This is a genomic window from Pseudomonas sp. DC3200b2 (assembly GCF_049895785.1).
In the GTDB taxonomy this organism is placed as follows: Bacteria; Pseudomonadota; Gammaproteobacteria; order Pseudomonadales; family Pseudomonadaceae; genus Aquipseudomonas; species Aquipseudomonas massiliensis.
Map to the genome: position 1 here is coordinate 1 of NZ_JAFCTA010000003.1, position 114,332 is coordinate 114,332.

The following is a 114,332-nucleotide window of genomic DNA, read 5'->3' on the forward strand; positions in this document are numbered from 1 at the left end:
GTGAACTACTCGGTGGAGGAACAACCCTCCGGCTCGATCACCGCCAGCGTGGGCTTCGCCCAGAGCGCGGGCCTGATTCTGGGCGGCTCCATCAGCCAGAGCAACTTCCTGGGTACGGGTAACAAGGTCAGCATTGGCCTCACCCGCTCCGAGTATCAGACCCGCTACAACTTCAGCTTCGTCGACCCGTACTACACCCCGGATGGCGTCAGCCTTGGCTACAACGCCTTCTACCGCAAGACCGACTACGACGACCTCGACGTCGACGTGGCCAGCTACGCGGTAGACAGCCTGGGCGCGGGCATGAACTTCGGCTACCCGATCAGCGAAACGTCGCGCCTGACCTTCGGCCTGACCGTACAGAAGGACGAGATCAGCACCGGTACCTACACCGTTGGCGAAATCTACGACTTCATCGATCGCGAAGGCGACAGCTTCACCAATTTCAAGGCGTCCATCGGCTGGTCGGATTCGACCCTCAACCGGGGCACCCTGCCGACCCGTGGTCATTCCCAGAGTCTGACCCTGGAAACGACCACGCCGGGCAGCGACCTGTCGTTCTACAAGCTGGATTACCGCGGCCAGTTGTTCACGCCGTTGACCGAGAACTACACCCTGCGCTTCCATACCGAACTGGGCTATGGCGACGGTTATGGCTCGAGCGATGGGTTGCCGTTCTATGAGAACTACTACGCCGGTGGCTTCAACTCCGTTCGAGGCTTCAAGGACAGCACCCTCGGGCCGCGCAGTACCCCGGCGATCAACGACCCCGACCAGGATGACCTCGCCTTCGGTGGTAACGTGATGATCACCGGTGGCGCCGAGATCCTGTTCCCCATGCCTTTCGTGAAGGACCAGAAATCCCTGCGTACCTCCCTGTTCTGGGATGTGGGTAACGTCTTCGACTCGAAATGCCAGTATGGCTCCGGCACTGATAAGTATCCTGTGACCACGAAAGACTGCGGCTCCATCGATTTCTCCAACATGGCGGCCTCGGTCGGCCTGGGAGTGACCTGGATCACCGCGCTCGGCCCGCTGAGCTTCAGCCTGGCGATGCCGGTGAAAAAGCCGGAAGAAGCCGAAACCCAGATCTTCCAATTCTCGCTGGGGCAGACGTTCTAAGCGTCGCGCCCTGGCCCAATCACACCGAATTCGCAGGAGTATCATCGTGCGCAAGCTGACCCAATTGGTAATCGTGGCCGCGGCCATGTTCGCGACCCCGGCGTTCGCCGAAATGAAAATTGCCGTTCTGAACTACCAGATGGCCTTGCTCGAATCCGACGCGGCCAAGAAGTACGCGGTGGATGCCGAGAAGAAGTTCGGCCCTCAGCTGAGCAAGCTCAAGGCCCTGGAAAGCAGTGCCAAGGACATCCAGGACCGTCTCGTCAAGGGCGGCGACAAGATGCCCCAGGGCGACCGCGAGAAACTGGAACTGGACTTCAAGCAGAAAGCCCGCGACTTCCAGTTCCAGTCCAAGGAACTGAACGAAGCCAAGGCCAACGCTGACCGCGACATGCTCAAGCAGCTCAAGCCCAAGCTCGACGGCGCGGTGGAAAGCGTGATCAAGGCCGGTGGCTTCGACCTGGTGCTCGAGCGTGGCGCGGTCATCGATGTCAAGCCTCAGTACGACATCACCCGCCAGGTCATCGAGCGCATGAACCAGAGCAAGTAATGACCACCACAAGCCTCACCCTCGGCGATCTCGCCGATGCCTTGGGTGCCGACCTGGTCGGCGCTCGCGGGCATGTGATCGACGGGCTGGCCACCTTGCAGGAGGCCGGCCCTTCTCAGCTGAGCTTCCTGGCAAACCCTCAGTATCGCAAGCACCTGGCGATCACCCGCGCAGGGGCTGTCCTGCTCAAGCGTGAAGACCTGCAAGGGTTCGAAGGCAATGCCCTGATCGTGCCGGACCCTTATCTGGCCTACGCCCGCATTTCACATCGATTCGACCCCAAGCCCAAGGCGCCTGCGGGGGTTCACCCCTCCGCCGTGATAGCCGCGGATGCCCAGGTCGATGCCAGCGCCAGCGTTGGGCCCTTCGTGGTGGTGGAAAGCGGCGCGATCATCGGCCCGGGCGTAACCCTGGGCGCGCACTGCTTCATCGGCGCGCGCAGCGTGATCGGCGAAGGCGGTTGGCTTGCCCCGCGGGTTACCCTGTACCATGACGTGCGCGTGGGCAAGCGGGTAGTGATCCAGTCCGGCGCGGTGCTGGGCGGCGAGGGCTTCGGCTTTGCCAATGAGAAGGGCGTGTGGCGGAAGATCGCCCAGGTCGGCGGCGTCACGGTGGGCGATGACGTCGAGATCGGTGTGAATACCGCCATTGACCGTGGCGCGCTGGCCGACACCCTGATCGGCAACGGCGTGAAGCTGGACAACCAGATCCAGATCGCCCATAACGTGCAGGTCGGCGACCATACGGCCATGGCCGCATGCGTGGGGATATCCGGAAGCAGCAAGATCGGCAAGCATTGCATGCTTGCCGGCGGGGTCGGCCTGGTAGGCCATATCGAGCTGTGCGACAACGTTTTCGTAACGGGCATGACCATGGTCACGCGCTCCATTACCGAACCCGGCGCATATTCGTCCGGCACGGCGATGCAGCCGGCGGCGGAGTGGCGCAAGAGCGCGGCGCGCATTCGCCAGCTCGATGACATGTACCGCCGCCTCGCCCAGGCAGAAAAACGGATCGAAGCGGTGACCCAGGGCCCGGACGGGTCATCAGATGGCTGACCCCTACTCATCATCGGCCGCGCGCCGCTGCTAAGCCGCGCTGCCGAAAAAAGGCGTGCCGCACGTGGGCGCCCCGTTACCCGTGCGCGCCCCCTCTCTTCCATACAGGCTTTTTCCCCGACATGATGGACATCAACGAGATTCGCGAATACCTGCCCCACCGCTACCCCTTCCTGTTGGTGGACCGTGTGGTGGAACTGGACGTCGAGAGCCAGCGCATTCGCGCCTACAAGAATGTCAGCATCAATGAACCTTTCTTCAATGGTCATTTTCCGGCGCACCCCATCATGCCCGGTGTCCTGATCATCGAAGCCATGGCCCAGGCGGCCGGTATCCTCGGTTTCAAGATGCTGGACGTCAAACCGGCTGACGGCACCCTGTATTACTTCGTAGGTTCGGACAAGCTGCGTTTCCGGCAGCCGGTCACCCCCGGCGACCAGCTGATCCTCGAGGCCCGTTTCATCAGTTGCAAGCGACAGATCTGGAAATTCGATTGCCAGGCGTCGGTCGATGGCAAGCCTGTCTGTTCGGCTGAAATCATCTGCGCGGAACGCAAGCTATGAGTTTGATCGACCCTCGTGCAATCATCGACCCGTCGGCGGTAATCGCCGATGGCGTCGAGGTGGGCCCGTGGTCGATCGTCGGCGCAGGGGTAGAGATTGGCGAAGGCACGGTGATCGGGCCGCATGTTGTGTTGCGCGGGCCCACTCGCATCGGCAAGCACAACCGTATCTACCAGTTCTCGTCAATCGGCGAGGACACGCCAGACCTCAAGTACAAGGGTGAAGCCACTCGCCTGGTGATCGGCGACCACAACACCATCCGCGAAGGGGTGACCATCCACCGTGGCACTATCCAGGACAGGTCCGAGACGACCATCGGCGATCATAACCTGATCATGGCCTATGCCCATGTGGGGCACGACAGTGTCATCGGCAACCATTGCATCCTGGTGAACAACACTGCCCTGGCCGGGCATGTGCACGTGGGCGACTGGGCGATCCTGTCCGGTTATACCCTGGTCCACCAGTACTGCCATATCGGCAGCCACAGCTTCTCGGGCATGGGCACTGCCATTGGCAAGGACGTGCCGGCGTTCGTCACGGTATTCGGCAACCCGGCCGAAGCCCGCGGCATGAATTTCGAAGGCATGCGCCGCCGAGGATTCAGCGACGCTACCATCCATGCCCTGCGCAACGCCTACAAGGTTGTCTATCGCCAAGGGCTGACCATTGACCAGGCGCTCTCCCGGCTGGAGGACGCGGTCAAGGAGTGCGTCGAAGTGGGCCTGTTCGTCGACTCCATTCGCGACGCCACTCGGGGCATCACGCGCTGATGGCAACACCGGCACGCTGCATTGCCCTGGTCGCCGGCGAAGCCAGTGGTGACATTCTCGGCGCGGGTCTGATGCGTGCGCTCAAGGCCCGCGAACCCGATGTACGTTTCATCGGTGTGGGCGGCCCACTGATGGAAGCCGAAGGCCTGCGCTCCTATTTTCCCATGGAGCGCCTCGCGGTCATGGGCCTGGTGGAAGTGTTGGGGCGCCTGCGCGAACTGCTGGGCCGGCGCAAACTGTTGATCGAAACCCTGCTCGAAGCGCGGCCGGATGTGTTCATCGGTATCGACGCGCCTGACTTCACTTTGGCAATCGAAGCCCGCTTGCACAATGCCGGTATCAAGGCAGTGCATTACGTCAGCCCGTCGGTATGGGCATGGCGCCAGAAACGGGTCTTGAAGATCCGGGAAGGGTGTGACCTGATGCTTACGCTCTTTCCCTTCGAGGCGCGCTTCTATGAAGAGCAGGGCGTGCCGGTACGTTTCGTCGGGCATTCGCTGGCCGACCAGATTCCATTGCAGGCCGATCGCGAGCACGCCCGGCGGACGTTGGGGCTGGCCGTCGAAGGTCCGCTGGTGGCCTTGATGCCTGGCAGCCGCGGCGGTGAAGTACGGCGCCTGGGCGGATTGTTCTTCGAAACGGCCAAGCGCCTGTTGCAGGCCAGGCCCGGCTTGCGCTTCGTTCTGCCCTGCGCCAGCCCGGAGCGCCGGAGCCAGCTCGAAGCCTTGCTGGCCGAGCACCCGCTACCCGTGACCTTGCTGGACGGCCAATCGCACCAGGCGCTCGCCGCTTGCGACGCGGTACTCATCGCTTCCGGCACCGCTACCCTGGAGGCCTTGCTCTACAAGCGACCGATGGTTGTTGCCTATCGCCTTGCGCCGTTGACCTGGTGGATGCTCAAACGTATGGTCAAGAGCCCGTATGTTTCCTTGCCCAACCTCCTGGCCCAGCGCAAGCTGGTACCGGAACTGTTGCAGGATGCGGCGACGCCCGAGACCCTGGCCGCGAATTTGCTGCCCCTGCTGGACAATCCGGCCGAGCAGACCGCGGGCTTCGATGCGATTCACCGGACGCTGCGTCAGGATGCCTCCAACCAGGCGGCCGACGCGGTGTTGCAATTGTTGGCACGTTGACCGGAACAGCCTGATGCAACCTACTCAATTACAGATGGGCCTTGATTACACCCTGGTCGAAGAGCTGGTCGCCGGTGTCGATGAGGTCGGTCGCGGCCCACTGTGTGGCGCCGTGGTCACCGCGGCGGTCATTCTCGACCCGGCGCGTCCCATCCTGGGCCTGAACGATTCGAAAAAGTTGACCGAGGCGCGCCGGGAAGCCCTTTACGACGAGATCTGTGAAAAGGCCCTGAGCTGGTGCGTCGCCCGGGCTGAAGTGGATGAGATCGATTCCCTGAATATTCTTCACGCTACCATGCTGGCGATGCAGCGGGCCGTGGCGGGGCTGCATGTCACCCCACGTCTGGCGCTGATCGATGGCAATCGCTGCCCAACCCTGGCCGTGCCCAGCGCCGCCGTGGTTCAGGGGGACGCCAAGGTGCCGGCCATCGCCGCGGCCTCGATCCTGGCCAAGGTCAGCCGTGATCGGGAGATGACCGCCTTCGAGCTCATCTATCCCGGTTATGGGCTGGGCAGCCACAAGGGGTATGCCACCCCTGTCCACCTCGAAGCCCTTGCCCGGCTGGGCCCGACCCCCATCCACCGGCGCTCCTTCGCCCCGGTGCGCGCGGCCTTCGAGGCCCGTGATCCAGGCCTGGCGGAATTCGTCGAAGCCTGAGGCAGCCCAGCGGCCAGCCCTGGATCATGCAATCAGGGCCGGCCATGGGTACAATCCCTCCCTTCGTTTCAGCAACAGTCACGAGCACGCCCATGTCGGTTTCATTCGTTCACCTGCGCCTGCACACCGAGTACTCCCTGGTCGACGGGCTCGTTCGGATAAAACCTTTGGTCAAGGCCCTTGGCGGCATGAACATGCCGGCCGTGGCGGTCACCGACCAGAGCAACATGTGCGCTCTGGTGAAGTTCTACAAGGCGGCCATGGGCGCGGGGATCAAGCCCATCTGTGGCGCGGACCTGTGGCTGGCTGGCGAGGCCGGGGATGACAGCCTGAGCCGGATCACCTTGCTGGCCATGGACGCCCAAGGCTATCGCAATATCACCGAGCTGATTTCCCGTGGCTACATCGAAGGCCAGCGCAACGGGCTGATCATCATCGAGCGCGAGTGGATCGCCGAGGCCAGCGACGGAGTGATCGCCTTGTCTGGCGCCAAGGAAGGAGAAATCGGCCAGGCGTTGCTGGGCAGCGATCCGGCCCAGGCGGAAAAGGCACTGCGCTACTGGATGGAGGTGTTCCCGGATCGCTTCTATGTGGAAGTGCAGCGGACCAACCGCCCGGGCGACGAAGACTACCTGCACGCCGCGGTGGCGCTGGCCGACCGGCTGGGCGCGCCCCTGGTGGCCACCAACGATGTTCGCTTCCTCAAGGCCGAAGACTTCGAGGCCCATGAAACCCGGGTCTGCATCGGTGAAGGCCGCGCCCTGGACGACCCCCGCCGGTCTCGCAACTACAGCGATCAGCAATACCTGAAAAGCCCGGAAGAAATGGCCGAGCTGTTCAGCGATCTTCCCGATGCGCTACGCAACACCGTGGAAATCGCCCGGCGGTGCAACATCGAGGTGAAACTGGGCAAGCACTTCCTGCCTGACTACCCGATTCCCGATGGCATGACCATCGACGAATACTTCCGCAAGGTGTCGTTCGACGGCCTGGAGGAGCGTCTGGCCGTGTTGCTGCCCAAGGATACGCCTGATTACGAAGCCCGACGCCAGGTCTACGTGGACCGACTCAACTTCGAGCTGGATATCATCATCCAGATGGGGTTCCCCGGCTATTTCCTGATCGTGATGGACTTCATTCAGTGGGCCAAGAACAACGGCGTGCCGGTCGGCCCTGGCCGTGGGTCCGGAGCGGGTTCCCTGGTGGCCTATGTGCAGAAGATCACCGACCTGGACCCCCTCGAATACGACCTGCTGTTCGAACGCTTCCTCAACCCGGAGCGGGTATCCATGCCCGACTTCGACGTCGACTTCTGCATGGACGGGCGGGACCGGGTCATCGACTACGTGGCCGACAAGTACGGGCGCAATGCGGTCAGCCAGATCATCACCTTCGGTTCCATGGCCGCCAAGGCAGTGGTGCGCGACGTGGCGCGGGTACAGGGCAAATCCTATGGGCTGGCCGACCGCCTGTCCAAGATGATCCCGTTCGAAGTCGGCATGACCCTGGAGAAAGCCTTCGAACAGGAGGAGATGCTGCGTGACTTCCTTGCCAGCGACGAGGAGGCGGCGGAAATCTGGGCCATGGCGCTCAAGCTCGAGGGCATCACGCGCAACGTAGGCAAGCACGCCGGCGGCGTGGTGATCGCCCCGACCAAGCTGACCGACTTCGCGCCCATCTACTGCGACGAGGCGGGTGATGGCCTGGTGACCCAGTTCGACAAGGACGACGTGGAAGCAGCCGGCCTGGTCAAGTTCGACTTCCTCGGCCTGCGCACCCTGACCATCATCGACTGGGCCCTGCGCACCATCAACCGCGACCGCGCCAAGGCGGGCGAAGAGCCACTGGACATCGCCTTCATTCCCCTGGACGACAAGCCCACCTACAACCTGCTGCAGAAAGCCGAAACCACCGCGGTTTTCCAGCTTGAATCCCGCGGCATGAAGGAGCTGATCAAGAAGCTCAAGCCCGACTGCCTGGAAGACCTGATCGCACTGGTGGCGCTGTTCCGTCCGGGGCCGTTGCAGTCCGGGATGGTTGACGACTTCATCAACCGCAAGCACGGCCGCGCCGAGCTGGCCTATCCACACCCGGATTATCAGTACGACGGCCTCAAGCCGGTGCTGGCCCCTACCTATGGCATCATCCTGTACCAGGAACAGGTCATGCAGATCGCCCAGGTCATGGCCGGCTACACCCTTGGCGGCGCGGACATGCTGCGGCGCGCCATGGGCAAGAAGAAGCCGGAGGAAATGGCCAAGCAGCGCGGCGGCTTCATCGAGGGCTGCGCCAAGAACGGCATCGAGGCGGACCTGGCGGGCAACATCTTCGACCTGGTGGAAAAGTTCGCCGGCTACGGCTTCAACAAATCCCACTCGGCCGCCTATGGTCTGGTGTCCTACCAGACTGCCTGGCTCAAGGCGCATTACCCCGCGCCCTTCATGGCGGCGGTACTTTCGGCGGACATGCACAACACCGACAAGGTGGTGACGCTGATCGAGGAAGTGCGCAGCATGAAGCTGCGCCTGGATGCGCCGGACGTCAACAGCTCCGAGTTCAAGTTCACTGTCAATGACGATGGGCGCATCGTCTATGGCCTGGGTGCGATCAAGGGGGTCGGTGAAGGGCCGGTGGAGGCCATTGTCGAGTCACGTGCGGCCGACGGCGCCTTCCGAGATCTGTTCGATTTCTGTGCCCGGGTAGACCTCAAGCGCATCAACAAGCGCACCCTGGACGCGCTGGTGCGCAGCGGAGCGCTGGACCGCCTCGGCCCGCATTTCCATGACGAACCCAAGGCCTACCAGGTGAACATCGATCGCAACCGCGCGGTGCTGCTGGCGGCCATGGATGAGGCGATCAAGTCGGCCGAACAGGATGCCCGTACCCAGGATAGCGGTCATGTGGACCTTTTCGGCGGCGTGTTCGGCGACGCCGAGGCCGACGTCTACGCCAATCATCTCAAGGCGCGCCCGTTGTCCTTGAAGGAGCGCCTCAAGGGCGAGAAGGACACTCTGGGCCTGTACCTCACCGGCCACCCCATCGATGAATACGAAACGGAAATCCGCCGTTTCGCCCGCCAGCGGATCGTCGACCTCAAGCCTGCCCGGGATACCCAGACCATCGCTGGCATGGTGGTGGCACTGCGCGTGATGAAGAACAAGAAAGGCGACAAGATGGGCTTCATCACCCTGGATGACCGCTCCGGGCGGATCGAGGCCTCGCTGTTCGCCGACGCCTTTCACAGCGCCCAGGCCCTGCTGCAGACCGACACGGTGGTAGTGGTGGAAGGGGAGGTGAGTAACGATGATTTCTCCGGCGGGCTGCGCCTGCGGGTCAAGCGTGTCCTGAGCATGGAGGACGCGCGCACCCAACTGGCCGAAAGCCTGCGGATCAAGGTGGACATCCAGGCCCTGGGCGGCGACCGCATCAATTGGCTGGGTACCTTGCTTGGCAAGCACCGGGGCGCCTGCCCGGTAACCCTGGACTACAGCTCCAGCGAGGCCCGCGCTTTGCTACAGTTCGGCGAGGCCTGGCGCATCGATCCGGCCGACAGCCTCATCCAGGCCCTGCGTGACCAGTTCGGGCGCGAGAACGTCTTCCTGAATTATCGTTGAGCCGGGGGCGTACGGCCCTGTCCGGCGAAGGTCCGGGCCACCGCGCCGCGGACGCATTGTTTTTTACATCTCGACCTCAAGGCGCCACTTCCGTATGGTATGGCGCCAAACGGATCAACCGGCCGCCTGGCCGTCGACCCTAGACGGAAGCCTATGAACCCGAATTTTCTCGACTTCGAACAGCCCATCGCTGACCTGCAAGCCAAGATCGAAGAGCTGCGCCTTGTCGGCAACGACAACTCGCTCAACATCAGTGATGAGATCTCTCGCCTTCAGGAAAAGAGCAGCACGCTGACCGAGAGCATTTTCGGCAACCTGACCAGCTGGCAGATCGCGCGCCTGGCGCGTCATCCGCGCCGCCCCTATACCCTGGACTACATCCCGCAGATCTTCACCGAGTTCGAAGAACTGCACGGGGATCGTCACTTCGCCGACGATGCCGCCATCGTTGGCGGTACCGCGCGCCTCGAAGGGCAGCCGGTCATGGTCATCGGCCATCAGAAGGGCCGGGAAGTCCGCGAAAAGGTACGCCGCAACTTTGGCATGCCCCGCCCCGAGGGTTACCGCAAGGCCTGCCGGCTGATGGAAATGGCCGAGCGGTTCAAGATGCCGATCCTGACCTTTATCGACACCCCCGGCGCCTATCCGGGGATCGACGCCGAAGAGCGCAACCAGAGCGAGGCCATCGCCTGGAACCTGCGAGTCATGGCCCGCCTGAAAACCCCGATCATCGCCACTGTCATCGGTGAAGGCGGTTCGGGCGGTGCCTTGGCCATCGGTGTCTGCGACCAGCTGAACATGCTGCAGTATTCCACCTATTCGGTGATCTCGCCGGAAGGCTGCGCCTCGATCCTCTGGAAAACGGCCGACAAGGCACCCGATGCCGCCGAGGCCATGGGGATCACCGCCGAGCGCCTCAAGGGCCTTGGCATCGTGGACAAGGTCATCGATGAACCCCTGGGCGGCGCCCACCGGGACCTGGCCAAGGCCTCGCAGACCCTGCGCGCGTCGCTGCTGGAGCAACTGGACATGCTCAAGGGCTTCGACATGCCGGCCCTGCTTGATCGCCGCTACCAGCGCCTGATGAGCTACGGCGTCTAACCTTTCGTAGGCGCTGGCGTCAGTCGGCGAACAGGCCTGGATGTCTCCTGAAATCGCCAGCTTCGCTGGCTCCCACAGGGGTTCCGTTGCGCTGTGACGAGCCTTCATCACCATCTCCTGCGCCAGCTCGAGCCCTGGCGCCAAGCGCCGGGCTGGGTGGTCGCGCTTTCTGGCGGGCTTGATTCGAGCGTGCTTCTGCACGGTCTGGCTAGCTTGGCCAAGGCCCACAACCTTCCGCCCTTGCGCGCAGTGCACGTGGCCCATGGGCTGCAAAACGCGGCGGCGGCCTGGCCCGGCCACTGCGCGCAGCTGTGCCGGGAGCTGCAGGTGCCATACCAGGCGCTGCCGGTAAAGGTCGAGGCGGGCCCCAGTGTCGAGCAGGCAGCACGCGAGGCGCGCTACCAGGCACTGGCCGCGCAACTGGCGCCGGGTGAAGTCCTGCTCACCGGGCAGCACCGTGACGACCAGGCCGAAACTCTGTTATTGCGCCTGTTGCGTGGGGCCGGGGTGCGGGGCGCGGCGGCCATGGCGAAGGCTCGGCCCTTGGGCCAGGGAGCCCTGGCACGCCCACTGCTGGACCTGAACCGTGAGGCCTTGCTGGCCTATGCCCAGGCCGTAGGCCTGACGTGGGTGGATGATCCGTCCAACGCTGATCTGACCTTCGACCGCAATTACCTGCGCCATGAAGTGATTCCACGCCTGCGACAACGCTGGCCTGGCGCCGTGGCGAACCTGGCCCGCAGCGCTGGTCATTTCGCCGAAGGGTTGGCCTTGCTCGAAGAGTTGGCCAGGCAGGACCTGCGCCTGGCCGAGCAGGGGGCGCCTCTTCCCTGGCTGGGGCTGCCCTCATTGGCCCTGGCGCCCTTGCGTGACCTGAGCCAGGCGCGTCAGCGCAACGCCTTGCAGGCCTGGCTGGCGACCCGTAGCCGGCTGCCGGATACCGCTCACTGGGCCGGATGGGAAGCCCTGCGCGATGCTGGCCAGGCCGCGACCCCGATCTGGCGCTTGGCCGATGGCGCGCTCTGTCGCGCGCAGGACCGCGCCTGGTGGCTCAGCGGACCCTGGCTGGCCCGGCCGCCAGCTCCTGCGTGCTGGACAGACTTGGCAACGCCCTTGGCGCTGCCTGGCAATGGTGAGCTGCGCTGGGTGGGGCAGATACCTGAAGGGCAGGTCGAGGTCCGTTATCGCCAGGGTGGGGAAAGCGTCCTGATACCCGGGCGCGGCCGCCGTGATCTCAAACGGTTGCTCAATGAGGCCGGGCTGCCGGCCTTCGTGCGCGCGCGCCTGCCGCTGCTCTGGCTCAAGGGTGAATTGGTGGCCGTGGCCAACCTTCATGGGGCGGGGAAGAGGCTGGGGGAACTGCGTTGGCGACCACCGACGAACGACCGGTGTTTGAGATGAAAGGCGCTTTCCGGTAGACTACCCTCCCTTCTTGATACAGCTTCTGCGGGTGGTAGAACCGCCGGAGCTGCCGATGACCAAGCACTTTCTGCTGGGCGATGCTTGAAATGCGTAGCGAGTCAAACGCCGGTGGGCTTCACCGGTACGAACGAACGCGGCCGATTTTCGAACGATGCTTGGTGGATGTCGCTGGTCATTGGGGTCTTCGTGGGCGCAACGCTGTTCCCCGCGGCAGGCCTTCCTTCGCTTTCCCCGGCGGCTCCGACCGCTTTAACGCAGACTTCTAGGGTTTTTCATGACGCGTTACATCTTCGTCACGGGCGGTGTTGTTTCTTCATTGGGGAAAGGCATCGCCTCGGCTTCATTGGCGGCCATCCTGGAGGCGCGGGGGCTGAAGGTCACCATGCTCAAGCTGGATCCGTACATCAACGTCGATCCCGGCACCATGAGCCCATTCCAGCACGGCGAGGTGTTCGTCACTCACGACGGCGCCGAGACCGACCTGGACCTGGGGCACTACGAGCGCTTCATCCGCACCACCATGACCCAGAACAACAACTTCACCACCGGACGCGTCTACGAGCACGTGCTGCGCAAGGAGCGCCGGGGTGACTACCTGGGCGCCACCATCCAGGTGATCCCGCATATCACCGACGAGATCAAGCGCCGCATCATCAAGGGCGCCGGGGATGCCGACGTAGCCCTGGTGGAGATCGGCGGTACCGTGGGCGACATCGAGTCCCAGCCGTTCCTGGAGGCGATCCGCCAGTTGCGTGTGGAAGTGGGCGCCCGCCGCGCCATGCTGATGCACCTGACCCTGGTGCCGTACATCGCCACCGCTGGCGAGACCAAGACCAAGCCTACCCAGCACTCGGTCAAGGAACTGCGTTCCATCGGCCTGCAGCCCGACGTACTCATCTGCCGCTCCGACCATCCGGTGGATGCCTCGTCCCGTCGCAAGATCGCCCTGTTCACCAACGTGGAAGAGCGCGCGGTCATTTCCCTGGAAGACGTGGACACCATCTACAAGATCCCGGGCGTGCTGCATGCCCAGGGCCTGGACGATTTCGTGGTCGAGCGCTTCGGCCTGCAGTGCGGCGGCGCCGACCTGTCCGAATGGGACAAGGTGATCGACGCCAAGCTCAACCCCGAGCATGAAGTGACCATCGCCATGGTCGGCAAGTACATGGAGCTGCTCGACGCCTACAAGTCGCTGATCGAGGCCATGAGCCACGCCGGCATCCAGAACCGCACCCGGGTGAACCTGCGCTACATCGATTCCGAAGACATCGAGAACCAGGGCACTGGCCTGCTCGAGGGCGTGGACGCCATCCTGGTCCCTGGCGGCTTCGGCCTGCGTGGCGTGGAAGGCAAGATCCGCGCGGTGCAGTTCGCCCGTGAGAACAAGGTTCCCTACCTGGGCATCTGCCTGGGCATGCAGGTGGCGGTCATCGAATTCGCCCGTAACGTGCTGGGTTGGAGCGACGCGAACTCAACGGAATTCGAGCGCAACAGCGGCCACCCGGTCGTGGGTCTGATCACCGAATGGGCCGACGCCACCGGCGCCGTGGAAACCCGTACCGAAGCTTCCGATCTGGGCGGCACCATGCGCCTGGGCGCCCAGGAATGCCTGCTCGAGCCTGGCTCTCGCGTGCACGCCTGCTATGGCAAGGACGTGATCGTGGAGCGCCATCGTCACCGGTATGAAGTGAACAACAACCTGTTGCCGCAGCTGATAGACGCGGGCCTGGTCATTTCCGGCCGCTCCGGGGACGGCGCCCTGGTGGAAGTGGTCGAGGGCCAGGATCACCCCTGGTTCGTGGCCTGTCAGTTCCACCCCGAATTCACCTCCACGCCTCGCGACGGCCACCCGCTGTTCAGCGGCTTCGTCAAGGCGGCACTGGCACAGCGGAACAAGGACTGAACCATGGCACAGAAGATCATTCGCGTCGGCAACCTGGAGTTGGCCAACGACAAGCCCATGGCGCTGTTCGGCGGCATGAACGTCCTGGAATCCCGCGACCTGGCCATGAAGGTATGCGAGGAATACGTGAGGGTCACCGACAAGCTCGGCATTCCCTACGTGTTCAAGGCCAGCTTCGACAAGGCCAACCGCTCCTCGGTGAATTCCTACCGCGGTCCGGGCATGGAGGAGGGGCTGCGGATCTTCGAGGAGATCAAGCGCACCTTCAACGTGCCGGTGATCACCGACGTGCATGAGCCGCACCAGGCCGCGCCGGTGGCCGAAGTCTGCGACATCATCCAGCTGCCGGCCTTCCTGTCCCGGCAGACCGACCTGGTGGTGGCCATGGCGCGCACCGGCGCGGTGATCAATATCAAGAAGGCGCAGTTCCTGGCGCCTCAGGAAATGAAACACATCCTGACCAAGTGCGAAGAGGCCGGTAACGACCGGCTGGTACTGTGCGAGCGCGGTTCCAGCTTCGGTTACAACAACCTGGTGGTGGACATGCTCGGCTTCGGCATCATGAAGCAGTTCGAGTATCCGGTGTTCTTCGACGTCACCCATTCGCTGCAAATGCCCGGCGGACGCGCCGATTCGGCCGGTGGCCGCCGCGCGCAGGTCACCGACCTGGCCAAGGCCGGCATCAGCCAGGGCCTGGCCGGCCTGTTCCTGGAAGCCCATCCGGACCCGGACAACGCCAAGTGCGACGGGCCGTGCGCCCTGCGCCTGGACAAGCTCGAGCCTTTCCTTGCCCAACTCAAGGCACTCGATGAACTGGTCAAGGGTTTTCCGATCATAGAGACCGCTTGATCGCGGTTTAGAGGGTCAGCAGCGGTTTTTTCAATGGCCCCGCACCGATGACAGGAGTCGCGGGGAGTCGTCCACTCTGGAGTGTTTATAACAATGGCAAAGATCGTCGACATCAAAGGTCGTGAGGTTCTGGACTCCCGTGGCAACCCGACCGTGGAAGCCGACGTGCTTCTGGACAACGGTATCATCGGTCGTGCCTGCGCGCCGTCCGGTGCCTCCACAGGCTCGCGCGAGGCACTGGAACTGCGCGATGGCGACAAGAGCCGTTACCTGGGCAAGGGTGTGCTCAAGGCGGTGGCCAATATCAACGGGCCGATCCGCGATGCGCTGCTGGGCAAGGACCCGGCTGACCAGAAGGCTCTCGATCGCACCATGATCGACCTTGACGGTACCGAGAACAAGGCCAACCTGGGCGCCAACGCCATCCTGGCTGTCTCACTGGCCGCCGCCAAGGCCGCCGCCGAAGACCAGGACCTGCCGCTCTTCGCACACATCGCCAACCTCAATGGCACTCCAGGCGTCTACTCGATGCCCGTCCCGATGATGAACATCATCAACGGCGGCGAGCATGCGGACAACAACGTAGACATCCAGGAGTTCATGGTCCAGCCGGTAGGCGCCAAGAGCTTCGCCGACGCGCTGCGCATGGGTGCCGAGATCTTCCATCACCTCAAGGCCGTGCTCAAGGCCAAGGGCCTGAACACCGCGGTGGGTGATGAAGGTGGTTTCGCACCGAACCTGGGCTCCAATGCCGAAGCGCTGTCAGCCATTGCCGAAGCTGTGAAAAACGCTGGCTACACCCTTGGCGATGACGTCACCCTGGCCCTGGACTGCGCGTCGAGCGAGTTCTACAAGGATGGCAACTACGACCTGGCTGGCGAAGGCAAGGTCTTCGACGCCGCCGGCTTCGCTGACTACCTGGCCGGGCTGACCGAGCAGTTCCCGATCATTTCCATCGAAGACGGCATGGATGAGTCTGACTGGGCGGGTTGGAAAACCCTTACCGAGAAGATCGGCGACAAGGTGCAGCTGGTCGGTGACGACCTGTTCGTTACCAATACGAAGATCCTCAAGGAAGGCATCGACAAGAAGATCGGTAATTCCATCCTGATCAAGTTCAACCAGATCGGCAGCCTGACCGAGACCCTGGAAGCCATCCAGATGGCCAAGGCCGCTGGCTACACCGCGGTGATCTCGCATCGCTCCGGTGAAACCGAGGATGCCACCATTGCCGACCTGGCCGTGGGCACCGCCGCCGGACAGATCAAGACCGGCTCGCTTTGCCGCTCCGACCGGGTATCGAAGTACAACCAACTGCTGCGCATCGAAGAGCAACTCGGCGAGCGCGCGCCTTATCGTGGTCGGGCCGAGTTTCGCGGCTGACCAGGAAGTGGTAAAAAGGCGGCAGGGAAGGGGAAGCCCGGCCACTGCCGTCTTCATGGCTTCCCGGTTTGGATACACCTGAACCCATCCGAGGCGCCACTTTCCGGTATTCGGATCTGTTTCACACTGAGCCTGGCGCACGCTAGGCTCATTGCTATCTGGCAAGCCTGGATTCTTCGATGCGCAGTCCCTATTGGTTGTTCCTGGTTCTCATCCTCTTGCTGGCAGGGCTGCAGCATCGGCTGTGGGTCGGCTCGGGCAGCTTTGCCCAAGCCGCCGACCTCAAACAGCAAATCGCTGACCAGAAAGCCGAGAATGAACGGCTTCTGGAGCGTAACCGCGTACTCGATGCCGAAGTACTGGAACTCAAGAAAGGCATGGAAACCGTCGAAGAGCGTGCCCGACACGAGCTGGGCATGGTCAAGGACGGCGAAACCCTTTACCAGATTACACAATGAACCCTTCCGTTCCTTTCTGGGTGGTGATCCCGGCCGCCGGTGTCGGCTCGCGCATGGGCGCCGACCGTCCGAAGCAATACCTCACCCTGGCCGGCAAGACGCTGATCGAGCATACCCTCGAGTGCTTCCTTGGCCATCCTGACCTTCGTGGCCTGGTCGTCAGCCTGGCCGCCCACGACCCTTGGTGGCCAGGCCTGGCCTACGCCGAGCACCCCTCCATCCACAGAGCAGAAGGGGGCAAGGAGCGTTGCGATTCAGTGCTCGCCGCGCTGCTCAAGCTCAATGAACTGGGCGCCGGTAGCCGTGACTGGGTCTTGGTCCACGACGCGGCGCGGCCCAATCTGGCGGCCAATGACCTTGAGCGGTTACTGAGCGAGCTGGCTCACGACGAGGTGGGAGGCCTGCTCGCCGTTCCTGCCAAGGATACTCTCAAGCGGGTGGATGCCACGGGCCGTGTAGCCGAGACGCTCGACCGTAGCCTGGTATGGCATGCGTTCACCCCGCAGATGTTCCGGCTTGGCCCCCTTCAAAGGGCGCTGGCCGATGCGTTGGTGGCCGGCGTGACCATTACCGACGAGGCTTGCGCCATGGAATGGGCAGGGCATGCGCCCCGCCTGATCGAAGGGCGTGCCGACAACATCAAGGTCACCCGTCCCGAAGACTTGGCCTGGCTGAAGCGCTGAAGTGCTCCAAGCCCTCAGGGCGCCACGGCATAGGCCTCGCATTGGGCCAGACCTTGGCGCAGGTGTTCGATCAGCCCGCGCACCTTGGGCGAAAGATGACGCTGCTGCGGATACAGCGCCCACACAGCCGTGTTGGGGGGTTGATGGTGTTCAAGCAAGGACATCAGCGCGCCGCTGTGCAGGTGTTCCAGCACGTAGTAATCGGGAAGCTGGCACAAGCCCATCCCCTTGAGCGCGGCATCGAGAACCGCCTGGCCACTGTTGCAGCGCCAGTTGCCGCTGACCCGCACATTGATCTCCTTGGCCTCCTGCAGCATCTGCCATTGGTCCGAACTGCCCACCAGGCAGTTGTGTCGCGCCAGTTCCGAAAGGCTGTGCGGCCGCCCGTAGCGTTCCAGGTATGCCGGTGAAGCGCAAAGATACATCCGGCGCGGAGCCAGGCGATGGGCAACCAGCCGGGAGTCCTGTAGCCGACCCAGCCGGATCGCCAGGTCCAGCCCTTCGTCGACCAGGTCCAGCGTCCGGTTGGTCAGCTCGACATCCAGCTGCAATCGGGGGTAGCGCTGTTGATAGTCGTTGACCAGAGGCACGATGAAGCGCTCCCCATAGGCGACCGCGCAAGTCATGCGCAGCAGGCCCTTGGGCTCGCTGGCTAGGTCATGTACCGCGCGCAAAGCCTCGTCTCGGCCATCATGCAAGCGTCGGCAATGCTGCAGGAAGGTATGGCCCGCCTCTGTCAGGCTGACTCGTCGGGTGCTGCGGTAAAACAGACGAGCCTGGAGGCGATCTTCCAGCATCGCGACCTGGCGGCTGACATGGGACGAAGACATGCCCAAGGCTGATGCAGCGGCGCTGAACTGACCATGTTCGGCCACTGCTACGAATTCATCGATACCCTCCCAACCTGCGCTCACGATTATCCCTTGCCTGCAATAATGTTTTCCGAATGGGCGGATTATCCCTGTATGGAGGCTGAATTACACTGTGCTTATCGTTGAAATTCGAACCGAGGAAGTCCCATGATCAAATCCCGTGCCGCTGTCGCCTTCGAAGCGAAAAAACCGCTGGAGATCGTCGAGATCGACGTCGCCCTGCCCAAGGCGGGTGAAGTCTTGCTTCGTGTGGTTGCTACCGGTGTTTGCCATACGGACGCCTACACCCTGTCCGGCGCGGATCCGGAAGGCATCTTCCCGTCCGTGCTGGGTCATGAAGGTGGCGCCATTGTGGAAGCGGTAGGCGAGGGGGTGACCTCGGTAGCGGTGGGTGATCATGTAATCCCGCTGTATACCCCAGAGTGCCGTCAATGCAAGTTCTGCCTTTCCGGCAAGACCAACCTCTGCCAGGCCATCCGTGGCACCCAGGGCAAGGGCTTGATGCCAGACGGCACCACGCGGTTCTCCTACCAGGGCAAGCCACTGTTCCACTACATGGGCACCTCCACCTTCTCCGAGTACACGGTGCTTCCGGAAATCTCGGTGGCTCGCATACCCAAGCAGGCGCCCCTGGAAAAGGTCTGCCTGCTGGGCTGCGGCGTAACCACGGGCATAGGCGCCGTGCTCAATACCGCCAAGGTCAAGCCAGGCGACACCGTAGCCATCTTCGGCCTGGGCGGCATTGGTCTGTCCGCCATCCTCGGCGCGGTCAAGGCCAAGGCCAGCCGGATCATCGCCGTGGACATCAACCCTACCAAGTTCGAGATCGCCCGCCAGTTGGGCGCCACCGACTGTGTAAATCCCAAGGATTACGACAAGCCGATCCAGGAGGTCATCGTGGACCTTACCGATGGCGGGGTGGATTTCTCCTTCGAGTGCGTGGGTAATGTTCAACTGATGCGCGCGGCTCTGGAGTGCTGCCACAAGGGTTGGGGTGAGTCGGTGATTATCGGGGTCGCCGGCGCTGGCCAGGAGATCGCCACCCGGCCTTTCCAACTGGTGACCGGGCGCGTCTGGCGCGGCAGTGCCTTCGGTGGCGTACGCGGCCGCAGCGAATTGCCCAGCTACGTCGACATGGCGGAAAAGGGCGAAATCCCCCTGGATACCTTCATCACGCACACGATGCCCCTGGAAGACATCAACAAGGCCTTCGACCTGATGCATGAAGGCAAGAGCATTCGTAGCGTCGTCCATTTTTAAAGGAAGCGCCATGAGCCTGGACAACCTTTCCTGTCAGAAAAGCTTCGGTGGCTGGCACAAGCGCTACAAGCACCGCTCCAGTACCTTGGGTTGCGACATGGTGTTCGCGGTCTACCTGCCGCCCCAGGCCGAATCCGGCGGTCGCCTGCCTGTGCTGTACTGGCTGTCCGGGTTGACCTGCAGCGACGAAAACTTCATGCACAAGGCCGGCGCTCATCGGGTGGCTGCCCAGCTGGGGCTTATCCTGGTGACCTGCGATACCAGCCCCCGCGGCGCCGAAGTGCCTGGGGACCCGGACGGCGCGTGGGATTTCGGCCTGGGCGCCGGCTTCTACCTCAACGCCACCCAGCCGCCCTATGCCCAGCATTACCGGATGCATGATTACGTGGTGCATGAACTGCCTGCCCTGATCGAGGCGCATTTTCCGGCCAATGACCAGCGGTCCATCGCGGGCCACTCGATGGGCGGCCACGGCGCGCTGGTCTGCGCGCTGCGCAACCCTTGTCGATATCGGGCCATCTCCGCGTTCTCTCCCATCAGCAACCCCATGAATTGCCCTTGGGGCGAGAAGGCCTTCAGTCGTTACCTGGGCGAGGATCGCAGCCGATGGCGCGAATGGGACAGTTGCGTGCTGCTGGGGCAGGCCAGGGAACATTTGCCCCTGCTGGTGGACCAGGGCGACCGGGATGACTTCCTGGTCAGCCAGCTCAAGCCCGAAGCCTTGCGGCAGGCCGCCGAGGCCGCCGGTTATCCGCTGACCCTGCGCCTGCAGGCAGGCTATGACCACAGTTATTACTTCATCGCCAGCTTCATCGAAGACCACCTGCGCCATCATGCCCAGGCCCTGGCCGAAGGCTGAGCGGCGCCTGGCGGTGCCCAAGCGGCGCCAGCCAAGGTAGAATCGCGCCCTGATCAGAACAGGGCGTTTTTCTATGCGTATCGGCCACGGCTATGATGTCCACCGCTTCGGCGAAGGCAGTTTCATCACCCTCGGCGGGGTGCGCATCGCTCACCGAGCCGGCCTGGTAGCCCATTCCGACGGTGACGTCCTGCTCCATGCGCTCAGTGACGCGCTGCTGGGCGCCGCCGCGCTGGGGGATATCGGCCAACATTTTCCTGATACCGACCCTCGCTTCAAGGGTGCCGATAGCCGCGCGCTGCTCAGGCATGTTGTAGAGCTTATTCACGGCAAGGGCTGGCGGGTGGCGAACGTCGACGCCACCATCGTAGCCCAGGCACCGAAGATGGCCCCGCATATTCCCGGGATGCGCCAGTGCATCGCCGAAGACCTGCAAGTGGAACTCGACGCCGTCAACGTCAAGGCCACCACGACCGAAAAGCTAGGCTTCACCGGCCGCGAAGAAGGCATAGCCGTGCACGCCGTTGCACTGCTGATGGCCCTATGACCGAGGCCGAGCTGCTAGGCCCGCGGGCCAACCAGGTGACGCTGGGCACAGCCGTGCTCAAGGCCACGGCCGAGGATTTCCAGGTCAACGAGGTGCTGGACATTCCCTTGAGCGGGGAGGGCGAACACCTTTGGCTATGGGTGGAAAAGCGCGAGCTCAATACCGAGGAAGCTGCCCGGCGCCTCGCGAAGGCCGCCGGCGTGCCGCTCAAGGCCATCAGCTATGCCGGACTCAAAGATCGTCAGGCGCTGACGCGGCAGTGGTTCAGCCTGCACTTGCCAGGCAAGGCCGACCCCGACCTGGCCTCGGCCCAGGATGCCAGCCTGGCCGTTCTGAAGGTCTGTCGTCACTCGCGCAAGCTGCAACGAGGCGCGCATTCAGCCAACGGCTTCTCGTTGCGGCTCACCGAAATGAAGGCTGATCCCGCCGCGGTTGAGCAACGGCTACAGGTATTGAAGGCCCAGGGCGTGCCCAACTACTTCGGCCTGCAGCGCTTCGGTCATGAAGGCGGCAACCTGGCGCAGGCGCGGCACTATGCTACGGAGGGCAAGCTGCCCGCGCAGCGCAACCTGCGTTCGCGTCTGCTATCCAGCGCCCGCAGCTATCTGTTCAACCAGGTGCTCGCTGAGCGGGTAGGCCAAGGCAGCTGGGAGCAGGCTCGGCCTGGAGATGTATTGGCCTTCACCGATAGCCGCAGCTTCTTCGCCGCCGGCCCGGCCGAGTGCGGCGACCCACGGCTGCGGGCCCTGGACCTGCATCCCACCGGGCCGCTGTTCGGTGGCGGCCCCAGCCCCGCCTCGGCCACCACCCTGGTACTCGAAGAACAGGTCGCCGCTCGGGAGCCGCGGCTCTGCCATTGGCTTGCCGAGGCGGGCCTGGATCACGAACGGCGTATTCTGCGGCTGCCCATCCGGGATTTGTCGTGGCATTATCCCCAGCCTGACATTCTGCAACTGGATTTCATCCTGCCCACCGGATGCTTCGCCACCGCCGTGGTTCGTGAGCTGTTCGATCTGGTGCCGGCGGGATAGACGGAAAGCCCATGCGTATCTTGATCTCCAATGACGACGGGGTCACAGCCCCCGGCATCGCCGCGCTGCATGCCGCCCTGGCGGATTTCGCCCAGTGCACGGTGATAGCGCCGGACCAGGACCGGAGCGGTTGCAGCAGCGCCTTGACCATTGACCGGCCGTTGCACCCCGTTGTGCTGGACAACGGCTTCATCAGCCTTGATGGCACCCCGGCCGATTGCGTGCACCTGGGGCTCAATGCCCTGATGGAAGAAGCGGCGGACCTGGTGGTGTCAGGGATCAACCTGGGCGCCAACCTGGGCGATGACGTCATTTATTCCGGCACCGTGGCCGCTGCCCTGGAAGGGCGATTCAGCGGGCATACCGCCTTTGCCTTTTCACTGGCTTCGCGTCAGCTGGAGAACCTGCCTACAGCGGCCTGGTTCGCCCGCAAATTCATCGAGGCCCAGGCAGGCCTTGCGTTGCCACCACGTACGTTGATCAACGTCAATGTGCCGAACCTGCCGCTCGAGGCGGTGCGCGGCATACGTCTGACCCGCCTGGGCCACCGCGCCCGCGCGGCGCGTCCCAGCCTGGTGGTGGACCCTCGCGGCAAGCCAGGCTACTGGATCGCGGCGGCAGGCGATGCCGAAGATGGCGGCCAGGGCACGGATTTCCATGCGGTGCTGCAAGGCTTCGTTTCAGTGACCCCGCTGCAGCTGGATCGCACCTTCTATCCTGCGTTCGAGGCGCTCGGGGCCTGGTTGGAGGAGCTAGGGTGATGCGCGGCCAGGACGACCTGTTGCACCGAGGCATCGGCATGACCTCGCAGCGCACCCGAGAGCGGCTGATTGCCAGGCTGGTAGAGGAGGGCATCTGCAACGCCCAGGTGCTGGAGGTGATCCGCAGGACCCCCCGCCATCTGTTCGTGGACGAAGCGCTTGCCCACCGCGCCTACGAGGATACCGCGCTACCCATCGGCAACAATCAGACCATTTCCCAGCCCTACATGGTCGCGCGCATGAGCGAACTGCTCCTGGCGGCGGGGCCCCTGGACAAGGTGCTGGAGATCGGTACCGGCTCGGGCTACCAGACCGCCGTGCTTTCCCAACTGGTCGAGCGCGTGTTCTCGGTGGAGCGCATCAAGGGGCTGCAGGATCGCGCCAAGGAGCGCATGCAGGGCCTCAACCTGCGCAATGTGGTCTTTCGCTGGGGAGATGGCTGGGAAGGCTGGCCGGCCCTGGCGCCCTACAATGGCATCATCGTTACCGCCGTGGCGGCGGACGTTCCCCAGGCGTTGCTGGACCAACTGGCCCCCGGTGGGCGACTGGTGATACCGGTAGGCGCTGGGGATGTGCAGCAGTTGCTGCTCATTATTCGGGAAGAACATGGCTACGCACGGCATACCTTGGGCGCGGTGCGTTTCGTCCCCTTGCTCAACGGCCCGCTGGCCTGACCGCGGGTTGGAATTCCGCGTCGCCTGTCAGGTCAGAGATGGCTGTAGGTTTTCGCGGCATCTTTCTGTTTCATAATGGCTTTCCTGACCTGGCCATCGTTCAGGCTCGGTTATAATGCCGGCCGTTCATTCACCATCCAAAGGGAGCAACGGGTGAGTCTGATAGTAACTGGCCAGCGCTGTGGCGCGCGGTGGAAGGCACGCCTGCTCATCGGCCTGGCTGGCCTGGCCTTGCTGGCAGGCTGCTCGAGCACGCCCAGCAGTGGTGTGCGTGTAGTGGACCGAGCGGCTCAGCCGCAGCGTCCTCAGGTCACGACAGGGCAATATGTGGTCAAGCGCGGGGACACCCTCTATGCGATCGCCTTCCGGTATGGTTGGGACTACAAGGCCCTGGCAGCCCGTAATAACATTCCGCCACCCTATACCATTCGTCCGGGCCAGGCGCTGCGCTTCGACGGTGCGTCAGGGGGCACCGCTGCGGTTACCAGCGCACCTGCAACTGTCGTGACCCGCAGTACCTCGACGTCCTCTTCCAGCACCACAACCGTCATCCGTCGCCCAGTCGTCACTGCCACGCCCGCAACACCGGGGGTTTCAGGCACGGGCGCCGCTTCGCCAGGCGTTGCGGAACCTACTCCCGTCCCTGCTGGCGAAGTGGTGGCGGGCGGTTGGACCTGGCCCGCAAATGGCGTCTTGATAGGCAAATTCGCTTCAAACGGTAGTTTGAATAAAGGAATTGATATCGCGGGGGATTTGGGACAGCCTGTTTTCGCTGCGTCTGATGGATCCGTGGTGTACGCCGGGAGTGGACTTCGGGGCTACGGCGAGTTGGTGATCATCAAACACAGTGATACCTACGTGAGTGCCTATGGTCATAACCGTAGGCTACTGGTTCGGGAGGGGCAGCAAGTCAAAGCCGGGCAGACGATTGCCGAAATGGGCTCAACGGGGACGGATCGAGTAAAGCTGCACTTTGAGATTCGCCGTCAGGGCAAACCGGTAGACCCTATGCAATTTCTGCCGCGACGTTGATCGATGCTGCAGCCTGTCGCTGACCACGTAGTGGGGACAGGCTCCTGCGCAGCCATGGAAACCAGGCGCGCTTGGGCTTGAGGTCGAACTCAGCAAGGGACTATAACAATGGCTCTTAATAGAGAAGCGCCGGAGTTTGACATCGACGATGAGGTGCTGTTGGTCGAAACCGGCATCGTCCTGGACACGGCCATTGAAGAGGATACCCCGGTACCGGCGGTACGCCCCAAGGTCAGGCAGTCTTCCTCGCTCAAGCAGCACAAGTACATTGACTACACCCGCGCGCTTGATGCTACCCAACTCTATTTGAATGAAATCGGCTTCTCGCCGCTTCTTTCCCCCGAGGAAGAAGTCCATTTCGCCCGGCTCTCCCAGAAAGGTGATCCCGCCGGGCGCAAGCGAATGATCGAGAGCAACCTCAGGCTGGTGGTCAAGATTGCCCGTCGCTATGTCAATCGGGGTCTATCCCTGCTTGACCTGATCGAGGAGGGCAACCTCGGACTTATCCGTGCGGTGGAAAAATTCGACCCCGAACGCGGCTTCCGCTTCTCGACCTACGCAACCTGGTGGATTCGCCAGACCATCGAGCGGGCGATCATGAACCAGACCCGCACCATCCGCCTGCCTATCCATGTGGTCAAGGAATTGAACGTCTATTTGCGCGCTGCCCGCGAACTGACGCAGAAGCTCGACCATGAGCCCTCCCCCGAAGAAATCGCCGCGCTGCTGGAAAAGCCCGTGTGCGAGGTCAAGCGCATGCTCGGGCTGAACGAGCGCGTGTCTTCCGTGGATGTCTCCCTCGGCCCGGATTCGGACAAGACCCTACTCGATACTCTGACCGATGACCGCCCGACCGACCCTTGTGAACTCCTGCAGGACGACGACCTGTCGCAGAGCATCGACCAATGGCTCTCGGAACTCACTGATAAGCAGCGTGAGGTAGTAGTCCGTCGCTTCGGCCTCAGGGGCCATGAAAGCAGCACGCTGGAGGATGTGGGTCTGGAGATCGGACTCACCCGGGAACGGGTGCGGCAGATCCAGGTAGAAGGGCTCAAGCGGCTGCGGGAAATACTCGAGCGCAATGGCCTTTCCAGCGAGTCTCTTTTCCAGTAGCACGCTCGCCTGCGACAATAAAGCCCGGAGCCTTGCTTCGGGCTTTGTTTTGCCCAATTGAAAAGCGACAGGAGCTGCTTTGCCCCGGCATCATGGCGATGTCCGGTGAAGCGTGACTACAGTTTGGGTAGGAAAATGCTTACATCTAACGTAAGCAAACGCCATCTTAACTTGTGAAAAACTTCTTTAACGAACTAAGTGAATTCTTAATCCGTTGATAAACTGGCGTTTTATTGTTGTAACACCTTGAACTCGGTCTTTTTTTGAAAAACTGGGTGGCTTGCCTGGCAGGCTCAAGACCCTATTATTGGAACTGTGTCTAGGGACAGACACAGGCCGCCAGGAAGGTAGCCAGGACATCGCATGACGCGATTCATCAGGACGATGTAGGAAGCACAAGGACCAGGGACGACGATACGGGGGGGGTTAACCCCCCCTTTTTATTGCCTGCGAGAAAACCAGTAGCCAGTGCCCGCGTTAGCGCACCAGGTCCTTGATCTTGCCCTTCACTCCATCGAATTCCTCGGCTTCCGGCAGGGCGTCCTTACGCTCCGTGATGTTCGGCCATACCTCTGCCAACTCGGCGTTCAACGCAATGAATTCCTGCATGTCGTCCGGCACTTCGTCTTCAGAGAAGATGGCCTGGGCGGGGCATTCGGGCTCGCACAAGGCGCAATCGATGCATTCATCCGGGTGAATCACCAGGAAGTTCGGGCCTTCGTAAAAGCAATCCACCGGACACACTTCTACGCAGTCGGTGTACTTGCACTTGATGCAGTTGTCGGTGACGACGAAGGTCATTTCACTCTCTCTCCTCAGGCGGCTGTCTCGGGCCCCACGGCTGGGCCCGGGCAGGTTCGGGGTGCTGGTCTGGCGCCAGGCTGATCGCCACAAGCGGCCCGCGCGGGCCACTGACGGTGGACTTCCCAAACCGCGCGGGATTCTATCAGCTTGATGGGCTGCGCGTTAGACCCGGTTCTTCAATGTATAGAGCAGCTCCAAGGCCGCGCGGGGGGTGAGGCTGTCCACATCGAGCTTGGCCAGTTCATCGAGCACTGGGTGAGGCAGTTGCGCAAAAAGGTCGCTCTGGTGCGGCACCTGGGCCTTCCCTGGCTTGCGGTTGGCAGGCTCCTTGGGCAGGCTGGCGGTTTCCAGCCGAGCCAGGTGATCCCGGGCGCGCTGGATCACCGCGGCGGGCACGCCTGCCAGCTGTGCCACCGCCAGCCCATAGCTCTGGCTGGCCGGCCCTGGCAGCACATGGTGCAGGAACACGATGCGCTCATTGTGCTCGGTAGCATTGAGGTGCACGTTGGCTACCACTGACTCGCTCTCCGGCAGTACCGTGAGCTCGAAATAGTGAGTGGCGAACAGGGTGAATGCCTTGAGCTGAGCCAGCCTTTCAGCCGCGGCCCAGGCCAGGGACAAGCCGTCGAAGGTGCTGGTGCCCCGGCCGACCTCGTCCATCAGCACCAGGCTGGCATCCGTGGCGTTATGCAGGATATTGGCGGTCTCGCTCATCTCCACCATGAAGGTCGAACGTCCACCGGCCAGGTCGTCGCTCGAGCCGATGCGGGTGAAGATGCGGTCTACCAGTGACAGCTCGCAGCGCGCCGCGGGAACGAAGGCGCCGATATGAGCCAGCAGTACGATCAACGCTGTCTGCCGCATGTAAGTGGACTTACCGCCCATGTTCGGCCCGGTGATCACCAGCATCCGTGTCTGGTTGTCCAGGGTCAGGTCATTGGCCACGAACGGCGTGGTCAGCACTTGTTCCACGACAGGGTGGCGCCCCTGGTCGATGCGGATGCACGGCTCATCGACGAAGCTGGGGCAGTTCAGGTCCAGGGTCAGGGCACGCTCGGCCAGATTGCTCAGCACATCCAGCTCCGCCAGGGCCGCCGCGGTGTCCTGCAGGGGCGCCAAGTGGCCGATCAGGGTTTCCAGTAGCGCCTCGTAGAGCATTTTCTCCCGAGCCAGCGCCCGGGTTTTCGCGGACAGGGCCTTGTCTTCGAAGGCCTTGAGCTCCGGGGTGATGAAGCGTTCCGCACCCTTGAGCGTCTGCCGGCGAATATAGTCGCCCGGGGCCTGTTCGGCCTGCTTGCTGGGCAATTCGATGAAGTAACCGTGCACCCGGTTATAGCCGACCTTGAGATTGGCCAGGCCGGTACGGGTCTTTTCCCGTGCTTCCAGGTCGATCAGGAACTGCCCGGCGTTTTCGCTCAGCGCAAGCAGTTCGTCCAGCTCCGGATCGTAGCCGGCCTTGAGCACCCCGCCATCGCGAATTACCGCCGGCGGCGTGTCGATGATGGCTCGTTCGAGCAACGACGCCAGTTCCGGGTAGGTGCCGGCGATGGTCGCCAATTGCGCCAGATGTGGCGCCTCCAGGTCAGCCATGTGGTTCTGCAGTTCGGGCAAGGCGGCCAGGGCGTCGCGCAGCCGCGCCAGGTCCCGGGGGCGAGCGTTGCGCAGGCCGATGCGCGCCAGAATACGTTCCAGGTCGCCTATGTCCTTGAGCCGCGGCTGCAAGCCTTCGAAGCGATAGTTTTCCAGCAGACAGGCGATGGAGCGCTGTCGGGCGTTGAGTACCTTGGGGTCGCGCAGCGGGCGGTTCAGCCAGCGGGTGAGCAGGCGGCTGCCCATGGCCGTCTGGCAGCGGTCCAGCACTGATTGCAATGTGTTGTCGCGACCACCGCCGAGATTGACGTCCAGTTCCAGGTTACGCCGGGTAGCGGCGTCCAGCACCACGGTGTCGTCCAGTCGTTCATGCCGTAGACTGCGCAGGTGGGGCAGGGCGGTGCGCTGGGTTTCACGCGCATAGGCCAGCAGACAGCCGGCGGCGCCAATGGCCAGGGTCAATTGTTCACAGCCGAAGCCCTTGAGGTCCTGGGTGCCGAACTGCTGGCATAGCAGCTTCCTGGCGGTGTCGCGTTCGAATTCCCAAGGCGCGCGTCGGCGCGAGCCCCGGCGCTTTTCCGCGGGCAGCCCCTGGGGCCAGTCGTCGGGGATCAGCAGCTCGACCGGGTTGATCCGCTCCAGTTCGGCCAGCAGGTGCTCCCAGCCTTTGAGTTCCTGCACGATGAACTGGCCGCTGGTGATATCCAGCACAGCCAGCCCGAACAGGCGCTCATCGCCAAGCAGGGCAGCGATCAGATTGTCGCGGCGCTCATCGAGCAAGGCTTCGTCGCTCACCGTTCCGGGCGTGATGATCCGTACCACCTGCCGCTCTACTGGCCCCTTGCTGGTGGCCGGGTCGCCGATCTGTTCGCAAATGACGACCGATTCCCCCAGCTTGACCAGCTTGGCCAGGTAGCCTTCGGCCGCGTGATACGGGATACCGCACATGGGGATGGACTGCCCGGCGGACTGACCACGCGCGGTCAGGGTGATATCCAGCAGCTTGGCCGCTTTCTTGGCATCTTCGTAGAAGATTTCGTAGAAGTCGCCCATGCGATAGAACATGAGCTGGTCTGGATGCTGATGCTTGAGCTTCCAGTACTGCTGCATCATCGGGGTGTGGTTGGACAGGTCAGACATTCAGGGGCTTGGCTCGGCTACGTTCAACATGGGACGAAGCCGCCCATGGTACTAGGTTTTCACCTGGTCATTGAATGCCGATACGGGCTCAGGCATGAGCGCGTCTGCAAAGAAAGGGCTGGCCGACGCTATCCGGGCATTGGAAGCCTTTGAGTCAGGGCTTGGTTAGGGCGGATCACAGAGGAGCCCGGCAAGGCCGGGCTCGCGCTCATGGCTCAGGCAAGTCGCCTGGCATCATTGCTGGTTGCGATTGCCGCCGCCGCTGTTCTGGCCGCCCTTGCGCCCGGCCTCGCTGGCTTTCTCGCGATCGTTGGCGAAGTTACCGCCGCTGTTCTGGCTGCCGCCTCCGCTTTTCTGGTCATTGCCACCGCTGTTCTGACCGCCCTTGCTGCCGGCTTCGCTGGCGCGCTCGCGGTCATTGGCGAAGTTGCCACCGCTGTTCTGGCCACCCTTGCTGCCGATTTCCTGATAGAACTCGCTGCCGTGGGATTCAGCCGTGGCTTGGCCCCCTTTACGACCAGCTTCTTCCACGGTCATCTTGCCTTGTTGCTTATCTTGTTTGTCGGTCATGATCCTTACTCCTCAGGGGTTGGTTTAGGTCACGCATTGAATGTGACTGGGCCTAGGCCGGCGGGCTCCCTCGACGCGACGAAACGCGAGAGCTTTTCAGGCTCGAAACTGTGGCATCCTGGCTTAAAGGACCGACTCAACCGGGGCGGCATTCTTTAGTCTTCCAGATGCCGACCTTTGTCATCCCAGGTTGCGCATGAACGCTGGACAAGCGGGCCGCGAGCGTTGGAAAGTCCCTCTGCACCTTGCCCTCTGCCCACTCGAGGTTTTCTCCATGGATGAAATAACCCATCTGGCCACTACCCTTGGCCAACGTCTGCTGGCACTGGATGCATCGGTCACTACGGCCGAATCCTGTACCGGTGGCGGCATTGCCGAAGCGATTACCCGTGTGGCCGGAAGCTCATCCTGGTTCGAGGCCGGGTTCGTCACCTATTCGAACCGGCAGAAGCAATTGCAGTTGGGCGTTGCCGCGCCCGTGTTCGATCGGGTCGGAGCGGTCAGCGAGGAGGTGGTCATCGCCATGGCGCGCGGCGCGGCGGCCAGGGCCGAAGCTCGCTTTGCCGTGGCCGTGAGCGGTATCGCCGGCCCGGGTGGTGGCTCGCCGGCCAAGCCTGTGGGCACGGTCTGGCTGGCTTGGGCCGATGGCGGGGCAGTCTTCGCCGCGCGGCGTCAGTTTCCCGGTAATCGCCAGGCTGTAAGGGAGCAAACCGTCGTCGCCGCGCTCCAAGGATTACTGGCCTTGGCCAATGGAGAAAAACCCGTTCAGGGGTAGGCGGCCGTCGTAAGGCGTGTATAATACTGTCTACTTATACAGTAATTGGCCAGATACAGGCCGCGCTTCGCGCGCTGTGGGCCTTGTCGAAATCGTGAGGATATCTATGGACGACAACAAGAAGCGTGCCTTGGCTGCGGCCTTGGGTCAGATCGAGCGTCAGTTCGGCAAGGGAGCCGTGATGCGCATGGGTGACCATGAGCGGTCAGCCATCCCGGCCATTTCCACCGGCTCGCTCGGCCTGGACATCGCGCTGGGCATCGGTGGCCTGCCAAAGGGCCGTATCGTTGAAATCTACGGGCCTGAGTCGTCCGGTAAAACCACCCTGACCCTGTCGGTCATCGCCCAGGCCCAGCGCGCCGGCGCCACCTGCGCCTTCGTCGACGCCGAGCATGCGCTGGACCCGGAGTACGCCGGCAAGTTGGGCGTCAATGTCGACGATCTCCTGGTGTCGCAGCCGGACACCGGCGAGCAGGCGCTGGAAATCACCGACATGCTGGTGCGTTCCAACGCGGTGGACGTCATCATCGTCGACTCCGTGGCGGCTCTTGTGCCCAAGGCGGAAATCGAAGGCGAAATGGGCGACATGCACGTGGGCTTGCAGGCTCGCCTGATGTCTCAGGCCCTTCGCAAGATCACCGGTAACATCAAGACCGCCAATTGCCTGGTGATCTTCATCAACCAGATCCGCATGAAGATCGGCGTCATGTTCGGTAGCCCGGAAACCACCACGGGTGGTAACGCGCTGAAATTCTACGCATCGGTTCGCCTGGATATCCGCCGCACCGGCTCGGTGAAGGAAGGCGACGACATCGTGGGTAGCGAAACCCGCGTCAAGGTGGTCAAGAACAAGGTGTCGCCGCCATTCCGCCAGGCCGAGTTCCAGATTCTGTATGGCAAGGGCATCTACCTGAACGGCGAGATCATCGACCTTGGCGTTGCCAACGGGCTGATCGACAAATCCGGCGCCTGGTATGCGTACCAGGGCAACAAGATCGGCCAGGGCAAGGCCAACGCCGCCAAGTACCTGGAAGAGAATCCGGAAGTGAAGGCCGCGCTGGAAAAGCAGATCCGCGACAAGCTGTTGAGCGCGGCGCCCGCGCCTTCGCCTGAAGCCAAGCGCGGTGCCGTGGCTGCGGATGAAGCGGTCGATGCCGAAAGCGACTTCTGACCTGTTCTGGCGGCTGTGAATGGCAACCTTGGTGCTTGATACCCCTGTTGCCGTCCGCCGAGCCGCCATGGATTTGCTCGCGCGGCGTGAGCACGGGCGCGTGGAGTTGGAGCGCAAGCTCCGGCAAAAAGGCGCGCCCGCCGAGCTGATCGCTGGTGCTCTGGATCGGTTGGCCGAAGAAGGTTTGCTCTCGGAGGCCCGTTACCTGGAGAGCTTCATCAGTTATCGGGCGCGTTCGGGTCATGGGCCTGCCCGTATCCGCGAGGAGTTGACTCAGCGAGGTCTCCAACGCAGTGATGTGGACCAGGCATTGCGCGAAAGCGCGCTGGATTGGCCCGCATTGCTTCGTGATCTCTGGGAGCGCAAGTTCGAGGGTCGCGCGCCAAGCGATGCCAAGGAGCGGGCGCGGCAGACTCGATACCTGCTCTATCGGGGCTATTCCATGGACATGGTCGGCCGCCTCTTGAGCGGGCGAGATTGACAGTGGGGCTGGACGCCAAGGCGTCCGGCCCCCTTTCATATCAGGGTTTGGCCCAGTTTTCCGGTTGGTTGATGAAGTTCACCAGCTCCCGCAATCGTCCCTGGCCGCGTCTGATGAAGCTGAATACCAAGCGAGTCAGGTGTGCCAGTTCGGGCTCGTCGGCGGTTTCATGTGCCGGCTCGAACTGCGCGAACTCACCCCCAAGCTTGAGGTCGGCAAAATCCTCTTCCAGACGCGCGAGGGCGGTCGGCGCCAATGGATGATGCATACGGATGATGAACTGCTGGTTAAGCCAGCGAGAAGAGTGGAAGTTGGCGTAGAACTGGCTGATTTCATCCACGGCATCCTGGGCGCTGTGCACCAGTTTCATCAGTTTCAGGTCGCTGGGAAGGATGTACCGGTTCGATTCCAACTGGCGCTGCACGAAGTCCAGGGCGTCCTGCCAGAAGGTGCCGCCGGGTGCATCCAGCAACACCACGGGCACCAGAGGGCTTTTGCCTGTCTGGATCAGCGTTATCACCTCAAGCGCTTCGTCCAGGGTGCCGAAGCCGCCGGGGCACAGCACGATAGCGTCGGCCTCCTTCACGAAGAAGAGCTTGCGCACAAAGAAGAAATGAAACGACAACAGGCGCTCGGACCCATGAATAGTCGGGTTGGCCTGTTGTTCGAAGGGCAGGGTGATGTTGAAGCCCAGACTGTGCTCAGCTCCTGCACCCTCATGGGCGGCCGCCATTACCCCACCACCGCCTCCGGTGATGACCATGAAGCCATCTCGTGCCAAGGCAGCGCCCAACTCACGAGCGAGGGCATACACGGGATGTTCCCATGGTGTACGCGCCGAGCCGAAAACCGTGACCTTGCGGCGCCCCTGATGGGGTTCCAGGGCGCGGAAAGCCTTGTCCAGCTCGCGCACGGTCTGCAAGGTGATCTTGGCATGCCAGCGGCTGCGATCCTCATGGGCCATGCGCAGCGCGGTCAATATCATGTCCCGATAAAGGTCGGTATTGGGGCTGCCCGGCGCCAGGCGAGCCAACTGGGCATCGACCTGCTCGAGCAGGGTAGGGTCAAGCTCCGTAAGGTGCTGGCCCAGAGTTGAGTCGTGCTGGTAGGGCATTGAACCTCTCCTTGGTGGGAAAGCGACGGCCTCGCAGAGGCGCCGCTACCCTGGATGGGAACAGCTCAGGGCTTGAGACCACAATCAGCGGCGGTGTACCTGTGAGTGGCGACTGGCTTCCTGGCCTTGGTGTTCTCTACGAAGTCATAGCGCATCACCGCGCCGCTGCGCATCAGGTCGACATAGCCCTTGTTGCGGCAAACGCTGGCGCCCAGCTGAAGATAGACATCCTGGGGGTTCTGGCGCATCTGCTCGGCATAGCTTGGGCGCACGGCCAGGTGGTCGACCAGCTCGTTACCCTGGACGGTGTAGCCCAGGTCGAGGATGTCTTCGTTCAGGGCGCGGGGCGTACCGACACTGCTTTCCCGGGCTACGTTCTGGAGCTTCTTGCTAAGCCCGAACTCTTGTAGCGAAGCAGCCTGGGCCATGCCCAGGGGCAGCGCCATTAGCAGGGAAAGAGCGATGGTGAAGCGTGGCATGAAACCTCCTCAGTCGAATGTCGCCCAGGGCGCAAGCCCGTTGGACCGGTTCGAACCGGCCATGTTCCAGCCCAGGGCCTGGGCAGTATATACGCTGTCCGGTCGGCCACGCCGACGAACAAAAGCCGGTGGTAGAATGCGCGCTTTCTCCCGCCTTGGCCGTACCATGTCCCATGCCGTATTTCACCTGCGTGCCGAACGCCTGGCGCGCAGCACTCGCCCCTTCATCGCTCGGGGCTCGAAGAGCGCCCGATGCCCGCATTGCCGTGTGATACCCAGCCATTGCATCTGTGCGCTTCGCCCCCGGGTGCAAGCCCAGGCAGCGGTGTGCCTGCTCATGCATGACGTTGAAGCCCTCAAGCCCACCAACACCGGTTGGCTGATCGCCGATGTGGTGCCGGATACCTTCGCCTTTGGCTGGCAACGCACGGAAGCGGACCCCAGGTTGCTCGCTCTGCTGGCCGACCCGGCCTATCAGCCCTATCTGGTGTTCCCGGGTGAGTTCGTTGAACCCAAGAGCCGCGTGCTCAGCCAGGTGGAACCTCTGATCGGCAGGCGCCCATTGTTCGTGCTGCTGGATGCGACCTGGACCGAAGCGCGCAAGATGTTCCGGAAAAGCCCTTACTTGGACGGCTTTCCGGTACTGAGCCTGGCGCCAGAGGAAATTTCCCGCTACCGCTTGCGTCGCTCGCGACGGGACGACCACTTCTGCACGGCAGAGGTAGCCGCCATGTGCCTGGCGTTGGCGGGAGATGAGCTTGCCGCCCAGGCGTTGGACGGCTGGCTGGACAGGTTCAGCGCGCACTATCTGGCAGCCAAGCGTAACTTGCCCAGGCCAGGGGGTGGCTGATCAGGCCATAGCGGCGCGGGCGCGGGAAGGCCACAGCTGGGCGGTGAGCATTCCCGCCAGCATCACGGCGCATCCCAGGTAACCGCGGAAGGTCAGCACCTCACCGAGCAGGAGGGTGGCAGCCATGGCCGCGAAGACGGCTTCGAGGGAAAAGATGATGGCCGCATGGGACGCGATGGCATGGCGCTGGGCGACCACTTGCAAGGTGTACCCAAGCGCCGCGGCCACCATGCCGCCGTACGCCACGGCTGGCAGGGCGGCGAGGATAGCGTCCGCGGCAAGGGGTTCGAAGGCCAGCGCGAGGGCCAGGCTGAACAGCGCGCAGACCAGGAACTGAATGCAAGCCAGCTGGATCACGTTATGGTGTCGGGCGAATTGGCCTACCAGCAGCACATGGCCGGCCCAGACGAATGCGCCCGCCAGTTGCAGCCAGTCCCCCGGGGCGACCTGGAAGTGTTCATTGACACTGAGCAGGTACATCCCCACCACGGCCATGGCTGCTCCTAGCCAGGTACCGGCGCCGGTGCGATGGCCTAGGAACAGGCCGACCACGGGAACGACTATGACGTAGAGGCCAGTGATGAACCCGGCGTTGGTGACGGTGGTGAACTGCAGGCCGAATTGCTGCAGGTTGATGCCCACGGCCAGGGCCAGGCCCATGGCGGTGCCTGCCCTCCAGTGTCCACTGGGCGCCGGGGCCGGGTTCGGCCGTTGGCGCAGCGACCAGCACAACAAGGGCAGCAGGCAGAGCGCGCCGAGGGCAAAGCGCAGCCCTGAATAGAGGAATGGGCCAATATGTTCCATGCCAGCGGTCTGTGCCACGAAACCCGAGCCCCAGATCAGGGCGGTCAGTAGCATGAGAAGGTCGGCCCGCAGGGCATTGGCTTGCATCGTATTCGTCCTTGGCAATATCCGGAGCGCGGACTGTGCCCCAATGCAGGCAACTTGACCACCCCGGCTGGCCTCGGCATGCTTGGCCCCGGTTCAGCCGCGGCGAAATGTCACGCCGCTGACGGCCTCCGGGCCGCCCTTGCCCGTTCATACAGGACGCCTCCGATGGCCAGCCACCACCATATCCTGATCGCTGATGATCACCCGCTGTTTCGCAGCGCGTTGAGCCAGGCCTTGACCCTGGCCTTCGGCGAGGAGGTCAGCGTGCGCGAGGCCGATAGCATTGCCCAATTGGAGGCGCGATTGGCGGACAAGTGCGACTGGGACCTGGTGTTGCTGGACCTGAACATGCCTGGTGCCTATGGCCTTTCCGGGCTAGTGCTGCTACGTGGGCAATATCCACAGGTACCGGTGGTGATGATTTCCGCCCAGGACGACGCGACCGTGGTAGTGAAGGCACGGGAGTTCGGCGCCAGCGGCTTCATTCCCAAATCCAGCCCGCTGGAAGCCATACAGGCCGCAGTGCAGGCGGTGTTGGAGGGAGATGACTGGTGGCCGCCACAAGCCTTCGAGATGGTGGAAGTGACGCCGCAGGCGCGGGCGGCCGGCGAGGGGCTGGCCAGCCTGACGCCACAGCAGTTTCGCGTATTGACCATGGTATGCGAGGGCCTTCTGAACAAGCAGATCGCCTTCGAGCTGAGCGTTTCCGAAGCCACGATCAAGGCTCACGTTACCGCTATTTTCCGCAAGCTGGGCGTGCGCACCCGTACCCAGGCAGCGCTATTGCTGCAACAGCTGGCCACCGTCAGCGTTTAAGGAAGGACAGCTGCAACCGGCGAGGCGATCAGGTAAGGTGCAGCACCAAAATCCCAGGGCTCGACCCATGTCCCCTTTCAAAGGCCAGCGTGGCCTCAAGCGTATCTTCAATGCCGCGGGCTATTCCCTGGACGGGCTGCGCGCCGCCTTTACCGGCGAAGCCGCGTTCCGCCAGCTGGTGCTGCTCAATGTGCTGCTCATTCCACTGAGCTTTTTCCTGCATGTCAGCCGGGTGGAACACGCGGTATTGGTAATGGCATGCCTGCTAGCGTTGATCGTCGAGTTGATCAATTCCGCCATCGAGGCCACGGTCGATCGCATTTCCCTGGAACGCCACCCATTGTCCAAGAATGCCAAGGACATGGGCAGCGCCGCGCAATTGATCGCCCTGAGCATGATCGCCATCGTCTGGGCCATCGTGCTGCTTTGAACCGGTTCATGCCACGGGCTGCAGCACTATCTCATCGCTGCGCCGAACCCCGGCGGTAAAGGTGCGGCACAATTCGAGGAACTCCCGCATGGCGCAGGTCTGGTATTTCTGCTTGTGCCAGATGAAGAAGAACTGGCGCGCCAGGTCAAGCTCCGGCGTGGCGATGTAGACCAGGCTGCCACGGCGTACCGCGTCGCGCAGGGCCAGGCGCGATACGCAGCCAATACCCAGCCCGGACTCCACCGCGCGCTTGATCGCCTCGGTATGCTCCAGTTCCAGACGCACATTGAGCATCGAGCGATGATGACGCATGGCCTGGTCGAAGGTCAGGCGCGTGCCAGAGCCCTGCTCGCGCAATATCCAGGCTTCGTTGACCAGTTCCTCGAGACTTGCCTGCCCTTTGCTGGCCAGCGGGTGGGAAGGGGAACAAAACACCGCCAGTTCGTCCTCCACCCAAGGTTGAACAGCGATGTCGCCGTGGTGACAGTCGCCCTCGATCAGCCCCAGGTCCAGTTCGTGCTGGGCCACCTGTTGCACGATATGCGCGGTGTTATGGACGTGGAGCTTCACCTGGCTTTCCGGATGCCGTTGCATGAAGCTGCCGATCAGCAGGGTCGCCAGGTAGTTGCCGATAGTCAGGGTCGCGCCCACGGCCAGGGAGCCGAAGCCGGACTTGCCATTGAGCAGGTCTTCGATTTCCTTGGCCTGGTCCAGCAAGGCAACGGCCTTGGGAAGCAACTGATGCCCCAAGGCGTTCAGGCTCAGGCGCTTGCCCGCGCGATCGAACAATTGGCAACTGGACTGCCGCTCCAGCTCGGTGATGGAGGTACTGGCAGCAGACTGGGACAGTGCTAGCAGGGACGCTGCGCGGGAGACGCTTTCCTGCTGGGCCACCGCTACGAAAACCTGAAGCTGACGCAAGGTGAATCGCATATCTATATAACCGATTAGGTATATCTTGATAATTCATTTAACAGATATTGTGGCGCGATCTAGAATACCGCGCAATCATGCCGCGTCGTCGGCGCCTGCCAGCCAGGGTACCGAGTTTTCAGGAGCCTTTCTTTCAATGAGCAACTTCAACCACGAGCGCGTGCTCAGTGTTCATCACTGGAACGATACCCTGTTCAGTTTCAAGTGCACCCGCGACCCGGGGTTGCGTTTCGAAAACGGGCAGTTCGTGATGATCGGTCTGCAGCAGCCCAACGGTCGTCCTCTGATGCGTGCCTACTCCATCGCCAGCCCGAACTGGGAGGAGCATCTGGAGTTCTTCAGCATCAAGGTGCCGGACGGCCCGCTCACCTCGCAGTTGCAGCACCTGAAGGAAGGCGACGAGATCATCATCAGCAAGAAGCCCACCGGCACGCTGGTGCTCGACGACCTCAAGCCGGGCAAGCACCTGTACCTGCTCAGCACCGGAACTGGCCTGGCGCCCTTCATGAGCGTTATTCAGGATCCGGAAACCTACGAGCGTTTCGAGAAAGTCATTCTGGTACATGGCGTGCGCTACACCAATGAAGTCGCCTACCATGAGTTCATCACCGAGCACCTGCCGCAGAACGAGTTCTTCGGCGAAGGCGTGCGCGACAAGCTGATCTACTACCCCACCGTGACCCGTGAGCCCTTCCGTAACCAGGGGCGCCTCACCGACCTGATGCGCAGCGGCAAGCTGTTCGCGGATATCGGCCTGCCGCCGATCAACCCGCAGGATGACCGCGCCATGATCTGCGGCAGCCCGAGCATGCTGGATGAAACCAGTGCCGTGCTGGACAGCTTCGGCCTGCAGGTGTCACCGCGCATGCGCGAGCCGGGTGATTACCTGATCGAACGGGCCTTCGTCGAGAAATAATCGGCCGCTGGCCCATGAAGCCGCCCCGCGTCATGCCGGGCGGCTTTTTCATGCCTGGGCGAATACTTCCAGCACGCGGATGCTTGCCGGGGTGGGGTAATGCCAGCGCACCTCGACATCCCACAGCTTCACGCCATAGGTGCGCTCGGGGTTGGGTACCTGATACGCAGGGCGTGGGTCCTGCCCCAGGCATTGCTCGATCAGCGCCACCAGGGGCTCGTCAAGGCGAAGGGCGTGGGACCGCGCCTGTGCCAGCGCTGCGCTGGCCCAGTCTACCGGCAGCAGGGCTGGCGGCGCTTCGGCAATGGTGTTGGTCGCTTCCGGAACCTGGTCGGCGTAGGGGACATAGGGCTTGATGTCGAGCACCGGCGTACCGTCGAGCAGGTCAAGGCCCGAGAGCCATAGCTTGCCGGGCTCGATTCGGTCCAGTCTTACCACCGATTGGCCAATCCCGTTGGGGCGGTGGGTAGCGCGGCTGGCGAAAACGCCGATGCTGCGGTTCCCTCCCAGCCTGGGCGGGCGGACCTTCAACCGTGGCTCGGTTTCCAGGGCCTGATGGAAAATGAACAGCAACCAGACGTGGCTGACCCCTTCAAGCCCTTGCACCGCTTCGGTGCGGTCGAAGGGCGGCGACAATTCCAGGCAGCCGCGGGCGGCCGGGGCCAGGGCGGGCTGGCGGGGGATGGCGAATTTTTCCTTGAAGCACGACCGTATATGGCCGACCGGAACAACGCTATAAGCCATGTCAGGGACGCAGCCGAGCCGTCAGGCCTTTGAGGAAGTTACGCAGCAGCTGGTCGCCACAGGGCCGATAGTTGTTATGGCCCTGTTTGCGGAACAATGCACTGAGCTCCGGTTTCGAGACAGGGAAGTCGACGTCGGCCAGGATGTCCCGGATGTCGTCTTCCCGAAGCTCGAAGGCCACGCGCAGCTTCTTCAGAATGTCATTGTTGGTCACCGGCAACTGCAAGGGCTGCGGCGGACGACTGTCGTCTCGCCCGCGGCGGTGAATGACCAGCCCGTCGAGGAAATGGCCCATGATCGCGTCCGGGCAGCGGGTGAAGCCGGCTTCCTCTTCTTTCTTGAGATAGCTGCGTACCGCTTCGATAGGCACATTGAGCCCACCCAGCTGGATAATGTCCACCAGCTTGCCATCACTGATGTTGAGCAGGTAGCGCAAGCTGCGCAGCACGTCGTTGTGAATCATGGATCTTCAGGCCTTGAGCGCGAACAAAGCGCATAGTGTACCTGCCGTCGCCAGCCGCTGCTCATGCCGAGCGCGCGGGACGCATGGCCAGGCGCAGATGGAGAAGCGGGTAGGGCTGGCCCATGCCGTCCACGTCGCTGCGGCCTATCACTTCGAAGCCTTCATGCAGGTAGAACCCCAGTGCCTGGATATTCTGTTCGTTCACATCCAGCCCCCGGGCATTGAAGTGTTCCACGGTGTACCACAGCAGGCGCTTGCCCAGCCCAATGCCGCGATAGGCTGGGTCAATGAAGAGCATTTCGACGCGCCCGGCGGCCACCCCGGCAAAGCCGGCGATCCGGCGCTTGGCGTCCCGGATGCAGACCAACATCACCGCGTCCAGATAGCGCTCGGCCATGATCGTCCTGAGCTCGACGATGTAGGCATCGGGGAGAAAGTCATGGGTAGCCCGCACCGAGGCTTCCCAGACCCTGAGCAGGTCCGGGTATTCGGCGCGGCTGGGAGTGCCTATGTTAAAGGCTGCTGGGGCAAAGGCTGCTGGCATGGCGGGTGTCTCCTTGACAGGTGCCAGCAACACTATAGCCCGCGTGATCTTAGATTGCCGTGGCCCAGAGGTCGTATTCATCCGCGTCGGTGATCCGGCACAGCACCTTGTCTCCTGGCCGCAGGGGTCGGTCGGCGTCTACGTACACGTTGCCATCGATTTCCGGGGCATCGTAGAAGCAGCGGCCAATGGCGCCGTCTTCGTCTACCTCGTCGATCAACACTTCGATTTCCTTGCCCACGCGGGCCTGCAGACGGGCCGCGCTGATGGCCTGCTGGTGGGCCATGAAGCGCTCCCAGCGCTCCTGCTTGATGTCGTCCGGTACCGGCGCATCCAGAAGATTGGCCGGCGCGCCCTCGACCGGCGAATACTGGAAGCAGCCGACACGATCCAGCTGGGCTTCGGTGAGCCAGTCGAGCAGATACTGGAAATCCTCCTCGGTTTCGCCTGGGAAGCCCACGATGAAGGTCGAGCGAATGACCAGCTCCGGACAGATCTCTCGCCATTGCTTGATGCGGGCCAGGGTCTTGTCTTCGAAGGCTGGCCGCTTCATGGCCTTGAGCACCTTGGGGCTGGCGTGCTGGAAGGGGATGTCCAGGTACGGCAGGATCTTGCCGGCTGCCATCAGGGGGATCAGCTCATCCACATGAGGGTAGGGGTATACATAGTGAAGACGCACCCAGACACCCAGGGTCGAAAGGGCTTCGCACAGCTCAGTCATGCGGGTTTTCACCGGCTGGCCGTTCCAGAACCCGGTGCGGTACTTCACGTCCACGCCATAGGCGCTGGTGTCCTGGGAGATCACCAGCAGTTCCTTCACGCCCGCCTTGGCCAGGCGCTGGGCCTCGTCCAGCACATCGCCCACCGGCCGGCTGACCAGCTTGCCGCGCATGGAAGGGATGATGCAGAAGCTGCAGCTGTGGTTGCAGCCTTCGGAAATCTTCAGGTACGCATAATGACGCGGAGTCAGCTTGATTCCCTGAGGCGGCACCAGGTCGATCAGCGGATTATGGTCCTGCCGGGGCGGCACCACTTCATGCACCGCGGTGACCACCTGCTCGTATTGCTGCGGCCCTGTCACCGCCAGCACGCTGGGATGCACGTCACGGATGGCGCTTTCCTCCACGCCCATGCAGCCGGTGACGATCACGCGGCCATTCTCGGCGATGGCTTCGCCAATCACTTCGAGCGATTCGGCCTTGGCACTGTCTATAAAGCCACAGGTGTTGACCACCACCACGTCGGCGTCCTGGTAAGTGGGGACGACCTCGTAGCCTTCCATGCGCAGTTGGGTCAGGATCCGCTCCGAATCGACCAGGGCCTTGGGGCAGCCCAGTGAAACGAAGCCGACCTTTGGAGTGGCGGCGGGCGGAGTGACAGTAGACATGACTAACCTCGGTGTGGGGCAAGGCCGTGGCCGGGCCCAGGTGCGCGCTGAGCGCGTCTGATCAAAAAGTGCGCAATTCTAGCGATGCGCGCGCGGCAACGCCAGTGCTAAACCAGGGAAATATGACCAGCGCTGCGCTATGCTTCGCCCCCGCGCGCGGGCTGGCACCAGGTCACGCTGCGCGCCAGGGGCATAACTACCGCACGGCAGACGGCCGGCTCAAAGGGCAGTAGGAGAGGTTGATGGTTCAGGCAAGCAATGAGGCTGGAGGCGGGCACGCCGCGAAGCCGCTGAGTATGCTCGTGGCGGCGGTCGGCGTGGTCTACGGGGATATCGGTACCAGCCCCTTGTATACCTTGAAGGAAGTCTTCATGGGTGGTTATGGCGTCAGCGTGAGCCATGAAGGCGTCCTGGGCGTGTTGTCGCTGATCTTCTGGGCGCTGATCTGGGTGGTATCGATCAAGTACGTCCTGTTCGTGCTGCGCGCCGACAATCAGGGCGAGGGCGGCACCATGGCCCTGCTGTCCCTGGCCCGGCGCGCCGTGGCAGGCTACCCGCGCATCGGCGCGGTCATGGTGGGTTTTGGTCTGGTGGGCGCCGCGCTCTTCTATGGCGACAGCATGATCACCCCGGCCGTGTCAGTGCTCTCGGCGGTGGAGGGGCTGGAACTGGCCTTCGATGGGGTTGAACACTGGGTGATTCCCATTGCATTGGTGATCCTGATCGGCCTGTTCGTATTGCAGAAACACGGCACTGCCCGGATCGGCAAGTTGTTTGGCCCGATCATGGTGTGCTGGTTCCTGGTCCTTGGCGCGCTTGGCATCTGGGGTATCTCACACCATCCCGAAGTGCTGCAGGCGATCAACCCGCTGTGGATGGTGCGCTTCTTCATCAGCCATCCGGGTATCAGCGTCGCCGTACTGGGCGCCGTGGTATTGGCCTTGACCGGCGCCGAGGCGCTCTACGCCGACATGGGCCATTTCGGCCGCAAGCCCATCGCCCGGGCCTGGTTCGCGCTGATCCTGCCAGCGCTGGTGCTTAATTACTTCGGCCAGGGCGGGCTGTTGCTGGAAAACCCCGAGGCGGCGCGCAACCCCTTCTTCCTGCTGGCGCCAGGCTGGGCGCTGATCCCCTTGGTGGGCTTGTCTACCCTGGCGACGGTGATCGCCTCCCAGGCGGTGATCTCGGGTGCCTTCTCCCTGACTCACCAGGCCATACAGCTGGGCTATATCCCGCGCATGCATATCCAGCACACGTCCAGCAGCGAACAGGGCCAGATCTACATCAGCGCGGTGAACTGGTCTCTGATGGTGGGCGTTATCCTGCTGGTGCTGGGCTTCGAGTCGTCCAGTGCCCTGGCGTCCGCCTACGGCGTGGCCGTGACCGGCACCATGCTCTGCACGACCGTGCTGGTGGCGGCCGTCATCCTGCGCCTGTGGAAGTGGCCGGCCCTATTCGCCGTGCCACTGCTGTGCAGCTTCCTGCTGGTCGACATGCTGTTCTTCGCCGCCAACGTGCCGAAAATCTTCCAGGGCGGGGCCTTCCCGGTACTGGCCGGGTCCGCCCTGTTCATCCTCATGACAACCTGGAAGCGGGGCAAGCAGTTGCTGGTCGATCGCCTCGATGAAGGCAGCCTGCCGCTACCTATCTTCATTGGCAGCATTCGGGTCCAGCCGCCCCATCGTGTACAGGGCACCGCAGTATTCCTGACGGCGCGCCAGGACGCAGTGCCTCATGCACTGTTGCACAACATGCTGCACAACCAGGTGTTGCATGAGCAGGTCGTACTGCTGACGGTGCTGAGCGAAGACAGACCCCGGGTGCCGGCGCAGGAGCGGGTAGATGTCGAAGCCTTCGGGGAAGGCTTCTACCGGGTGATCCTTCATTATGGATTCATGGATGAGCCGGACGTGCCCGGAGCTCTGGCGCTCTGCCAGCTGGAAGACCTGGACTTCGGCCCCATGCGGACTACCTATTTCCTCAGCCGGGAAACCGTGATTCCTTCACGCTTGCCAGGCATGGCCCGCTGGCGGGAGGGGCTGTTCGCCTTCATGCTCAAGAATGCCAACGGCAACCTGCGGTTCTTCAGGCTGCCGCTGAACCGGGTGATCGAACTGGGTACCCAGGTGGAGATGTAAGGCTGTCCTGGCCGTTCAACCAGGAGAGCCAGCGCCAGCTGGCGAACGAGGCTCCCCTGGCATCAGGAACCCTTGCGCTGGTTGATCGCCTGGATCAACCGCTGGGCCAGCGCGGGGTAGTTTTCGTCGAAGTGGTGGCCGCCTGGCAGTTGTAGCTTCTCGCCCGTATGGGTGGCTTCGGTACAGCCGCTTTCGTCGGCCTCCTCGGCACCGTAGACACAAAGCACCTTCGCGCCTGGCACCTTGGCCAGTTCCACCCCGGTTGGCGCTTCCTTGCCTTCCTGGCCCAGCCAGCCTTCCACCTGGATCTCGAAACTGCCGCTGCGGGCGAAGGCGAGCAGGATCATGCTGTCGACCCGGGCCTGGTCGGCGGCCGGAAGGCGGTTGTAGATAGCGGGCAGTACGTCGGCGCCGAAGGAGTAACCGGCCAGCACGAAGCGCTTGGCGCCCCATTTCTGACGGTAGTACTGCATCAGCTCCATCAAGTCCTCGGCGCTTTCTTCAGGCGACTTGTGCTGCCAGTAGTAGCGCAAGGTATCGATACCCACCACTGGATAGCCGGACTTGGCCATGTCCTCGGCCACCTCCTTGTCCAGGTCACGCCAGCCACCGTCGCCCGAGAGGAACAGGGTCACGGTGTCGTTAGGCTTGCTGGGCACTTCCACCACCGGCATCTTCAAGCCCTTGTGGTCATCGCCCAGAATGGCTTGGGCCAGTTGCGTCTTGAGTAACTGCGGTAGCTTGACGTCATAGTCGCTTATGCTGTTCTGGGCATTGGCCTGGCCACGCACGAAGCTCGCGCTGACGTCGTCCGGCCAGTCGTTCCAGGCCACAGACCATTTGCCATGGGGAGCGCTTTTAGGCACCTCCCTCTTGCAGCCGGGTTGTTCCACGGTGAAATCCACCGACACCGCCCGCGCCTTGTCATTGTCCTGTCCAGCCAGCCACTGCCAGGCCAGGGAGGCCCCCGGGCCGATGCCGCCAACGATATCAGGCCTGGCATCGAGCTGCGCCAGCGCCGCTTCGAAGGCCTTGCCCTGGGCGATGCAATCATCCTTGGGCAGGGTTACCTGAAGAATGCGCGCCGCGCCCGAGCGGCTCAGGTCTGTAAGCTGTAGCTGGGTCAATGCCTGGTCGGCCGGAACCGCCACCGCCATCACCACCTTGACGCGCTGGCCCGGTGTCACCAGGGTCGCGTCACTTCCATCGCTCAGTTTCAAGGGTTGCGCCGTGGCTGGCGGAACCGGACGATTGAGCCACCAGAACATCAGCCCGGCAGCCACTATCAAGATCAACAGCGCGATCAGCGCCGAGCGCCAGTAACGTCGAATCATCAGCGTTTCACCAGTCCGGTCAGGCCACCCGCGATCAGGGCAGCGGTGTCAGCCAGGGCCACCAGCGGATCGAGACCCGCCGGTACGGCCATGTAGCGGGGTTCCCAATCCGGCTGGAATTTATCCTTGAACCGGCGAAGCCCCTGGAAGTTATAGAGTTGCTCGCCACGCCGGAACACCATCGAGCCCAGGCGTTGGGTCAGGGGCGCGCCACGGCGCGGCTGCAGGCCTGAGAGCGGGACCATGCCCAGGCTGAAGCGCGCATAGCCCTGCTGTTTGTAATGCTGGATCAGGCCCACCATCATGAACTCCATGGTCAGCTTGGGTGCGTCGGGGTGGGAACGCATCAGGTCCAGGCTGGCCAGCTCGTGGCTGTGAGTTTCCAGCAGGTTGGCGAACGCGACGGGGCGCCCTTGGAAGTGAATGATCACAATGCGGAAGTGCTTGAGGTAATCAGGGCTGAAACGGCCGAGGGAGAAGCCTTTTTCCCTCACGTTCTTACCCGACAGCCAGGCATCCGATATCACCTTCAGTTCATCCAGCGGCGCCGTGCCGGGCTCGTAGATATCCATGCTCAGGCCATCCCGGGTGCCGCGATTCCAGGTATAGCGCAGGTCTTTCATTTCCTTGCCCTTGGCGTCCAGGTCGAAGCGGCGCAGGTCTACCCGGGCCTCCTCGCCCAGCTTGATGGCAGTGAGGCCGATGTCCATGTAGAACGGCAGGTTTTCCGCGCGCACCTGGTAGAACACGGGGCGTGCATGATGGAAGTCGCACAGGTCCCTGAACTGCCAGATCATCTCGGCCCGGGGCTGGGTCGGCCCAATGGGGTCGTACAGGGCCACCAGGCTGCGGCCCCGGCGTGCGTACATCAGGAAGGCCTTGTCCTCGGGATGGAAGAGAAGCGCCTTGTCACCCGTCAGGGCCAGGCCGCCATCGGGCTGGTGAGAGGCCATGAGAATGCGATGAGCCCGCTCCAGCTCTTCCTGGCTGGGCAGGTGGATCACCGGGCGCGCCGTGCGCAGCAGCCAGGTCAGCGCCACTATCACCAGCAATACCGCGCTGCCCAGCGCCGAGCGCAGGCCCCGAGGCGCATCGGCGTCCAGGGTGAACTGCCACCAGAGACGATTGTTGTAAGGCACGTCCTGGTAGGCGAAGAACAGCAACCAGATGGACGCGCCCACCACGCAGGCGGCCGCCATGAGGTAGAAAGGCGACAGGGGCAGCTCCATGAGTCGGCTGGGGCGATAGAAAGCGCGCCTGAACACCGCCAACAGGGAGGCGGTGAGGACCAACACGGTGGCCTCTTCCCAATCGAAACCCTTGAGCAACGACAGCAGGGCACCCGTCAGCAGCAGCACCATGGTCAGCATCCAGGCCGCTGAAAGGCGACGCCGCAACCCTTGAGCCAGCAGCAGGCAAAGCACCCCTACCAGACTGGCTGCGAAGTGCGAAGCGTCGATGAGGCGGTGAGGAAGCAGGAAGCCCATGTGTCGCAGGCGGGTATCGATCTCGGGGGTGGCGCCGGAAAACAGCAGCACCATGCCCGATAGAAATACCAGCACCGCCAGGATGGGGGCTGCCAGGCCGGACGCCACGCGTATTGCCTGGCGGGCGAAAAGCACACGCTTGGCCTCGGTTGCCAGCAACAGCAGGCAGGCAACGAGGAAGGGCAGCATCACGTAGATCAGGCGATACAGCAGCAAGGCGGCGGCCAGGGGGGCGGCGCCCAACTGGTCGGCGAAGGCGGCCAGCAGGATGGCCTCGAACACGCCAACGCCACCGGGTACATGGCTCAATACCCCGGCGGCCAGCGCTAGCAGATAGACCAGCAGGAATGCGCCATACGGGGGCGCTTCGGGAAGCAGGCAATACAGCACAGCGGCCGCGACAGCGACGTCCAGGGCCGTGATCAGCAGTTGCAGGAAGCACAACCGCAGCGAAGGCAGGCGCAGGGTGCCACGGCCGGCCCGCACGATCAGATTGTGTGGAAACGGCTGAGCCGAGGCCCGGCGTCGATAGACGCCTACCGCCAGGCCCGTGGTCAATAGCAGTACCGCCACGGCCAGCGCGCCGAGTGCTCCCGGTGACAGGCGCAGCGCTGTGGAGGCGGCCTGCAGGTCGCTCAGGCACGCCAGGGCAGCCAGTGGTGGCAGGGCGCATCCCAGCGAGAGGCTCGCAAAGAGGGTCATCCGCGCGACTTCCGCGGGCCCTGCGCCGAGGCGGGCGTAGAGGCGATAGCGCACCGACCCGCCCGACAATAGTGACAGGCCCACGGCATTGCCTATGGCAAAGGCCGTGAAGCCGCCCATGACCAAGGCTTTGGGCGCAAGATTGGCGCCGGCGTAGCGGGCTGCCGACCATTCGTAGCCCAGCAGCACCACAAAACCCAATGCGGTGAAGCCAAGCGCCGCCAGCAAGGCGCTCGCAGGCGTAGCGGCAATAGAGTCATGAAGGGCGTACAGGTCCATGTCCACCAGCATGCGGCGGCATGCAATGAGCGCGATGGCGAACAGGACGATGGTCAGGCCAATGCCGAGCGGCTGACGGTACTGGCTCAAGCGCTCTATCCAGCGTAGGCGAGCAGGCGGAAGGGGAACGGGTGACGTTACGGTATCGTTTACTTCGGACATTTCAGGGCGCATCAATGACCTCGCCTATTGAGCGCGACAGGATGGAGGTATCCGGCCAACTTACCAATCCCCACAAAATGAAATTTTTGCGAATAATGGCGCTGTTCGGATCTCGACCTCATGCTGAACGGCAGGCTGCAAGCGAACATTGTTCAGACAGCTGTGCACAGTAGGTTGGCACAGGCATAAAAAAAGGCCACTTTTTCAAGTGGCCTTTCTTCGATTGGTTGCGGGAGCCGGATTTGAACCGACGACCTTCGGGTTATGAGCCCGACGAGCTACCAGGCTGCTCCATCCCGCGTCTGTGGTTGCGCATTATAGGGGTATTCTTTTCCGTGTCAAGGCACAGGTATGTTTTTCTCTACCCTTTCCACACCAAAACCATATTTGGTAGCGGAAAAAAAGGCCACTTTTTCAAGTGGCCTTTCTTCGATTGGTTGCGGGAGCCGGATTTGAACCGACGACCTTCGGGTTATGAGCCCGACGAGCTACCAGACTGCTCCATCCCGCGTCTGTGGGGCGCATTCTACGCACATGGATGACCTTGTCAATCTTTACTTTGGAAAAAAAGCTTTTCACTCAACAATTTAGCCTTGTCGAGCATGGTAGAGCGCCCGCAGTACAAGCCTACAAAGCCTGGATACTGTATATTCATTCACCGGTAACAACTGGTTTCGTTCGGTCATGGCGCAACGGAAAATCCTTCATATCGACTGCGACTGCTTCTATGCGGCCATCGAAATGCGCGACGACCCCCGCCTGGCAGGCAAGCCCCTGGCCGTGGGCGGGTCGGCGGACCGGCGCGGCGTCATCGCTACCTGTAATTACGAAGCGCGCGCTTATGGAGTGCGCTCGGCCATGTCCTCCCGTCATGCCCTCAAGCTGTGCCCGGACCTGACCATCGTGCGACCGCGTTTCGATGCTTATAAAGAGGCGTCCCGAGAAATCCACGGGATCTTCCAGCAATACACGGACTTGATCGAGCCGTTATCGCTCGACGAGGCTTATCTCGACGTTACCGACTCCACCCATTTCCAGGGCAGCGCCACCCGTGTCGCCCAGGCTATCCGTCAGGATGTCGCCAGGCGCTTGCATATCACGGTGTCTGCCGGGGTGGCGCCAAACAAGTTTCTTGCCAAGATCGCCAGCGACTGGCGCAAACCCAATGGGCTGTTCGTCATCACGCCGGATCAGGTCGAGGCATTCGTTGCCGAGTTGCCGGTCTCCAAGCTGCATGGGGTAGGGAAGGTGACCGCCGACAAGCTGGAGCGGCTAGGTATCCGACGTTGCTCGGATCTACTGCAATGGTCGCGCTTGAACCTGCTGCGCGAATTCGGCGGCTTCGGCGAGCGTCTGTATCAGCTGGCCCGCGGCGTTGACGAGCGCCCCGTGCACGTGGATAGCCGCCGCCAGTCGGTCAGTGTGGAAAACACCTACGACGAAGACCTTCCGAGTCTGGACGCCTGCCTCGATAAGTTGCCAGCGCTGATGGAGACGCTGGCCGGGCGCCTGCAGAGGCTGGATGACGGGTATCGCCTGGGCAAGCCCTTCGTGAAAGTGAAATTCCATGATTTCACCCAGACCACGCTGGAGCAGGCCAACGCCGCGCGCGACCTCGACAGCTACCGCAGCCTGGTCAGTCAGGCTTACGCCAGAGGCAGCAAGCCCGTCCGTCTGTTGGGAATAGGCGTGCGCCTGGAAGACCTGCGCGGCGCCCTGACGCAACTTGAGCTGTTCGACTCAGGCCTGTAGGTGGAAAAGCTGCCGAATTCAGTCTCTGTCGATCGCCTTTCGCTAGCTGGCGCTAGCTTCCATCGAGAGCCACGACCAGCCAGCGTTTTACAGATCGACCGCGCGGCCGGCATCCTTGGCCAGGGCCTTGATGAAGTCCCGTTGCAGCTCCGGGTCGTTGTGTGTCAGCTCCAGCAGGCTCTGTTGGAGGTCGTTGGCTTCATCTTCCAACCCCAGCTGTGAAAGCCGCTTGACCCGGTATACCCACTGGCTTACCTCGTCGTCCTCCAGGTCGTCGTAGATCAGCTTGTGAGCTTCCACCAGCTTGACGCGCAAGGCCGGGCTCAGTTGCACGGTGGCGTCGGCGCGGGAGGTGCCGTCGTCATCCTTGGCTACCAACACGAGCCGCGTCACGTCATGCAACTCCTGGTCCGCGAAAGGGGCATCCAGCAGGTTGAGCCGCAAGTACCCCTTGCTGTCGGTGTTCAAGGCATACACCTCGGCTCCGGCGGTGACCTCCAGGGGCTTTTCGGCCCAAGGCTCGACCGTGACTTCCTGGCGCTTGTCCTTCTGGATTTCCTGTGTGGCGGCCAGGTTCTGTTCGGCGCGGCCGTTGGACTGGGTGTTCATGAGCGGATTGAGCCCGGCGAACCCGTAGTTGATCCAGCCATGAGTCACGTTTTCAGGCAGCCGCCCCAGCAGCACCACGTTGAGAGCGTTGGCCGCCACGCCGGCGACCACGGCCACCGCGCCCAAGGGTACTTCATAGAGCTCGCGCCAGGGCTGGTAAGGCGTATAGCGGTCGTAACGGCGAGTGACCTCGAAGTCGGTGACCTCGAACGTGGCCTGTTCGGTAACCCGAATTCGCCGCTGGGGCTGCTCCAGCAGAGCATCCCCGGCATCGATGGCCAGGTGATGCTCGATGGGCTTGCGCTCGGTACGGGCTTCGAGCTCGCTGCGCTGGGACATCTGGTTGGCACAGCCGGCCAGCAGGCAGGCGCCGCACAGGGCGACGCCACCAAGCCACGGCATACTAGGTGTCGACATGAACGCGTTACCTGTAATCAGCGGCCCAGCCGTGCCTGCAGGAAGGGCAGGGCCTCGGCGATGTCCAGGCTCTGGGCTTCGCTTTCAGTCCGCTGCTTGTATTCCAGCTTGCCTTCGGCCAGGGAACGATCACTGATCACGATACGGTGCGGGATGCCGATCAGTTCCATGTCCGCGAACTTGATGCCGGGGCTGGTCTTCTTGTCGCGATCGTCGAGCAGTACATCGATGCCGGCGGCGGTCAGCTCCCGGTAGAGCGTATCAGTGGCTTCGCGTACCTGCTCGGTCTCATAGCGCAGCGGCACCAGGGCGACCTGGAAGGGCGCCAGGGTATCGCTCCAGATGATGCCGCGCTCGTCGTGGTTCTGCTCGATGGCGGCGGCGACCACGCGGGACACCCCGATACCGTAGCAGCCCATGGTCATGGTGACTGGCTTGCCGCTTTCGCCGAGCACCTGGGCCTTCATGGCTTCGCTGTACTTGGTGCCGAGCTGGAAGATATGACCCACCTCGATGCCGCGCTTGATCTCCAGGGTGCCTTGGCCGTCCGGGCTAGGGTCGCCTTCGACCACGTTGCGCAGGTCCGCCACTTCCGGCAGCGGCAGGTCACGCTCCCAGTTCACGCCGAAGTAGTGCTTGTCATCGATGTTCGCGCCCACGGCGAAGTCGCTCATCATGGCCACGGAGCGGTCGACGATGCAGGGCAGGGGCATGTTCAGCGGGCCCAGGGAGCCCGCGCCGGCACCGATGGCTTCGCGCAGTTCCGCTTCACCGGCCATTACCAGCGGGCTGGCTACCAGAGGATGGTTGGCGGCCTTGATCTCGTTGAGCTCGTGGTCCCCACGTACCACCAGGGCAATGAGCTTGCCCGCCTCGGCGGCATGCACCACCAGGGTCTTGACGGTTTTCTCGATGGGCAGTCCGAACTTTTCCACCAGCGCGGCGATGGTCTTGGTGTCCGGGGTGTCTACCAGGCGCAGCGCCTCGGTGGCCGCGCCGCGAGCGCTTTCCCGCGGCAGCGCCTCGGCCTTTTCGATATTGGCGGCATAGTCCGAGCCATTGCTGAAGACGATGTCGTCCTCGCCGGAGGAGGCCAGCACATGGAACTCGTGGGAGCCGGCGCCGCCGATGGAGCCGTTATCGGCCTCGACGGGGCGGAAGTGAAGGCCCAGGCGGGTAAAGATGTTGCAGTACGCCTGGTGCATGCGGTCGTAGGTTTCCTGCAGGGAAGCCTGGTCCGCATGGAAGGAGTAAGCGTCCTTCATGATGAATTCGCGACCGCGCATCAGGCCGAAGCGTGGGCGAATCTCGTCACGGAATTTGGTCTGGATCTGGTACAGGTTGATCGGCAACTGCTTGTAGCTGTTCAGCTCGTTGCGGGCGATGTCGGTGATGACCTCCTCATGGGTAGGGCCAGCGCAGAAATCACGGGCGTGACGGTCCTTGATGCGTAGCAGTTCGGGGCCGTACTGTTCCCAGCGGCCGGATTCCTGCCACAGTTCGGCCGGCTGGATGCCCGGCATCAGTACCTCCAGGGCGCCGGCGGCATTCATTTCCTCGCGCACGATGGCTTCGACCTTGCGCATCACCCGCAGGCCCATCGGCAGCCAGGTGTACAGGCCGGAGGCGAGCTTGCGAATCATCCCCGCGCGCAGCATCAGCTGATGGCTGATGACCACCGCGTCGGACGGGGTTTCTTTCAGTGTGGCGAGCAGGAATTGACTGGTGCGCATGGTAGGCCGTGTCGGTTGCTGAATTCAGATATAGCTGGGCATTGTACGGAGCAAGCGGCGCCAAAGAAAAGCCCGGCGCGGAGGCCGGGCTCTTCAGGCATAGCGAACCGCCGTGTCGATTACAGGACCGAGATCGGGTAGTCGACGATCAGGCGGAACTCGGCACGGTCGCCTTCGCCCTGGTCGGAGTTGGCAGTGTGCCAGGCCTGACGAATACGGAAGGACATGTCCTTGACCGGGCCCGTCTGTACTACGTACTTGGCTTCGACGTTGGTTTCGTGATGCTTGCCGTCAGCACCGTACAAACCAGCGTACGCGCTGCTGGCGTCAACCTTGGTACCGTCGATGTCCCAGCCGTTGGCGTAACGTGCCATGAAGCTCAGACCTGGAACGCCAAAGCTGGCCATGTCCAGGTTGTACTGCAGCTTCCAGGATTTTTCGCCAGGGCCGTTGAAGTCGGAGTACTGGATGGAGTTGGCCAGGAAGATCGAGTCGCCGCCCTTGTTATTGTCGCCAATACCGATGTAGTCGAACGGCGTATCGCCATTAACCTTCTGGAACGACAGGGTCAGGGTCTGGCCGGGCATGAAGGCGTAGGCGGTGGACAACGAGTAGGTGTTGTTGTCGATGTCGCCCAGCTCGGAGCTGCCTTCATCCTTGGTGCGGTAGTAGTTTACGTCGAAGGTCAGCGACTGGTCGTTAGCCAATGGCAGGACGTAGTTGATGTTGCCATAGTACTGGTCCCACAGGTCTTCAACCTTGCTGCCATACAGGCCAAAGCTCAGTTGATCATTCAACGCATAACGGCCGCCAACATAGTCGGCGGTGTTGGCAGTCACGCCACCATACTGCGACCAGATCTCGCCATCACGGTTGGTGGTGTTCTGGCTCGTGCCCGAGTAGAAGTGACCGGCTTCCACATCCAGGCCCTGGAGTTCGCTACTCATCAAGGTGATGCCGCTGGCGGTTTGTGGCAGCAGGCGGCTACCACCCACGGCGAATACCGGGCTGGTACTTGGCTGCTGGTCACCGATCTTCAGCATGGTCTTGGAGATGCGGAATTTGGCAGCGGCACCGGCTTTGCCGAAGTTGCTGTGGTTGTCGCCGTTGTCTGGGTCCACGGTCAGGTTGCCCGACCCGGAATATTTGTCCAGGCCCCAAAGACGCAGACCACCGTAGGCGAAGGCATCGATACCAACGCCGATCGTGCCAGTGGTGAAGCCGGAGCTGTATACGCCATGGACGCCCTGCGTCCAGTCACGCTGATCGTTCCCGCCGTTCCGATTGTCGCGGTGGAAGTAATAGTTGCGAAGCAGCACGTTCAAGGTGCTGTCTTCAACGAAGCCCTTGGCTTCGGCCTGGTCGCTTACGAAAGCTTCGGCCATGGCCAGCTGCGAGGTCGCCGCCGCGGTAACTGCCAGTGCGATTGCGCTCCACTTCATCACTCTCATCGTGACTTGCTCCTTTGGTTTTAGTAGGTCCCGCCGGCCGCTTGGATTTTATCAGGTCGGCTCTTGCTGTTCTCTCGGGCGCGAGTCGATCACGCCTGCCTGGTTGTTCTGCGATTCGGCCAGAGCGCCCGTTGCCGGGTCGAGGCCCATATCCCCTCGCGTTCAATCTGTTGCCTGTCGATTCGCCCGCCTGCGCTTGGCAGCTTGGCGGGCCTGACAACCCTTGCCCCTATGGCTTGGCAAAGAGATAGCAACATCTGTGCTCAAATCGGACGCCGCCTCACATTTTTTTCACTTTTGGTCGTCAGTCACGGGAAAACCCTTGAAACCACGGGGTCTAAGCCCCCTTGTTCGGCCCCTTGACAGCTGAGGCGCTTTAAGATGGTGCTCTTTGATATCTCACAACAGTGTTACCAATGTCACGTTACTCGTTGATGAATAACGTTTCGGCCGCACTGATAAGTACCGCCGTGTGCCTTTATGGTGCGAAAAGTAGCACGTGCTTCGAGAGGCTAGCCCAAAGTCCGGACAAGGCAAGGCAGCGCGGCCTTACGAAGCTCTGGAACCTCTGACCAACCGATATTCGGCGTGCTGCGGTATGCTGAAGGAGCGTCAGCCAGACGCGCCTACTAGGTAGAGGAGACCTGACCTTGTTCGAACTCGACGCCCGCTTGCAAGCCGATACCTGGGTGCTGGGGGACTTTCCCCTATGTCGCCTGCTGCTGAGCCGGGACGCCAATTACCCTTGGCTGATTCTGGTGCCTCGCCGCGAAGGAATCAGCGAAATCCATGAGCTTGCCGCCGAAGACCAACTGCAGCTGGCCCGCGAGACGGCGCAACTGGCCCAGCGGCTCAAGGGATTGCTAGGCGCGGACAAAATGAACGTGGCCGCATTCGGGAACGTGGTCGCCCAGCTTCATGTGCACGTAATCGCTCGGTATGCCACCGATGTGGCATGGCCTGCCCCAATTTGGGGCAAGCTTCCTGCGCGACCCTATGACGAAGTGGCGCTCGCGGCCCTCAAGGCGCGGCTAAAGAGCATGAGCATCGAAGGCTTGCGGTGGGAGGAGGGGGTATGACGCTGGAGAGCCGTGTGACCGAACTGGAAACCCGCCTGGCCTTCCAGGACGATACCATCCAGGCCTTGAACGAGGTGGTAGTGGATCAACAGCGTCAGCTGGAGCGCCTGGCCCTGCAGATGGGGCAACTGATCGAGCGGTACAAGGAACTGGCTGGGCAGTTCGAGGAAGGCGGCGAGGAACCGCCGCCCCCTCATTACTGATGTGACATCAACGCCCGGGGGCGGCGGCGACGACATCTTCGGCCTGTAGGCCCTTGTCGCGATTCATCACGGAGAACTCGACGCGCTGGCCCTCGACCAGGACGCGATGGCCTTCGCCCCGGATGGCCCGGAAGTGCACGAAGATATCATCCCCCGAATCACGGGAGATGAAGCCAAAGCCCTTGGATGTGTTGAACCACTTCACGGTGCCGGTATCCCGGTTGGCTGGGTTGTAGTTGATCGGCGGCGCGGCCACGTGACGCTTGGGACGGCTCGCCGCGAGCTGCAGCACCGCGGCGGCGAGCATGGACAGCAGTCCCAACCAGGCGGCCGGCTCGCCGCCCACCAATGGCATGGGCGCGTACAGCACCAGTGCCTGCAGTACCGCCGCCAGCACCAGCAAGGCACTGACGAAGCCTTGCAGCGTCTGTCGCGGCGTGTGTTTCCACTGAGGAATCAAGGGCGCGAACAGCAGGTTGCCCAAGCCGATGAACGCCAGGTGAAAGGCATCCGACTGGGACAGGTAGGGCAACGCATCCGGCAGGACGCCGGGAAGGGCAGCCAGCAGCAAAGCGCCGATGCCCGTGAGCAGATGAACGGTTTTCAACATGGTTATGACTCACAGTTTTCCAGAGGATCAAGAAGCGCCAGCCCCCGCAGCGTGCCGATGGCAACAGAACGGAAGACGACCGGGAGGGGTTGGGCCTATGCATCAGCGCACCGCCCGCAGGCCACCGCATGGAACGAGAAAAAAAGCGGCGACTCGAAGGGATTGGTAACGCGCTGGTGACACCGGGCTATTTAACAGGAAACTGGCCGCCAGACTCAATTCAATCTGGACTGGCCCGTGGCCCGCAGCCTGTCTTGGCCGCCTGTGACAAAAGCGCGCCGCAGCGAAGGGCTGCGGCCCGACGGACGGCTTGCTACAGTAGCCGGCGCACCGGTAGACATCTTTCCATACACAAGGGGAACCCCATGGCAATTGATATCGGCATCAGCGAGGAAAATCGCAAGTCCATCGTCGAGGGTCTGTCGCGCCTGCTGGCAGACACCTATGTGCTGTACCTGAAAACCCACAACTTCCACTGGAACGTGAGCGGGCCGATGTTCCGCACCCTGCACCTGATGTTCGAGGAGCAGTACAACGAGCTGGCCCTGGCCGTGGACTCCATCGCCGAGCGCATCCGCGCGCTGGGCTTCCCGGCGCCGGGCACCTACTCCACCTATGCGCGGCTTTCTTCCATCGAGGAGCCGGAAGGCGTGCCAGCCGCCGAAGACATGATCAAGCAGTTGGTGGCCGGCCAGGAAGCGGTAGTGCGCACCGCGCGCAGCCTGTTCCCCCTGCTGGACAAAGTGAGCGATGAGCCTACCGCCGACCTGCTGACCCAGCGCATGCAGGTGCATGAGAAAACCGCATGGATGCTGCGTGCCATGCTCGAACAGAAATAAGCGGCTGCTGCCTGGCGGCCCTTGTGCCGCCAGGTGGCGAATTTTCAGCCCCCAGTTGCCGTCCTTTCCTACCCTTTTCTTTGCCGCTCTCTCTCCTTCCCGGCCTTCGCTAGCGCTTTCATAAGCTTGCGGTGCGCATGGCGCTGCATGTCATACAGCCAAGGAAGGTGTCCTATGTTCATCAAGTGCTCCACGACTGGCGGCTGTCCGGCTGCCAAGCTCGCCCTCGATCCGTTCCGCAAGGATTTCGACATGGCGCTGGCCAGGCCCGTCGCTCGATCAGTGCGGCTCAATGGCTTCGCTACCTGCCTGCGCCTGGAACGGGTGTACTGGAACATCCTGCAGAGCATGGCCGAGCGAAACCAGTGTACGGTGAGCCAGTTGCTTTCCTACCTCGACCGTGAGGTACACCTGCGCCATGGTGGGGTCAAGAATTTCAGCGGCCTGGTCAGGGTGATCTGCGTTGCCTACGCGTTGGAACGGGCCGGCCTTCCGTCCCCCAGGCGGGAGCCGATGAACGTAGTCAGCGAATGAACCCGTAGCGCGGAGCTTGCAGGAGGGCGCGGTTAAGCAGATATAATTCCGGGTTTGAGCCACCCGCGCCACGTGCGCCACGTTCTAGCCGAGCAACCGCAAGATGCCCCTCTACAATTATCAGTGCGAAAGCTGTGATCACTCGTTCGAGGCCATGCAGAAATTCAGCGACGCGCCCCTGGTCGACTGCTCCACATGCGCGGCACCCAGCCTGAAGAAGGCGGTGTCCCGGGCGGGCTTCCGGCTCGGCGGCACGGGCTGGTACGAGACAGACTTCAAGACCGGCGCCAAGAAGAACCTGGCTGGCGCCGACAAGGCCGACTGAGTTGAACCCCTTGGCCGGGTGCTGCACACTGCCGGTGACGCGGCCCCGCCTGAACACGACTGACTATAAGTGAACCGACCATCATGATGCGCAGCCACTATTGCGGCCAACTGAACGAGAGCCTGGAAGGCCAGGAAATTACCCTCTGCGGCTGGGTGCACCGCCGTCGTGACCATGGCGGGGTGATCTTCCTCGATATCCGCGATCGCGAGGGAATGGCCCAGGTGGTCTTCGATCCGGATCGCGCGCAGTCCTTCGCCGCCGCAGACCGCGTGCGCAGCGAATACGTGGTGCGCATCAGCGGCAAGGTGCGCCTGCGTCCGGCCGGCGCGGTCAACCCGAACATGGCCTCCGGCGCCATCGAGGTGCTGGGCTATGAGCTGGAAGTCCTCAATGAATCGGAAACCCCTCCGTTCCCGCTGAACGAATATTCCGACGTTGGCGAAGAAACCCGCCTGCGCTATCGCTATATCGACCTGCGCCGCCCGGAAATGGCCGACAAGCTGCGCCTGCGCTCGCGCATCACCAGCTCCGTGCGCCGCTTCCTCGACGAGAACGGCTTCTTGGACGTGGAAACGCCGATCCTTACTCGCGCCACGCCTGAAGGCGCGCGCGACTATCTGGTGCCCAGCCGCACCCATGCGGGCAGTTTCTTCGCCTTGCCGCAGTCGCCCCAGCAGTTCAAGCAGCTGCTGATGGTCGCCGGCTTCGATCGCTACTACCAGATCGCCAAGTGCTTCCGTGATGAAGACCTGCGGGCCGACCGCCAGCCGGAATTCACCCAGATCGACATCGAAACCAGCTTCCTGGACGAATCGGAGATCATGGGCCTGACCGAAGCCATGATCCGCCAACTGTTCAAGGACGTACTGAACGTCGAGTTCGGCGAATTCCCCCACATGACCTACGAAGAAGCGATGCGTCGCTACGGCTCGGACAAGCCGGACCTGCGCATTGCGCTGGAACTGGTGGACGTGGCCGACCAGCTCAAGGACGTGGACTTCAAGGTGTTCAGTGGCCCGGCCAATGATCCCAAGTGCCGGGTGGCTGCCCTGCGCCTGCCAGGCGGCGCGAGCATGCCACGCAGCAAGATCGACGATTACACCAGATTCGTCGGCATCTACGGTGCCAAGGGCCTGGCCTACATCAAGGTCAACGAGCGCGCCAAGGGCGTCGAGGGCCTGCAGTCGCCTATCGTCAAGAACATTCCGGAAGAAAACCTCAACGTGATCCTCGATCGCGTGGGCGCCGTCGATGGCGATATCGTCTTCTTCGGCGCGGACAAGGCCAAGATCGTCAGCGAGGCACTGGGCGCCCTGCGCATTCGCCTGGGCACCGACTTCCAGCTGCACACCTGCGAATGGGCGCCGATGTGGGTCATCGACTTCCCCATGTTCGAAGAGAACGACGACGGCAGCGTCAGCGCCGTGCATCACCCGTTCACCGCGCCCAAGTGCTCCCCGGCCGAGCTTGAGGCGAACCCGAGCGGCGCGTTGTCCCGGGCCTATGACATGGTGCTCAACGGCACCGAGCTGGGCGGTGGTTCCATCCGTATCCATCGCAAGGAAATGCAACAGGCGGTGTTCCGCCTGCTGGGCATCGACGCGGCGGAGCAGGAAGAGAAGTTCGGCTTCCTCCTCGATGCGCTCAAGTTCGGCGCGCCGCCCCATGGCGGACTGGCCTTCGGCCTCGATCGCCTGGTGATGCTGATGACTGGCGCCCAGTCCATTCGCGAAGTGATCGCCTTCCCGAAAACCCAGAGTGCCGCCGACGTCATGACCCAGGCACCTGGTGCGGTCGATGCCAAGGCACTGCGCGAGCTGCACATTCGCCTGCGCGAGCAGCCCAAGGCCGAGTAAATCGTGCAGACGCCTCGGCGTCGCTGGCAGTACCCTCGCGCCCCCGCCGCGTCATACGCGCGGGGGCGGTTTTGTAATGAATACGTATCGGAGTCTTTATGGCAGGTCATTCCAAGTGGGCGAACATCAAGCACCGCAAAGAACGCCAGGATGCCAAGAGGGGCAAGATCTTCACCAAGTGGATTCGCGAGCTGACCGTGGCGGCCAAGCAGGGTGGGGGTGACCCCGCGTCCAACCCGCGCCTGCGGCTGGCCCTGGACAAGGCCCTGGGCGCCAACATGAGCCGGGAAATCATCGACCGCGCCATCGCGCGCGGGGCGGGCTCCACCGAAGGCGAGAATGTCGAGGAACTGAGCTACGAAGGCTACGGGCCAGGCGGCGTGGCGGTCATGGTGGAAGCCATGAGCGACAACCGCAATCGCACCGCCGCGGCCGTTCGTCATGCATTCAGCAAGTGCGGCGGCAACCTGGGTACCGATGGTTCGGTGGCCTACCTGTTCGAGCGCAAGGGGCAGTTGAGCTTCGCCCCGGGCGTGGATGAAGAAGTCCTGACCGAGGCGGCCATCGAGGCCGAGGCGGACGACGTGGTCGGTCATGAAGATGGCTCGGTGGACGTGTTCACCTCCTTCGCCAGCTTCTATGCGGTACGCACCGCACTGGAAACCGCCGGTTTCAAGGCCACCGATGCCGAGATCATCATGGCGCCGAGCACTCAGGCCGAACTCGACCGCGAAGGGGCGGAAAAAGTGCTCAAGCTGCTCGACATGCTGGAGGACCTGGACGACGTTCAGAACGTCTACTCCAACGCCGCCATCGCCGATGACATCATGGAACAACTCGGTTGAGCCTGATCCTGGGCATCGACCCCGGCTCGCGGATCACCGGCTATGGCGTGGTGCTCGATCGCGGGCTCGGGCGCGGCTGCGAGTATGTCGCCTCCGGATGTATCCGAACCGGTAGCGGCGAGCTGCATGAGCGCCTGCAGGTGGTGTATCGCAGCGTGCGCGAGGTCATCAGCGCTCACGGGCCCGTCACCATGGGCATCGAGCGCGTATTCATGGCCCGCAACGCCGACTCGGCGCTCAAGCTGGGGCAGGCCCGTGGCGCGGCCATAGTCGCGGCGGCGGAAGAGGGGCTGGAAATCGCCGAATACTCCGCCACGCAGGTCAAGCAGGCCATCACCGGCACGGGCGGGGCCAGCAAGGAGCAGGTACAGCTGATGGTGATGCACTTGCTCAAGCTGACCACCAAGCCGCAGATCGATGCCTCCGATGCCCTGGCCATTGCGCTGTGCCACGCGCATACCCGCTCCAGCCTGGTGCCACACGGACTCAATACCGCGCGAAGCCGGGGCGGCCGTCTCAGGCTATAGCGGCAGCATTCACTCAAACTTTTTCATTTGCCGATGCCTGCCATGCTGCGATCATGCGCGCAGGCTCGTTAACAGCCCCGGTTTCCTGCAGGGGCGCCGGTATCTCAGGACTCGATCGTGATCGGACGCTTGCGCGGCACCCTGGCGGAAAAACAACCGCCGCACCTTATTCTCGACGTCAACGGCCTCGGCTATGAACTCGAGGTGCCCATGACCACGCTTTATCGCCTGCCGCCGGTCGGCCAGGCGCTGACGCTGCATACCCATCTGGTGGTCCGCGAGGACGCCCAGCTGTTGTATGGTTTCTACGAGCGCCGGGAGCGCGAGCTGTTTCGCGAGCTGATTCGTCTCAACGGCGTCGGCCCCAAGCTGGCTCTGGCCCTGATGTCCAGCCTGGAGGTGGACGAGCTGATCCGCTGCGTCCAGGCCCAGGACACCAGTGCCTTGGTCAAGGTGCCAGGGGTCGGCAAGAAAACCGCCGAGCGCCTGCTGGTCGAGCTCAAGGACCGCTTCAAGGCCTGGCAGACAGTGCCGGCAATGTTCGAGCTGGTGCCCGACGACGGGCCGACCGCCCGAGCGCCGGTGGCCACGGCGGAAACGGACGCGGTCAGCGCGCTCATTTCGCTGGGGTACAAGCCGCAGGAGGCCAGCAAGGCCGTGTCGGCGGTGAACGAGAAGGGCCTGTCCAGCGAAGACCTCATCCGCCGGGCGCTCAAGGGGATGATCTGACGTGATTGAAGCCGACCGCCTTATTTCCGCCAGCGGGCGCGACCGTGAAGAACAGCAGGACCGCGCGATCCGCCCGCTCAAGCTCGCCGAGTACATTGGCCAGCCTGTGGTGCGGGAACAGATGGAACTGTTCATCCAGGCCGCGCGCGGACGGTCGGAGTCCCTGGACCACACCCTTATCTTCGGTCCGCCGGGGCTGGGCAAGACGACCCTGGCCAACATCATCGCCGAGGAGATGGGCGTTTCCATCAAGAGTACTTCCGGGCCTGTGCTCGAGCGGCCTGGTGACCTGGCGGCCATGCTGACCAACCTCGAACCCCATGATGTGCTTTTCATCGACGAGATCCATAGGCTGTCGCCTATCGTGGAGGAAGTGCTCTATCCGGCCATGGAAGACTTCCAGCTGGATATCATGATCGGCGAGGGGCCGGCGGCGCGGTCCATCAAGCTGGACCTGCCTCCCTTCACGCTGGTAGGCGCCACCACCCGCGCCGGCATGCTGACCAACCCCCTGCGGGACCGTTTCGGGATCGTCCAGCGCCTGGAGTTCTACAGCGACGCGGACCTGGCCACCATCGTCGGCCGCTCAGGTCGTATCCTGGGCCTGAACATCGACCCTGACGGCGCCTTCGAGATCGCCCGGCGCGCCCGTGGCACGCCACGTATCGCCAATCGTCTCCTGCGTCGGGTCAGAGACTACGCCCAAGTGCGTGGCAAGGGCGAAATCAGCAAGGCGGTGGCGGACCTGGCCCTGAACATGCTCGACGTGGATGAGCGGGGCTTCGATCACCAGGACCGTCGCCTGCTGCTGACCATGATCGAGAAGTTCGACGGCGGCCCCGTCGGCGTGGACAACCTGGCCGCCGCCATCAGTGAGGAGCGTCATACCATCGAGGATGTGCTCGAGCCTTACCTGATCCAGCAGGGCTACATCATGCGTACGCCCCGTGGGCGCGTGGTGACCCGGCATGCCTACCTGCATTTCGGGCTCAACCGCGCCGAGCGTTCCGAACCGGGCTTCGAGGACGAGAACCCATGAAAGGGCTCGGCGGCGCTGATCGAATCGGCGATTCCATGGTCCTAGGGGCAGATGTGACGGTTGCTTTGTCCAGGGCCTCCAAGTCATTGAAAAAACAATTGCCAGGCCGGATTGGCAACCCAGGGAGTTCGCACTAGAGTATGCGCGCGCAAAACGGGCTTGCGCCGTTCGTTCATCGTTGTCGCGTGTACTACGAGGACACCGATGCCGGCGGCATCGTTTATTACGTCAACTACCTCAAGTTCATGGAACGGGCACGCACCGAGCGTCTGCGCGAGCTGGGCTATGTGCAATCCGTGCTGGCGGCGGAAAACCTGCTGTTCGTCGTTCATTCCAGCGAGGCCCGCTACCACGAGCCGGCGCGACTGGACGACGAATTGCACGTCAGCGCCCAGGTGTGCGAACTGAACCGCGCCAGCCTGCGCTTCGTGCAGCAGGTCAGGCGGGCATCGGACGATCGCCTGCTGTGCGAGGGCCGGTTCCTGGTGGCGTGCGTGCGCGCCGACGATTTCAAACCCCGAGCCATTCCACCCGCCATGCGCGCGGCATTCGCCGAAGACGATGGCTTGGGTACAACTAAAGAGCAGGAGAACCAGCGTGGAAGCTAACGCCGTCGACCATACCTCCATGTGGAGCCTGGTCAGTAACGCCAGTATCGTCGTTCAACTGGTGATGCTGATCCTGGTGGCCGCTTCGGTCACCTCGTGGGTCATCATCTTTCAGCGCAGCAACCTGATCAGGGCGGGACGTCGCGCCCTGGATACCTTCGAGGAGCGTTTCTGGTCGGGCATCGACCTCTCCAAGCTGTATCGCCAGGCCGGTAGCAACCCGGACCCTGACTCGGGCGTGGAGCAGATCTTCCGCGCCGGCTTCAAGGAATTTTCCCGCCTGCGGCAGCAGCCGGGCGTGGACCCTGACGCGGTCATGGAGGGCGTGGGCCGGGCCATGCGCGTGGCCATCTCCCGCGAGGAGGAAAAACTGGAGCAAACCCTGCCGTTCCTGGCGACCGTGGGTTCCACCAGCCCCTATATCGGCTTGTTCGGAACGGTCTGGGGCATCATGAACTCTTTCCGCGGTCTGGCCGCGGTGCAGCAAGCCACCCTCGCCACCGTGGCGCCGGGCATCGCGGAGGCGCTGATCGCCACCGCCATCGGCCTGTTCGCCGCCATCCCGGCGGTGATCGCCTACAACCGCTTCTCGGCGCGTAGCGAAACCCTGATTGGCCGCTACTACACCTTCGCCGACGAGTTCCAGGCGATCCTGCACCGCAAAGTGCACACCAGCGAAGAGTAAGCAGGTATTTCCCATGGCTCGAGTTCGGCAAAAACGCAAGCCGGTGGCCGAGATGAACGTAGTGCCCTACATCGACGTGATGCTGGTGCTGCTGGTCATCTTCATGGTCACCGCTCCCATGCTCAACCAGGGGGTGAAGGTCGACCTGCCCAAGGTGTCCAGCGAGGCCCTGCCCCAGGACAACAACACCCAGGTGCTGACCATCTCCATCAAGGCGGACAAGACCTACTACTGGAACCTGGGCAGCGAGGTCGATACCGACAAGCAGATGGCCAAGGCCAACACCTTGCCCCAGATGACCCAGGCCGTGACCGCGATCATCAACCAGGGCAATGCCAACGGCAAGAAGACCCAGGTGTTCATCCGGGGCGACAAGTCGGTCGACTATGGCGCCGTCATGGGTGCCATGGGTGGGCTGCAGAAGGCCGGTGTCGGTAACGTCGGCCTGATCACCGAGGCCCCGTGATGCGACATCGAGAGCATTCCGCCTCGGAAAACTACTTCTGGCCCACCGTATGGGCCGTCGCGCTGCATGCGCTCATCTTCGGCATGCTGTTCGTCAGCTTCGCCATGACGCCGGAACTGCCTCCGGCCAAGCCTATCGTCCAGGCGACCCTCTACCAGCTCAAGTCCAAGAGCCAGGCCACCACCCAGACCAACCAGAAGCTTGCGGGCGAGGCGAAGAAATCCGCCGCGCGCCAGACCGAAGTCGAGCAGATGGAAACCAAGAAGGTGGAGCAGGAGGAAATAAAGGCGGCGGAACAAAAGAAAGCCGAGGCCGCTCAAAAAGCCGAAGCCGCCCGCCAGGCCGACGAAGCCAAGAAAGCCGAGGCCGCCGCCAAGGCCGCTGAAGCCGCCAAGGCCGCGGAAGCGGCGAAGGCTGCCGAAGCCGCCAAGGCCGCCGAGGCGAAGAAGGCCGAGCAGGCCGAGATCGCCAAGAAGAAGGCCGCGGAAGAAGCGAAGAAAGAGGCTGAGGAAGAGGCCAAGAAGCAGGCTGCCGAGGAGGCCAAGAAGAAAGCCGCCGCCGATGCCGCCAAGGCTGCCGAGGAAGCCAAGAAAAAAGCCGCGGATGATGCCAAGGCCAAGGCCGCCGAGGAAGCCAAGGCCAAGGCTGCGGAAGAGGCCAAGAAAAAGGCCGCCGCCGATGCCGCGAAGAAGAAGGCCCAGGAAGCTGCCCGCAAGGCTGCCGAGGACAAGAAAGCCCAGGCGCTGGCGGACCTGCTGTCCGACACGCCCCAGCGGCAGCAGGCGCTGGCCGATGAACAGGGAGACGAGGTCGCTGGCAATTTCGATGACCTGATTCGTTCGCGCGCCGCCGAGGGTTGGGCACGACCACCATCGGCGCGCAAGGGCATGACGGTTGTGCTGCAGATCAACATGCTGCCCGATGGCACCATCACCAACGTCAGCGTGGCGAAGTCCAGTGGGGACGCTCCTTATGACAGCTCCGCGGTGGCGGCGGTGAAGAACATTGGTAGGTTGACGGAAATGCAGGGCATGAAACCCAGCGACTTCAACCAGTACCGCTCCTTCAAAATGACATTCACACCTGAGGATCTTGCGTTGTGATTAATCTTCTTCGAGGCCTGCTTGTCGTGCTCTGTTGCGCGGCGGGCCTGGCCCAGGCCGACGAAAAAAACATCATGGTCACCAGCGGCACCGACCGGGCGACGCCCATCGCCGTGGTGCCCTTCGGGTACCAGGGGGGTGCGCTGCCCGACGACATGGCGCAGATCATCGGCGACGACCTGCGCAACTCCGGCTACTACGCACCCATTCCACGGCAGAACATGATCAGCCTGCCGTCCCAGCCCAGCGAAGTGATCTTCCGCGACTGGAAAGCCCTGGGCGCCCAGTACCTGATGGTGGGCAGCATCGTGCCCGCTGGCGGCCGCCTTCAGGTGCAATACACCTTGTTCAACGTGGCCACGGAACAGCAGGTCAGCACCGGTAGCGTGAGCGGCGGGGTAGACCAGCTGCGCGACATGGCGCACTACATCGCCGACCAGTCGTTCGAGAAGCTCACCGGCATCAAGGGCGCCTTTTCCACTCGCATGCTCTACGTCACCGCCGAGCGTCTAGGTGGCAACAACGTGCGCTACACCCTGCAGCGCTCGGACTACGACGGCGCACGCGCGGTGACCCTGCTGCAGTCCCGTGAGCCGATCCTGTCGCCGCGCTACGCGCCCGATGGCAAGCGCATCGCCTACGTTTCCTTCGAGCAGAAGCGTCCGCGCATCTTCATTCAATACGTGGACACCGGCCGTCGTGAGCAATTGACCAACTTCGAAGGCCTGAACGGCGCGCCGGCGTTCTCTCCGGACGGCAATCGCCTCGCGTTCGTACTGTCCAAGGATGGTAATCCGGAAATCTACGTGATGGACCTGGGCAGCCGTGGCCTGACCCGAGTGACCAACAGCCCGGCCATCGACACCGAACCTTTCTGGGGCAAGGATGGCTCTACGCTGTACTTCACGTCCGACCGGGGTGGCAAGCCACAGATCTACAAGACCAGCGTGGGTAGCGGCAATGCCGAGCGGGTGACCTTCGTTGGCAACTACAACGCGAACCCGAAACTGTCGGCGGATGAAAAGACGCTGGTGATGATCCATCGGCAGGACGGCTTCACCAATTTCAAGGTGGCTTCCCAGGACCTCATCCGTGGTAACGTCAAGATCCTCACGGACTCCAGTCTTGATGAGTCGCCCACTGTTGCGCCCAACGGCACCATGGTAATCTACGCCACCCGCTCGCAGGGCCGGGGAGTCTTGATGCTCGTGTCGCTAAATGGCCGCGTGAGGCTCCCGCTTCCTACCGCTCAAGGCGAAGTCAGAGAACCGTCCTGGTCCCCTTACCTGAACTGACGCGGCGCACAACGTTACACTTAACACACTGGGGTTCATTAGGAGTTTCACGATGGAAATGCTGAAGTTTGGTAAATTCGCTGCGCTGGCCCTGGCCATGGCCGTGGCTGTAGGTTGCTCCTCCAAGGGCGGTGACAACGCTGGTGAAGGCGCTGGCGCCGGCGCCGTAGACCCGAACGCTGGCTACGGTGCAAACACCGGTGCCGTCGACGGCAGCCTGAGCGACGAAGCCGCTCTGCGCGCTATCACCACCTTCTACTTCGAATACGACAGCTCCGACCTGAAGCCGGAAGCCATGCGTGCCCTGGACGTCCACGCCAAGGACCTGAAAGCCAGCGGTGCTCGCGTCGTTCTGGAAGGTAACACCGACGAGCGCGGTACCCGCGAATACAACATGGCGCTGGGTGAGCGTCGTGCCAAGGCCGTTCAGCGTTACCTGGTTCTGCAGGGCGTTTCTCCTGCTCAGCTGGAAATCGTTTCCTACGGTGAAGAGCGTCCAGTCGCTACCGGCAACGACGAGCAGTCCTGGGCTCAAAACCGTCGCGTCGAACTGCGTAAGTAATTCGTCATGCGAGCGTGCCGTCGTGTTGTAACTGCCTTGGCGCTGTCCCTCCCGTTTTCGGCGTGGGCGGCGGTTCCCGTGGTCGATGGAAGCGGTGCCGGTAGCGGTACCAGCTATCCACCCTCCGGTTATGGCACGAGCGGCGCCTACGCCGGGTCAGGAGCCTCGTCGGCTCCTGTCTCGGCGCAGGGCGAGCTGTTCATGCAATTGCAGCAAATGCAGGAAGACATCGCTCGGCTTCGCGGCCAGCTTGAAGTCCAGCAGAACCAGATCCAGCAGATGAAACAGGAAGCATTGGATCGCTACCAGGACCTCGACCGTCGAATTGGCACGGGTGCTCCTGTACAACAATCGGCCCCGGCCGACGCTTCCCAGATTCCCGCCACTGGCGGCGCCCCAGGCGCCGACATGGCTCCGGCCGATCAGCCAGCCGCCAACGCTGAGCCAGCGGACCCGGCCAAGGAAAAGCTCTATTACGATGCTGCCTTCGACCTGATCAAGGCGAAGGATTTCGACAAGGCAAGCCAGGCATTTTCGGCTTTCCTGCGCAAATACCCCAATAGCCAGTACGCCGGCAACGCGCAGTACTGGCTGGGCGAGGTCAACCTGGCCAAAGGCGACCTTCAGGGCGCGGGCCAGGCCTTTGCCAAGGTCAGCCAGCTCTACCCCAAGCACCCGAAGGTGCCTGACGCCATGTACAAACTGGCCGATGTGGAGCGTCGGCTGGGCCATACCGATCGGGTGAAGCCGATCCTGCAGCAGGTGGTCAGCCAGTTCCCGGGTACCGCGGCGGCGCAATTGGCGCAGCGAGATCTGCAGCGGCTCTGAGCCACCTTTGCACCGCTTGTGAATGAACCCGCGCATGCCGCGGGTTTTTTCGCTAGAATCTGCGCCCTTTATCAACGACCTTCGTTCGCCCGGCCCCGCCGGTGGGCGCGGGTGCTAGCGGAGGCGGGTGGCCTGTTTAGCTGCCACGCCCGTGGCGATCATGTCTGACACTCTACGCATTACCGAAATCTTCCACTCGCTGCAGGGGGAGACACGGACCGCGGGCCTGCCCACGGTTTTCGTACGGCTCACCGGCTGTCCGCTGCGCTGCCAATACTGTGACAGCGCCTACGCCTTCAGTGGTGGAACGCTCATGACCCTGGACAGCATCCTGTCGCAGGTAGCGGCGTTGCGCCCGCGCTTTGTCTGCGTGACAGGCGGCGAGCCCCTGGCGCAGCCTAACGCCATCCCTTTGCTGCAACGGCTCTGCGACGCGGGCTATGACGTATCCCTGGAAACGAGCGGGGCCCTGGATATTTCTGCTACCGATACGCGAGTGAGTCGGGTAGTGGACTTGAAGACGCCCGGCTCCAAGGAATCTCACCGCAATCGCTACGAGAACATGGCGCTGTTGACCAGGAACGACCAAGTCAAATTCGTGATCTGTTCCCGAGAGGATTATGACTGGGCCGTTTCCAAGATGATCGAATACAACCTGGGCGAGCGGGCCGGGGAAGTGCTGTTCTCGCCTAGCCATCATGACATCAGCGCGACAGCCCTTGCCGACTGGATAGTGGCGGATAACCTGCCGGTGCGCTTCCAGTTGCAGTTGCATAAGTTGCTGTGGAACGACGAGCCAGGCCGCTGAGCCAATTGCTGACCTAGGAGAAGCATTCGTGTCTGAAAAGAAAGCCGTTATCCTGCTGTCCGGTGGCCTGGACTCTGCCACAGTGGTGGCCATGGCTCGCGCCGAGGGCTACGCTTGCTACACCATGAGCTTCGATTATGGCCAGCGTCACCGCGCTGAGCTCCAGGCCGCGGCGCGGGTCGCCAAGGACCTGGGCGCCGTGGCGCACAAGGTCATCGGGCTCGATCTGGATGGCATGGGTGGTTCGGCATTGACCGATACCAGCATCGATGTACCTGAAGCGCCCACCGAAGGCATTCCCGTAACCTATGTTCCCGCGCGCAACACGGTATTTCTGTCCCTGGCGCTTGGCTGGGCCGAGGTAATCGGTGCCCGCGATATCTTCATCGGAGTGAATGCCGTCGACTATTCAGGTTACCCGGATTGCCGTCCCGAATTTGTCGAAGCTTTCGAGCGTCTGGCCAACCTTGCCACCAAGGCGGGCGTGGAAGGGCAGGGCTTCAGAATCCAGGCGCCGCTGCAGAACATGAGCAAGGCGCAGATCGTGCGCAGGGGCATTGCCGAGGGTGTTGACTATAGCCTTACCGTGTCGTGCTACCAGGCCGATGAAGACGGGCACGCCTGTGGCAAGTGTGACAGTTGCCGCTTGCGTGCTGAAGGTTTCGCCGCCGCCGGTGTGGCCGACCCTACCCGCTACCAGTAAAGTTTTTCCCAGCGGGGGTTGATTACTGCTTAGAAATCAGTATGATGCGCACCACCAAGCGGGTCGTTAGCTCAGTTGGTAGAGCAGTTGGCTTTTAACCAATTGGTCGTAGGTTCGAATCCTACACGACCCACCATATTCAAAGGCACCGCCAAGGCGGTGCCTTTTCTTTTTCCGCGATTCAAGTTCATCCCGGCAAGCCCGATAAAGAGTTGCCCATGCCCGTTGCCGAGCAAGCACGTGGCGGGCAATGCCCAGGCCGCCGTGGTTGAATGTCATGCAAATCGCCCCTCTACCTTTGAATGAAGCAGCGCGTCTACAGATGCTGCATCGTCTCGAACTTCTGGATACGCCGGCCGAAGAACGGTTCGACCGCGCCACCCGAGTGCTGGCCCAATTGCTGCAAGTCCCTATCGCCCTGGTATCGCTGGTCGATGACAAGCGCCAGTGGTTCAAGTCCAGGATCGGCCTGGAAATGTGCCAGACCGGCCGGGACCTAGCCTTCTGCGCACATGCATTGCATGCGTCCTCCATCCTGATCGTAGAGGACGCACTGCTGGACCCTCGCTTCGCTGACAACCCTCTGGTTACAGGCGCGCCGAATGTGCGCTTTTACGCCGGAGTGCCGCTGGTTTGCGAAGGTGACCTGGTACTGGGCACGCTTTGCGCGATTGACACCCAGCCTCGCCAGTTGAGTGAAGGGGAAATCAGCGCGATGATCGACCTTGCTCGAATGGTGGAACGCGATATCCGTCAGCGCTGGGTCACCCAGGAAGCGCGCCAGGTGAACGAAGATGAGCGTCGCGCTCGCTCACTGATGGAAACTCACTTCGCTACCATCTTTCAGAAGGCGGCCACAGGCAAAGCCCTGGTGGATCTGCAAGGCCGGTTCACCGAGGTCAACGCCCGTTTGTGCACGCTTACCGGGTACAGCCGCGCGGAGTTGCTCGACCGTACCTTTGCTGACATCACCTACCGCGAAGACCTCGAGGCTGGATTGAGCCTCCAGCGTGATGCCCTGGCCGGCCTGCGCGATACCTATTTCCTGGAGAAACGCTACGTACGCGCCGACGGCAGCCTGGTGTGGGTCGAGGTCAGTGTTGCCCTGGTGCGTGATGAGGTCGGCGCGCCCCTGCATTGCATCATGGATATCCTGGACATTGGCCAACGCAAGCAGGATGAAGCCTTGCTCAAGGACTACCACGCGGAGCTCGAGCGTCGAGTGTCGGTACGTACCACGGAAGTGATGAACAGCCGAGCGACTCTGCAGGCGATCACGGACAACCTGCCCATTCTGATCTCCCATGTGGATAGAAACTTGCGCTACCTGTTCCTCAATGATGTCTATCGTCAGATCTTCGGCGTGGTTCCGGCAGAATTGGTGGGTCGACCGATAAGGGATGTATTGGCGCCAGCCCTGTATGAACAGCTGGAGCCCTATTTCAAACGCGCTCTGGCTGGCGAGCGGTTGGTCAACGATCATGTGCTCTATCAGGCCGACACCAACCGCATTTGGGCTGCGAGCTATATTCCCGATATCCGCGACGGCGAGGTACAGGGTTTTTATGTGATGTCTCAGGACGTTACCGAGCGCAAGCAGGTCGAGCGTGCCTTGCGTGACAAGGCGATGCGTGATCCTTTGACCGGTTTGCCCAATCGCCGCGCCCTGAATGAAATGCTGATCGAATCAGCGGGCTCGGAGCAGTCGCGCTTCGCTGTATTCTTTCTGGACCTCGACGGCTTCAAGCAGGTCAATGACGTCCATGGCCATGACGTGGGCGACGAGTTGCTCAAGGCCGTGGCGCTGCGCTTACAGAAGACCCTGCGACGTGATGACTTCGTCTGTCGCCTGGCGGGCGATGAATTCGTACTGGTGGCGCGAGGTGTGGCTGACAGCAAAGTGGCTGAACGTATCGCCCAGAGCGTATGCGTAACCCTGGGGGCGCCTTTCCAACTTGAAGGCGCGTTGGTCAGCATTGGGGTAAGCGTGGGGGTAGCCCTGCGAGCCGGCGTGCTGGAATGCCCTGTCAGTGAGCTGCTCAGCGAAGCGGATGCCGCCATGTACGAGGTCAAGCGGCGCGGGCGCAACGGTTACAAGCTGGCGACCCCGGAAGGGGTCGCGGCGGTGTAGCCATCAACGCCGCGAAGGGTCACTGTCAGAAGACGAGCTTGAAGAGGGCGATGACCACGATCAGCCCGATCAAAAAAATGATGCCCACGGTGCCGCCGAGGAATTTCAGCATGGTCTTGCTCCTTCTCTGGTAGGTAACCGATAGACCACAGTGTCTGGCCAGGCGTTTCCTCCGATCGAAGCGGCCGCGGGAAATCGTTACTCGGCGTGAGGTGCGCCAACGAAGGTCAGGGAGGCGAAGTAGTGCTCGGTGTCCACCGGCCCGCCAGCCTTGCCCGGGATAGAGGTTTCCGCGGCCAGCACGTTCAGGCCTTCATTGCGGATGGTCACCTTCACGCGGCCCTGGGCGTCGGTTTTCTCGCCAGGCGTCCCGGGCGCGCCACGGTAATCGGCATAGACAGCCACCCCCGCAGCGGGCTTGCCAGCGGCCAGCACTCTTACCGGTAAGGCTTGGCCTGGGCGCAGGGTGCTCGGATCTACCTCGGGGACGACCACCAGCCCCCAGCTGTCCAGGGTAGGCAGTTGCTGGTAGGGCTGGTGAATGGCGAGGCTGTACTTGGTTGCCTGGATGGACTGCTTGGGGTTTTTCACCTCGGCCCGCGGCTTGTTGGCCCACTGGCCGTCGGCGGATTCGGTCCATACGCCCGCGTCCAGTTGCACAGCGGTAAAGGCCGCCGGCGTCGCTGGTTTCAGACGGGCATGATCGGCAAGCCGCTCCACGCTCAGGGGTACCGGCTTGCCTTCGGCCGTCCAGGCCCAGCCGGCCTTCACGCTGGCGGCGTCGTAGGCGTCGTCTTCAGCGCCCTCCCCGAAAACTACCTCGGTATTGCCCCGTCGCTGTTCGGTCCACAAGCCATGGGCGCTGGCGCTGGTGCAGAAGAGCAAGGCAAGGGCAAGGGTGCAGAAGCGGAAGCGGCTCATAGCGGTTTCTCGGAAAAGAAAGCAGGAGATGCTACCCAGCGGTGTCTCGTTTTGCGCGGCTCGGAATGTAACCGGATATTTAATAAATGCCGCCTTGCAAGCCCACCGGGGCTCTGCTAGCTTGAGCAATGTTAACGATGACATTCTGTACAAAAACAATAAACACAGGGTCTAACGCATGAAATTCCTTCGGCTTCGTTCCGCCCGCACGCTCTTGTCCATCGCTCTTCTGGCCACGCTTCCAGCGGCTGCGAATGCGGCGTCGGCGCCGTTGAAGATCGGTGCCTCGTTCCAGGAAATCAACAATCCCTACTTCGTGACCATGAAGGATGCGCTTACCGAAGCCACCGGCAGCATAGGCGCGAGCTTGCTGGTCACCGATGCCCGCCATGACGTGTCCAAGCAGCTCAGCGACATCGAGGACATGCTGCAAAAGGGCATCGATATCCTGGTTCTGAACCCTACGGATTCGGTCGGTGTGCAATCGGCAGTGAAAATGGCCCACGACAAGGGTGTCATAGTGGTGGCCGTGGATGCCCAGGCCGAAGGGCCGCTGGATGCCTTCGTGGGCTCCAAGAACTTCGATGCCGGTGTACAGGCATGCCAGTACCTTGGGGAGAAACTGGGGGGCAAGGGCGACGTCGGCATCCTCGATGGGATCGCGGTAGTACCTATCCTGGAGCGCGTGCGCGGCTGCAAGGAAGCGCTGGGCAAGTTCCCCGGCATCAAGGTGGTCAGCATCCAGAATGGCAAGCAGGAGCGTGACCAGGCCCTGACGGTCACTGAAAACATGCTCCAGGCCCAGCCTAGTCTCAAGGGCCTGTTCAGCGTCAATGACAACGGCTCCCTCGGTGCGCTGGCAGCCATCGAGGCCAGTGGCATGGACGTCAAGCTGGTAAGCGTCGATGGTTCTCCCGAAGCGATCAAGGAAATCCAGAAACCGGACAGCAAGTTCATCGCCACCTCCGCTCAATACCCGCGGGATCAGGTCCGCCTGGCGCTGGGCCTGGCCCTGGCGCGCAAATGGGGCTCGCAAGTGCCCAAGGTCGTGCCGGTGGACATCCTGCTGGTGGACCGCGACAAGGCCAAGACCTTCAGTTGGTAACGCCGCCGGCAAGCAAGGAGGTATGCGATGGGCAGCCTGTTGCGATTGAAGGGTATCGCCAAGCGGTATCACGGCGTGCAAGCCCTCAAGGGCATCGACCTGGCCGTGGAGCGCGGGGAAATCCATGCGTTGCTGGGTGAGAACGGGGCCGGCAAGTCGACCCTGATGAAGATCCTGGTAGGCGTGGAGCACCCCGACGCAGGCACCATCGAGTTCGATGGCCAGGCGCGACGCTTCGCTACTTACCACGAAGCCATCTCGGTGGGCATGGGCATCGTCTTTCAGGAGTTCAGCCTGATCCCCTATCTCAATGCCGTGGAGAATATCTTCCTTGGCCATGAGCAGGTCGGGCGCTTCGGTCTGCTGCGCAAGAAGGCGATGCGCGCCCGCGCCGAGGCGCTCTGTGCCCGCCTCGGGGTGATCATCGACCTGGATATTCCGGTGCATCGGCTCAGCGTGGCCCAGCAGCAGTTCGTCGAAATCGCCAAGGCCCTGGCCCTGGACGCACGCTTGCTGATCCTCGACGAGCCTACCGCTACCTTGACCCCTGGCGAGGCGGAACTGCTGTTCGATGTGATGCGCCAGCTCAAGCGCCAGGGCGTGGCCATGATCTTCATCTCCCATCACTTGGAAGAGATCTTCCAGGTGTGCGACCGCATCACTGTCTTGCGTGATGGCGCCAATGCCGGCGCGCTGGACACGGCCGACAGCGACATCGAGCGCCTGGTGGAAATGATGGTGGGCCGCAAGCTGGCCTGCAGCTTTCCGCCCAAGTCGGCAGGGCGGCGCGGCAAGGTGGTGCTGGATGTCCGGCGCCTGCGTCGCGAGCGCAAGGGGCCGAGCAACAGCTTCACCCTGCATGAAGGCGAAATCCTCGGCTTCGCCGGCCTGGTGGGCGCGGGGCGGACCGAGCTGGCCCTGGCCGTGATAGGTGCCCTGCCCAGCGTGGAGCGCGAGCTATGGTTGCATGGCGAGCCGGTCAAGGTGGCCGACCCTGCCGCTGCCCTGGCCCAGGGCATTGGCTTGCTGCCGGAAAGTCGCAAGAGCGAAGGCCTGGTACTGGATTTCAGCATCCGCGAGAACATTTCCCTGAACAATCTGGGCAAATACGAGGGGGCTGGCAGGCTGATCGACCGCCACCGCGAACACGAGAGTGTGCGCGAGCTGATGAAAGCGCTGGCCATCAAGGCACCGGGGCCGGAAAGCCGGGTGATCAACCTCAGCGGGGGAAATCAGCAAAAGGTGGTCATCGCTCGCTGGGTCAACCATCAGTGCAAGGTGCTGATCTTCGACGAGCCGACACGAGGGATCGACGTCGGCGCCAAGGCCGAGATCTATGCCCTGATGCGCAAGCTCACCGAGAAGGGCTACGCCATCATCCTCATCTCCAGCGAGCTGCCGGAAATCATCGGCATGAGCGATCGAGTAGCCGTGTTCAACAAGGGCGCCATAGTGGCAACCCTTGAAGGCGGCGCCATCAATCCCCAGGAGGTAATGCGTCATGCGACCGCAAGCCAGCGAATTGAACTCGCCCAGTGACCGTGCCGCGGCGCTCCCTGGCGCCGCGCGGCCCGACTGGGCCCGTCAGATGATCCGTTCACCGGCGTTCTATCCCTTCGTGGGGTTGCTGCTGGTGACCACTTTCATGATCTTCGCCAGCGACAATTTCCTGACCGCCGCCAACCTGGAGAATATCGTTCGTCAGGTATCGATCAATGCCATCATCGCCGTGGGCATGACTTGCGTGATATTGACCGCCGGCATCGACCTGTCCGTTGGCCCGGTAATGGCCTTGTCCGGTACCCTGAGCGCGGGCCTGCTGGTGGCCGGCATACCGGCGCCCCTGGCCATCGGCGCCGGGCTGGCCGTAGGCGCCGCCTTCGGCCTGGGCAACGGTATCCTGGTGGCCTACCTGCAGATGCCGCCGATCATCGTGACCCTGGCGACCATGGGCATCGCCCGTGGCCTGGGCCTGCTGTATACCGATGGCTATCCCATCTCCGGGCTGCCGGAATGGTTCGCCTTCTTCGGTCGCGGCAAGGTCCTGGGGGTGCAGGTCCCGATCCTGATCATGCTGGCGACCTACCTGGTGGCCTGGGTCATGCTGCAGCACACCCGCATCGGCCGCTACCTGTACGCCATCGGCGGCAATGAGGAAGCCGTGCGTCTGTCCGGCATACGCGCGGCCCGCTTCAAGCTGCTGGTGTATGCCATCAGTGGCTTCACCGCCGCCCTAGCCGGCCTGGTGTTGTCCTCACGGCTGATGAGTGGCCAACCCAATGCCGGGGCTTCCTTCGAGCTGGACGCCATTGCCGCCGTGGTCCTGGGTGGTGCCTCCATTGCTGGAGGGCGTGGGGTGATCCTTGGCACCCTGGTCGGCGCCATGCTGCTGGGCGTGCTCAACAACGGGCTGAACATGCTGGGTGTGTCCCCCTACGTCCAGAGCGTGATCAAGGGCGCGATCATTCTGCTCGCTATTTTCATCAGCCGTCAGCGCCGGCACTAAGCGCTCCCTAAGCCTTTCTCCGAGGCGGCCCTGCCAGGCCGCCGGGGTAGCTTCGTCTCCAATAAAAGGAAAACCGCCATGCAAGACACTCTCGACACCACCATGCAAGCCGTGGTTTGCCATGCGCCCAAGGACTATCGCCTGGAACAGGTCGGCAAGCCCCGGGCTCGCCCGCTGGAGCTGATCCTGCGCATCGGCGCCTGCGGTATCTGCGCCAGTGACTGTAAATGTCACTCGGGCGCGGCCATGTTCTGGGGGGGCGAGAACCCCTGGGTCAAGGCGCCGGTCATCCCCGGACATGAGTTCTTCGGCTACGTGGAGCAGGCCGGGGAGGGGGCCGAAGAGCACTTCGGGGTTAGGGTCGGCGACAAGGTCATCGCCGAGCAGATCGTCCCGTGCGAGAAGTGCCGGTTCTGCAAGGGTGGCCAATACTGGATGTGCGAGGTCCACAACATCTTCGGCTTCCAGCGCGAGGTCGCCGACGGCGGCATGGCTCAGTACATGCGCATTCCCCGTACAGCCATCGTGCATCGCATTCCGGACGCCATCGCGCTGGAGGATTGCGCCCTCATTGAACCCATGGCCTGTGCCATCCATACGGTAAACCGCGGCGACGTTCAGCTCGACGATGTGCTGGTGATCGCCGGGGCCGGCACCCTCGGTCTGTGCATGGTACAGGTGGCGCGCCTGAAGACGCCGCGCAAGCTGGTAGTGATCGACATGGTGGACGAGCGCCTGGAACTGGCTCGTCAATTCGGCGCCGACGTGGTCATCAATCCGGGGCGAGAGGATGCCAAGGCGGTGGTCGCGGGGCTTACCGGCGGTTACGGCTGTGATGTCTACATCGAAACCACGGGGGTGCCGGTAGGGGTGACCCAGGGCCTGGACCTGATCCGCAAGCTGGGGCGCTTCGTGGAGTTCAGTGTGTTCGGCGCCGAAACCAGTGCCGACTGGTCGATCATCGGCGACCGCAAGGAGCTGGATGTGCGCGGCGCTCACCTCGGGCCCTATTGCTACCCCATCGCCATCGATCTGTTCGAGCGTGGCTTGGTCACCTCCAAGGGCATCGTCACCCATAGCTATGGCCTGGAAGACTACGCCGAGGCGTTCGAGCTGGCCAACTCGACCCGCTCGATCAAAGTGTTGCTCAAGCCCGCCGGGCAGGCGTGAGGAGCGGGCCATGGCGTATGTGATCGGGGTCGATATCGGTACCCAGAGCACCAAGGCCCTGTTGGTGGACGCTCAGGGTCGGATAATCGCGCGGCATAGCCAGGGCTATCGGGTGGATACGCCCCGCTCGGGGTGGGCCGAGCAATGGCCAGGCGTCTGGCTGGACGCCGTGTTCGCCTGTGTCGCCGCCTGCACAGCCGAGGCGGCCCTGGCCCCGACGCAGATCAAGGCGCTCTGTATCAGCAGCTTGTATGGCGGCTCCGGGATACCGGTGAACGCCGCCATGGAGCCGCTGCATCCGTGCCTGATCTGGATGGATCGCAGGGCCGAGGCCCAGGCAGCCCAGGTCAAGGCCGAACAGGATCTGGAACAGCTGCGGGCTATCACCGGCAATGGCGTGGACAGCTACTACGGCTTCACCAAGATGCTGTGGCTCAAGCAACAGCGGCCTGATATCTGGAAGAGCACGCGCTGGCTGCTGCCTCCGAACAGTTACATCAACTGGGTGCTGACGGGTGAGCTGGCCATCGACCATAGCAGCGCGGGCAACCTCGGCGGCGTCTACGACCTGGATGGCCGCTGTTGGTCGCGGTCTCTGCTCGAGGCGCTGGGCCTAGACGCTCGGCTGATGCCGGAGCGCCTGCTGTATTCAGGTGAAGTGGTGGGTGGCCTGCTGGCTGAACCCGCGGCCCGCTTGGGACTGGCCCCCGCTACCCTGGTATTGGCTGGAGGAGTGGATGCGGCCATGGCCACCTTCGCGGCGGGAGCGACCCGCCCTGGCAAGCATGTGGCCATGCTGGGGACCAGCATGTGTTGGGGGCACCTGAACGCTCGCGCCGATGCGCGTCACGGCCTCGTCAGCTTTCCCCATGTGTACCGGGGCGACCGGGACCTCTACAGCTTCGGTGGGGCACTGACAGCCGGTGCCTCGGTCAGCTGGTTTCGCGGCCTTTTCACTGGGCAGGACGACTACGGGCCTGGCATCGAGGCAGAGTCTCACGCGGCCTTCGAGCATCTGGCCACGACAGTTTCACCAGGCAGCGACGGCCTGCTGTTCCTGCCCTACCTGATGGGCGAGCGTAGCCCCATCTGGGACGCCAGGGCCAGCGGAGCCTTCATCGGCCTGGGCTTGCGGCATGGCAAGGGCCAGCTCTACCGCGCGGTGCTTGAAGGGGTGAGCTACGCCCTGCGTCATAACATCGAAGCGGGCCGCCAGGCGGTGCACACCTTGGACGACACCCTGGTGGTAGTGGGCGGTGCCAGTCAGTCCGACCTGTGGATGCAGATCATCGCCGATATCACTGGGTTCTCCGTGCTGACCATCGAGCAGGAGGTAGAGGCCGCCTACGGCGCGGCCTTGCTCGCCGCCTACGCCACAGGCTTGCAGACAGCCGAGCAGGTTGAACGAGGCTGGGTACGCCTGCGACGCCGGGCTGTCCCGGAACCTGCCAGGCAGGAACGCTATGAGCGTGGCTTCCAAGCCTATTGCCAGTGCTACCCGGCACTGAAACCGATCTTTCACCAGCTGCGGGATATGGACGATGCCTGACGTAAAGTTTGATTTTCAGGGCCAGCAGGTGCTGGTGACCGGCGGTACCAGCGGAATCGGTCTGGAAGTGACCCGGCAGCTGTTGGCGTCCGAAGCTCAGGTACACGTGTTCGGACGCGATCACCAGGTGCTGGCGCGCCTGAGCGAGGAAGGCGCGACAACCTATGAAGTAGACCTGGCCGATCCCGAAGCCATTCTGCGGGCATGCGGCCGGCTACCACCACTGGATGGGCTGGTCAACTGTGCGGGCATCGCCTCGCTGCAATCGGCGGTAGCCCTGGACGCGGCCGCCTTCGATCAGGTGATGGCCGTGAACGTACGTGCCGCGGCGCTGGTGGCGGGGCAGGTGGCCAAGGGCATGATCGCCGCCGGCATAGCGGGAAGCATCGTCAATGTATCCAGCCAGGCTTCCCTGGTCGGGCTCGACGATCACCTGAGCTATTGCGCTTCGAAGGCAGCCATGGACGCCATGACCCGGGTGCAATGCGGTGAGTGGGGACGGTATGGCATCCGGGTCAATGCGGTAAACCCGACAGTCACCTTGACGCCCATGGCTGTCCAGGTATGGAGCGAGCCGGCCAAGCGGGCTCCGATGCTGGCGGCCATCCCCCTGGGGCGTTTCGCCGAGCCACAGGAAGTGGCGCTGCCGGTGCTGTTCCTGCTCGGTACAGCCGCCTCGATGATCAGCGGTGTCTGCCTGCCTGTGGATGGGGGTTATACCAGCCGCTGAAACCAGGCGAAGCCTAAGCGTTCACCAGCTCACCGACCACCACCTCTCGGGCCCGTGGCCGCAGCGGGTCACGGATGCGCTCCAGTAGCAGGCGCATGGCCGTGGTACCGGCCCAGGTACCGTTATGAGCCACACAGGGTACCGGGAACTCGAAGATATCCGCGAACGGCAGGCGGTCAATACCACAGATGGCCAGGTCACTGCGATGAACGCCTCGCTCGCGCAGCGCCTTGAGCGCGCCTAGGGTGATCAGCTGGTTGAAGCCGAACAGCGCGTCGGGCAAGGGGTGATCGCGCAGGTAGGCCAGGGTCGCCTGGTAGGCTGGCTCGAGGGTGTAGTCGCCGGCCAGCACGTCCAGCTGAACCGGGTGCCCAGCGTTGGCCAGAGCGGTCTTCACCCCTTGCAGACGGTCATGGCTGATCCTGGAACCCGCCGGACCGGTCAGCACCAGCAACCTTTCAAGCCCTTGGGCCTTATCCAGCAGGTACTGAGCGCCTTTCAGGCCGCTATGGTAATTGTCCAGGACCACCTGGCTGAAAGGCGCGTCGGCCAGGGCCCGGTCCAACTGCACCACCGGCAGCTCGCTGTTAAGCAAGCGCCCCAGGTAGCCGGGCTGGTAGCCGGGTTCATCGGAAACCGGTGACAGGATGATGCCGGCGACGCGATAGCCCAGCAGGGTCTCGATGGCTTTCTCTTCTACGTCCGCCAAGCCATCGGTATCGATCAGCATGATGGTGTAGCCGTGCTGTTTGGCCTCCCGGGAAATGGCCTTGATCATCTCACTGTAGAAAGGGTTGTCCACCGAGGCGGTGACCACGCCGACGATCATGCTTTCGCTGCGCTTGAGGCTGCGGGCGAAGGCGTTGGGCACGTAATTCAGCTCCCGCGCGGCGGCCAGGATGCGTTCCAGGGTATCAGGCTTGACCAGGTGAGGCTTGTTGAAGGCCCGAGACACGGTGATGGTGGTGACATTGACCCGGCGAGCCACATCGGTGATGGTCGCGGAAGCCTTTTTGCTCATGAGTCCCAGTGCCCTGATGATCCCTGTCGATGGCTCATGATCCGCACATCGATGCCAGGCCGCAACCCACGGCAGGTTTCGCCAGGGTCAGTCTCCAACGCTGGGCTCCGCGCGCGGGGAAAAAAACCGGAACCCCTGCGCCCTTGTTCCGTCTGAAGGAAAGATGATGCGCGCTTGGCGCGTCTGCCTGTCATTCACGAAAAGGACGATCCGTATGAACAACACGCTCAAAGCCGGCATCTGTGGCGCATTCCTTCTGCTGGGCGCTCACACCGCGTTCGCGGCCGATGCCGAGGACTTCGTCGATGACGCCTCTGCCAAAGGCATCGCGGAAATCGAAGCTGGTAAATCCGCGCTGCAGAAAAGTCAGTCCCAGGACGTGAAAACTTTTGCCCAGATGATGATCGATGATCACACCAAGGCGAACGAAAAGCTCAAGTCCATCGCTACCCAGAAGAAGCTTGAAGTCGCCTCCGACGCAGAGCTGATGGACAAGGCCAAGAAGATGATCCTGGATATTCGTGACGAGTCCTTCGATCGCTCCTACGCCAACAACCAGGTCAAGGCTCACGAGCAGACCATCGAGATCTTCAAGAAAGAAGCCAACGAAGGCAAAGATGCTGACCTCAAGGCCTTCGCCAAGGAAACCCTGCCTAAGCTCGAAGCGCACCTGCAAGCTGCCAAGAAGCTGGCCGCTGCCCATGGTGGCGACGCCAAGTAAGCTTCATCCACTGGCCGGGCAATGCTCGGCCAGCTCCCTTCAGGCTCGGTTCAGAGCCACTCCTGCACTGCCCCCACCAACAGTTTCACATTCAAGACCACGATGACGGCGCAGATCAGCCAGGCCACGACGGCCAATCCCCGTCCGGCCACGAGCGAGCCCATCTTGTTACGGTCAGTGACGAAGCGCACCAGCGGGATCACCGCCATGGGCAGCTGCATCGACAGGATTACCTGACTGAAGACCAGCAGCTGGGAAGTGCCTCGCTCCCCATAAAGCGCGGTCACCACCACCACGGGCACCACTGCGATGCCGCGGGTAATCAGGCGCCGTGCCCAATCCGGAATACGCAGGTGCAGGAAGCCTTCCATCACGATCTGTCCCGCCAGGGTAGCGGTGACCGTGGAATTGACTCCCGAAGCCAGCAGCGCAACGGCGAACAGGGTCGAGGCGATGCCGATGCCCAACATGGGCGAGAGCAGCTCATGGGCCTTTTCGATATCGACCACATCCGTTCGCCCGCCCGCATGGAACACCGCCGCGGCGGTAATCAGAATGGCTGCGTTCACGAACAATGCCAGGCTCAGAGCGATGGTGCTGTCCGTCACGGCCCAGCGCAGGCCAAGGCGCTTGCCGGCTTCAGTGCGTTCGTAAGCGCGGGTCTGCACGATGGAAGAATGCAGGTAGAGGTTGTGCGGCATCACCGTCGCCCCGATGATTCCAATCGCCAGATAGAGCGCTGCCGGGTTGGTGACGATCTCGGCCTTGGGCACGAACCCTTGGAGGATGTCTGCAATGACGGGTTGTGACATCACCATTTGCGCGCCGAAGCAAACGAAAATCAGGGTGAGCAGGGCCACTACGAACGCCTCCAGCCAGCGGAAGCCTCGGTTCATCAACAGCAGGATCAGGAACACATCCGCCGCGCACAGGATGGCCCCCCAGATCAGCGGTATATCGAACAGAAGCTTCAAGGCAATAGCAGTGCCTATCACTTCGGCCAAGTCACAGGCGATGATCGCCAGTTCGCAGGCCAGCCAGAGGAAAATACGCACTGGGCGGCTGTAATGGGCCCGGCAGGCCTGGGCCAGGTCCATGCCGGTGGCGATGCCCAGGCGGGCGGCCAGGGCCTGGAGTACGATTGCCATCAGGTTGGACAACAATATGACCGACAGCAACAGGTAGCCGAATTGCGAGCCGCCGGCCAGGTCCGTGGCCCAGTTGCCCGGATCCATGTAACCCACGGCCACCATATAGCCGGGGCCGGCGAAAGCCAGGAGGCGGCGAAGCCAACTGCCTGTCTGCGGCACCCTTACGCTGGAGTTGAGCGCGCCCAGACTGGGCTGCGCGCCTACGCCAAAGCGGCTGAGCAAGGCCGGTTCGCCATCATCGGCTCGGAAATTCGGTCGGTCTTCGGGCTCCGCCACGGTTTTGCTCCACAAGATAGGAAAAAGCACTGGACGTCGCGTCACAGAGCACCCAGCCCTGCCTCGGAAGCGTTCAGGGTGCAACAGTGGCGGTAAGCGGCCAGGTCTGTCAAAGGCTCCGGGCAAACGCCACTGGCCAGCGCCGGGGCGAGGCAGCAGGTGTGAGAACCTCCAGAGTACTGGTATCAGAGCTTCAGAAATGGCCAGCGTTCAAGCGCCGTGCGTCGTACACGACGATACGTACAAAAGACTGACGCTTTCGAAGGGCAAGCGCAACGTTGCAAGTAACTCCCTAATCCATATGGACGTTTCGTTTTCAATACGATCTAGTTGGATGTTTCCTGTCAACCGTTTGTCAGCTTGCTTCGGAGAATATAAAAACTAATTCAGTAGACTTGCTTCCATAACTATGTAGCGACCCACATCCAGGAGGATATCGCCATGGCAGCAAAAAGTAAGAATGCGGGTAACTTTGCGAACAACCCCGCGCGCGCGGCGGAAGCCGGCCGCAAGGGGGGCAGTGTGTCTGGTGGCAATTTCGCCAACGACCCGGGCAGGGCAGCCGAAGCGGGTCGCAAGGGAGGCCGTCGCAGCCATCGCGGCGCGGCCAAGACCAGTACCACCACAGCATCAAGCTGAACGCGAAGCTTTAGCTTGATTGTACAAACGCCTGAACTTGCACAACATCTACCTAGGCGATGTTGCTGGAAGTTCAGGCGTTTGCATTAGTGGCGAATCTGCTGGTGCTTCAAGCAGGGTCTTCCTTCGATATTTAAAATGCCCGTTTTTTATTTATTTAATACTCCAATATTTCGAAGTCTCTGACCGTTCGGCGCTTCTTCGCAACTGCCAGCCACTTTAGGCATTCCAAGCTTGTGCAATCTCTCTTATAAGGGGTACAGCATGACCAATCATCACAAACCAACCTATGGCGCTTCCGACCAGGACAAATCTGGCCATGGCCGAGGCGCGCCTGCCCCGGTAGACGTGAAGACCGATCGTGCGGAAAAGGCGCGGATTGGTGGCCAGCACAGCAATGGCGGGAACCGTCGGCGCGGTGAAGGCTGATCGAATCAGCACGGGAAGGCCGAGTAGGCGACGGTCTTCCCGGCCGACGAATGGTATCGGAGATGGCTCGACTGCCCTCACTGATCGGTGGCGGATACAAGGGGTATAGAACTATCTTGTAGGTATCGGCTTTTACAAGGAGGTCGGTCAATGCAGCAGTTGACCAATGTAGTGGCCTTGCGGCCCCCGCAGGAAGCGGGGGATGAAGGTATCAACAAGGTTTTGCGGGCGTTGCGCACGCATTTGGACATGGACGTTGCCTTCGTTTCCCGCTTTCGCGAGAAGGATCGCGTTTTCACCCATGTGGACGCTCGCGCGGTTGCGCCGCTCAAGCCAGGCGACGTTTTGCCTCTGGAAGCGGGCTATTGCAAGAAGGTCGTCGATGGCCTGCTTCCCGAACTGATCCCCAATACGGCTCAGGTGCCCATGGCCATGAGCATTCCTGAAACCCGCGCCTTGCCTATCGGAGCGCACCTGAGCGTTCCTGTTCATCTGAGCGATGGGCAAGTCTACGGCACCCTTTGCTGCTTTTCCGCCCAGGCCGACACGACGCTTGGACAGCGCGACCTAGGCATGCTCAAGGTGTTCGCCGAGCTGATCGCCGACCGTTTGGAAATGGACCAGCACGCCAAGGAAGAGCGCTTGCGCAAGCACCGGATAATCTGCGCCGCCCTGGCCCAGGCCCAGCCCAATGTCGTCTACCAACCCATCGTCAGCCTGGGCGACGGCACCATCACGGGCTGGGAAGCCTTGTCCAGATTCAGTTCGCAACCCAAGCGAAGCCCGGACCTATGGTTCCAGGAGGCGGCGGAGGCCGGCCTGGGGCTTGAGATGGAAGTGAGGGCGGTGGAAAAGGCCCTTGAAGGGCTTGGCCAGCTCCCTGCCTCGCAGTACCTGACGCTCAATTGCTCCCCAGCGCTGCTCCTGTCGGGGCGCCTGGCCAAGGTCATCAGTGGCCATGACCCTGCCAGGCTGGTGCTGGAGCTTACCGAGCATTGCGTGGTGTCCGACTACGACGCACTGAGCAATGCCTTGGTACCCTATCGCACGGCCGGAGTGCGTCTGGCCATCGACGACGCCGGGGCCGGGTATGCCAGCATGCGTCATATCCTGCAACTGCGACCTGACATCATCAAGCTAGACATGGCCCTGACCCAGGGCATCGAGCACGACGCACAACGGCGGGCCATGGCTTCGGCCCTGATCGCCTTCGCCCGGGAAACCGACACCAGTGTCGTCGCCGAAGGTGTGGAAACCACAGCCGACCTGCTCACGTTGCGCCGTCTGGGCGCACATAGAGTGCAGGGCTACCTGACCGGCCGTCCGATGCCCCTGGTGCTTGCGGCCAACTGGCAGGTGCCGCGCCTGGCGGAGCTGTTCGAGCCGCCTCCCGGCTGATCGCGGCACCCGAAGCGGTAAGATGGCTTTTGCCGGGCCGCCTTTCGGTATAGCCTGCGCGCGCCTGTACAACTGCCAGCGAGCCCAACGCTGGTGGGTGTATAGTGCTCATCGCACACATCAGCGCTTGCAGGTCTGCCTCCATGTCACATATTTCCGAACGCTTGCTGGTCCAGGCCCACCTGGACGCTCGTCAGCCCGTTGCGCTCACCGCCGCCGAAGAGGCCGAATACCGCCGCGCCATTGCCGCCGAACTCAAGGCCCGGGACGCGGTGCTGGTCGCCCATTACTACTGCGATCCGGTCATTCAGGCCCTGGCGGAGGAAACCGGCGGCTGCGTGTCAGACTCCCTGGAAATGGCGCGTTTCGGGAACCAGCACAGCGCCAGCACGGTGCTGGTAGCCGGGGTGCGCTTCATGGGTGAAACCGCGAAGATCCTCAACCCGGAAAAGCGCGTGCTCATGCCTACGCTGGACGCTACCTGCTCCCTGGACCTTGGTTGCCCGGTGGAAGCCTTTTCCGCTTTCTGCGACCAGCATCCGGACCGCACCGTGGTGGTGTACGCCAATACCTCGGCGGCGGTGAAGGCTCGCGCGGATTGGGTAGTCACCTCCAGCTGCGCCGTGGAGATCGTGGAAAGCCTGATGGACAATGGGGAGAAGATCCTCTGGGCGCCGGATCGCCATCTGGGCAGCTACATCCAGAAGCATACCGGGGCGGATATGCTGCTTTGGGACGGAGCCTGCATCGTTCATGAAGAATTCAAGTCGCGTCAGCTCGAAGATCTCAAGGCAGTCTATCCGGATGCGGCCGTGCTGGTACATCCCGAGTCGCCGGAGTCCGTGATCGCCCTGGCGGACGCGGTAGGTTCCACCAGCCAGCTGATTGCGGCGGCCCAGCGGATGCCGAACCCGACCTTTATCGTGGCCACCGACCGGGGCATCTTCTACAAGATGCAGCAGCTGTGCCCGGACAAGACCTTCATCGAGGCACCTACGGCGGGCAACGGCGCGGCCTGTCGTAGTTGCGCCCATTGCCCCTGGATGGCCATGAACACCTTGCAGCGCACCCTGGAGTGCCTGCGCGAGGGCAGCAACGAGATATTCGTCGACCCGGCGCTCATACCCCAGGCGATCCGCCCACTCAAGCGGATGCTGGATTTCACTCAGGCAGCACGCCTGCGCCTGGCCGGCAACGCCTGACGAACTATCCAGCAGGTTACCAGAGCGCCTTGCGCACCAGTGCCTCGTGCAAGGCGACGTCCTGCTCGGTCCAATACACCGGTTTGCCGCCAATCATTGCTGCGACGGGAATGCCATCGCGGTAGACCAGACGGTTGGCGGCCACGGAAGGCACCCGGGTCCCGGGTAGCAGTGTCCCCACCAGGTTCAGCGGGTCCGCCCCGCAGACACTGATCAGGCTACCGTCCAGGGGCCTGCGGCGGACCTCCCGCAACAGAGGAATGGCTTCGGGCAGGGCGAACTGTTCGCCCGGCAAGCCGGCGATGAAACGCCCCCCGCGAATCTCCCCCCGGGCCTCCAGCCGGTGCAGGGCGCGCAACAGCTCGCGCCAGCTGGGCAGCCAGTCGGCCTCGCGCTCCAGCAGGCGCCAGAACACGACGCCGTAGCGGCGCAGCAGGGTGCGCGCCAGATACTCCAATTGCTCCGCGCGTTCGGGAGGCGTGCCGGGACGACGCAGCAGAGCCCAACGCCCGGCGTCCTGCATACCGCCGATAAAAGCGCCCAGGCCCCGGCGATGACTGCGTTGCTGGCGGCTCGATGCTGGCGCCACCAGGGCCCGCAGGCCAGCGAAGCTGTCGGCGTTTACCCGTCCGCTGGCTACCAGCTCGGCCAGGGCATTTTCCAGTTCGCTGCGCAGCAGGCGTGCCTCGTCCAACAGTTCATCGAAGAACAAGGCGCCATGCTCGCGCAGTGCGTCCAGGACTCTCTGCGCCCGAGGGCCAGGCTCGGCCACTGGTACCTCCTCGGCCAAGGCTTGCCACAAAGCCAGTTGCGCCCTGGGCAGCAACATGATGGGGGTGGCCTTGAGGGTTGCGCTGCTTCCCTTGCCGCTCCCGGCCCGCCTCAGCCATAGGGTTTTCCCGGAGCGACAGGCTTCATCGAGCCAGGCTCCGCTGTACCCCTTCACCCGTGCCGGCAGCAAGTCGCTCTCCCAGGCGCTCACAGGCGCGCTATACCCTTCGAACTGAGTGATCACCTGGGCCAGGGCAGCGCTGCCCTGCATTCGTGTCGGTGTCGACAGGTGCTGCCAATCGAAAAGGAAACGGGTGAAATCCTGCAAGGATACCGGTTCGATTTCACGGCGCAGGCGCTTGACCGTGTAGCGATGAATGCGCGCCAGCAAATGACGCTCGCACCACTGCATATCTTCCCTATCGGATCGGAAACGGCCTCGCATCACATAGCCCTGGCCCTCCAGTCGCGCCAGGGCCTGGTTCACACTGCTATCAGGCAGGCCGAGGGGCGCGGCGAGTTCCGCGGCAGACGAGGGGCCGAAACCGGCGAGGCGGCAGCGAAGCAGCTCCAGCCAGGCGTCTTCCTGTTCCCACGATTGCTCGAAGCCAGGCAGGTTGGCCAAGGCGGGGGCGATAGTCGCGTCGGGGTAGACCGCACCTATGCAGGCCAGCCGCTCCCGGGGAAACCACAGCGCCGTTTCTGGTCCCACGAGCACCTGGCCAGCCCGGCCACTGGCGGCCAGGCGCGCCAGCCAGTCTGGCCAGTGTTCGTTGGCATGGGCCTCGCTTGCCGTGATCACTGCCAAGGTCATCAAGGCCTCGTGCATTTCATCCTCGCCCCGAGGTCGCGGCCAGGCCTCTTCGCTCACGGCGGCGATGGCCTCAGGCGCCAGGGCGCCCATGTCGCCGACGCTGGCCGGGTCGTTCCAGCGGCGACTCAACACGGCCTGGGTACGTCGTTCTTCCAGTGGCGCATCATCCAGGAACGCGTAGGGGCGGGCATTGAGAATGGCCGCGGCCAAGGGTGATGGCGCGGGCAGGTCCCGGCTGAGCAGACGCACCTGCCCGGCTTCGATCCGCTGCAACAGGCGCAGCCAGGCTTCACTGTCCAGGGCATCGTGCAGACAGTCGTCGAGGGTTTGTCGCACCAGTGGGTGATCAGGGATGTCCCGTTCGCCCGCGAGGTTTTCCAGGCAGGCGATCTGGTCCGGAAAGACCTTGGCGATCAGATCTTCGCTTTTCATTCGCTGCAACTGGGGCGCCACCTTGCGACCACCGGCATAGCGGGGCAGGGCAAGGGCGGTTGCCGCGTTCCAGCGCCAGCGCACGCCGAACAAGGGGGCATCGAGCAACGCCTGGATCAATACGGACTCTGCCGTTTCGCTATTCAGGTAATGCCATACCTCATCCAGGGCGAAGCTATGGCTGGTGGACAAGGAAAGGACAATGGCGTCTTCGCTGGCCGCCGCCTGCAGTTCGAAGTTGAAGGTGCGGCAGAAGCGTTTGCGCAAGGCCAGCCCCCAGGCGCGGTTCAGGCGGCTGCCGAAAGGGCTGTGTATGACCAGTTGCGTACCGCCGGACGCATCGAAGAAGCGTTCCATCACCAGAGTCTCCTGGGACGGTAGCGCGCCCAGCGCCTGGCGCGTGCGGGCGAGGTATTCCAGCAGCTGCTCGGCGCTGGCGACGTCGAGCCTCATATCCGTGGTGAGCCAGGCCAGCACCGGTTCGAGCTGTCCATGACTGGCACCCAAGGCGTGGTCGATGGTGCCTTGCAGTCGTCCTACCGAGCGAGACAGCTCGTCGCTGCGCCCCGGTGTCTCACCCAACCAGAACGGGATGTTGGGCGGCATGCCCCTGGCGTCTTCCACCCGCACGCGGCCACCCTCCACGCGCAGGATGCGGTAGGCGGCATTGCCCAGCTGGAACACGTCCCCGGCCAGGCTTTCCACGGCAAAGTCCTCGTTGACACTGCCGATGTTCAGCCCTTGCGGGTCGAGGATCACGCTGTAGTCGGCGTTGTCGGCGATGGTGCCGCCGCTGGTGACGGCGGTGAGCCTGCTTCCTCGTCGACCACGCAGCGTGCCGCTGACCGTATCCCGATGCAGGTAGGCGCCGCGGATCCCTTGGCGGGTGCTGTAGCCTTGGGCAAGTGTGGCCAGCAGGTCATGGTAGTCTGCTTCAGAGAGCTGTTCATACGGCATGGCCTGACGCATAAGGGCCAATAGCCTGGCTTCATCCCACTCCTGGCAACTCACTTCGGCGATGATCTGCTGCGCCAGCACATCCAGTGGTGCTTTCGGGATCATCACTTCGTCCAGTTCGCCACGCTGGACACAATCGAGCAGTGCCACGCATTCGATCAGATCCTCCATCGACGAGGGAAATAGCCGGCCTTTGGGGGTACCCCCTACCTGATGGCCGGAACGGCCGACCCGTTGCAGGAAGGCAGCGATGGAACGTGGCGAGCCGATCTGGCAGACCAGCTCCACTTCACCGATATCGATGCCCAACTCCAGCGACGCGGTGGCCACCAGCGCACGGAGCTCGCCAGCCTTTAGCCGCTGTTCGGCGCCCAGTCGCTGTTCTCGCGCCAGGCTGCCGTGATGGGCCGCCACTTGATCGCGTCCCAGGCGGTCGCTCAGGTGCCGGGTCACGCGTTCGGCCAGCCGTCGAGTGTTGACGAAAACCAGCGTGGTCCGGTGCTCCTGGGCGAGCACTGCGAGGCGCTCGTAGACCAACTCCCATACGTCGTTGGCCATGACGGCGCCAAGGGGAACCGGCGGTACTTCCAGGGCCAGGTCGCGAGGGCGCGCATGGCCCACATCGACGATCGCGCAGGTACGCTGATGGCCCACGAGAAACCTGGCCACGCGCTCGATGGGCTTTTGCGTGGCGGATAAGCCGATGCGCCGCAGCGGCGCGCCAGTCAGCGCCTGCAAGCGTTCAAGGCTCAAGGCCAGGTGGCTGCCGCGCTTGCTGCCGGCCACGGCATGAATTTCGTCCACGATCACGGTACCGACACTGCCCAGCAATTGCCGACCACCCTCGGAGCCCAGCAATACATAGAGCGATTCGGGAGTGGTGACCAGGATATGCGGCGGGGTTCGGCGCATGGCTGCGCGTTCTTTTTGTGGCGTATCGCCTGTGCGTACCGCGGTACGCAGGCGCAATGGCGGCGAGCCCATGGCCTCCAACTGCTCGCTGATCCCGGCCAGGGGGCGTTGCAGGTTGATCTGGATGTCGTTGGACAATGCCTTCAACGGTGACACATAGACCACCTGGGTCTGCTCCGGCAGCCCTTCGGGGCCGAGCGCGCGGCGCACCAGCTCGTCCAGCACGGCCAAGAAGGCGGTAAGCGTCTTGCCCGAGCCGGTAGGCGCAGCCACCAGTACCGATTGCCCAGCCGCGATCAGTGGCCAGGCGGCCGCCTGGGCCGGCGTGGTAGCAGGGAAACTTTGCCGAAACCAGCGCTGCACAGCAGGGTGGAAGGCATCGAGAATGAGGTCTGAAGGCGGCAGGTTCATGTCACCTTTATGGCGTCCCGAGGCAAGGCTTGCAAGGGCCGCCGGGCGGGGTAGGCTTCAGCGCACCGCGCTGACGCCATCCAGGGTGGCGAAGGACGTGTCCTTGGCGGTGAGCAGGAAATCCCGCATGAAGGGTGCATCGAGCATGTCCGTACGGATGCCGGCATAGAGGGTGGCGAACAGGCCTTTCTCGCCCAGGCGCCGCGCCTTGACATAGCCACGTGAGCTGTATTCGTGCAATGCCCAATGAGGCATGCCGCAGACACCGCGGCCGCTGGCGACTAGCTGCATCATCATCACCGACAGTTCGGCGGTGCGCACGGCTGCCGGTTCAACCTCGGCCGGTTCAAGGAACCGGGTGAAGATATCCAGGCGATCGCGTTCCACCGGGTACGTGATGAGCGTCTGGTCTTCCAGGTCTTCCGGTTCGATCCAGGGCTTGCTTGCCAAGGGATGCTGGTTGGCCACGGCCAGCATGGCCTCGAACGTGAACAGCGGCACATAGGTGATGCCAGGTAGGTCCAGTGGGTCGGAAGTGACCACTAGGTCCAGATCGCCGCGGGCAAGGGCCGGCAAGGGCGCGAAGGCGAAACCGGAGGCCAGGTCCAGCTCCACTTCCGGCCAGGCGTCCCGGAACTGATCGATGGTGGGCATCAACCATTGGAAGCAGCTGTGACACTCGATCGCCATGTGCAGCCGCCCGGCCGTGCCCCCGGCTAGCCGAGCGATGTCACGCTCGGCGCCGCGCATGAGTGGCAGGGTAGCGTCGGCCAGTTGCAGCAGCCGCAAGCCAGCACTGGTGAAACGTACCGGCTTGGTCTTGCGAATGAAGAGGGCAAGGCCAAGTCGGTCCTCCAATTCCTTGAATTGATGGGAAAGGGCTGACTGCGTAAGGTGCAGCCGCTCGGCGGCTTCTACCAGGCTATCGGCTTCGCGCAGGGCGTGAAGGGTTTTGAGATGACGTATTTCAAGCACATGGCACCATGAAAAAATCTCTGTATAACGGCAATCGAGTTGAGATTGCCTCATGGTGGAGCTGAAGTCGAGACTGCTGTGCAATGGGTGCCATGCTGGACATGGCTCCCAGGATCACCCCAGCGCCGTGCTGAACAAACGTTCTGCCAAGGGGCGACTGATTTCGCCTCGCCAGATTGGCGCTTGCCCGGGGGCGGTGGCTCCAAGCCTGCGCTGGCCTGGGGTCTTCAGATGAGCAACGATGAATTCTTCGAACGCGGACTGCTCCTGCCTGTAATGGAAGTGGGCATAGGACAATGGCCTGCCGCTACGGCTGTCCAGTACCTCGTATTCCTGCAGCCAGTTGCTTCTGCTCGCTGTACCGGAGCGCTGGCGCCCGCCGAGCTTGCGAATCCGCACCTCTCCCTGCTCCGCCAGGTATTGGAGCTGCGCACTGGTTGGCCTGGTCGAGGCTTTGCAAGTGTCGATCCGGGCTTGTCGGCCTTCTGCGCGCAGTTGCGCTGCCTGCTCGCGTGACTGCCGCACTAATGCGGCATAGCGCTGACTCTGGCTACTTTGGGCCAGTTGATCGGCGCGGAATTCCAGCTCTTGGCTTTCCCCAAGGAAGAGGTCTTCGAGGTCCGCGGGAAGCATTTGCTGGCGAGCGTAACGTTGCATTCTATTGCGAAAGACGGGCAGGTGATCAAGCCGGTATTGGGTAATCCGCGCGATCTCGACCGGGGGCAGCACTGGCGGAGCCTCAGCGGCCGTTTCGGCGGGCTCATAGGTGTTATCGACGCGGCGTAGCCAGCGTTCGGTGCGGTTATTGACGTTGGATACGGTAAGTACGGATGGCTGGCCCCGCACCGGTTCGCCGACCAGTAACAAGCCGTCGCCTTCGAATACCCGCGCTTGAGGCCGGTGAGGCCTGGCCTCGGCGACGGGCCTGTGGCCAAGCCCGTCACGAAGCCTGCCCAGCTCATTGAGCAGCCGCTCGGCGTAGTCCGCGTCGAACTGCTCCGGGTAACTGGCCAAGAGACGCCGAATGACCCTGATCAGGGCTTGGCTGTTTTCCCTTAGCTGAATTTTCAAGCGCTCGCGTTGCGGAAGCGGCAGGTTGAGCCTTCCTCCGTGGTAGCTGGCCTGGGCCACCCGGTCGAAACGAACCCGAGCCAGCGTATACAGCCTACGCATATACAGCCACGAAGGATCATCCAGGTTATCGTGCGGTGCCAAGTCCAGAAGAAGCCCGATCCGGGCCAAGGTCGTCGCAGCGGTATCGAAGGCCTGGAACGAGGCCTCGTTCCCGGTATGGAGCCGCCGTCGATGCTCCGCCAGGGTGATGCGACGTTGCCACTGAGTGAGGCGATCCAGCCCATGCTGGATAAGATCATATTGCGCCAGTATCTGGGCGATGGTCTGGCGGATAGCGCGCTGCCGCTCTATCAAGTCAGGGCCTACAGGTGTCAATGGTCCCTGTTCGCGATAGCGCTGGAGTATGGTTTCCTGGATCTCTCGCCGCTGCGCCTGGGCCAGTTCGCTGAGGCGATCGCTTTCCAGGAACGCGAGCCGGATCTGCAGGTTGGTTCGGGCGGCGAGGGTAGCGGCCGCGCGGCTTTGGTCGGATCTGATTTCGCCTTGCCGCCGCCCTTGCAACAGCGGTCGATAACGTTCGAGGGTGTCGTAATAAAGGCTGACGGCTTCGATCACTCGATCGCACGCCTCGATAGCCGGGCCCGCCGGCGCCTCCGGCCCCTGAGCACGGTAGTCATTCAAGCGTTGCTCCAAAACATCGTCGTGGCTCACAAGCGTTCTAAGCCGAGAATGCGCTTCGCTGGCCAGTTGCTGCTGGCGACGATAATGGGCATCGGTCCACCAGCGCGGAAGCAATCGCCGAAGGGCGTCAGGCCACAGGGGGTCAAGCCGATCGGCCAGATAACTTTGTACAGCACCGCCACCGCGTAGCCCTCCATCCACCAGGGCGCCATAAAGGTGTCCGTGGGTTTGCCAGTTGCCGGCTTCGTCCAGGGCGACGGGCTGGCGGTAATGGCGGGTCTGGGTGGGTGACAGGCGCCAGGTGTTCAGGCTGCTATCCCATTCCACGGCATACACGTAGCTACCGCGAGTGATAAAGGTCCCTTCCGCCTCCTGGTGCACGTTACGCCAACGACCCTCCGTACCAGGCGCGCCACGCAGAATCACCGGCCGCTCATAGCCCTTGAAGGCTTCTTCGACACGCCGATGGCTCCAGGAACACAGTTCCCTAAAACGACCATAGCCCCTTGGCGCCTGGCGCAGTTGGCGCGCTCGCGCCGTGACCATCAGGCTGGAGTGACTGGCGGCCAGCGCGCCAGGACCAAAGTCCATCATGGCGTCGACCAGGGACACCAGTACCGACTCGACGGCTTCCACGCCTGCGATACTTTCCCCTTGAGCGAAAGCCTGCCCGGCGACGATGCCGGCTTCCAGCGCATCGACCATGGCCAGAACGCTACCGACGAAGGGCACGAACCCCAACGCCATGCGAATGTATCGCAGCACGTCATTGCGACTGTCTTGCGCGGCCTCGAACACCTTGTCCGCATTGGACGTGGAGCTGGCCCGGTGGTCGCGCATGCGCAGCCCCCAGTCGGCCAGGTATTGAACGTGCGTCAGGGAGAGGTGGGCGGGCCAGGGGTCCCGGGCTTCGATGAAATGGCGGAAGCCTTTTGCCAGGCCCTGTCTTATCAGGCTGTCCAGGTACTCAACGTTCCCTTCAAGCGCCCGCTCGCACAGGTAGCCACGCAGGCGATCATCGAGTAAAAGCCACTCTACCGCCTCCACGGCCGTGGCCAGATCAGGGTACTGGCTGAACCCATGGCCGTCAGGCGCGTCTGGTAGGTACAACAGCGTCGTGCCGCTGGCCCGATCTTCGATGAAGCTGACTCCCGCAAGAATGCTGCCGCTGCTGTGAGTCTTCTCATCGAACACTTTCAAGGCAGCCGGGCGTACAGTCAGGTCAAGGCCATCCGCTACCCAGGCTTGGCTATGCGTGGCCTGGCGCGCCCGGTCAGCCATGCGCACCCCTGAAGGTTCCAACCGGCCCAAGGCTTGGGCCACCACGCCATGGAGCTGCAGCGCGAGGTCATAGGGGGCCAGGAGAGTGGCCGTGTCTTGGTCCGCGTTGGCTTCGAACCGGCCTGCCCGTAGATAGGCATCGGCCATCAGCCGTTCGTAGTTACCGGCCACATCCAGATGCTCCGCCATACGGCGGACCCAGCCAGCGTCAATGCCTGTTGTCAGCAGTGCATGCTGGGGATGGTCCGAAGGGCTGATGTCGACCTTCAGGAATTGGAGCCGGTCGGCCATGGAATCGTCGACCTGTGCCAGGGCCAGGGCTTCCAGGGTAAGCCACTGACGTTCCGCGCTTGGCCGGGCGACGCGCCTGACCGGCATGCCAGGCGCGCCGCTTCCCACGACCGGTTCGCGCACCCATTGCACAGATAGGGGAAGGTCCAGGCGAACCCGACAGGGCTGGGTCAAGGCAAACTGGGTGCTCAAGTAGCCATGCACCCGGGCCGCGACATAGGCGTCCCGAACGGGAATGGCCCGGCGCAGCAAGCGCTCGCTGGCCACGAACGCTTCAGCGTACTGGACCAGCAATTGGGTCAGCCGCGCCAGCACAGGGCCCGACAGCCGAGCCATCCAGGGCCGGGCCGCCTCGCTCAAGCGCAAGCTGCGCCAGGTTTCGTCAATGCTTGCGAAAGCGAGCGCGCGTGCTGGGTTGATAGGCACACTGAGCGTGCGCAGGGCTTCAAGCGTGAGGCGTTCACGTGCCTCTGGGCTATCCATGGAGCTATCGCTAGCCGCCTCGGTCAGTGTCACCAGCGCCAGGTCCATCAGGTCTATCAGGCGGGGCCAGCGGGCTTCTTGTGAGCTCACCGAGAAGGGCGACTGCGCGCCTAGTAGGTCCGCCAGTAAACGCTCGAGGGCTGGCATTGAAGGATGGGATGTCCACCCCCCGTCCTCGCCAAAGCGATACAGCAGGAAAGCAGGAGACGGGGCATCGGGAAGTTCAGGCAGGGTACTGAGCGCGAACGCGCCGGGCCAGGTTGCCTGTTCGTCCGGGCCCCGCAGAACGAAGCTCCACAACCGATAGGCCTGGCGCGGCTCGGCGTCGCTCAGCAGTGCCTGCGCGCACTCGTTGATGGTTTCGAAGGCCTCCTGGGGCAAGCTGCCGAGCGCCTGTTGTACCCGGGCCTCAGCGACCAGGCCATTGAGGCAGGCCTGGCGGTAAGGAAGGTAAAGGTGTCCGATGGATCGCGGCAGCGTGAGCATCGCTGTCGCAATCAGTTCACGGCTTCGCTCATGCCAGTCCTGAAGCGTTCGCATCGCTTGGCCAAGCGCTACCCATGGCTGAGCCTGACCCTGCAGGGCATCGGTCAGGTGTCGCTCCATGGCGGCCTGGTAGTGCTGCACGTTGATCCATTGAAGCGCGTCCGGGGGGGCAGGGTATGGGGTTTCGGAATCGCCGAGGAAGCGGGGGAATGACAGCGAGGCGTCGAGCGTGTTGGCGTTAGGCATCCGGATGCCCTCCTGAGTGAAGGAGAGCTCATTCAAGCCGACAGGCGAAGCACGGCGTCGCTATTTAACGCTGCCGGCCAAGCGTTACCCCGGCTGGCCTGTAAGCCGGTATTTCCTGACTTTATCGAAGAGCGTGGTCTTGGCCAGGCCCAGTTCCTGGCTGGCCTGGCTCAGGTTGCCCCCGGTGCGGGCCAGTGCCTCCAGCAACAGGCCACGCTCGAAGACTTCCACCGCCTCGTTGAAGGTCGGGCGGGCATGCTCGACACTTGAATCACCGAAGGGGGTCAGCCCCAGGGCGAATCGCTCCGCGACATTGCGCAGCTCACGCACATTGCCCGGCCAGGGGTGGCTCAGTAATCGCGCACGCGTGGTGGAGTCCAGCGCAGGCAGAGGGCGGTCGAATCGCGCGGACGCAATGGCAAGGAAATGCTCGAACAGGTCGAGGATGTCGTCGCGCCGATCCCGCAGGGGCGGAACCAGCAGTGTAACCACGTTCAGGCGATAGAAAAAATCGCTACGCATTCCCGCCGGCGGCGTCTCCACGGCCCCGAGTGACTTGGTCGCGGCGATGACGCGTATGTCCACAGGCAAAGGCGAATTGGACCCTAGCCGCTCCAGGGTGCGCTCCTGCAGTACACGCAGCATCTTGACCTGCATGGGCTCGGGCAGGCTTTGCACTTCATCGAGAAAAAGCGTTCCGCCCTGGGCGTACTCTATCTTGCCAATACGCTGAGCATCCGCGCCGCTGAAGGCATGGGCTTCATGGCCGAAGATTTCATAGTGAAACTCGCTGTCGGGCAAGGCGCCGCAATTGAGTGCAACGAAAGGCTGAGGCTGGCGTCGGCTAAAGTCATGAAGGCAACGGGCAACCAGTTCCTTGCCGGTGCCCGTTTCGCCAATGATGAGCACATTGGCCGGCGTGTCCGCCACGTTGCGCAATGTGTCGCGCAACACTTGCATGGCCCGGGATTGGCCCAGCAGACGCTCTTCCAACAGGCCGCGCCCTGCCAGTTGGCGTCTCAGCGCCTGCACTTCCATGGTCAGCGATCGCTGCGTCAGGGCCCGACGCACGACGTCAACCAGCCGCTCCGGCGAGAAGGGCTTTTCCATGAAGTCATAAGCACCCTGGCGCATCGCGCTCACCGCCAAGGCAATGTCACCATGCCCTGTGATGAGAATCACCGGCAGCGCCGGGTCAAGGGTCCGCAGATGGCTCAGCAGGGCGAGCCCGTCCATGCCGGGAAGGCGGATATCACTGATCACGACGCCTGGAAAGCCCGCTTCGACGCGCGCCAGTGCCGCTTCCGCGCTGGCTACGCCTTCGCTGTGAATATCTTCCAGCGCCAGGGCTTGCTGGCAACCTAGCAGAACGTGTGGATCGTCTTCGATCACCAGCACAGGCAAGGATGACATCATGGGGAGGTGCTCCTGTTGCTGACGGCACTCAGTGGCAAGATAAGTAGAAAACTGGTTCCGCTGCCCGCCTGTTCATCAAGGCTCAGCTGACCCTTGGCCGCGGCTGCCAGTTGCGCGGAAAGGGTCAGGCCGAGCCCAAGTCCATGCCCGCCTGGTTTGGTGGTGAAAAAAGGCTCGAACAGACGCTGCCGCCCCTGAGCGTCGATACCCGTGCCGTTGTCGGACACACGAAGCCGATAGTCGTCGTCGATTACCTGACCCCTCACTTCGATCACAGGCTGCGCGATACTCTCGACGGCATCGAGGGCGTTACTCAGCAGATTCACCAGGATCTGCTCCAGGCGGGTCTGCTCGATCTCCACGCAGCCTGGCGAGACCTGGCAATCCAGCCTGATCGGCCGGGCTTCGAATCGCTGTTGCAACACGCCGCGAGCAGCGCCGAGCGCGCTGGCAACCTCTGCCTCACCGCCGCGATCGCCGCCCCGCGCGAAGGCGCGTAGGCTCGAAATGATACGGCCCATGCGGTCCACCAGATCATTGATGGTACGCAGGTTGGTGTCAGCCACCTCGAGGTGGCCTCTTTCCAGGAAGCGTATCGTATTGCCTGAAAGGGTGCGCAGCGCAGCCAGGGGCTGATTCAACTCATGGGCGATGCTGGTGGACATTTGTCCAATGGACGCCAGCTTTTCGGCGCGAACCAGTTCATCCTGGGCCTTGCGCAGCGTTTGCTCGGCTTGGCGCCGCTCGCGGATCTGGCTTTTCAATCGCTCATTGCTGTTGCGAAGTTCCTCGGTACGGTCAGCGATGCGCTTCTCGAGCAGGCCATTGGCCGCTTCCAGGGCTTCACGCGCCGCCAGGCGGGTAGCGACCACTTTGCGCCGCTCATTGCGGGCGATAAGCAGGATAACCAGCAATGCGAACCCGAAGGCAACCAGCACCCCATGCACGATGGATTCTCTGCGCTGGTCCTTGAGCGGGGTGAGCAGTGTCAGATGCCAGGGCGTATCTGTCACCGCGAGGCTCTGAGCGAGGTAACGAGCGGGGCGCCGATCGCCGTAGCCATCATCCCGGCCAAGGATAAGACGTTCCGCCCCAGGCCCGATGGATTCACGCTGCGAAAATTGCAGCTCATCCAGGGGAAAGCCGTAGTACTGAAGGCTGCGAGCAAGGCGCGCACGGCTCTCTTCATCCAGGGGTTCAAGGGATTTGAGGCGGCGAGTCGCATCGCTGGAAAGAATGATGATGCCGTTCTCGTCCGAGACAAAGGCCTCCAGCCGTGCCTTCTGCCAACGAGCTTCCAGAGCGTCCAGGCGGACCTTGACCACCGCGACTCCGACTATCCTGCCTTCGGCTCGCAAACCGTGGGCCAGGAAGTAGCCGGCTTCGCCGGTGGTAGTGCCCAGGCCATAGAAGCGCCCCGGCCGCCCTTGCAGGGCATCCCTGAAGTAGGGCCTGAAGGCCAGGTCTTCGCCAATGAAGCTGTCAGGGTCTCGCCAATTGCTGCTGGCAAGCACATGGCCGCTTGCGTCCATCAGGAAAATGGCGCGGCTGCCGCTGCGCTGGCGCAAGCCTTCGAGGTACTGGTTCACCGCAGCGATGGACGCATCGCTCGCCCCGGACAGCAGCGTCTGGACGCTGTGTTCCAGTTCCAGCACGCTTGGCAGGTAGGTGTATTTGTCCAGCTCGCTTTCTACCGCCCGGGTATGCAGTTCAAGCTGGCGAGCGCCTGCGTCGGCTTGTGCTTTCAAGCCCAGGTGCTCGCTCAATGTGTAGCCAACCAGGCCCAGGGCAAGTGTTACACACAGTAGTAGAGCCGCCAGCAACCATTGACGCAGGGAGGGAGTGTTCACGGCGGGGCGGGACGGTTAGAAGCGCTAGGGGGCGCCATTTCAACACAGCGCCCGCGCTCGCGCCAGCCGTCGCCATCGAGCCCTGGATGTGCCCCTCAGGCCGCCTGTACCTTGCCCTTTTGTACGGTCTGACTTGGCAGGTAAGCCTCCAGCGCGCGCTGGCCCTCGCTGTCCAGGAACAGGCCCAGCTTGGTTCGGCGCCAGAGGACATCTTCGGCCGAGGTCGCCCATTCGTTGTCGCGCAGGTAATCGACTTCCCGCGCATAGAGGCCCGCGCCAAAGTGCTGGCCAAGGTCTGCCACCTGTTGGCAACCTTCCAGCAGGCGCCATGCGCGGCTGCCATAGGTGACTGACCAACGCGTGGCCACCTCGGCTGGAAGCCAGGTAGCCCTGGCGACAAGCGCTTCGGCCAGCGCCTTGGGCGTGGTCATGTCCTCGCCGCCAGGCAACGGCTGTTTCGCCGTCCAGCTCGGCCCCATCGCGGGGAAGAAAGGCGCCAGTTGGCCCATGGCTGATTCCGCCAGCTTGCGGTAGGTGGTCAGTTTGCCTCCGAACACCGACAGCAAGGGGGCGTTGCCCGGTTCCTGGCTCAACGCCAGGGTGTAGTCCCGGGTGATGGCTGAGGGGTTGTCCGATTCGTCGTTGCACAGCGGGCGCACACCAGAGTAGGTACGTAGTACATCCGCGCGGGTCAGTTGATGCTTGAAATGATCATTGACCACCTTGAGGATGTAATCCGTCTCTTGCTCAGTGATCGCCACCTTCGAGGGGTCACCGGTATATTCCCGGTCCGTCGTTCCGATGATGGTGAACCGGTCAAGATAGGGAATGGCGAAGACGATGCGCTGGTCCGTGTTCTGCAGGATATAGGCGTGCTCGCCATCGTACAGGCGCGGCACGATCAAATGGCTGCCCTGAATCAGGCGAATGCCATAGGGTGACTGCAGCTTGAGGTCTTCACGGATGAACCTTGCCACCCACGGCCCCGCCGCGTTGACCAAGGCTTTTGCACGGATGCTGTATGGCTGGCCCTCGGCGTTCTCCAGGCTCAGCGTCCACACGCCCTCGGTACGCTCGGCGTGAACGCAACGGGTACGAGTGCGGATCTGAGCGCCATGTTCTCGGGCTGCCATGGCATTGAGCGCGACCAGCCGAGCATCGTCCACCCAGCAGTCGGAATATTCGAAACCGCGCTTGAGCTCGGCCTTGAGCGGGTTGCGCGGGCCGAAGCGCAGGCTGCGCGAGGCAGGGAGCTTCTCGCGCTTGCCCAGGTGGTCATACAGGAACAGCCCGGCGCGAATCATCCAGGCCGGACGCAGGTGCGGCTGGTGGGGCAATACGAAGCGCATGGGCTTGACGATATGAGGCGCCTTGGCAAGCAATACCTCGCGCTCGGCCAGGGCTTCGCGAACCAGGCGAAACTCGTAATGCTCAAGGTAACGCAGGCCGCCGTGGATCAGCTTGCTGCTGGCTGAAGACGTGTGACTGGCCAGGTCATCCTTTTCGCAAAGGAACACCGATAGCCCACGCCCGGCGGCATCGGCCGCGATCCCCACGCCATTGATGCCGCCACCGATGACTGCGATGTCATAGAGGGTATCGGGCGACTCTGGGATAGCGGGCATGTTGGCCTCCAATCGAACTCGAAAATGATTTCGAACATAGAATGTTCATTTCCGAAAATGGTAGCTCAACATTCCTAGGCGCGCCAGCGGACTTCGATTGAATTTCTTCATCGAATGAACCAAAAAGAACAATTATGAAAATGCGCGGAACCTTTCAGCGTTCATAGGGCCACTTCAGACCACTTCAAGGCGTACCTTGTGCTGATTCAGTTGTTGAATCAGCATCGGATCCGGCCCACGGTCGGTAACCAGGCAATCGATCAGCGCGATCGAACCCAGGCGGACCATGGCATTGCGGCCGAACTTGCTGGAATCGGCGGCCAGTATCACCTGTCGCGCATTGGCGATGATGGCTTGGGAAACGCGCACTTCCTGATAGTCGAAATCGAGCAGGCTGCCGTCTTCCTCGTCGATACCGCTGATGCCCACCAGGGCATAGTCCACCTTGAACTGGTTGATGAAGTCCACACAGGCTTGCCCGACCACGCCGCCGTCCCGGCGCACGTTGCCGCCTGCCAGAAGCACTTCGAAATCTTCCTTGCCGCTCAGGATAGAGGCCACGTGCAGGTTGTTGGTGATGATCTTCAGCTGGTTGTGGCCCAGCAGCGCACGAGCGATGGATTCGGTAGTGGTGCCGATATTGATGAACAGCGAGGCGTGGTCAGGAATCTGCGCGGCGATGGCTTCGGCGATGCGCTGTTTCTCGTCGCGCATCTGGTCGGCGCGCATGGCGTACGCAGTGTTTTCAATGCTCGAGTCATAGGCGGCCCCGCCATGATAACGGCGTAGCAGGCCGCCTTCGGCAAGCTGATTGATGTCGCGGCGAATGGTCTGTGGCGTGACCACGAACAGCTGTGCCATTTCCTCGATACTGACGTAGCCTCGTTCACGCACCAGGTCGAGGATCTGCTGCTGACGGGGGGGCAGGTTCATTGGGCGTCCTTTGATGCTTTTATCAAGTTTTTCCCATGATGCCGCACCGATGCCGAGATTTGCTAGGTTCGAAGGGAAAAGCCGGACGCCATCGGCTGGTCTAGCGCGCCGAGGCGCCCAGGCCGAGCATGCTCGGCCGAGGCACCGGGGCACGGCGATTTACTGCGACCAGCCTCGGGTGCGCTCCACTGCCTTCTGCCATCCGGCGTAGGCCGCCCGGCGCTGCGCTTCATCGACCTGGGGTGTGAACTGCCGCTCGATTACCGCCTTGTCGCGCAGTTCGTCCAGGCTGCTCCAGAAACCGCTGGCAAGGCCGGCCAGGTAGGCGGCGCCCAGGGCGGTGGTTTCACGCATCTGCGGGCGCTCCACGGGGGTGCCGAGGATGTCTGCCTGGAATTGCATGAGGAAGTTGTTGGCCACCGCCCCGCCATCCACTCGCAGGGTGCACAGGCGCTCGCCGGCATCCTGTTGCATGGCATCGAGTACGTCGCGGGTCTGGTAGGCGATCGATTCCAGCGCCGCGCGGATGATATGGTCCACCTTGACGCCGCGGGTCAGTCCGAACAGGGCGCCACGGGCGTAAGGGTCCCAGTAGGGCGCGCCAAGGCCGGTGAAGGCCGGCACCAGGTAGACGCCGTTGCTGTCCTTCACCTTGTTGGCGAAGTACTCGGTATCCAGGGCATCATTGACCACCTTGAGCTCGTCCCGCAGCCATTGCACGGTGGAGCCGCCATTGAACACCGCGCCTTCCAGCGCATAGGCGACTTCGCCGCGCGGCCCGCAGGCCAGCGTGGTCAGCAACCCGTGGCTGGAGGCCACGGCTTTGTCACCAGTGTTCATGAGCAGGAAGCAGCCGGTGCCGTAGGTGTTCTTGGCCTGGCCGGGAGCTACGCACATCTGGCCGAACAGGGCAGCCTGCTGGTCGCCGGCGATACCGGCGATGTCGATCCCGCTCTTGGTCTGGCCGTAGACCTCGGAGGAAGGGCGCACCTGGGGCAGCATCTGCTCGGGAATATCGAGCACTTCCAGCATGCGCTTGTCCCACTGCAGGGTGTGGATGTTGAACAACAGGGTGCGCGAGGCGTTGGTGTAGTCGGTGACATGCACCTTGCCGCCGGTGAATTTCCAGATCAGCCAGCTATCCACCGTTCCGAACAACAGCTCACCGCGGCGGGCGCGTTCACGGCTCCCTTCGACGTGGTCGAGAATCCACTTCACCTTGGTGCCGGAGAAATAGGGGTCGATGACCAGGCCCGTGGTTTCCCGAATGTAGTCCTCGAAGCCGTCGCGCTTGAGTTGTTCGCAGATTTCCGTACTGCGCCGACATTGCCAGACTACCGCGTTGTGGATCGGACGGCCGGAAGTCTTGTCCCAGACCACCACGGTTTCCCGTTGGTTGGTAATGCCGATGGCGGCCACCTGGGCATGGCTCAGGCCAGCCTGGGCCAAGGCCTCGACCATGGTTGCGCTCTGGGTCGCGAAGATCTCCATGGGGTCATGCTCGACCCAGCCCGGTTGTGGGTAGTGCTGGGCGAACTCGCGCTGCGCGGAACAGACCACGTTGGCGTCCCGGTCGAAAATGATCGCGCGGGAGCTGGTGGTGCCTTGGTCAAGGGCGATGATGTAGTTTTTGTCGGTCATGGCGGCTGCCTTGAAGGTAGTGGTGGGGCAATGTCACGGACGTTCAGGACGCGCGCGCATCGGCCTCTTTATCGGGTGCTGCGTTTGAAGCCTGGGTATCCGCCAGAGGCAAGTGCCGGGCCAGCAGCAGGCGGTAGCTCGCCGCGCCGAAGCAGGCGCCCAGGATAGGCGCGGCGATGGGGATAAGGAAATACGGTAGCTCACGCCCGCCGGTGAAGGCGACCTCGCCCCAGCCTGCGACGAAGGTCATCAGCTTGGGGCCGAAATCGCGCGCGGGGTTCATGGCGAATCCGGTGAGCGGGCCCATGGCGCTACCGATCACCGCGATCAGCAAGCCGATGAGCAATGGCGCCAGCGGGCCGCGAGGCAAGCCGTTGTTGTCATCAGTCAGCGCCATGATCACTGCCATGAGAATGGCGGTGATGACCGCTTCCACCAGAAAGGCCTGGCCATCGCTCAAGGCGGCGTTCGGATAGGTGGAGAAGACACTGGCAAGCTCCAGGCTGGCCTCGCTGCCACGAACCATCTGATGGAGCTGTTCGTATCCGAAAAACAGCGATGAATAGAGCGTGTAGACCAAGGCCGCGCCACAACAGGCGCCCGCCACCTGGGCAACGATATAGAAGGGCAGCTTGCGCCGCTCGAAACCGGCGAACAGCCACAACGCGATGCTGACAGCCGGATTCAGGTGCGCGCCGGAAATGCCTGCCGTGAGGTAGATGGCCATGCTGACCCCTACGCCCCAGATGATGCTGATTTCCCATAAGCCGAAGCTGGCGCCCGCGACCTTGAGGGCGGCGACGCAGCCTGTGCCGAAGAAGATGAAGAGGGCAGTCCCCAGGAACTCGGCCATGCACTGGCCGGACAACGTGGGTTTGCTCAAACCGTTTGACATCCTGTACCTCGTTTTTTGTTGTTGTGCAGCGTGCCACCCTGCCACCGCTCAAGGCCCATGCAGCAGGGCGATTACGGACGCAATAGACGAATTTTTCGGGGAAAGGTTCGCCGGTGTATTCGCAAACGAAAAAATATAACCGCCAAACGCTGATGTAAAGATCGATTTCGAACGTTTTATTTCATAAGTACGCCAGCTTGACCCTTTTTTGTCCTGTTCGGGTTGTCTGGGCTCTTTACCCGTGGCACATAGGCTGTAGTCCTGTTCTCAAGGAGGCTGCATAGCCGCCATGACGCCCGCTATCGATCTTCTGAAGAAACACCGTGCTCGCTTCCAGGTGCATGCCTACGAGCACGATCCAAAGGCGCCTTCCTATGGGTTGGAGGCTGCCGAGAAGCTGAGCCTGCCAGCGGAGCGGGTATTCAAGACCCTGCTTGCGGCAACGGATAAACAGGAACTGCTGGTTGCCGTGGTACCGGTCACTGGAAGCCTGGACCTCAAGGCCTTGGCCCAGGCAGCAGGGGCTAAGCGATGCGAGATGGCAGACCCTGCAGCCGCGCAGCGAGCCACGGGTTATCTGCTTGGCGGCATCAGCCCCCTGGGGCAGAAACGGCGTCTGCGCACCTTTATTGAAGAGTGTGCGCTGGGTTTTGAAACCATTTATGTAAGCGGCGGCCGACGCGGCCTCGAGGTGGAATTGTCCGCCAGAGCCCTGGCGGAGCTGGTCCAAGGGAGCTTTGCCGGGTTGGCCAAGGTCTGATGGGCAAAGGGGACCATCGGATGCACGAAAGAGGGCCGGCCATGCAACTGGATTACCACCAGGTCGATGCGTTTTCAGATCGCCCTTTCGGCGGCAACCCCACCATCGTTTATCGGCTCGAACGCTGGCTGCCCGATGATCTGCTCCAGCAGATCGCTACCGAACATAACCTTTCGCAGACGGTATTCATCGTCAAGGAAGGATCACGCTGGCGGATCCGCTGGTTCGCGCCCCGAGCGGAGGTGCCGCTCTGCGGGCACGGCACCTTGGCGGCCGCTCATGTACTGCAGCAGGTCTTTGCCGAGACCGCCGATACCTTAGAGTTCACCAGTCGTAGCGGCCTGTTGACCGTCATGCGCGACCGAGAGCGCTTGTGGCTGAACCTGCCAGCCCAATACCCCGATGAGGAAGGGGTAAGCCTGGAGATCCAGCGCGCGCTCAATGTCGACGTCATCGACGTGCTTGGGGCCAACGAGTTGTTCGTGGTGGTGGCGTCCGAGCAAGCGCTGCGGCAGTGTCAGCCAGACCCGCTGGCACTCGGGCGCTTGCTGTGGAGCGGGGTGGTGGTTACCGCGCGAGGCGAGCGCCACGATTTCGTTTCGCGGTTCTTCGCCCCTGGCCTGGGCATACCCGAAGATGGCGTGACGGCTTCGACCCATGCCAGCCTCGTACCCTATTGGGCGAGGCGCCTGGGCAAGACCAGCCTGAGCGCCTATCAATGTTCGGCCCGCGGCGGTGAACTGGCCTGTCGCCTGGTAGGGGACAGTGTACAGGTGGGTGGGCACATGACGCTGGTGGCTTCCGGGCGCCTGCTGGTCGGCCTGTAACGCCATCGCCATGAGGCGTTATGGTAGCTGCGCCGCAACGCTGCCGCTGGCTTCGAACAGCACCAGGTGCTCGGCCGCCACCGCGATGCCCACTTCTTCGCCCAGCGGGTAATCGCAATGGCTGGGAAATACGGCTTCAACCTGACTTCCAGTGGCCAGCCGCAGTTGATACAGCGTAGAGGCACCTAGGAAGCTTTTGCCAATGATCCCCGCGCGCAGGGCGCTGGCCGGGGCCAGCACGATATCGTCCGGGCGCAGCAGCACGTCCACGGCGGCTCCTTTGGGCCAGGGGTAAGTACCCTTGCCACGCAGTTCGCCCAGTTCGGTATGCACCGTGCTGGCGCCGGTCAATTCGCCGCGGATGAAATATCCCTGGCCGATGAAACTGGCCACGAAAGGGGTGCGCGGTTGGTGGTACAGGTTGTAGGGAGTATCCCATTGTTCGAGCCGCCCTTGACGGAACACGCCAACCTTGTCGCTGACCGCGAACGCCTCCTCCTGGTCGTGGGTTACCAGGATCGCGCTGATGCCTCGTCCCTTGAGGATGTCGCGCACCTCCCGACTCAAGCGGCGGCGCAGTTCCACGTCCAGGTTGGAGAAAGGCTCGTCCAGCAGTAGCAACTGCGGCTCCGGGGCCAACGCCCGCGCCAGCGCCACCCGCTGTTGCTGTCCGCCCGACAGCTCATGGGGGTAGCGCTCGCCCAGCCCCTGCAGGTTCACCAACGCGAGCATTTCATCTACCACCCCAGCGGCATCGGCCCGTTTGCCCAGGCCGAAGGCCACGTTGCGCGCCACCGTCAGGTGAGGAAAGAGAGCATAGTCCTGGAAGACCATGCCAATGCGGCGCTTCTCCGGGGCCAGGGTGTAGCCGGGGCGGGAGATCACCTCCGCGTCCAGCTGAATTTCCCCCTCATGCACTGGCTCGAAGCCTGCGATGGCTCGCAGGGTGGTGGTCTTGCCACAGCCGGATGCGCCCAGAAGACAGCCGATTTCCCCAGGGGCCAGCTGCAGGTGAAGGTCGTGCACGACGCGCTGGTGGGCATAGCCACAACCCAGCGCTTTCAGACTCAGAAGTGCGGAAGAATTCATTCGGCTCGGTAGGCAGGTTTGACGAGGTATTCAAGCAGCGCCTTTTGCGCATGCAAGCGGTTTTCCGCCTGGGCCCAGGCCACGGATCGCGGGTCGTCGAGCAAGTCGTGGCTGATCTCTTCACCGCGGTGGGCGGGCAGGCAGTGCATGAATACCACGTCCGGGGCCGCGAGATCGAGAAGTTCGCGCGTGACCTGGAAGGGCGCGAAGCGGGCCAGGCGCTGTTCGGCTTCGTCTTCCTGGCCCATGGACGTCCATACGTCGGTGCTGACCAGGTGCGCGCCCCGTACCGCCTGTCGTGGGTCGCGCAGCAGATGGACGCGATCACCGGCCATGGCGAGGAAGCGGGCATCCGGCTCGTAACCCTCCGGACAGGCCACCCGCAACTGGAAGTCGAACTGGATCGCCGCTTCCACGTAGCTGTTGCACATGTTGTTGCCGTCACCTATCCAGGCGACCGTCTTGCCGCGGATGGTGCCTCGGGTTTCCTCGTAGGTCTGCATGTCGGCCAACAGCTGGCAGGGGTGTAGGTCATCCGAAAGTCCGTTGATCACGGGCACCCGGGAATGGGCGGCGAACCGGGTCAGAGTATTGTGGGCGAACGTGCGGATCATCACCGCGTCGAGCATGCCGGACATCACCCGCGCGGCGTCCTCGATGGGTTCGCCGCGCCCAAGCTGGGTATCCCTGGAAGAAAGGAAAACGGCCTGGCCACCGAGCTGGATCATGCCCGCCTCGAAGGACAGTCGCGTGCGGGTAGATGACTTCTCGAAGATCATGCCCAACACCCGGTTCTTCAGAGGCTCATGCAAGACCCCGCGATCACGCAGGCCCTTGAGCTCCATCCCTCGGCGGATCACCCCGCGCAACTCCTCAGGGGTCAGATCCATCAGGGAAAGAAAGTGCCTGGCATTCATTGTGGCTACCTTTGCAACGGGACGAAAAAGATCTGGGCCTCGCGGCGAGGCAAGGCATGTCCAGGGTAAAGGCCGCTCGGACGCGGCGAAACGAAGCGGAAAGACGCGATGGTATAAAAAAATGTCGCCTATTACCAATGCCTGTCAGAGATTTTGAACAGGGTCCGTTGGGCAATCCCAGCGAGTGCCTTTCTTCGCCGATCGGGTGAACCCGAGCAGCGGCGTGCAGTCCGTTTCTTGAAAGGCGTCACAGCAATGCCCGGCATTGCCGTAACGGCATTCCACAACGCTCTGCCGTGGGTGATAATGTGTCCCACGCGACACAGGGAGTCCCGAATGGAAGCGAAGGAAAAACAGCTGATGGAACTGCTCGGGTTGACGGCCCGGACACTGACCCATCTCACCGCGTCTATCACGACCATGTCGTTCGAGCTGCTGCGCAGCGAAGACAAGGTCGCCCGCGAAGCCGGCCGGCACATGATAGATCGCATGGCCACGATCAGCTCGGAACTCGACGCCCATTGGCAGATCATCGGTGAAATGACAGGTGTGCATGTGCCTCAGGACGAGGTGGAAACCATCACCGAGATCGAGATGCTCAGCCCGCCCTCGGGCAACGCCATGCAGTGAGCGGGGCGGCCAAGCCCGAGCGCGCTGCTCGGCTTTCCGTTACAATGCACCCCACGTGTCGACACGCAGGTGTCGAGTAGCCAAAGCCTGAGGTGCCCATGGATATCATCGAAACCATCAAAGACCAGATCGCCAACAATACCGTTCTGCTGTACATGAAGGGTTCGCCCAATGCGCCGCAGTGCGGCTTTTCCGCCCGCGCCGTGCAGGCGATCATGGGCTGCGGCGAGAAGTTCGCCTACGTGGATATCCTGCAGAACCCGGAAATCCGCGCCAACCTGCCCAAGTACGCCAACTGGCCTACCTTCCCGCAGCTGTGGGTAGATGGCGAGCTGGTCGGCGGCAGTGACATCGTGCTGGAGATGTTTGAAAAGGGTGAATTGCAAACCCTGATCAAGGGCGCCGTGGCCAAGACCGCGCAAGCTCAACCAGGCGCCTGAAGCACCGGGGGCCGGCGCGCTGGCGCGCAGCGCCACGGTACATAAGGCCAGGCCCTGTCAGGGGCCTGGCTTTTTTCATCCGTCGACAGGGTACGCCGTTCAATGAAGCACCCGACCCACGTATGTCAGCCCAGGGTCTCGCTCGGTAAGCGCGACGCCAGGGGCTCAGGCGTCTTCTTCACCCATGCCGGACTGTAGGTAGTTCTCGATTCCGATCTTGTCGATCAGCCCCAGTTGGGTTTCCAGCCAGTCGATATGTTCTTCCTCGGACTCGAGGATGTCTTCGAGCAGGTCTCGGCTGCCGTAGTCGCCCACCGACTCACAATGAGCGATGGCCGCGCGTAGATCCATCACGCCTTTCTGTTCCAGCTTGAGGTCGCATTCGAGCATTTCCCGGGTGTGCTCGCCGATCAGCAGCTTGCCCAGCTCCTGCACGTTCGGGATGCCTTCCAGGAACAGAATGCGCTTGATCAGCTTGTCGGCGTGTTTCATCTCATCGATGGACTCGTCGTACTCATGCTTGCCAAGCCGGTTCAGCCCCCAGTCCTCGTACATGCGCGCATGGAGGAAATACTGGTTGATGGCGATGAGCTCGTTACCGAGAACACGGTTGAGATGCTGAATGACGCTGACGTCACCTTTCATGATAATGGCCTGTGCATGCTGCGGATGGCCAAAAGTGTGCGCGTGGGAAAAGGCACTGTCAAACAGGCATTTGTACGCGCCATCCATTGAAAATGGTAACGCGTACGGTTCACTCCGAGCAGAAGCGGGAGATGCAGGCACGAATGCCTCTCAGGCCCATTCCTAGGCGGGAACGAACTCCACCGGGAAGGCTGTCGCTGCCTGGGCTCCGCGCAATTCAGCCAGGGTATCCCTGACTACTTCCTTGGCCAGGCAGGCGCATTTGCCGCACTGTGTGCCTACGCCAGTGGCCTGACGGACCTCCCGATAGCTGCAGCAGCCTTCATAGATGGCTTCACGGATCTGGCCGTCGGTAACACCCTGGCAAAGGCAGACATACATAAGGCGGGCACCCACTGCGGTAAGGCTGGAATGCCCGGATCTTAATGTTAATGAGAATGCTTGTCAAAACGCCTGCAAGGACAATGTCAGGCAACCGATGAAAGGTCAGCCCGTTCGTTCAATCCGAGAAGTCGCGCCAGCCGCCCATCTGCTTCCAGCGGTTGACGATCCCACAGAACAGCTCCGCGGTTTTCTCAGTGTCATAGCGGGCCGAATGCGCCTCGCGACCATCGAAGTCGATATCGGCGCTCTGGCAAGCCTTGGCCAATACGGTCTGCCCGTAGGCGAGGCCAGCCAGGGTGGCGGTATCGAAACTGGAGAAGGGATGGAAGGGGTTGCGTTTGAGGTCGTTGCGAGCGACAGCCGCATTGAGGAACCCCAGGTCAAAGCTGCTGTTGTGGCCGACCAGGATGGCGCGTTTGCAGCCATTGGCCTTAAGAGCCTTGCGTACGCCACGGAAGATATCTGTCAATGCGCTTTCTTCGCTGACCGCCATGCGTAACGGATGGTTGAGCTTGATCCCGGTGAACTCCAACGCCGCCGGTTCGATATTGGCGCCTTCGAAAGGCTCGATGCGGAAGAACCAGGTATGGTCCGGAAACACGAAGCCCTTTTCATCCATGCCAATAGTGGTCGCGGCAATTTCCAGCAAGGCGTCCGTGGCACTGTTGAAACCGCCGGTTTCAACATCCACCACTACTGGCAGATAGCCGCGGAACCGGGTAGCCATGGGATGGCGGCTGGCGGAAGAGGAGGGGCTGTCCAGCTCGTCGTCGAATTGATCGTCGCTCACGCCTGCTCCTCCAGCAAACGCCATTGCAGGCTTTCGCCCGCGCGCAGGGGCACGACCTCATGGTCGCCGAACGGCAGGGCGGCGGGGGCCAGCCAGGGGTCACGCACCAGGGTGACCTTTTCGGTATTGGTCGGCAAACCATAGAAGCGAGGACCATGCAGGCTGGCGAAGCCCTCGAGGCGATCCAGCGCCCCGGCGCGATCGAAGGCTTCGGCGTACAGCTCCAGCGCGGCGTAGGCCGTATAGCAGCCCGCGCAACCACAAGCCGCTTCCTTGGCATGCCGCGCATGGGGCGCGGAGTCGGTACCCAGGAAGAAACGCTCATTGCCGCTGATGGCCGCTTCGATCAAGGCATCCTGGTGAATGTTGCGCTTGAGGATGGGCAGGCAATAGAAGTGTGGGCGGATACCGCCTACCAACATGTGATTGCGGTTATAGAGCAGATGATGCGCCGTGATGGTGGCGCCCAGGTGACTGCCCGCGCTTTTGACGAAGGCCACCGCGTCGGCGGTGGTGATGTGCTCGAACACCACTTTCAGTGAGGGGAAGCGCGCCACGATCCGGCTCATGTGCTGATCTATGAAGGCTTTCTCCCGGTCGAAGACATCCACCTCGGAATGGGTGACTTCACCGTGAACAAGCAGCGGCAGGCCTACCTCGGCCATGACCTCGAGCACAGGGAACAGGTTGTCGATGGACGTTACGCCGGAGTCGGAGTTGGTGGTCGCGCCGGCAGGGTAGAGCTTGGCTGCCTGTACGAAGCCGCTGGCCCGAGCGACGCGAATGTCTTCAGCACAAGTGCGGTCGGTCAGGTAGAGCACCATCAGCGGTTCGAAACGGCTGCCAGCCGGGCGAGCGGCAAGGATTCGCTGGCGGTAGGCATCGGCCTGTTCGGCGTTGCGTACCGGCGGGACCAGGTTCGGCATGACGATCGCGCGCGCGAACGTGCGCGAAACATCGGCGACGGTTTGCGTCAGGGCAGCGCCATCGCGCAGGTGAATGTGCCAGTCGTCTGGGCGGAGCAGGGTAATGCGGTCGGACATGGAGAGTACCAGGCGGGTAGAACTCAAGGGGCGCCGGCAGCGAAGCGGGTTCTGCCGAACCGTGGCCCGGAGCCTGCGCAACGGCGTGCCGCGCGCTGGAAGACCCTGCCCACTGCCTGGTGACGGGCTTGGGCGAATCCTACCGGAAAAGGCGCGCGGCATCATCCGCTATCAAGTTTGCCGAGACGCGACCGATACGCCTTGGGTACGCTGACATCTTCGCCGGAGCTTGCCGTGGGCCCTCGTTATCTTGCCTGTCTTTCATTGATTGCCTGCAGTCTGGCGGCGCTGCCGGCCATGGCGATCACTTTTCAGACGCCACTGGAGGCCGTGCAGTGGAAGGTAGAGGGTGACGTCTTTGAATGCCGCCTGAGCCAGCCGATCGCGAACTTCGGGGAAGGCCAGTTCGTGCGCCGCGCCGGGGAAAAGCCAGTGTTTCGGCTTACGGCGCCTGGCGCCGCGCTTGGAGCCGGCAGCGCCAGCCTGTATGCCGCCGCCGCGCCCTGGCAGCCAGGCCGCGCGGATGTCAGCCTGGGCGCGGTCCGCCTGGGCGCGGGGCCGGTGGTGATGACCTCGAGCCAAGGGCAGGCCAGCGGCTTGCTCGGCGGTCTCCTGGAAGGCCGCAGTAGCGTTGTGCGCACCGTGTCGAGCGAGACCGGGCGAGGCCTGGAAGTGCGTGTATTGCCGATCAACTTCAACAAGGCCTGGGCCGAGTATCAGGCCTGCGCGGCCAGGTTGCTGCCGATGAACTATGATCAGGCGCGGCTGAGCCAGATTCCATTCCCCGGCGCGGGCATGGACCTGAGCAGCGCGGCGAAGGCTCGCCTGGATGCCTTGTTGGCATTCATGAAGGCAGACCCTACCGTTAACCATATCGAACTGGATGGACATTCTGACAACAGCGGGAATCGCCTGACCAACAGGGAACTGTCACGCCGACGCGCGTTGGCCGTAGCGGACTATCTCAAGGCTCGCGGTGTTCCGGAAAACCAGATCGAAGTTCGCTTCCATGGGGAGCAGTATCCAGTGGTGCCCAATACATCCGCGGCCAATCGCGCCCGCAATCGCCGGGTGAACGTGGAGCTGGATCGCCGCCCCGGCAGCCCCGCGCCAGAGGCTCAACAGGTCACCTCCGAGCCGTCCGCTTCCGCTGCCAGTACCACCGCGCCTGGCCCGGCCCCGGCGGCTACGCCACCGGCAGCACCGGTTGCCGCTCCGGCCGCAAGCCCTACGCCAGGTAAAAAGGAGGGCTGAAAACTGTCGCTTCACGGACAGTGCTTGTCGCGCTACTGTAAATCCTCGCTGGGCGGCGTTAGAATCTGCGGCTTTCAGTAAAACCCGTGGAGTGATGGCATGGCGGACGTAAAAAAGGTCGTTCTGGCATATTCCGGCGGCCTGGACACCTCGGTGATCCTCAAATGGCTGCAGGATACCTACAATTGCGAAGTGGTGACCTTCACCGCTGACCTGGGCCAGGGCGAGGAAGTAGAACCGGCGCGCGCCAAGGCCCAGGCCATGGGCGTCAAGGAAGTCTATATCGACGACCTTCGCGAAGAATTCGTCCGTGATTTCGTATTCCCCATGTTCCGCGCCAACACCGTGTATGAAGGCGAGTACCTGCTGGGTACATCCATCGCCCGGCCGCTGATCGCCAAGCGCTTGATCGAGATCGCCAATGAAACCGGCGCCGACGCCATCAGCCACGGCGCTACCGGCAAAGGTAACGACCAGGTGCGCTTCGAACTCGGCGCCTACGCGCTCAAGCCCGGCGTCAAGGTGATCGCTCCCTGGCGGGAATGGGACCTGCTCTCCCGTGAGAAACTCATGGACTATGCCGAAAAGCATGGCATTCCCATCGAGCGTCATGGCAAGAAGAAATCGCCCTATTCCATGGACGCCAATCTGCTGCACATCTCCTACGAAGGTGGCGTGCTCGAAGATACCTGGACCGAGCATGAAGAAGACATGTGGCGCTGGACGGTTTCGCCGGAAAAGGCCCCGGACACGCCTCGCTATATCGAGCTTACCTACCGTAACGGGGACATCGTCGCCATCGACGGCATGGAAATGACTCCGGCCAGCGTCCTGGCCGAGCTCAACCGCATCGGCGGCGAGAACGGCATCGGTCGTCTCGATATCGTGGAAAACCGCTATGTAGGCATGAAGTCCCGGGGGTGCTACGAAACTCCCGGCGGCACTATCATGCTCAAGGCTCACCGTGCCATCGAATCCATCACCCTGGACCGCGAAGTTGCGCATCTGAAAGACGAACTGATGCCACGCTACGCCAGCCTGATCTACACCGGCTACTGGTGGAGCCCGGAGCGCCTGATGTTGCAACAAATGATCGACGCTTCCCAGGTTCACGTTAACGGGGTGGTGCGCCTGAAGCTGTACAAGGGCAACGTGATCGTGGTGGGGCGCAAGTCCGACGATTCGCTGTTCGACGCCACCAT

General features: G+C 62.6%; 104 protein-coding genes, 3 tRNA genes and 2 pseudogenes (1 of these 109 running past the window's edge). 70 read left to right on the forward strand and 39 right to left on the reverse strand.

Annotated elements, in window-relative coordinates; translation table 11 throughout:
* The 15 genes from bamA to ispD all read left to right on the forward strand — a co-directional run.
* Nucleotides 1-1,122 (forward strand): outer membrane protein assembly factor BamA (gene bamA, locus ACP691_RS09365; protein ID WP_426199681.1); only part of this gene is annotated, 1,122 nt, incomplete at its 5' end.
* A 46-nt stretch (nt 1,123-1,168) separates the two neighbouring features.
* Complete coding sequence (locus tag ACP691_RS09370; protein ID WP_426149232.1) at nt 1,169-1,672, forward strand: OmpH family outer membrane protein; 504 nt, start codon at nt 1,169-1,171, stop codon at nt 1,670-1,672.
* Nucleotides 1,672-2,730, forward strand: coding sequence for a UDP-3-O-(3-hydroxymyristoyl)glucosamine N-acyltransferase (gene lpxD, locus ACP691_RS09375; protein ID WP_426149233.1), 1,059 nt, complete (start codon nt 1,672-1,674; stop codon nt 2,728-2,730). Before ACP691_RS09370 ends, lpxD begins: the two co-directional genes overlap by 1 nt.
* A 122-nt stretch (nt 2,731-2,852) precedes the next feature.
* The gene (gene fabZ, locus ACP691_RS09380; protein ID WP_040261126.1) at nt 2,853-3,293 is read left to right on the forward strand and encodes a 3-hydroxyacyl-ACP dehydratase FabZ; all 441 of its coding nucleotides are present in this window, start codon (nt 2,853-2,855) and stop codon (nt 3,291-3,293) included.
* Nucleotides 3,290-4,066, forward strand: coding sequence for an acyl-ACP--UDP-N-acetylglucosamine O-acyltransferase (gene lpxA, locus ACP691_RS09385; protein ID WP_426149234.1), 777 nt, complete (start codon nt 3,290-3,292; stop codon nt 4,064-4,066). Before fabZ ends, lpxA begins: the two co-directional genes overlap by 4 nt.
* Nucleotides 4,066-5,199, forward strand: a complete 1,134-nt coding sequence (gene lpxB, locus ACP691_RS09390; RefSeq protein WP_426149235.1) for a lipid-A-disaccharide synthase — start codon at nt 4,066-4,068, stop codon at nt 5,197-5,199. Before lpxA ends, lpxB begins: the two co-directional genes overlap by 1 nt.
* Nucleotides 5,200-5,212: 13 nt before the next feature.
* Nucleotides 5,213-5,857: a ribonuclease HII gene (gene rnhB / locus ACP691_RS09395; protein WP_426149236.1), complete on the forward strand. Its 645-nt coding sequence runs from the start codon at nt 5,213-5,215 to the stop codon at nt 5,855-5,857.
* Between the two features lie 92 nt (nt 5,858-5,949).
* The gene (dnaE, locus tag ACP691_RS09400; protein ID WP_426149237.1) at nt 5,950-9,471 is read left to right on the forward strand and encodes a DNA polymerase III subunit alpha; all 3,522 of its coding nucleotides are present in this window, start codon (nt 5,950-5,952) and stop codon (nt 9,469-9,471) included.
* 153 nt (nt 9,472-9,624) lie between these two features.
* A complete protein-coding gene (locus ACP691_RS09405; protein WP_426149238.1) occupies nt 9,625-10,572 on the forward strand; it encodes an acetyl-CoA carboxylase carboxyltransferase subunit alpha in 948 nt (315 codons plus the stop codon).
* A gap of 93 nt (nt 10,573-10,665) precedes the next feature.
* Nucleotides 10,666-11,973: a tRNA lysidine(34) synthetase TilS gene (tilS, locus tag ACP691_RS09410; protein ID WP_426149239.1), complete on the forward strand. Its 1,308-nt coding sequence runs from the start codon at nt 10,666-10,668 to the stop codon at nt 11,971-11,973.
* Between the two features lie 295 nt (nt 11,974-12,268).
* The gene (locus ACP691_RS09415; protein WP_040261119.1) at nt 12,269-13,897 is read left to right on the forward strand and encodes a CTP synthase; all 1,629 of its coding nucleotides are present in this window, start codon (nt 12,269-12,271) and stop codon (nt 13,895-13,897) included.
* A 3-nt stretch (nt 13,898-13,900) separates the two neighbouring features.
* Nucleotides 13,901-14,746, forward strand: a complete 846-nt coding sequence (gene kdsA, locus ACP691_RS09420; protein ID WP_040261118.1) for a 3-deoxy-8-phosphooctulonate synthase — start codon at nt 13,901-13,903, stop codon at nt 14,744-14,746.
* A 93-nt stretch (nt 14,747-14,839) separates the two neighbouring features.
* Nucleotides 14,840-16,129 (forward strand): phosphopyruvate hydratase, encoded by a 1,290-nt coding sequence (gene eno / locus ACP691_RS09425; protein WP_426149240.1) that lies wholly within the window; start codon nt 14,840-14,842, stop codon nt 16,127-16,129.
* A gap of 179 nt (nt 16,130-16,308) precedes the next feature.
* Nucleotides 16,309-16,587 carry a cell division protein FtsB gene (gene ftsB / locus ACP691_RS09430; RefSeq protein ID WP_040261116.1) on the forward strand — a complete coding sequence of 93 codons (279 nt, stop codon included), beginning with the start codon at nt 16,309-16,311 and terminating at the stop codon, nt 16,585-16,587.
* The gene (ispD, locus tag ACP691_RS09435) at nt 16,584-17,270 is read left to right on the forward strand and encodes a 2-C-methyl-D-erythritol 4-phosphate cytidylyltransferase (protein WP_426149241.1); all 687 of its coding nucleotides are present in this window, start codon (nt 16,584-16,586) and stop codon (nt 17,268-17,270) included. The genes ftsB and ispD overlap by 4 nt, the downstream gene beginning before the upstream one ends.
* A 14-nt stretch (nt 17,271-17,284) precedes the next feature.
* Here the strand turns inward: ispD and ACP691_RS09440 are convergent, their stop codons facing one another.
* On the reverse strand, nt 17,285-18,184 hold the full coding sequence (locus ACP691_RS09440; protein WP_426149242.1) for a LysR substrate-binding domain-containing protein: 900 nt from the start codon (nt 18,182-18,184) through the stop codon (nt 17,285-17,287).
* Between the two features lie 105 nt (nt 18,185-18,289).
* Here ACP691_RS09440 and ACP691_RS09445 point away from each other — a divergent pair, with 105 nt between their 5' ends.
* The 8 genes from ACP691_RS09445 (at nt 18,290) to rpoS (ending at nt 25,419) form a co-directional block, all read left to right on the forward strand.
* Nucleotides 18,290-19,402 carry an S-(hydroxymethyl)glutathione dehydrogenase/class III alcohol dehydrogenase gene (locus ACP691_RS09445; RefSeq protein ID WP_426149243.1) on the forward strand — a complete coding sequence of 371 codons (1,113 nt, stop codon included), beginning with the start codon at nt 18,290-18,292 and terminating at the stop codon, nt 19,400-19,402.
* Nucleotides 19,403-19,412: 10 nt separating this feature from the next.
* Nucleotides 19,413-20,261, forward strand: coding sequence for an S-formylglutathione hydrolase (gene fghA, locus ACP691_RS09450; protein WP_426149244.1), 849 nt, complete (start codon nt 19,413-19,415; stop codon nt 20,259-20,261).
* A 73-nt stretch (nt 20,262-20,334) separates the two neighbouring features.
* Nucleotides 20,335-20,808, forward strand: coding sequence for a 2-C-methyl-D-erythritol 2,4-cyclodiphosphate synthase (ispF, locus tag ACP691_RS09455; protein ID WP_426149245.1), 474 nt, complete (start codon nt 20,335-20,337; stop codon nt 20,806-20,808).
* Entirely contained in the window at nt 20,805-21,839 is a 1,035-nt protein-coding gene (gene truD / locus ACP691_RS09460) for a tRNA pseudouridine(13) synthase TruD (protein ID WP_426149246.1), read from the forward strand. Before ispF ends, truD begins: the two co-directional genes overlap by 4 nt.
* An 11-nt stretch (nt 21,840-21,850) precedes the next feature.
* Nucleotides 21,851-22,600 (forward strand): 5'/3'-nucleotidase SurE, encoded by a 750-nt coding sequence (surE, locus tag ACP691_RS09465; protein WP_426149247.1) that lies wholly within the window; start codon nt 21,851-21,853, stop codon nt 22,598-22,600.
* Between the two features lie 38 nt (nt 22,601-22,638).
* Complete coding sequence (locus ACP691_RS09470; protein ID WP_426149695.1) at nt 22,639-23,274, forward strand: protein-L-isoaspartate(D-aspartate) O-methyltransferase; 636 nt, start codon at nt 22,639-22,641, stop codon at nt 23,272-23,274.
* Nucleotides 23,275-23,427: 153 nt separating this feature from the next.
* On the forward strand, nt 23,428-24,306 hold the full coding sequence (locus ACP691_RS09475; protein WP_426149248.1) for a peptidoglycan DD-metalloendopeptidase family protein: 879 nt from the start codon (nt 23,428-23,430) through the stop codon (nt 24,304-24,306).
* Between the two features lie 108 nt (nt 24,307-24,414).
* Nucleotides 24,415-25,419 (forward strand): RNA polymerase sigma factor RpoS, encoded by a 1,005-nt coding sequence (gene rpoS, locus ACP691_RS09480; RefSeq protein WP_426149249.1) that lies wholly within the window; start codon nt 24,415-24,417, stop codon nt 25,417-25,419.
* Between the two features lie 477 nt (nt 25,420-25,896).
* Here the strand turns inward: rpoS and fdxA are convergent, their stop codons facing one another.
* From fdxA to ACP691_RS09495, 3 genes are all read right to left on the reverse strand, one after another.
* The gene (gene fdxA, locus ACP691_RS09485; RefSeq protein WP_040261106.1) at nt 25,897-26,220 is read right to left on the reverse strand and encodes a ferredoxin FdxA; all 324 of its coding nucleotides are present in this window, start codon (nt 26,218-26,220) and stop codon (nt 25,897-25,899) included.
* 165 nt (nt 26,221-26,385) lie between these two features.
* Nucleotides 26,386-28,953 (reverse strand): DNA mismatch repair protein MutS, encoded by a 2,568-nt coding sequence (gene mutS / locus ACP691_RS09490; RefSeq protein ID WP_426149250.1) that lies wholly within the window; start codon nt 28,951-28,953, stop codon nt 26,386-26,388.
* A 234-nt stretch (nt 28,954-29,187) separates the two neighbouring features.
* Nucleotides 29,188-29,523, reverse strand: a complete 336-nt coding sequence (locus ACP691_RS09495) for a general stress protein (protein WP_426149251.1) — start codon at nt 29,521-29,523, stop codon at nt 29,188-29,190.
* A gap of 274 nt (nt 29,524-29,797) precedes the next feature.
* Between ACP691_RS09495 and ACP691_RS09500 the strand changes: the two genes are divergently transcribed.
* From ACP691_RS09500 to recX, 3 genes are all read left to right on the forward strand, one after another.
* Nucleotides 29,798-30,298 (forward strand): nicotinamide-nucleotide amidohydrolase family protein, encoded by a 501-nt coding sequence (locus ACP691_RS09500; RefSeq protein ID WP_426149252.1) that lies wholly within the window; start codon nt 29,798-29,800, stop codon nt 30,296-30,298.
* Nucleotides 30,299-30,404: 106 nt separating this feature from the next.
* Nucleotides 30,405-31,469 (forward strand): recombinase RecA, encoded by a 1,065-nt coding sequence (gene recA, locus ACP691_RS09505; protein WP_040261102.1) that lies wholly within the window; start codon nt 30,405-30,407, stop codon nt 31,467-31,469.
* A 19-nt stretch (nt 31,470-31,488) separates the two neighbouring features.
* Entirely contained in the window at nt 31,489-31,950 is a 462-nt protein-coding gene (gene recX, locus ACP691_RS09510) for a recombination regulator RecX (RefSeq protein WP_426149253.1), read from the forward strand.
* 40 nt (nt 31,951-31,990) lie between these two features.
* Here the strand turns inward: recX and ACP691_RS09515 are convergent, their stop codons facing one another.
* Together ACP691_RS09515 and ACP691_RS09520 are read right to left on the reverse strand one after the other, a co-directional pair.
* A complete protein-coding gene (locus tag ACP691_RS09515) occupies nt 31,991-33,064 on the reverse strand; it encodes a TIGR00730 family Rossman fold protein (RefSeq protein WP_426149254.1) in 1,074 nt (357 codons plus the stop codon).
* A 65-nt stretch (nt 33,065-33,129) separates the two neighbouring features.
* Nucleotides 33,130-33,543 carry a PA3611 family quorum-sensing-regulated virulence factor gene (locus ACP691_RS09520; protein ID WP_426149255.1) on the reverse strand — a complete coding sequence of 138 codons (414 nt, stop codon included), beginning with the start codon at nt 33,541-33,543 and terminating at the stop codon, nt 33,130-33,132.
* A 166-nt stretch (nt 33,544-33,709) separates the two neighbouring features.
* On the opposite strand from ACP691_RS09520, the gene ACP691_RS09525 reads away from it, so the two are divergent.
* Nucleotides 33,710-34,393: a tRNA-uridine aminocarboxypropyltransferase gene (locus ACP691_RS09525; protein WP_426149696.1), complete on the forward strand. Its 684-nt coding sequence runs from the start codon at nt 33,710-33,712 to the stop codon at nt 34,391-34,393.
* On the opposite strand, the gene ACP691_RS09530 is transcribed toward ACP691_RS09525, so the two are convergent.
* On the reverse strand, nt 34,394-35,284 hold the full coding sequence (locus tag ACP691_RS09530) for a DMT family transporter (RefSeq protein WP_426149256.1): 891 nt from the start codon (nt 35,282-35,284) through the stop codon (nt 34,394-34,396). It abuts the gene before it with no gap.
* 165 nt (nt 35,285-35,449) lie between these two features.
* Between ACP691_RS09530 and erdR the strand changes: the two genes are divergently transcribed.
* Nucleotides 35,450-36,100: a response regulator transcription factor ErdR gene (erdR, locus tag ACP691_RS09535; protein WP_426149257.1), complete on the forward strand. Its 651-nt coding sequence runs from the start codon at nt 35,450-35,452 to the stop codon at nt 36,098-36,100.
* 67 nt (nt 36,101-36,167) lie between these two features.
* Complete coding sequence (locus ACP691_RS09540) at nt 36,168-36,530, forward strand: diacylglycerol kinase (RefSeq protein WP_426149258.1); 363 nt, start codon at nt 36,168-36,170, stop codon at nt 36,528-36,530.
* 6 nt (nt 36,531-36,536) lie between these two features.
* On the opposite strand, the gene ACP691_RS09545 is transcribed toward ACP691_RS09540, so the two are convergent.
* Complete coding sequence (locus ACP691_RS09545) at nt 36,537-37,463, reverse strand: LysR family transcriptional regulator (protein WP_040261095.1); 927 nt, start codon at nt 37,461-37,463, stop codon at nt 36,537-36,539.
* Nucleotides 37,464-37,599: 136 nt separating this feature from the next.
* Between ACP691_RS09545 and fpr the strand changes: the two genes are divergently transcribed.
* Nucleotides 37,600-38,379 (forward strand): ferredoxin-NADP reductase, encoded by a 780-nt coding sequence (gene fpr, locus ACP691_RS09550; protein WP_040261094.1) that lies wholly within the window; start codon nt 37,600-37,602, stop codon nt 38,377-38,379.
* 48 nt (nt 38,380-38,427) lie between these two features.
* Here the strand turns inward: fpr and tsaA are convergent, their stop codons facing one another.
* The 4 genes from tsaA to rimO form a co-directional block, all read right to left on the reverse strand.
* Nucleotides 38,428-39,123 (reverse strand): tRNA (N6-threonylcarbamoyladenosine(37)-N6)-methyltransferase TrmO, encoded by a 696-nt coding sequence (tsaA, locus tag ACP691_RS09555; RefSeq protein WP_426149259.1) that lies wholly within the window; start codon nt 39,121-39,123, stop codon nt 38,428-38,430.
* Between the two features lies 1 nt (nt 39,124).
* Nucleotides 39,125-39,586, reverse strand: coding sequence for a DUF1456 family protein (locus ACP691_RS09560; protein ID WP_426149260.1), 462 nt, complete (start codon nt 39,584-39,586; stop codon nt 39,125-39,127).
* A 61-nt stretch (nt 39,587-39,647) separates the two neighbouring features.
* Complete coding sequence (locus ACP691_RS09565; protein WP_426149261.1) at nt 39,648-40,130, reverse strand: GNAT family N-acetyltransferase; 483 nt, start codon at nt 40,128-40,130, stop codon at nt 39,648-39,650.
* A 49-nt stretch (nt 40,131-40,179) separates the two neighbouring features.
* Nucleotides 40,180-41,517, reverse strand: a complete 1,338-nt coding sequence (gene rimO / locus ACP691_RS09570; protein WP_426149262.1) for a 30S ribosomal protein S12 methylthiotransferase RimO — start codon at nt 41,515-41,517, stop codon at nt 40,180-40,182.
* 242 nt (nt 41,518-41,759) lie between these two features.
* Between rimO and ACP691_RS09575 the strand changes: the two genes are divergently transcribed.
* Entirely contained in the window at nt 41,760-43,655 is a 1,896-nt protein-coding gene (locus tag ACP691_RS09575; RefSeq protein WP_426149263.1) for a potassium transporter Kup, read from the forward strand.
* A 62-nt stretch (nt 43,656-43,717) separates the two neighbouring features.
* Here the strand turns inward: ACP691_RS09575 and ACP691_RS09580 are convergent, their stop codons facing one another.
* The 4 genes from ACP691_RS09580 to ACP691_RS09595 all read right to left on the reverse strand — a co-directional run bounded on the left by ACP691_RS09580 (nt 43,718) and on the right by ACP691_RS09595 (nt 48,130).
* Complete coding sequence (locus ACP691_RS09580; RefSeq protein ID WP_426149264.1) at nt 43,718-44,989, reverse strand: AcvB/VirJ family lysyl-phosphatidylglycerol hydrolase; 1,272 nt, start codon at nt 44,987-44,989, stop codon at nt 43,718-43,720.
* Nucleotides 44,989-47,619: a bifunctional lysylphosphatidylglycerol flippase/synthetase MprF gene (mprF, locus tag ACP691_RS09585; RefSeq protein ID WP_426149265.1), complete on the reverse strand. Its 2,631-nt coding sequence runs from the start codon at nt 47,617-47,619 to the stop codon at nt 44,989-44,991. The genes ACP691_RS09580 and mprF overlap by 1 nt, the downstream gene beginning before the upstream one ends.
* A gap of 224 nt (nt 47,620-47,843) precedes the next feature.
* A tRNA-Met gene (locus tag ACP691_RS09590) sits at nt 47,844-47,920 on the reverse strand.
* 133 nt (nt 47,921-48,053) lie between these two features.
* Nucleotides 48,054-48,130 (reverse strand) — tRNA-Met (locus ACP691_RS09595).
* Between the two features lie 173 nt (nt 48,131-48,303).
* On the opposite strand from ACP691_RS09595, the gene dinB reads away from it, so the two are divergent.
* The gene (dinB, locus tag ACP691_RS09600; RefSeq protein ID WP_426149266.1) at nt 48,304-49,371 is read left to right on the forward strand and encodes a DNA polymerase IV; all 1,068 of its coding nucleotides are present in this window, start codon (nt 48,304-48,306) and stop codon (nt 49,369-49,371) included.
* Nucleotides 49,372-49,458: 87 nt separating this feature from the next.
* On the opposite strand, the gene ACP691_RS09605 is transcribed toward dinB, so the two are convergent.
* From ACP691_RS09605 to ACP691_RS09615, 3 genes are all read right to left on the reverse strand, one after another.
* Nucleotides 49,459-50,397, reverse strand: a complete 939-nt coding sequence (locus ACP691_RS09605) for a hypothetical protein (protein WP_426149267.1) — start codon at nt 50,395-50,397, stop codon at nt 49,459-49,461.
* 17 nt (nt 50,398-50,414) lie between these two features.
* Nucleotides 50,415-52,130 carry a proline--tRNA ligase gene (locus ACP691_RS09610; protein WP_426149268.1) on the reverse strand — a complete coding sequence of 572 codons (1,716 nt, stop codon included), beginning with the start codon at nt 52,128-52,130 and terminating at the stop codon, nt 50,415-50,417.
* A 119-nt stretch (nt 52,131-52,249) separates the two neighbouring features.
* Nucleotides 52,250-53,581: an OprD family porin gene (locus tag ACP691_RS09615; RefSeq protein ID WP_426149269.1), complete on the reverse strand. Its 1,332-nt coding sequence runs from the start codon at nt 53,579-53,581 to the stop codon at nt 52,250-52,252.
* A 650-nt stretch (nt 53,582-54,231) separates the two neighbouring features.
* Here ACP691_RS09615 and ACP691_RS09620 point away from each other — a divergent pair.
* Nucleotides 54,232-54,660 carry an HIT domain-containing protein gene (locus tag ACP691_RS09620; protein ID WP_426149270.1) on the forward strand — a complete coding sequence of 143 codons (429 nt, stop codon included), beginning with the start codon at nt 54,232-54,234 and terminating at the stop codon, nt 54,658-54,660.
* Nucleotides 54,657-54,863, forward strand: a complete 207-nt coding sequence (locus ACP691_RS09625) for a SlyX family protein (RefSeq protein ID WP_040261080.1) — start codon at nt 54,657-54,659, stop codon at nt 54,861-54,863. The genes ACP691_RS09620 and ACP691_RS09625 overlap by 4 nt, the downstream gene beginning before the upstream one ends.
* Before the next feature lie 7 nt (nt 54,864-54,870).
* On the opposite strand, the gene ACP691_RS09630 is transcribed toward ACP691_RS09625, so the two are convergent.
* Nucleotides 54,871-55,104 carry a cold-shock protein gene (locus ACP691_RS09630; RefSeq protein ID WP_426149697.1) on the reverse strand — a complete coding sequence of 78 codons (234 nt, stop codon included), beginning with the start codon at nt 55,102-55,104 and terminating at the stop codon, nt 54,871-54,873.
* A gap of 48 nt (nt 55,105-55,152) precedes the next feature.
* A pseudogene (locus ACP691_RS09635) lies at nt 55,153-55,473 on the reverse strand (cold shock domain-containing protein membrane protein); the annotation flags it as partial.
* Nucleotides 55,474-55,838: 365 nt separating this feature from the next.
* Between ACP691_RS09635 and ACP691_RS09640 the strand changes: the two are divergent.
* From ACP691_RS09640 to ACP691_RS09730, 19 genes are all read left to right on the forward strand, one after another.
* Nucleotides 55,839-56,312, forward strand: coding sequence for a Dps family protein (locus ACP691_RS09640; protein ID WP_040261078.1), 474 nt, complete (start codon nt 55,839-55,841; stop codon nt 56,310-56,312).
* Between the two features lie 174 nt (nt 56,313-56,486).
* Complete coding sequence (locus ACP691_RS09645; protein ID WP_426149271.1) at nt 56,487-56,846, forward strand: ribbon-helix-helix domain-containing protein; 360 nt, start codon at nt 56,487-56,489, stop codon at nt 56,844-56,846.
* Nucleotides 56,847-56,949: 103 nt separating this feature from the next.
* Nucleotides 56,950-57,171, forward strand: a complete 222-nt coding sequence (locus tag ACP691_RS09650; RefSeq protein ID WP_426149272.1) for an FmdB family zinc ribbon protein — start codon at nt 56,950-56,952, stop codon at nt 57,169-57,171.
* 83 nt (nt 57,172-57,254) lie between these two features.
* Nucleotides 57,255-59,030: an aspartate--tRNA ligase gene (gene aspS / locus ACP691_RS09655; protein ID WP_426149273.1), complete on the forward strand. Its 1,776-nt coding sequence runs from the start codon at nt 57,255-57,257 to the stop codon at nt 59,028-59,030.
* A 98-nt stretch (nt 59,031-59,128) separates the two neighbouring features.
* On the forward strand, nt 59,129-59,875 hold the full coding sequence (locus ACP691_RS09660) for a YebC/PmpR family DNA-binding transcriptional regulator (protein ID WP_426149274.1): 747 nt from the start codon (nt 59,129-59,131) through the stop codon (nt 59,873-59,875).
* Complete coding sequence (gene ruvC, locus ACP691_RS09665; RefSeq protein ID WP_426149275.1) at nt 59,872-60,402, forward strand: crossover junction endodeoxyribonuclease RuvC; 531 nt, start codon at nt 59,872-59,874, stop codon at nt 60,400-60,402. The genes ACP691_RS09660 and ruvC overlap by 4 nt, the downstream gene beginning before the upstream one ends.
* Before the next feature lie 117 nt (nt 60,403-60,519).
* Complete coding sequence (gene ruvA, locus ACP691_RS09670; RefSeq protein WP_426149276.1) at nt 60,520-61,131, forward strand: Holliday junction branch migration protein RuvA; 612 nt, start codon at nt 60,520-60,522, stop codon at nt 61,129-61,131.
* A gap of 1 nt (nt 61,132) precedes the next feature.
* Nucleotides 61,133-62,170, forward strand: a complete 1,038-nt coding sequence (ruvB, locus tag ACP691_RS09675) for a Holliday junction branch migration DNA helicase RuvB (protein WP_052469218.1) — start codon at nt 61,133-61,135, stop codon at nt 62,168-62,170.
* 140 nt (nt 62,171-62,310) lie between these two features.
* On the forward strand, nt 62,311-62,778 hold the full coding sequence (gene ybgC / locus ACP691_RS09680) for a tol-pal system-associated acyl-CoA thioesterase (RefSeq protein ID WP_426149277.1): 468 nt from the start codon (nt 62,311-62,313) through the stop codon (nt 62,776-62,778).
* Nucleotides 62,768-63,463, forward strand: coding sequence for a protein TolQ (gene tolQ / locus ACP691_RS09685; RefSeq protein WP_040261067.1), 696 nt, complete (start codon nt 62,768-62,770; stop codon nt 63,461-63,463). Before ybgC ends, tolQ begins: the two co-directional genes overlap by 11 nt.
* Nucleotides 63,464-63,476: 13 nt before the next feature.
* Nucleotides 63,477-63,929: a protein TolR gene (gene tolR / locus ACP691_RS09690; protein WP_040261066.1), complete on the forward strand. Its 453-nt coding sequence runs from the start codon at nt 63,477-63,479 to the stop codon at nt 63,927-63,929.
* Complete coding sequence (gene tolA / locus ACP691_RS09695) at nt 63,929-65,032, forward strand: cell envelope integrity protein TolA (RefSeq protein WP_040261064.1); 1,104 nt, start codon at nt 63,929-63,931, stop codon at nt 65,030-65,032. The genes tolR and tolA overlap by 1 nt, the downstream gene beginning before the upstream one ends.
* Complete coding sequence (tolB, locus tag ACP691_RS09700; RefSeq protein ID WP_426149278.1) at nt 65,029-66,327, forward strand: Tol-Pal system beta propeller repeat protein TolB; 1,299 nt, start codon at nt 65,029-65,031, stop codon at nt 66,325-66,327. Before tolA ends, tolB begins: the two co-directional genes overlap by 4 nt.
* A 52-nt stretch (nt 66,328-66,379) precedes the next feature.
* Complete coding sequence (gene pal, locus ACP691_RS09705) at nt 66,380-66,889, forward strand: peptidoglycan-associated lipoprotein Pal (RefSeq protein WP_040261062.1); 510 nt, start codon at nt 66,380-66,382, stop codon at nt 66,887-66,889.
* Between the two features lie 6 nt (nt 66,890-66,895).
* A complete protein-coding gene (ybgF, locus tag ACP691_RS09710) occupies nt 66,896-67,717 on the forward strand; it encodes a tol-pal system protein YbgF (RefSeq protein ID WP_426149279.1) in 822 nt (273 codons plus the stop codon).
* A gap of 160 nt (nt 67,718-67,877) precedes the next feature.
* The gene (gene queE / locus ACP691_RS09715; RefSeq protein WP_426149280.1) at nt 67,878-68,525 is read left to right on the forward strand and encodes a 7-carboxy-7-deazaguanine synthase QueE; all 648 of its coding nucleotides are present in this window, start codon (nt 67,878-67,880) and stop codon (nt 68,523-68,525) included.
* A 28-nt stretch (nt 68,526-68,553) separates the two neighbouring features.
* On the forward strand, nt 68,554-69,228 hold the full coding sequence (gene queC / locus ACP691_RS09720; protein WP_426149281.1) for a 7-cyano-7-deazaguanine synthase QueC: 675 nt from the start codon (nt 68,554-68,556) through the stop codon (nt 69,226-69,228).
* A gap of 60 nt (nt 69,229-69,288) precedes the next feature.
* A tRNA-Lys gene (locus ACP691_RS09725) sits at nt 69,289-69,364 on the forward strand.
* Nucleotides 69,365-69,505: 141 nt separating this feature from the next.
* On the forward strand, nt 69,506-71,359 hold the full coding sequence (locus ACP691_RS09730) for a PAS domain S-box protein (protein ID WP_426149282.1): 1,854 nt from the start codon (nt 69,506-69,508) through the stop codon (nt 71,357-71,359).
* A 198-nt stretch (nt 71,360-71,557) separates the two neighbouring features.
* Here ACP691_RS09730 and ACP691_RS09735 read toward each other — a convergent pair whose 3' ends face one another.
* Nucleotides 71,558-72,280, reverse strand: coding sequence for a DUF4198 domain-containing protein (locus ACP691_RS09735; protein WP_426149283.1), 723 nt, complete (start codon nt 72,278-72,280; stop codon nt 71,558-71,560).
* Between the two features lie 178 nt (nt 72,281-72,458).
* Between ACP691_RS09735 and ACP691_RS09740 the strand changes: the two genes are divergently transcribed.
* From ACP691_RS09740 to ACP691_RS09765, 6 genes are all read left to right on the forward strand, one after another.
* A complete protein-coding gene (locus ACP691_RS09740) occupies nt 72,459-73,385 on the forward strand; it encodes an ABC transporter substrate-binding protein (protein ID WP_426149284.1) in 927 nt (308 codons plus the stop codon).
* 27 nt (nt 73,386-73,412) lie between these two features.
* A complete protein-coding gene (locus ACP691_RS09745) occupies nt 73,413-74,924 on the forward strand; it encodes a sugar ABC transporter ATP-binding protein (RefSeq protein WP_426149285.1) in 1,512 nt (503 codons plus the stop codon).
* Nucleotides 74,925-74,973: 49 nt separating this feature from the next.
* Nucleotides 74,974-75,891, forward strand: coding sequence for an ABC transporter permease (locus ACP691_RS09750; protein WP_426149698.1), 918 nt, complete (start codon nt 74,974-74,976; stop codon nt 75,889-75,891).
* A gap of 78 nt (nt 75,892-75,969) precedes the next feature.
* Nucleotides 75,970-77,061, forward strand: coding sequence for a zinc-binding dehydrogenase (locus ACP691_RS09755; protein WP_426149286.1), 1,092 nt, complete (start codon nt 75,970-75,972; stop codon nt 77,059-77,061).
* A gap of 10 nt (nt 77,062-77,071) precedes the next feature.
* A complete protein-coding gene (locus ACP691_RS09760) occupies nt 77,072-78,610 on the forward strand; it encodes an FGGY-family carbohydrate kinase (protein ID WP_426149287.1) in 1,539 nt (512 codons plus the stop codon).
* A complete protein-coding gene (locus ACP691_RS09765; protein ID WP_426149288.1) occupies nt 78,603-79,340 on the forward strand; it encodes an SDR family oxidoreductase in 738 nt (245 codons plus the stop codon). The genes ACP691_RS09760 and ACP691_RS09765 overlap by 8 nt, the downstream gene beginning before the upstream one ends.
* Before the next feature lie 13 nt (nt 79,341-79,353).
* Here the strand turns inward: ACP691_RS09765 and ACP691_RS09770 are convergent, their stop codons facing one another.
* The gene (locus ACP691_RS09770; protein WP_426149289.1) at nt 79,354-80,361 is read right to left on the reverse strand and encodes a LacI family DNA-binding transcriptional regulator; all 1,008 of its coding nucleotides are present in this window, start codon (nt 80,359-80,361) and stop codon (nt 79,354-79,356) included.
* A 214-nt stretch (nt 80,362-80,575) separates the two neighbouring features.
* Between ACP691_RS09770 and ACP691_RS09775 the strand changes: the two genes are divergently transcribed.
* Entirely contained in the window at nt 80,576-81,082 is a 507-nt protein-coding gene (locus ACP691_RS09775) for a DUF4142 domain-containing protein (protein WP_040261049.1), read from the forward strand.
* 50 nt (nt 81,083-81,132) lie between these two features.
* Here the strand turns inward: ACP691_RS09775 and ACP691_RS09780 are convergent, their stop codons facing one another.
* Nucleotides 81,133-82,455 carry an Nramp family divalent metal transporter gene (locus tag ACP691_RS09780; protein ID WP_426149699.1) on the reverse strand — a complete coding sequence of 441 codons (1,323 nt, stop codon included), beginning with the start codon at nt 82,453-82,455 and terminating at the stop codon, nt 81,133-81,135.
* A 516-nt stretch (nt 82,456-82,971) separates the two neighbouring features.
* Between ACP691_RS09780 and ACP691_RS09785 the strand changes: the two are divergent.
* The 4 genes and pseudogenes from ACP691_RS09785 to nadA form a co-directional block, all read left to right on the forward strand.
* Nucleotides 82,972-83,103 (forward strand): annotated as a pseudogene (locus ACP691_RS09785) (general stress protein); the annotation flags it as partial.
* Between the two features lie 309 nt (nt 83,104-83,412).
* On the forward strand, nt 83,413-83,577 hold the full coding sequence (locus tag ACP691_RS09790; RefSeq protein WP_426149290.1) for a hypothetical protein: 165 nt from the start codon (nt 83,413-83,415) through the stop codon (nt 83,575-83,577).
* Nucleotides 83,578-83,727: 150 nt separating this feature from the next.
* Nucleotides 83,728-84,975, forward strand: coding sequence for a sensor domain-containing phosphodiesterase (locus ACP691_RS09795; RefSeq protein ID WP_426149291.1), 1,248 nt, complete (start codon nt 83,728-83,730; stop codon nt 84,973-84,975).
* Between the two features lie 143 nt (nt 84,976-85,118).
* A complete protein-coding gene (gene nadA, locus ACP691_RS09800; RefSeq protein ID WP_426149292.1) occupies nt 85,119-86,177 on the forward strand; it encodes a quinolinate synthase NadA in 1,059 nt (352 codons plus the stop codon).
* 16 nt (nt 86,178-86,193) lie between these two features.
* Here the strand turns inward: nadA and ACP691_RS09805 are convergent, their stop codons facing one another.
* The 9 genes from ACP691_RS09805 to ACP691_RS09845 form a co-directional block, all read right to left on the reverse strand.
* The gene (locus ACP691_RS09805; RefSeq protein WP_426149293.1) at nt 86,194-90,474 is read right to left on the reverse strand and encodes a DEAD/DEAH box helicase; all 4,281 of its coding nucleotides are present in this window, start codon (nt 90,472-90,474) and stop codon (nt 86,194-86,196) included.
* A gap of 57 nt (nt 90,475-90,531) precedes the next feature.
* Nucleotides 90,532-91,449 (reverse strand): transcriptional regulator MetR, encoded by a 918-nt coding sequence (gene metR, locus ACP691_RS09810; RefSeq protein WP_426149294.1) that lies wholly within the window; start codon nt 91,447-91,449, stop codon nt 90,532-90,534.
* Between the two features lie 114 nt (nt 91,450-91,563).
* Nucleotides 91,564-95,991, reverse strand: coding sequence for a hypothetical protein (locus tag ACP691_RS09815; RefSeq protein WP_426149295.1), 4,428 nt, complete (start codon nt 95,989-95,991; stop codon nt 91,564-91,566).
* 84 nt (nt 95,992-96,075) lie between these two features.
* Nucleotides 96,076-97,407 carry a sigma-54-dependent transcriptional regulator gene (locus ACP691_RS09820; RefSeq protein ID WP_426149296.1) on the reverse strand — a complete coding sequence of 444 codons (1,332 nt, stop codon included), beginning with the start codon at nt 97,405-97,407 and terminating at the stop codon, nt 96,076-96,078.
* On the reverse strand, nt 97,404-99,257 hold the full coding sequence (locus ACP691_RS09825) for a sensor histidine kinase (protein WP_426149297.1): 1,854 nt from the start codon (nt 99,255-99,257) through the stop codon (nt 97,404-97,406). The genes ACP691_RS09820 and ACP691_RS09825 overlap by 4 nt, the downstream gene beginning before the upstream one ends.
* A gap of 95 nt (nt 99,258-99,352) precedes the next feature.
* Nucleotides 99,353-100,882 (reverse strand): glycerol-3-phosphate dehydrogenase, encoded by a 1,530-nt coding sequence (glpD, locus tag ACP691_RS09830; protein ID WP_426149298.1) that lies wholly within the window; start codon nt 100,880-100,882, stop codon nt 99,353-99,355.
* A 174-nt stretch (nt 100,883-101,056) separates the two neighbouring features.
* A complete protein-coding gene (locus ACP691_RS09835; protein WP_040261039.1) occupies nt 101,057-101,815 on the reverse strand; it encodes a DeoR family transcriptional regulator in 759 nt (252 codons plus the stop codon).
* Nucleotides 101,816-101,974: 159 nt separating this feature from the next.
* Nucleotides 101,975-103,456 (reverse strand): glycerol kinase GlpK, encoded by a 1,482-nt coding sequence (gene glpK, locus ACP691_RS09840; protein ID WP_426149299.1) that lies wholly within the window; start codon nt 103,454-103,456, stop codon nt 101,975-101,977.
* Nucleotides 103,457-103,499: 43 nt separating this feature from the next.
* Complete coding sequence (locus tag ACP691_RS09845) at nt 103,500-104,351, reverse strand: MIP/aquaporin family protein (protein ID WP_426149300.1); 852 nt, start codon at nt 104,349-104,351, stop codon at nt 103,500-103,502.
* Between the two features lie 289 nt (nt 104,352-104,640).
* Between ACP691_RS09845 and ybaK the strand changes: the two genes are divergently transcribed.
* Entirely contained in the window at nt 104,641-105,111 is a 471-nt protein-coding gene (ybaK, locus tag ACP691_RS09850) for a Cys-tRNA(Pro) deacylase (protein ID WP_426149301.1), read from the forward strand.
* Nucleotides 105,112-105,152: 41 nt separating this feature from the next.
* Nucleotides 105,153-105,938 carry a PhzF family phenazine biosynthesis protein gene (locus tag ACP691_RS09855; protein WP_426149302.1) on the forward strand — a complete coding sequence of 262 codons (786 nt, stop codon included), beginning with the start codon at nt 105,153-105,155 and terminating at the stop codon, nt 105,936-105,938.
* Nucleotides 105,939-105,956: 18 nt separating this feature from the next.
* Here the strand turns inward: ACP691_RS09855 and ACP691_RS09860 are convergent, their stop codons facing one another.
* On the reverse strand, nt 105,957-107,027 hold the full coding sequence (locus tag ACP691_RS09860) for an ABC transporter ATP-binding protein (protein WP_426149303.1): 1,071 nt from the start codon (nt 107,025-107,027) through the stop codon (nt 105,957-105,959).
* Nucleotides 107,024-107,944 carry an ornithine carbamoyltransferase gene (argF, locus tag ACP691_RS09865; RefSeq protein ID WP_426149304.1) on the reverse strand — a complete coding sequence of 307 codons (921 nt, stop codon included), beginning with the start codon at nt 107,942-107,944 and terminating at the stop codon, nt 107,024-107,026. Before argF ends, ACP691_RS09860 begins: the two co-directional genes overlap by 4 nt.
* A 336-nt stretch (nt 107,945-108,280) precedes the next feature.
* Between argF and ACP691_RS09870 the strand changes: the two genes are divergently transcribed.
* Nucleotides 108,281-108,574 (forward strand): hypothetical protein, encoded by a 294-nt coding sequence (locus ACP691_RS09870; protein WP_040261033.1) that lies wholly within the window; start codon nt 108,281-108,283, stop codon nt 108,572-108,574.
* Nucleotides 108,575-108,672: 98 nt separating this feature from the next.
* Nucleotides 108,673-109,014, forward strand: coding sequence for a Grx4 family monothiol glutaredoxin (grxD, locus tag ACP691_RS09875; protein ID WP_040261032.1), 342 nt, complete (start codon nt 108,673-108,675; stop codon nt 109,012-109,014).
* Nucleotides 109,015-109,179: 165 nt separating this feature from the next.
* Here grxD and bfr read toward each other — a convergent pair whose 3' ends face one another.
* The 4 genes from bfr to pyrC form a co-directional block, all read right to left on the reverse strand.
* A complete protein-coding gene (gene bfr, locus ACP691_RS09880) occupies nt 109,180-109,659 on the reverse strand; it encodes a bacterioferritin (protein WP_426149305.1) in 480 nt (159 codons plus the stop codon).
* Between the two features lie 162 nt (nt 109,660-109,821).
* Nucleotides 109,822-110,040, reverse strand: a complete 219-nt coding sequence (locus ACP691_RS09885) for a bacterioferritin-associated ferredoxin (RefSeq protein WP_426149306.1) — start codon at nt 110,038-110,040, stop codon at nt 109,822-109,824.
* A 118-nt stretch (nt 110,041-110,158) separates the two neighbouring features.
* Complete coding sequence (rnt, locus tag ACP691_RS09890) at nt 110,159-110,833, reverse strand: ribonuclease T (protein ID WP_040261030.1); 675 nt, start codon at nt 110,831-110,833, stop codon at nt 110,159-110,161.
* Nucleotides 110,830-111,876: a dihydroorotase gene (gene pyrC, locus ACP691_RS09895; RefSeq protein ID WP_426149307.1), complete on the reverse strand. Its 1,047-nt coding sequence runs from the start codon at nt 111,874-111,876 to the stop codon at nt 110,830-110,832. The genes rnt and pyrC overlap by 4 nt, the downstream gene beginning before the upstream one ends.
* Nucleotides 111,877-112,110: 234 nt before the next feature.
* Between pyrC and ACP691_RS09900 the strand changes: the two genes are divergently transcribed.
* Together ACP691_RS09900 and ACP691_RS09905 are read left to right on the forward strand one after the other, a co-directional pair.
* Nucleotides 112,111-113,130, forward strand: coding sequence for a flagellar protein MotY (locus ACP691_RS09900; protein WP_426149308.1), 1,020 nt, complete (start codon nt 112,111-112,113; stop codon nt 113,128-113,130).
* 99 nt (nt 113,131-113,229) lie between these two features.
* On the forward strand, nt 113,230-114,332 hold the 5' portion of the coding sequence (locus tag ACP691_RS09905) for an argininosuccinate synthase (RefSeq protein WP_426149309.1). It continues 115 nt past the right edge of the window; the window shows 1,103 of its 1,218 coding nt (coding positions 1-1,103); it begins with the start codon at nt 113,230-113,232; its stop codon lies beyond the right edge, outside the window.

Excerpts from the sequence above, each read along its gene's own strand:
- ybaK (WP_426149301.1), top strand. The coding sequence starts at position 104,641 with ATGACGCCCGCTATCGATCTTCTGAAGAAACACCGTGCTCGCTTCCAG.
- ACP691_RS09405 (WP_426149238.1), top strand. The coding sequence starts at position 9,625 with ATGAACCCGAATTTTCTCGACTTCGAACAGCCCATCGCTGACCTGCAA.
- ACP691_RS09750 (WP_426149698.1), top strand. The coding sequence starts at position 74,974 with ATGATCCGTTCACCGGCGTTCTATCCCTTCGTGGGGTTGCTGCTGGTG.
- ACP691_RS09790 (WP_426149290.1), top strand. The coding sequence starts at position 83,413 with ATGACCAATCATCACAAACCAACCTATGGCGCTTCCGACCAGGACAAA.
- ACP691_RS09760 (WP_426149287.1), top strand. The coding sequence starts at position 77,072 with ATGGCGTATGTGATCGGGGTCGATATCGGTACCCAGAGCACCAAGGCC.
- lpxB (WP_426149235.1), top strand. The coding sequence starts at position 4,066 with ATGGCAACACCGGCACGCTGCATTGCCCTGGTCGCCGGCGAAGCCAGT.
- ACP691_RS09515 (WP_426149254.1), bottom strand. The coding sequence starts at position 33,064 with ATGCCCTACCAGCACGACTCAACTCTGGGCCAGCACCTTACGGAGCTT.
- ACP691_RS09820 (WP_426149296.1), bottom strand. The coding sequence starts at position 97,407 with ATGATGTCATCCTTGCCTGTGCTGGTGATCGAAGACGATCCACACGTT.
- rpoS (WP_426149249.1), top strand. The coding sequence starts at position 24,415 with ATGGCTCTTAATAGAGAAGCGCCGGAGTTTGACATCGACGATGAGGTG.
- dnaE (WP_426149237.1), top strand. The coding sequence starts at position 5,950 with ATGTCGGTTTCATTCGTTCACCTGCGCCTGCACACCGAGTACTCCCTG.
- mprF (WP_426149265.1), bottom strand. The coding sequence starts at position 47,619 with ATGTCCGAAGTAAACGATACCGTAACGTCACCCGTTCCCCTTCCGCCT.
- ACP691_RS09615 (WP_426149269.1), bottom strand. The coding sequence starts at position 53,581 with ATGAGAGTGATGAAGTGGAGCGCAATCGCACTGGCAGTTACCGCGGCG.
- truD (WP_426149246.1), top strand. The coding sequence starts at position 20,805 with ATGACCGAGGCCGAGCTGCTAGGCCCGCGGGCCAACCAGGTGACGCTG.
- ACP691_RS09470 (WP_426149695.1), top strand. The coding sequence starts at position 22,639 with ATGACCTCGCAGCGCACCCGAGAGCGGCTGATTGCCAGGCTGGTAGAG.
- ACP691_RS09815 (WP_426149295.1), bottom strand. The coding sequence starts at position 95,991 with ATGCCTAACGCCAACACGCTCGACGCCTCGCTGTCATTCCCCCGCTTC.
- ACP691_RS09540 (WP_426149258.1), top strand. The coding sequence starts at position 36,168 with ATGTCCCCTTTCAAAGGCCAGCGTGGCCTCAAGCGTATCTTCAATGCC.
- ACP691_RS09855 (WP_426149302.1), top strand. The coding sequence starts at position 105,153 with ATGCAACTGGATTACCACCAGGTCGATGCGTTTTCAGATCGCCCTTTC.
- ACP691_RS09445 (WP_426149243.1), top strand. The coding sequence starts at position 18,290 with ATGATCAAATCCCGTGCCGCTGTCGCCTTCGAAGCGAAAAAACCGCTG.
- ACP691_RS09730 (WP_426149282.1), top strand. The coding sequence starts at position 69,506 with ATGCAAATCGCCCCTCTACCTTTGAATGAAGCAGCGCGTCTACAGATG.
- ACP691_RS09745 (WP_426149285.1), top strand. The coding sequence starts at position 73,413 with ATGGGCAGCCTGTTGCGATTGAAGGGTATCGCCAAGCGGTATCACGGC.
- rimO (WP_426149262.1), bottom strand. The coding sequence starts at position 41,517 with ATGTCTACTGTCACTCCGCCCGCCGCCACTCCAAAGGTCGGCTTCGTT.
- ACP691_RS09520 (WP_426149255.1), bottom strand. The coding sequence starts at position 33,543 with ATGCCACGCTTCACCATCGCTCTTTCCCTGCTAATGGCGCTGCCCCTG.
- pal (WP_040261062.1), top strand. The coding sequence starts at position 66,380 with ATGGAAATGCTGAAGTTTGGTAAATTCGCTGCGCTGGCCCTGGCCATG.
- fabZ (WP_040261126.1), top strand. The coding sequence starts at position 2,853 with ATGATGGACATCAACGAGATTCGCGAATACCTGCCCCACCGCTACCCC.
- ACP691_RS09565 (WP_426149261.1), bottom strand. The coding sequence starts at position 40,130 with ATGCCAGCAGCCTTTGCCCCAGCAGCCTTTAACATAGGCACTCCCAGC.
- glpK (WP_426149299.1), bottom strand. The coding sequence starts at position 103,456 with ATGACCGACAAAAACTACATCATCGCCCTTGACCAAGGCACCACCAGC.
- ACP691_RS09795 (WP_426149291.1), top strand. The coding sequence starts at position 83,728 with ATGCAGCAGTTGACCAATGTAGTGGCCTTGCGGCCCCCGCAGGAAGCG.
- eno (WP_426149240.1), top strand. The coding sequence starts at position 14,840 with ATGGCAAAGATCGTCGACATCAAAGGTCGTGAGGTTCTGGACTCCCGT.
- kdsA (WP_040261118.1), top strand. The coding sequence starts at position 13,901 with ATGGCACAGAAGATCATTCGCGTCGGCAACCTGGAGTTGGCCAACGAC.
- ACP691_RS09525 (WP_426149696.1), top strand. The coding sequence starts at position 33,710 with ATGTCCCATGCCGTATTTCACCTGCGTGCCGAACGCCTGGCGCGCAGC.
- mutS (WP_426149250.1), bottom strand. The coding sequence starts at position 28,953 with ATGTCTGACCTGTCCAACCACACCCCGATGATGCAGCAGTACTGGAAG.
- ACP691_RS09735 (WP_426149283.1), bottom strand. The coding sequence starts at position 72,280 with ATGAGCCGCTTCCGCTTCTGCACCCTTGCCCTTGCCTTGCTCTTCTGC.
- tolR (WP_040261066.1), top strand. The coding sequence starts at position 63,477 with ATGGCTCGAGTTCGGCAAAAACGCAAGCCGGTGGCCGAGATGAACGTA.
- glpD (WP_426149298.1), bottom strand. The coding sequence starts at position 100,882 with ATGCCCGCTATCCCAGAGTCGCCCGATACCCTCTATGACATCGCAGTC.
- ACP691_RS09770 (WP_426149289.1), bottom strand. The coding sequence starts at position 80,361 with ATGAGCAAAAAGGCTTCCGCGACCATCACCGATGTGGCTCGCCGGGTC.
- ACP691_RS09560 (WP_426149260.1), bottom strand. The coding sequence starts at position 39,586 with ATGATTCACAACGACGTGCTGCGCAGCTTGCGCTACCTGCTCAACATC.
- ACP691_RS09660 (WP_426149274.1), top strand. The coding sequence starts at position 59,129 with ATGGCAGGTCATTCCAAGTGGGCGAACATCAAGCACCGCAAAGAACGC.
- ACP691_RS09580 (WP_426149264.1), bottom strand. The coding sequence starts at position 44,989 with ATGATTCGACGTTACTGGCGCTCGGCGCTGATCGCGCTGTTGATCTTG.
- recA (WP_040261102.1), top strand. The coding sequence starts at position 30,405 with ATGGACGACAACAAGAAGCGTGCCTTGGCTGCGGCCTTGGGTCAGATC.
- ACP691_RS09610 (WP_426149268.1), bottom strand. The coding sequence starts at position 52,130 with ATGCGCACCAGTCAATTCCTGCTCGCCACACTGAAAGAAACCCCGTCC.
- ACP691_RS09765 (WP_426149288.1), top strand. The coding sequence starts at position 78,603 with ATGCCTGACGTAAAGTTTGATTTTCAGGGCCAGCAGGTGCTGGTGACC.
- rnhB (WP_426149236.1), top strand. The coding sequence starts at position 5,213 with ATGCAACCTACTCAATTACAGATGGGCCTTGATTACACCCTGGTCGAA.
- ACP691_RS09500 (WP_426149252.1), top strand. The coding sequence starts at position 29,798 with ATGGATGAAATAACCCATCTGGCCACTACCCTTGGCCAACGTCTGCTG.
- ACP691_RS09575 (WP_426149263.1), top strand. The coding sequence starts at position 41,760 with ATGGTTCAGGCAAGCAATGAGGCTGGAGGCGGGCACGCCGCGAAGCCG.
- ACP691_RS09415 (WP_040261119.1), top strand. The coding sequence starts at position 12,269 with ATGACGCGTTACATCTTCGTCACGGGCGGTGTTGTTTCTTCATTGGGG.
- ACP691_RS09775 (WP_040261049.1), top strand. The coding sequence starts at position 80,576 with ATGAACAACACGCTCAAAGCCGGCATCTGTGGCGCATTCCTTCTGCTG.
- ACP691_RS09860 (WP_426149303.1), bottom strand. The coding sequence starts at position 107,027 with ATGAATTCTTCCGCACTTCTGAGTCTGAAAGCGCTGGGTTGTGGCTAT.
- ACP691_RS09650 (WP_426149272.1), top strand. The coding sequence starts at position 56,950 with ATGCCCCTCTACAATTATCAGTGCGAAAGCTGTGATCACTCGTTCGAG.
- lpxA (WP_426149234.1), top strand. The coding sequence starts at position 3,290 with ATGAGTTTGATCGACCCTCGTGCAATCATCGACCCGTCGGCGGTAATC.
- queE (WP_426149280.1), top strand. The coding sequence starts at position 67,878 with ATGTCTGACACTCTACGCATTACCGAAATCTTCCACTCGCTGCAGGGG.
- grxD (WP_040261032.1), top strand. The coding sequence starts at position 108,673 with ATGGATATCATCGAAACCATCAAAGACCAGATCGCCAACAATACCGTT.
- ACP691_RS09645 (WP_426149271.1), top strand. The coding sequence starts at position 56,487 with ATGTTCATCAAGTGCTCCACGACTGGCGGCTGTCCGGCTGCCAAGCTC.
- aspS (WP_426149273.1), top strand. The coding sequence starts at position 57,255 with ATGATGCGCAGCCACTATTGCGGCCAACTGAACGAGAGCCTGGAAGGC.
- surE (WP_426149247.1), top strand. The coding sequence starts at position 21,851 with ATGCGTATCTTGATCTCCAATGACGACGGGGTCACAGCCCCCGGCATC.
- ACP691_RS09835 (WP_040261039.1), bottom strand. The coding sequence starts at position 101,815 with ATGAACCTGCCCCCCCGTCAGCAGCAGATCCTCGACCTGGTGCGTGAA.
- ACP691_RS09640 (WP_040261078.1), top strand. The coding sequence starts at position 55,839 with ATGGCAATTGATATCGGCATCAGCGAGGAAAATCGCAAGTCCATCGTC.
- ACP691_RS09755 (WP_426149286.1), top strand. The coding sequence starts at position 75,970 with ATGCAAGACACTCTCGACACCACCATGCAAGCCGTGGTTTGCCATGCG.
- ACP691_RS09625 (WP_040261080.1), top strand. The coding sequence starts at position 54,657 with ATGACGCTGGAGAGCCGTGTGACCGAACTGGAAACCCGCCTGGCCTTC.
- fdxA (WP_040261106.1), bottom strand. The coding sequence starts at position 26,220 with ATGACCTTCGTCGTCACCGACAACTGCATCAAGTGCAAGTACACCGAC.
- pyrC (WP_426149307.1), bottom strand. The coding sequence starts at position 111,876 with ATGTCCGACCGCATTACCCTGCTCCGCCCAGACGACTGGCACATTCAC.
- lpxD (WP_426149233.1), top strand. The coding sequence starts at position 1,672 with ATGACCACCACAAGCCTCACCCTCGGCGATCTCGCCGATGCCTTGGGT.
- erdR (WP_426149257.1), top strand. The coding sequence starts at position 35,450 with ATGGCCAGCCACCACCATATCCTGATCGCTGATGATCACCCGCTGTTT.
- bfr (WP_426149305.1), bottom strand. The coding sequence starts at position 109,659 with ATGAAAGGTGACGTCAGCGTCATTCAGCATCTCAACCGTGTTCTCGGT.
- recX (WP_426149253.1), top strand. The coding sequence starts at position 31,489 with ATGGCAACCTTGGTGCTTGATACCCCTGTTGCCGTCCGCCGAGCCGCC.
- ACP691_RS09885 (WP_426149306.1), bottom strand. The coding sequence starts at position 110,040 with ATGTATGTCTGCCTTTGCCAGGGTGTTACCGACGGCCAGATCCGTGAA.
- nadA (WP_426149292.1), top strand. The coding sequence starts at position 85,119 with ATGTCACATATTTCCGAACGCTTGCTGGTCCAGGCCCACCTGGACGCT.
- ACP691_RS09495 (WP_426149251.1), bottom strand. The coding sequence starts at position 29,523 with ATGACCGACAAACAAGATAAGCAACAAGGCAAGATGACCGTGGAAGAA.
- ispF (WP_426149245.1), top strand. The coding sequence starts at position 20,335 with ATGCGTATCGGCCACGGCTATGATGTCCACCGCTTCGGCGAAGGCAGT.
- ACP691_RS09740 (WP_426149284.1), top strand. The coding sequence starts at position 72,459 with ATGAAATTCCTTCGGCTTCGTTCCGCCCGCACGCTCTTGTCCATCGCT.
- fpr (WP_040261094.1), top strand. The coding sequence starts at position 37,600 with ATGAGCAACTTCAACCACGAGCGCGTGCTCAGTGTTCATCACTGGAAC.
- tolA (WP_040261064.1), top strand. The coding sequence starts at position 63,929 with ATGCGACATCGAGAGCATTCCGCCTCGGAAAACTACTTCTGGCCCACC.
- ACP691_RS09605 (WP_426149267.1), bottom strand. The coding sequence starts at position 50,397 with ATGTCGACACCTAGTATGCCGTGGCTTGGTGGCGTCGCCCTGTGCGGC.
- dinB (WP_426149266.1), top strand. The coding sequence starts at position 48,304 with ATGGCGCAACGGAAAATCCTTCATATCGACTGCGACTGCTTCTATGCG.
- tsaA (WP_426149259.1), bottom strand. The coding sequence starts at position 39,123 with ATGGCTTATAGCGTTGTTCCGGTCGGCCATATACGGTCGTGCTTCAAG.
- ftsB (WP_040261116.1), top strand. The coding sequence starts at position 16,309 with ATGCGCAGTCCCTATTGGTTGTTCCTGGTTCTCATCCTCTTGCTGGCA.
- ACP691_RS09870 (WP_040261033.1), top strand. The coding sequence starts at position 108,281 with ATGGAAGCGAAGGAAAAACAGCTGATGGAACTGCTCGGGTTGACGGCC.
- fghA (WP_426149244.1), top strand. The coding sequence starts at position 19,413 with ATGAGCCTGGACAACCTTTCCTGTCAGAAAAGCTTCGGTGGCTGGCAC.
- ACP691_RS09845 (WP_426149300.1), bottom strand. The coding sequence starts at position 104,351 with ATGTCAAACGGTTTGAGCAAACCCACGTTGTCCGGCCAGTGCATGGCC.
- ybgC (WP_426149277.1), top strand. The coding sequence starts at position 62,311 with ATGCGCGCGCAAAACGGGCTTGCGCCGTTCGTTCATCGTTGTCGCGTG.
- argF (WP_426149304.1), bottom strand. The coding sequence starts at position 107,944 with ATGAATGCCAGGCACTTTCTTTCCCTGATGGATCTGACCCCTGAGGAG.
- ACP691_RS09805 (WP_426149293.1), bottom strand. The coding sequence starts at position 90,474 with ATGAACCTGCCGCCTTCAGACCTCATTCTCGATGCCTTCCACCCTGCT.
- ispD (WP_426149241.1), top strand. The coding sequence starts at position 16,584 with ATGAACCCTTCCGTTCCTTTCTGGGTGGTGATCCCGGCCGCCGGTGTC.
- ACP691_RS09530 (WP_426149256.1), bottom strand. The coding sequence starts at position 35,284 with ATGCAAGCCAATGCCCTGCGGGCCGACCTTCTCATGCTACTGACCGCC.
- ybgF (WP_426149279.1), top strand. The coding sequence starts at position 66,896 with ATGCGAGCGTGCCGTCGTGTTGTAACTGCCTTGGCGCTGTCCCTCCCG.
- ACP691_RS09545 (WP_040261095.1), bottom strand. The coding sequence starts at position 37,463 with ATGCGATTCACCTTGCGTCAGCTTCAGGTTTTCGTAGCGGTGGCCCAG.